At 64.1% G+C, this 108,990-nt stretch carries 112 protein-coding genes and 1 tRNA gene (1 of these 113 only partly in view); 56 read left to right on the plus strand and 57 right to left on the minus strand.

Annotation, left to right across the window (positions count from 1 at the left end; all coding sequences use genetic code 11):
- Window positions 1–163: 163 nt before the first annotated feature.
- The 4 genes from AC1D1F_RS03650 to purU form a co-directional block, all read right to left on the minus strand.
- Window positions 164–877 carry a DUF2846 domain-containing protein gene (locus tag AC1D1F_RS03650; protein ID WP_477677866.1) on the minus strand — a complete coding sequence of 238 codons (714 nt, stop codon included), beginning with the start codon at window positions 875–877 and terminating at the stop codon, window positions 164–166.
- 173 nt (window positions 878–1,050) lie between these two features.
- Window positions 1,051–1,836: a carbonic anhydrase family protein gene (locus AC1D1F_RS03655; protein ID WP_477677865.1), complete on the minus strand. Its 786-nt coding sequence runs from the start codon at window positions 1,834–1,836 to the stop codon at window positions 1,051–1,053.
- A 319-nt stretch (window positions 1,837–2,155) separates the two neighbouring features.
- On the minus strand, window positions 2,156–3,055 hold the full coding sequence (locus tag AC1D1F_RS03660) for a LysR substrate-binding domain-containing protein (protein WP_477696759.1): 900 nt from the start codon (window positions 3,053–3,055) through the stop codon (window positions 2,156–2,158).
- 142 nt (window positions 3,056–3,197) lie between these two features.
- Window positions 3,198–4,046, minus strand: coding sequence for a formyltetrahydrofolate deformylase (purU, locus tag AC1D1F_RS03665; protein ID WP_477677864.1), 849 nt, complete (start codon window positions 4,044–4,046; stop codon window positions 3,198–3,200).
- Window positions 4,047–4,167: 121 nt separating this feature from the next.
- Here purU and aptA point away from each other — a divergent pair, with 121 nt between their 5' ends.
- Entirely contained in the window at window positions 4,168–5,508 is a 1,341-nt protein-coding gene (aptA, locus tag AC1D1F_RS03670; RefSeq protein ID WP_477696758.1) for an omega-aminotransferase AptA, read from the plus strand.
- A 155-nt stretch (window positions 5,509–5,663) separates the two neighbouring features.
- Here aptA and AC1D1F_RS03675 read toward each other — a convergent pair whose 3' ends face one another.
- The gene (locus tag AC1D1F_RS03675) at window positions 5,664–6,527 is read right to left on the minus strand and encodes a ChaN family lipoprotein (RefSeq protein WP_477678733.1); all 864 of its coding nucleotides are present in this window, start codon (window positions 6,525–6,527) and stop codon (window positions 5,664–5,666) included.
- A 51-nt stretch (window positions 6,528–6,578) separates the two neighbouring features.
- Here AC1D1F_RS03675 and AC1D1F_RS03680 point away from each other — a divergent pair, with 51 nt between their 5' ends.
- Entirely contained in the window at window positions 6,579–7,691 is a 1,113-nt protein-coding gene (locus AC1D1F_RS03680; RefSeq protein ID WP_477678734.1) for an AbrB family transcriptional regulator, read from the plus strand.
- A 191-nt stretch (window positions 7,692–7,882) separates the two neighbouring features.
- Here AC1D1F_RS03680 and AC1D1F_RS03685 read toward each other — a convergent pair whose 3' ends face one another.
- The 3 genes from AC1D1F_RS03685 to AC1D1F_RS03695 all read right to left on the minus strand — a co-directional run bounded on the left by AC1D1F_RS03685 (window position 7,883) and on the right by AC1D1F_RS03695 (window position 10,309).
- Entirely contained in the window at window positions 7,883–8,164 is a 282-nt protein-coding gene (locus tag AC1D1F_RS03685) for a BTH_I0359 family protein (RefSeq protein WP_436156974.1), read from the minus strand.
- 172 nt (window positions 8,165–8,336) lie between these two features.
- Window positions 8,337–9,461 carry a DUF3108 domain-containing protein gene (locus AC1D1F_RS03690; protein WP_477696756.1) on the minus strand — a complete coding sequence of 375 codons (1,125 nt, stop codon included), beginning with the start codon at window positions 9,459–9,461 and terminating at the stop codon, window positions 8,337–8,339.
- A complete protein-coding gene (locus AC1D1F_RS03695; protein ID WP_477678178.1) occupies window positions 9,458–10,309 on the minus strand; it encodes an IclR family transcriptional regulator in 852 nt (283 codons plus the stop codon). Before AC1D1F_RS03695 ends, AC1D1F_RS03690 begins: the two co-directional genes overlap by 4 nt.
- 134 nt (window positions 10,310–10,443) lie before the next feature.
- Between AC1D1F_RS03695 and AC1D1F_RS03700 the strand changes: the two genes are divergently transcribed.
- The gene (locus AC1D1F_RS03700) at window positions 10,444–11,427 is read left to right on the plus strand and encodes a fumarylacetoacetate hydrolase family protein (RefSeq protein ID WP_477678177.1); all 984 of its coding nucleotides are present in this window, start codon (window positions 10,444–10,446) and stop codon (window positions 11,425–11,427) included.
- 17 nt (window positions 11,428–11,444) lie between these two features.
- Here AC1D1F_RS03700 and AC1D1F_RS03705 read toward each other — a convergent pair whose 3' ends face one another.
- Both AC1D1F_RS03705 and AC1D1F_RS03710 read right to left on the minus strand, forming a co-directional pair.
- Window positions 11,445–12,608 carry a toxin-antitoxin system YwqK family antitoxin gene (locus AC1D1F_RS03705; RefSeq protein ID WP_477696755.1) on the minus strand — a complete coding sequence of 388 codons (1,164 nt, stop codon included), beginning with the start codon at window positions 12,606–12,608 and terminating at the stop codon, window positions 11,445–11,447.
- The gene (locus AC1D1F_RS03710) at window positions 12,605–13,210 is read right to left on the minus strand and encodes a MarC family protein (protein ID WP_477678175.1); all 606 of its coding nucleotides are present in this window, start codon (window positions 13,208–13,210) and stop codon (window positions 12,605–12,607) included. Before AC1D1F_RS03710 ends, AC1D1F_RS03705 begins: the two co-directional genes overlap by 4 nt.
- Before the next feature lie 178 nt (window positions 13,211–13,388).
- Between AC1D1F_RS03710 and AC1D1F_RS03715 the strand changes: the two genes are divergently transcribed.
- Complete coding sequence (locus AC1D1F_RS03715; protein WP_477678174.1) at window positions 13,389–14,234, plus strand: PhaM family polyhydroxyalkanoate granule multifunctional regulatory protein; 846 nt, start codon at window positions 13,389–13,391, stop codon at window positions 14,232–14,234.
- Window positions 14,235–14,284: 50 nt separating this feature from the next.
- Window positions 14,285–15,577 carry an FIST signal transduction protein gene (locus AC1D1F_RS03720; RefSeq protein ID WP_477678173.1) on the plus strand — a complete coding sequence of 431 codons (1,293 nt, stop codon included), beginning with the start codon at window positions 14,285–14,287 and terminating at the stop codon, window positions 15,575–15,577.
- On the opposite strand, the gene AC1D1F_RS03725 is transcribed toward AC1D1F_RS03720, so the two are convergent.
- Window positions 15,574–16,731 carry a hypothetical protein gene (locus AC1D1F_RS03725; RefSeq protein ID WP_477696754.1) on the minus strand — a complete coding sequence of 386 codons (1,158 nt, stop codon included), beginning with the start codon at window positions 16,729–16,731 and terminating at the stop codon, window positions 15,574–15,576. The genes AC1D1F_RS03720 and AC1D1F_RS03725 overlap by 4 nt on opposite strands.
- Before the next feature lie 234 nt (window positions 16,732–16,965).
- Window positions 16,966–17,697, minus strand: a complete 732-nt coding sequence (locus tag AC1D1F_RS03730) for a helix-turn-helix domain-containing protein (protein ID WP_477678474.1) — start codon at window positions 17,695–17,697, stop codon at window positions 16,966–16,968.
- Between the two features lie 120 nt (window positions 17,698–17,817).
- On the opposite strand from AC1D1F_RS03730, the gene AC1D1F_RS03735 reads away from it, so the two are divergent.
- The 8 genes from AC1D1F_RS03735 to AC1D1F_RS03770 all read left to right on the plus strand — a co-directional run bounded on the left by AC1D1F_RS03735 (window position 17,818) and on the right by AC1D1F_RS03770 (window position 26,519).
- Window positions 17,818–18,711, plus strand: coding sequence for a hypothetical protein (locus AC1D1F_RS03735; protein ID WP_477678473.1), 894 nt, complete (start codon window positions 17,818–17,820; stop codon window positions 18,709–18,711).
- Window positions 18,712–18,725: 14 nt separating this feature from the next.
- Complete coding sequence (locus tag AC1D1F_RS03740) at window positions 18,726–20,675, plus strand: MFS transporter (RefSeq protein ID WP_477678472.1); 1,950 nt, start codon at window positions 18,726–18,728, stop codon at window positions 20,673–20,675.
- Window positions 20,676–20,798: 123 nt separating this feature from the next.
- Window positions 20,799–21,263 carry a YiaA/YiaB family inner membrane protein gene (locus tag AC1D1F_RS03745; protein WP_477653852.1) on the plus strand — a complete coding sequence of 155 codons (465 nt, stop codon included), beginning with the start codon at window positions 20,799–20,801 and terminating at the stop codon, window positions 21,261–21,263.
- A 28-nt stretch (window positions 21,264–21,291) separates the two neighbouring features.
- Entirely contained in the window at window positions 21,292–21,750 is a 459-nt protein-coding gene (locus AC1D1F_RS03750) for a hypothetical protein (RefSeq protein ID WP_477696753.1), read from the plus strand.
- A gap of 13 nt (window positions 21,751–21,763) precedes the next feature.
- On the plus strand, window positions 21,764–22,576 hold the full coding sequence (locus AC1D1F_RS03755; RefSeq protein ID WP_477675531.1) for a DUF2145 domain-containing protein: 813 nt from the start codon (window positions 21,764–21,766) through the stop codon (window positions 22,574–22,576).
- A gap of 37 nt (window positions 22,577–22,613) precedes the next feature.
- The gene (locus tag AC1D1F_RS03760) at window positions 22,614–23,642 is read left to right on the plus strand and encodes a serine endopeptidase (protein ID WP_477675532.1); all 1,029 of its coding nucleotides are present in this window, start codon (window positions 22,614–22,616) and stop codon (window positions 23,640–23,642) included.
- A 40-nt stretch (window positions 23,643–23,682) separates the two neighbouring features.
- On the plus strand, window positions 23,683–25,011 hold the full coding sequence (locus AC1D1F_RS03765; protein WP_477675533.1) for a hypothetical protein: 1,329 nt from the start codon (window positions 23,683–23,685) through the stop codon (window positions 25,009–25,011).
- Window positions 25,012–25,103: 92 nt separating this feature from the next.
- A complete protein-coding gene (locus AC1D1F_RS03770; protein ID WP_477675534.1) occupies window positions 25,104–26,519 on the plus strand; it encodes an FAD-binding oxidoreductase in 1,416 nt (471 codons plus the stop codon).
- A gap of 13 nt (window positions 26,520–26,532) precedes the next feature.
- Here AC1D1F_RS03770 and AC1D1F_RS03775 read toward each other — a convergent pair whose 3' ends face one another.
- Window positions 26,533–27,537 carry an aldo/keto reductase gene (locus AC1D1F_RS03775; RefSeq protein ID WP_477675535.1) on the minus strand — a complete coding sequence of 335 codons (1,005 nt, stop codon included), beginning with the start codon at window positions 27,535–27,537 and terminating at the stop codon, window positions 26,533–26,535.
- A gap of 227 nt (window positions 27,538–27,764) precedes the next feature.
- Between AC1D1F_RS03775 and AC1D1F_RS03780 the strand changes: the two genes are divergently transcribed.
- Window positions 27,765–28,238 (plus strand): hypothetical protein, encoded by a 474-nt coding sequence (locus tag AC1D1F_RS03780; protein ID WP_477675536.1) that lies wholly within the window; start codon window positions 27,765–27,767, stop codon window positions 28,236–28,238.
- A 12-nt stretch (window positions 28,239–28,250) separates the two neighbouring features.
- Here AC1D1F_RS03780 and AC1D1F_RS03785 read toward each other — a convergent pair whose 3' ends face one another.
- From AC1D1F_RS03785 to queA, 6 genes are read right to left on the minus strand one after another with little or no spacing between them, the layout of a single operon-like run.
- A complete protein-coding gene (locus AC1D1F_RS03785; RefSeq protein ID WP_477675537.1) occupies window positions 28,251–29,039 on the minus strand; it encodes a C40 family peptidase in 789 nt (262 codons plus the stop codon).
- 44 nt (window positions 29,040–29,083) lie between these two features.
- Window positions 29,084–30,847, minus strand: coding sequence for an ArnT family glycosyltransferase (locus tag AC1D1F_RS03790; RefSeq protein WP_477675538.1), 1,764 nt, complete (start codon window positions 30,845–30,847; stop codon window positions 29,084–29,086).
- Window positions 30,834–31,367 carry a GtrA family protein gene (locus AC1D1F_RS03795; RefSeq protein WP_477675539.1) on the minus strand — a complete coding sequence of 178 codons (534 nt, stop codon included), beginning with the start codon at window positions 31,365–31,367 and terminating at the stop codon, window positions 30,834–30,836. Before AC1D1F_RS03795 ends, AC1D1F_RS03790 begins: the two co-directional genes overlap by 14 nt.
- A gap of 13 nt (window positions 31,368–31,380) precedes the next feature.
- Window positions 31,381–32,619, minus strand: coding sequence for a glycosyltransferase family 9 protein (locus AC1D1F_RS03800; protein WP_477675540.1), 1,239 nt, complete (start codon window positions 32,617–32,619; stop codon window positions 31,381–31,383).
- Window positions 32,619–33,782, minus strand: coding sequence for a tRNA guanosine(34) transglycosylase Tgt (gene tgt / locus AC1D1F_RS03805; protein ID WP_477675541.1), 1,164 nt, complete (start codon window positions 33,780–33,782; stop codon window positions 32,619–32,621). The genes AC1D1F_RS03800 and tgt overlap by 1 nt, the downstream gene beginning before the upstream one ends.
- Before the next feature lie 22 nt (window positions 33,783–33,804).
- Entirely contained in the window at window positions 33,805–34,866 is a 1,062-nt protein-coding gene (queA, locus tag AC1D1F_RS03810) for a tRNA preQ1(34) S-adenosylmethionine ribosyltransferase-isomerase QueA (RefSeq protein ID WP_477675542.1), read from the minus strand.
- 256 nt (window positions 34,867–35,122) lie between these two features.
- Between queA and recG the strand changes: the two genes are divergently transcribed.
- The 4 genes from recG to ubiA all read left to right on the plus strand — a co-directional run bounded on the left by recG (window position 35,123) and on the right by ubiA (window position 39,809).
- Complete coding sequence (gene recG / locus AC1D1F_RS03815; protein ID WP_477675543.1) at window positions 35,123–37,273, plus strand: ATP-dependent DNA helicase RecG; 2,151 nt, start codon at window positions 35,123–35,125, stop codon at window positions 37,271–37,273.
- A gap of 57 nt (window positions 37,274–37,330) precedes the next feature.
- The gene (locus AC1D1F_RS03820; RefSeq protein ID WP_477653838.1) at window positions 37,331–38,329 is read left to right on the plus strand and encodes a hydrogen peroxide-inducible genes activator; all 999 of its coding nucleotides are present in this window, start codon (window positions 37,331–37,333) and stop codon (window positions 38,327–38,329) included.
- A 91-nt stretch (window positions 38,330–38,420) separates the two neighbouring features.
- On the plus strand, window positions 38,421–38,933 hold the full coding sequence (locus AC1D1F_RS03825) for a Dps family protein (protein ID WP_477653837.1): 513 nt from the start codon (window positions 38,421–38,423) through the stop codon (window positions 38,931–38,933).
- On the plus strand, window positions 38,934–39,809 hold the full coding sequence (gene ubiA / locus AC1D1F_RS03830) for a 4-hydroxybenzoate octaprenyltransferase (RefSeq protein ID WP_477675544.1): 876 nt from the start codon (window positions 38,934–38,936) through the stop codon (window positions 39,807–39,809).
- A gap of 71 nt (window positions 39,810–39,880) precedes the next feature.
- Here ubiA and AC1D1F_RS03835 read toward each other — a convergent pair whose 3' ends face one another.
- From AC1D1F_RS03835 to AC1D1F_RS03855, 5 genes are all read right to left on the minus strand, one after another.
- Window positions 39,881–40,099 carry a hypothetical protein gene (locus AC1D1F_RS03835; protein ID WP_477675545.1) on the minus strand — a complete coding sequence of 73 codons (219 nt, stop codon included), beginning with the start codon at window positions 40,097–40,099 and terminating at the stop codon, window positions 39,881–39,883.
- 143 nt (window positions 40,100–40,242) lie between these two features.
- On the minus strand, window positions 40,243–41,079 hold the full coding sequence (proC, locus tag AC1D1F_RS03840; RefSeq protein ID WP_477675546.1) for a pyrroline-5-carboxylate reductase: 837 nt from the start codon (window positions 41,077–41,079) through the stop codon (window positions 40,243–40,245).
- A gap of 6 nt (window positions 41,080–41,085) precedes the next feature.
- Window positions 41,086–42,261: an esterase-like activity of phytase family protein gene (locus AC1D1F_RS03845; protein ID WP_477696751.1), complete on the minus strand. Its 1,176-nt coding sequence runs from the start codon at window positions 42,259–42,261 to the stop codon at window positions 41,086–41,088.
- Between the two features lie 63 nt (window positions 42,262–42,324).
- Window positions 42,325–43,818: a glycerol kinase GlpK gene (glpK, locus tag AC1D1F_RS03850; protein ID WP_477700657.1), complete on the minus strand. Its 1,494-nt coding sequence runs from the start codon at window positions 43,816–43,818 to the stop codon at window positions 42,325–42,327.
- Between the two features lie 39 nt (window positions 43,819–43,857).
- Window positions 43,858–44,625, minus strand: a complete 768-nt coding sequence (locus AC1D1F_RS03855) for a DeoR/GlpR family DNA-binding transcription regulator (RefSeq protein WP_477696749.1) — start codon at window positions 44,623–44,625, stop codon at window positions 43,858–43,860.
- A 290-nt stretch (window positions 44,626–44,915) separates the two neighbouring features.
- Here AC1D1F_RS03855 and AC1D1F_RS03860 point away from each other — a divergent pair, with 290 nt between their 5' ends.
- The 26 genes from AC1D1F_RS03860 (at window position 44,916) to AC1D1F_RS03985 (ending at window position 62,120) form a co-directional block, all read left to right on the plus strand.
- Window positions 44,916–46,001, plus strand: a complete 1,086-nt coding sequence (locus tag AC1D1F_RS03860) for an ABC transporter ATP-binding protein (protein ID WP_477696748.1) — start codon at window positions 44,916–44,918, stop codon at window positions 45,999–46,001.
- On the plus strand, window positions 45,988–47,067 hold the full coding sequence (locus AC1D1F_RS03865; RefSeq protein ID WP_477678898.1) for an ABC transporter ATP-binding protein: 1,080 nt from the start codon (window positions 45,988–45,990) through the stop codon (window positions 47,065–47,067). The genes AC1D1F_RS03860 and AC1D1F_RS03865 overlap by 14 nt, the downstream gene beginning before the upstream one ends.
- On the plus strand, window positions 47,064–47,954 hold the full coding sequence (locus AC1D1F_RS03870; RefSeq protein ID WP_477678899.1) for a carbohydrate ABC transporter permease: 891 nt from the start codon (window positions 47,064–47,066) through the stop codon (window positions 47,952–47,954). Before AC1D1F_RS03865 ends, AC1D1F_RS03870 begins: the two co-directional genes overlap by 4 nt.
- Window positions 47,951–48,763 carry a carbohydrate ABC transporter permease gene (locus AC1D1F_RS03875; protein WP_477678900.1) on the plus strand — a complete coding sequence of 271 codons (813 nt, stop codon included), beginning with the start codon at window positions 47,951–47,953 and terminating at the stop codon, window positions 48,761–48,763. Before AC1D1F_RS03870 ends, AC1D1F_RS03875 begins: the two co-directional genes overlap by 4 nt.
- 12 nt (window positions 48,764–48,775) lie before the next feature.
- A complete protein-coding gene (locus AC1D1F_RS03880) occupies window positions 48,776–49,084 on the plus strand; it encodes a DUF2160 domain-containing protein (protein ID WP_436156939.1) in 309 nt (102 codons plus the stop codon).
- Window positions 49,085–49,195: 111 nt separating this feature from the next.
- Window positions 49,196–50,926 (plus strand): ABC transporter substrate-binding protein, encoded by a 1,731-nt coding sequence (locus AC1D1F_RS03885; protein ID WP_477700658.1) that lies wholly within the window; start codon window positions 49,196–49,198, stop codon window positions 50,924–50,926.
- Between the two features lie 150 nt (window positions 50,927–51,076).
- Window positions 51,077–52,663, plus strand: coding sequence for a glycerol-3-phosphate dehydrogenase/oxidase (locus AC1D1F_RS03890; protein ID WP_477696746.1), 1,587 nt, complete (start codon window positions 51,077–51,079; stop codon window positions 52,661–52,663).
- Between the two features lie 388 nt (window positions 52,664–53,051).
- Window positions 53,052–53,420: a 50S ribosomal protein L14 gene (rplN, locus tag AC1D1F_RS03895; protein WP_007869247.1), complete on the plus strand. Its 369-nt coding sequence runs from the start codon at window positions 53,052–53,054 to the stop codon at window positions 53,418–53,420.
- Between the two features lie 9 nt (window positions 53,421–53,429).
- Window positions 53,430–53,750 carry a 50S ribosomal protein L24 gene (gene rplX / locus AC1D1F_RS03900; protein WP_122954344.1) on the plus strand — a complete coding sequence of 107 codons (321 nt, stop codon included), beginning with the start codon at window positions 53,430–53,432 and terminating at the stop codon, window positions 53,748–53,750.
- Between the two features lies 1 nt (window position 53,751).
- Window positions 53,752–54,327 (plus strand): 50S ribosomal protein L5, encoded by a 576-nt coding sequence (gene rplE / locus AC1D1F_RS03905; protein WP_477653824.1) that lies wholly within the window; start codon window positions 53,752–53,754, stop codon window positions 54,325–54,327.
- An 8-nt stretch (window positions 54,328–54,335) separates the two neighbouring features.
- The gene (rpsN, locus tag AC1D1F_RS03910; RefSeq protein WP_411878484.1) at window positions 54,336–54,641 is read left to right on the plus strand and encodes a 30S ribosomal protein S14; all 306 of its coding nucleotides are present in this window, start codon (window positions 54,336–54,338) and stop codon (window positions 54,639–54,641) included.
- A gap of 18 nt (window positions 54,642–54,659) precedes the next feature.
- Complete coding sequence (rpsH, locus tag AC1D1F_RS03915) at window positions 54,660–55,055, plus strand: 30S ribosomal protein S8 (RefSeq protein ID WP_122954342.1); 396 nt, start codon at window positions 54,660–54,662, stop codon at window positions 55,053–55,055.
- A 24-nt stretch (window positions 55,056–55,079) separates the two neighbouring features.
- Window positions 55,080–55,613, plus strand: a complete 534-nt coding sequence (rplF, locus tag AC1D1F_RS03920) for a 50S ribosomal protein L6 (protein WP_477696106.1) — start codon at window positions 55,080–55,082, stop codon at window positions 55,611–55,613.
- Window positions 55,614–55,624: 11 nt separating this feature from the next.
- A complete protein-coding gene (gene rplR / locus AC1D1F_RS03925; protein ID WP_411884579.1) occupies window positions 55,625–55,990 on the plus strand; it encodes a 50S ribosomal protein L18 in 366 nt (121 codons plus the stop codon).
- Between the two features lie 17 nt (window positions 55,991–56,007).
- A complete protein-coding gene (rpsE, locus tag AC1D1F_RS03930) occupies window positions 56,008–56,526 on the plus strand; it encodes a 30S ribosomal protein S5 (RefSeq protein ID WP_092130234.1) in 519 nt (172 codons plus the stop codon).
- 12 nt (window positions 56,527–56,538) lie between these two features.
- Entirely contained in the window at window positions 56,539–56,721 is a 183-nt protein-coding gene (rpmD, locus tag AC1D1F_RS03935; RefSeq protein ID WP_122954340.1) for a 50S ribosomal protein L30, read from the plus strand.
- A 13-nt stretch (window positions 56,722–56,734) separates the two neighbouring features.
- The gene (gene rplO / locus AC1D1F_RS03940) at window positions 56,735–57,166 is read left to right on the plus strand and encodes a 50S ribosomal protein L15 (RefSeq protein ID WP_477674864.1); all 432 of its coding nucleotides are present in this window, start codon (window positions 56,735–56,737) and stop codon (window positions 57,164–57,166) included.
- A gap of 19 nt (window positions 57,167–57,185) precedes the next feature.
- The gene (gene secY, locus AC1D1F_RS03945; protein ID WP_477696105.1) at window positions 57,186–58,505 is read left to right on the plus strand and encodes a preprotein translocase subunit SecY; all 1,320 of its coding nucleotides are present in this window, start codon (window positions 57,186–57,188) and stop codon (window positions 58,503–58,505) included.
- An 18-nt stretch (window positions 58,506–58,523) separates the two neighbouring features.
- Window positions 58,524–58,742: a translation initiation factor IF-1 gene (infA, locus tag AC1D1F_RS03950; protein ID WP_007869286.1), complete on the plus strand. Its 219-nt coding sequence runs from the start codon at window positions 58,524–58,526 to the stop codon at window positions 58,740–58,742.
- A gap of 30 nt (window positions 58,743–58,772) precedes the next feature.
- On the plus strand, window positions 58,773–58,886 hold the full coding sequence (rpmJ, locus tag AC1D1F_RS03955) for a 50S ribosomal protein L36 (protein ID WP_028820150.1): 114 nt from the start codon (window positions 58,773–58,775) through the stop codon (window positions 58,884–58,886).
- A 24-nt stretch (window positions 58,887–58,910) separates the two neighbouring features.
- On the plus strand, window positions 58,911–59,276 hold the full coding sequence (gene rpsM, locus AC1D1F_RS03960) for a 30S ribosomal protein S13 (protein ID WP_074579313.1): 366 nt from the start codon (window positions 58,911–58,913) through the stop codon (window positions 59,274–59,276).
- A gap of 13 nt (window positions 59,277–59,289) precedes the next feature.
- The gene (gene rpsK / locus AC1D1F_RS03965) at window positions 59,290–59,694 is read left to right on the plus strand and encodes a 30S ribosomal protein S11 (protein ID WP_007869288.1); all 405 of its coding nucleotides are present in this window, start codon (window positions 59,290–59,292) and stop codon (window positions 59,692–59,694) included.
- A gap of 134 nt (window positions 59,695–59,828) precedes the next feature.
- Window positions 59,829–60,452: a 30S ribosomal protein S4 gene (gene rpsD, locus AC1D1F_RS03970; RefSeq protein WP_411878479.1), complete on the plus strand. Its 624-nt coding sequence runs from the start codon at window positions 59,829–59,831 to the stop codon at window positions 60,450–60,452.
- Between the two features lie 94 nt (window positions 60,453–60,546).
- Window positions 60,547–61,536: a DNA-directed RNA polymerase subunit alpha gene (locus tag AC1D1F_RS03975; protein WP_122954336.1), complete on the plus strand. Its 990-nt coding sequence runs from the start codon at window positions 60,547–60,549 to the stop codon at window positions 61,534–61,536.
- A gap of 87 nt (window positions 61,537–61,623) precedes the next feature.
- A complete protein-coding gene (gene rplQ, locus AC1D1F_RS03980) occupies window positions 61,624–62,025 on the plus strand; it encodes a 50S ribosomal protein L17 (RefSeq protein WP_007869297.1) in 402 nt (133 codons plus the stop codon).
- 18 nt (window positions 62,026–62,043) lie between these two features.
- A tRNA-Met gene (locus AC1D1F_RS03985) sits at window positions 62,044–62,120 on the plus strand.
- A 154-nt stretch (window positions 62,121–62,274) separates the two neighbouring features.
- Here AC1D1F_RS03985 and AC1D1F_RS03990 read toward each other — a convergent pair.
- From AC1D1F_RS03990 to AC1D1F_RS04025, 8 genes are all read right to left on the minus strand, one after another.
- A complete protein-coding gene (locus AC1D1F_RS03990; protein WP_477674867.1) occupies window positions 62,275–62,670 on the minus strand; it encodes a RidA family protein in 396 nt (131 codons plus the stop codon).
- Window positions 62,667–63,092 carry an acyl-CoA thioesterase gene (locus AC1D1F_RS03995; protein ID WP_477696104.1) on the minus strand — a complete coding sequence of 142 codons (426 nt, stop codon included), beginning with the start codon at window positions 63,090–63,092 and terminating at the stop codon, window positions 62,667–62,669. The genes AC1D1F_RS03990 and AC1D1F_RS03995 overlap by 4 nt, the downstream gene beginning before the upstream one ends.
- Window positions 63,089–64,756 (minus strand): benzoate-CoA ligase family protein, encoded by a 1,668-nt coding sequence (locus AC1D1F_RS04000; RefSeq protein WP_477696103.1) that lies wholly within the window; start codon window positions 64,754–64,756, stop codon window positions 63,089–63,091. The genes AC1D1F_RS03995 and AC1D1F_RS04000 overlap by 4 nt, the downstream gene beginning before the upstream one ends.
- The gene (locus AC1D1F_RS04005) at window positions 64,753–65,934 is read right to left on the minus strand and encodes an acyl-CoA dehydrogenase family protein (RefSeq protein ID WP_477674870.1); all 1,182 of its coding nucleotides are present in this window, start codon (window positions 65,932–65,934) and stop codon (window positions 64,753–64,755) included. Before AC1D1F_RS04005 ends, AC1D1F_RS04000 begins: the two co-directional genes overlap by 4 nt.
- Before the next feature lie 2 nt (window positions 65,935–65,936).
- A complete protein-coding gene (locus tag AC1D1F_RS04010; protein ID WP_477674871.1) occupies window positions 65,937–66,791 on the minus strand; it encodes an enoyl-CoA hydratase family protein in 855 nt (284 codons plus the stop codon).
- Window positions 66,788–67,273: a MarR family winged helix-turn-helix transcriptional regulator gene (locus AC1D1F_RS04015; RefSeq protein ID WP_436156926.1), complete on the minus strand. Its 486-nt coding sequence runs from the start codon at window positions 67,271–67,273 to the stop codon at window positions 66,788–66,790. The genes AC1D1F_RS04010 and AC1D1F_RS04015 overlap by 4 nt, the downstream gene beginning before the upstream one ends.
- Window positions 67,274–67,313: 40 nt before the next feature.
- Window positions 67,314–69,638 (minus strand): bifunctional salicylyl-CoA 5-hydroxylase/oxidoreductase, encoded by a 2,325-nt coding sequence (locus tag AC1D1F_RS04020; protein WP_477674872.1) that lies wholly within the window; start codon window positions 69,636–69,638, stop codon window positions 67,314–67,316.
- A gap of 136 nt (window positions 69,639–69,774) precedes the next feature.
- Complete coding sequence (locus tag AC1D1F_RS04025; protein WP_477674873.1) at window positions 69,775–70,521, minus strand: 2OG-Fe dioxygenase family protein; 747 nt, start codon at window positions 70,519–70,521, stop codon at window positions 69,775–69,777.
- Window positions 70,522–70,665: 144 nt separating this feature from the next.
- Between AC1D1F_RS04025 and AC1D1F_RS04030 the strand changes: the two genes are divergently transcribed.
- The gene (locus AC1D1F_RS04030; protein ID WP_436156923.1) at window positions 70,666–70,968 is read left to right on the plus strand and encodes a DUF1840 domain-containing protein; all 303 of its coding nucleotides are present in this window, start codon (window positions 70,666–70,668) and stop codon (window positions 70,966–70,968) included.
- Window positions 70,969–71,072: 104 nt separating this feature from the next.
- Here the strand turns inward: AC1D1F_RS04030 and AC1D1F_RS04035 are convergent, their stop codons facing one another.
- The 15 genes from AC1D1F_RS04035 to AC1D1F_RS04105 form a co-directional block, all read right to left on the minus strand.
- Window positions 71,073–72,623 (minus strand): tetratricopeptide repeat protein, encoded by a 1,551-nt coding sequence (locus AC1D1F_RS04035; protein WP_477674874.1) that lies wholly within the window; start codon window positions 72,621–72,623, stop codon window positions 71,073–71,075.
- 102 nt (window positions 72,624–72,725) lie between these two features.
- Window positions 72,726–73,289, minus strand: a complete 564-nt coding sequence (locus AC1D1F_RS04040) for a 2OG-Fe(II) oxygenase (protein ID WP_477674875.1) — start codon at window positions 73,287–73,289, stop codon at window positions 72,726–72,728.
- 43 nt (window positions 73,290–73,332) lie between these two features.
- Window positions 73,333–73,698 (minus strand): hypothetical protein, encoded by a 366-nt coding sequence (locus AC1D1F_RS04045; RefSeq protein WP_477674876.1) that lies wholly within the window; start codon window positions 73,696–73,698, stop codon window positions 73,333–73,335.
- Window positions 73,699–73,711: 13 nt separating this feature from the next.
- Window positions 73,712–74,311, minus strand: coding sequence for a hypothetical protein (locus AC1D1F_RS04050; protein WP_477674877.1), 600 nt, complete (start codon window positions 74,309–74,311; stop codon window positions 73,712–73,714).
- A gap of 38 nt (window positions 74,312–74,349) precedes the next feature.
- Window positions 74,350–74,670, minus strand: coding sequence for a hypothetical protein (locus AC1D1F_RS04055; RefSeq protein ID WP_477674878.1), 321 nt, complete (start codon window positions 74,668–74,670; stop codon window positions 74,350–74,352).
- A 25-nt stretch (window positions 74,671–74,695) separates the two neighbouring features.
- A complete protein-coding gene (locus AC1D1F_RS04060; protein ID WP_477674901.1) occupies window positions 74,696–75,649 on the minus strand; it encodes a Bug family tripartite tricarboxylate transporter substrate binding protein in 954 nt (317 codons plus the stop codon).
- A 232-nt stretch (window positions 75,650–75,881) separates the two neighbouring features.
- Complete coding sequence (locus tag AC1D1F_RS04065) at window positions 75,882–76,877, minus strand: tripartite tricarboxylate transporter substrate-binding protein (protein ID WP_477696101.1); 996 nt, start codon at window positions 76,875–76,877, stop codon at window positions 75,882–75,884.
- Window positions 76,878–77,041: 164 nt separating this feature from the next.
- Window positions 77,042–78,295: a phenylacetate--CoA ligase family protein gene (locus AC1D1F_RS04070; RefSeq protein WP_477674880.1), complete on the minus strand. Its 1,254-nt coding sequence runs from the start codon at window positions 78,293–78,295 to the stop codon at window positions 77,042–77,044.
- Window positions 78,296–78,308: 13 nt separating this feature from the next.
- Window positions 78,309–79,118: an ABC transporter ATP-binding protein gene (locus AC1D1F_RS04075; RefSeq protein ID WP_477674881.1), complete on the minus strand. Its 810-nt coding sequence runs from the start codon at window positions 79,116–79,118 to the stop codon at window positions 78,309–78,311.
- 147 nt (window positions 79,119–79,265) lie between these two features.
- On the minus strand, window positions 79,266–80,600 hold the full coding sequence (locus tag AC1D1F_RS04080) for an ABC transporter substrate-binding protein (RefSeq protein ID WP_477674882.1): 1,335 nt from the start codon (window positions 80,598–80,600) through the stop codon (window positions 79,266–79,268).
- A 116-nt stretch (window positions 80,601–80,716) separates the two neighbouring features.
- A complete protein-coding gene (locus tag AC1D1F_RS04085) occupies window positions 80,717–81,793 on the minus strand; it encodes a branched-chain amino acid ABC transporter permease (protein WP_477653800.1) in 1,077 nt (358 codons plus the stop codon).
- A gap of 170 nt (window positions 81,794–81,963) precedes the next feature.
- On the minus strand, window positions 81,964–82,893 hold the full coding sequence (locus AC1D1F_RS04090; protein ID WP_477674883.1) for a branched-chain amino acid ABC transporter permease: 930 nt from the start codon (window positions 82,891–82,893) through the stop codon (window positions 81,964–81,966).
- 18 nt (window positions 82,894–82,911) lie between these two features.
- The gene (locus AC1D1F_RS04095; RefSeq protein ID WP_477674902.1) at window positions 82,912–83,697 is read right to left on the minus strand and encodes an ABC transporter ATP-binding protein; all 786 of its coding nucleotides are present in this window, start codon (window positions 83,695–83,697) and stop codon (window positions 82,912–82,914) included.
- Complete coding sequence (locus AC1D1F_RS04100; protein ID WP_477674884.1) at window positions 83,694–85,640, minus strand: AMP-dependent synthetase/ligase; 1,947 nt, start codon at window positions 85,638–85,640, stop codon at window positions 83,694–83,696. Before AC1D1F_RS04100 ends, AC1D1F_RS04095 begins: the two co-directional genes overlap by 4 nt.
- Window positions 85,641–85,786: 146 nt before the next feature.
- The gene (locus tag AC1D1F_RS04105; protein WP_477674885.1) at window positions 85,787–86,983 is read right to left on the minus strand and encodes an ABC transporter substrate-binding protein; all 1,197 of its coding nucleotides are present in this window, start codon (window positions 86,981–86,983) and stop codon (window positions 85,787–85,789) included.
- A 188-nt stretch (window positions 86,984–87,171) separates the two neighbouring features.
- Between AC1D1F_RS04105 and AC1D1F_RS04110 the strand changes: the two genes are divergently transcribed.
- A complete protein-coding gene (locus AC1D1F_RS04110; protein WP_477674886.1) occupies window positions 87,172–87,924 on the plus strand; it encodes a Crp/Fnr family transcriptional regulator in 753 nt (250 codons plus the stop codon).
- Here AC1D1F_RS04110 and AC1D1F_RS04115 read toward each other — a convergent pair.
- From AC1D1F_RS04115 to AC1D1F_RS04125, 3 genes are read right to left on the minus strand one after another with little or no spacing between them, the layout of a single operon-like run.
- Window positions 87,914–88,552, minus strand: coding sequence for an HD domain-containing protein (locus AC1D1F_RS04115; RefSeq protein WP_477674887.1), 639 nt, complete (start codon window positions 88,550–88,552; stop codon window positions 87,914–87,916). The two genes, AC1D1F_RS04110 and AC1D1F_RS04115, sit on opposite strands and share 11 nt — an antisense overlap.
- Window positions 88,552–89,184, minus strand: coding sequence for a pyridoxamine 5'-phosphate oxidase family protein (locus AC1D1F_RS04120; RefSeq protein WP_477700659.1), 633 nt, complete (start codon window positions 89,182–89,184; stop codon window positions 88,552–88,554). The genes AC1D1F_RS04115 and AC1D1F_RS04120 overlap by 1 nt, the downstream gene beginning before the upstream one ends.
- A 4-nt stretch (window positions 89,185–89,188) precedes the next feature.
- Window positions 89,189–90,118 (minus strand): LysR substrate-binding domain-containing protein, encoded by a 930-nt coding sequence (locus AC1D1F_RS04125; protein ID WP_477674889.1) that lies wholly within the window; start codon window positions 90,116–90,118, stop codon window positions 89,189–89,191.
- A 96-nt stretch (window positions 90,119–90,214) separates the two neighbouring features.
- Between AC1D1F_RS04125 and AC1D1F_RS04130 the strand changes: the two genes are divergently transcribed.
- From AC1D1F_RS04130 to AC1D1F_RS04175, 10 genes are all read left to right on the plus strand, one after another.
- On the plus strand, window positions 90,215–91,012 hold the full coding sequence (locus AC1D1F_RS04130; RefSeq protein WP_477674890.1) for a sulfite exporter TauE/SafE family protein: 798 nt from the start codon (window positions 90,215–90,217) through the stop codon (window positions 91,010–91,012).
- Between the two features lie 229 nt (window positions 91,013–91,241).
- Window positions 91,242–91,340 carry a potassium-transporting ATPase subunit F gene (locus AC1D1F_RS04135; RefSeq protein ID WP_436156902.1) on the plus strand — a complete coding sequence of 33 codons (99 nt, stop codon included), beginning with the start codon at window positions 91,242–91,244 and terminating at the stop codon, window positions 91,338–91,340.
- Window positions 91,340–93,139 (plus strand): potassium-transporting ATPase subunit KdpA, encoded by a 1,800-nt coding sequence (kdpA, locus tag AC1D1F_RS04140; protein ID WP_477674891.1) that lies wholly within the window; start codon window positions 91,340–91,342, stop codon window positions 93,137–93,139. The genes AC1D1F_RS04135 and kdpA overlap by 1 nt, the downstream gene beginning before the upstream one ends.
- A 22-nt stretch (window positions 93,140–93,161) precedes the next feature.
- On the plus strand, window positions 93,162–95,249 hold the full coding sequence (kdpB, locus tag AC1D1F_RS04145; RefSeq protein ID WP_477674892.1) for a potassium-transporting ATPase subunit KdpB: 2,088 nt from the start codon (window positions 93,162–93,164) through the stop codon (window positions 95,247–95,249).
- Window positions 95,250–95,258: 9 nt separating this feature from the next.
- Window positions 95,259–95,831 (plus strand): potassium-transporting ATPase subunit KdpC, encoded by a 573-nt coding sequence (gene kdpC / locus AC1D1F_RS04150; protein ID WP_477674893.1) that lies wholly within the window; start codon window positions 95,259–95,261, stop codon window positions 95,829–95,831.
- Window positions 95,832–95,861: 30 nt separating this feature from the next.
- A complete protein-coding gene (locus AC1D1F_RS04155) occupies window positions 95,862–98,570 on the plus strand; it encodes a DUF4118 domain-containing protein (RefSeq protein WP_477674894.1) in 2,709 nt (902 codons plus the stop codon).
- Between the two features lie 7 nt (window positions 98,571–98,577).
- Window positions 98,578–99,285, plus strand: a complete 708-nt coding sequence (gene kdpE, locus AC1D1F_RS04160; RefSeq protein WP_477696098.1) for a two-component system response regulator KdpE — start codon at window positions 98,578–98,580, stop codon at window positions 99,283–99,285.
- Between the two features lie 51 nt (window positions 99,286–99,336).
- Complete coding sequence (locus AC1D1F_RS04165; RefSeq protein ID WP_477696097.1) at window positions 99,337–100,185, plus strand: pseudouridine synthase; 849 nt, start codon at window positions 99,337–99,339, stop codon at window positions 100,183–100,185.
- Between the two features lie 108 nt (window positions 100,186–100,293).
- On the plus strand, window positions 100,294–100,692 hold the full coding sequence (locus AC1D1F_RS04170) for a response regulator (RefSeq protein WP_477696096.1): 399 nt from the start codon (window positions 100,294–100,296) through the stop codon (window positions 100,690–100,692).
- An 81-nt stretch (window positions 100,693–100,773) separates the two neighbouring features.
- Window positions 100,774–102,099 (plus strand): esterase/lipase family protein, encoded by a 1,326-nt coding sequence (locus AC1D1F_RS04175; RefSeq protein ID WP_477674898.1) that lies wholly within the window; start codon window positions 100,774–100,776, stop codon window positions 102,097–102,099.
- Window positions 102,100–102,152: 53 nt separating this feature from the next.
- Here the strand turns inward: AC1D1F_RS04175 and AC1D1F_RS04180 are convergent, their stop codons facing one another.
- From AC1D1F_RS04180 to AC1D1F_RS04210, 7 genes are all read right to left on the minus strand, one after another.
- Window positions 102,153–102,497: a hypothetical protein gene (locus tag AC1D1F_RS04180; RefSeq protein WP_477674899.1), complete on the minus strand. Its 345-nt coding sequence runs from the start codon at window positions 102,495–102,497 to the stop codon at window positions 102,153–102,155.
- A 363-nt stretch (window positions 102,498–102,860) separates the two neighbouring features.
- The gene (locus AC1D1F_RS04185) at window positions 102,861–103,751 is read right to left on the minus strand and encodes a Csu type fimbrial protein (RefSeq protein WP_477696095.1); all 891 of its coding nucleotides are present in this window, start codon (window positions 103,749–103,751) and stop codon (window positions 102,861–102,863) included.
- A gap of 223 nt (window positions 103,752–103,974) precedes the next feature.
- The gene (locus tag AC1D1F_RS04190; RefSeq protein ID WP_477696094.1) at window positions 103,975–104,847 is read right to left on the minus strand and encodes a spore coat protein U domain-containing protein; all 873 of its coding nucleotides are present in this window, start codon (window positions 104,845–104,847) and stop codon (window positions 103,975–103,977) included.
- A complete protein-coding gene (locus tag AC1D1F_RS04195; protein ID WP_477696093.1) occupies window positions 104,844–107,219 on the minus strand; it encodes a fimbria/pilus outer membrane usher protein in 2,376 nt (791 codons plus the stop codon). The genes AC1D1F_RS04190 and AC1D1F_RS04195 overlap by 4 nt, the downstream gene beginning before the upstream one ends.
- Before the next feature lie 39 nt (window positions 107,220–107,258).
- Window positions 107,259–107,990 carry a fimbrial biogenesis chaperone gene (locus AC1D1F_RS04200; protein ID WP_477678595.1) on the minus strand — a complete coding sequence of 244 codons (732 nt, stop codon included), beginning with the start codon at window positions 107,988–107,990 and terminating at the stop codon, window positions 107,259–107,261.
- A 2-nt stretch (window positions 107,991–107,992) separates the two neighbouring features.
- Entirely contained in the window at window positions 107,993–108,589 is a 597-nt protein-coding gene (locus AC1D1F_RS04205; protein WP_477678594.1) for a hypothetical protein, read from the minus strand.
- A gap of 7 nt (window positions 108,590–108,596) precedes the next feature.
- Window positions 108,597–108,990: the 3' portion of a Csu type fimbrial protein gene (locus AC1D1F_RS04210; protein ID WP_477678593.1), read on the minus strand. Its footprint extends 59 nt past the window's final position; the window shows 394 of its 453 coding nt (coding positions 60–453); its start codon lies off the right edge, out of view; the stop codon is at window positions 108,597–108,599.

The raw sequence follows: 108,990 nt of genomic DNA on the forward strand, positions 1-108,990 counted from the left end.
CATCAACGGTCTTGACGGCCCAGATACTGGGCGACAGGCGCTCAAACAGCTGTTCCGGGCTCGGCGTGGCATTTTGCGCAAGGACATTGCCGCCAACCAGCAACAGGCCTATGCCGCGAAGCATGAATTGAAATATCACGGTGCGTCTCGTGGAGTGTTCGATTTATCGTGCGGGAGGCAGCAGGCCGTTCAGGTCGTCGAGCGTCGTGGGGCCGGATGCGCGGCTTCGCTCATTGGTGCTGCGCCCTGCCGTGCTGTTCACGGCACCGGCGGGCGGTGCGCTTGGCAACAGGCCGCTCAGGTCGTCGAGGGTCACGGGACCGGATGCGCGGGTTCGTTCATCGGTGCTGCGCCCCGCGGTGTTGTTCACCGCAACGGCGCGTGGTTTTCCCGGGACGAGTGGAATTCCGCCGATATAAGCCAGGTGAGGCAGATGTTGTATTGCTGTGCTTTCGCTTCGGAGGGTGAACCTGGGTTGACCCACAAGGAGTCCCACCGTGATGCTGGTCTGCACGTAGGTGGTACGGCCGTCCTCCAGTTCGGCTTCCAGGGTCGTTTCGATTTCAGTGCGCGCACTGACGGTGTATCTGCCTGCCGTGCGGTCAACAAAGAAAAAGCCTTGGGGTTGCGACTTGCCGACAACCTCGCCATTGAGTTTGATGTCCGGCTGGATCGCCTGCCCGAGGCCGCCAGAGCGGTAAACCACCAGACGTCCATACCCCGGGCGCAGGGTAGGGAAGCTGGCCTCGACTTCGGCATATCGGGGGCCGGTGGCCGCACAACCGGTCAGAAAAATTGCAGCAGCAATGACAAACAGACGAAAAATCTGCATCCCATACCCCTCGGTTTTGTTGTTCGAATCGCGCGAGTCTAGCATTCAGCCGGCCTGATGAATGGACTGAGAAAAGCAGCCCCTGGGGTGCCGGACGCAAAAATTTCAACCGACGCTTTTACGGAGCCAATCGGCAAGCAGCTGCACATTTCCACCGGTCCATCAGGCCGATGTCATTGAACTGCGTGCCTTCCACCCGCTTGGGCCAGTCCAGGTTCTCAGGATTTGGTGCCAGGGGCGGCTTTGCTGGCGCCGGGCATGTCATAGAACTTGACCTTGCCGGTTTTCACGTCATACATGGCGCCCACGATCAGGATTTCGCCCTTTTGCTCCATCTCGCGCAGGATGGGGCTTTTCTCGCGAATCGCTTCCACCGTGAGGTGCACATTGCTCTCGGCCACCATCTCGACAAAGGCGTAGTTCTTGGACGTGCGGTCCTTGATGTCGGCGGAGACCAGATTCGCGGCCGGCTTGATCTTGCCGATGAGGCCGGTCAGGTTGCCCAGCTGGGCATCGTCGCACGCGCCCTTGATGGCGCCACAACTGGTATGGCCCATCACCACCAGCAGTTTGGCGCCCATGACCTTGTGTGCGAACTCCAGGCTGCCCAGGATGTCTTCGTTGACGATGTTGCCTGCCACGCGCGCATTGAAGAGGTCGCCTATACCCTGGTCGAACACGATTTCGGCCGGCGCGCGCGAATCGATGCAGGACACCACGCTGGCCAGCGGGAACTGGCCGTCCGCCGTGGCCTTCATTTCCTTGAGGTAGTTCTGGTGGCGCGGCTTGCCGGAGACGAAGCGCGTGTTGCCGGCCTTGAAGCGCGACAGGATCTGCGCGGGCGTCACGGCATCCTGGCATGCCTTGGCATCCTGGATGGTGCAGAAGGTGCCGGGTTTGACGGATTTCGCCGCGGGCTTGCCCTCGGCGTGCGCCAAGGGCGACAAAGCAAACAGGGACAACAGGATGCCGGCCACGCTGGCGCTGAGCTGGTTCTTCTTCATGGAAATTCCCTCGCAGAATGGTTGGTTTTGTTTGAGGCTGCGGCTGCCAAGCTGATGCTTGCCCGGCCGTAGCCGATCCCACTCTAAACCTCCGTGAGCCGAATGTCATCTGCCGGTGCGGCCTCCGATGCCGCCGCCCGCGTGGCCCGATCAGGGCCGGTTAACGCTTTTTGCGTAAGATGCGCCGCACATCAAAAGGCTTTGCGCAAGGTGAAAAACACAGGCGAGGCGAGCCCGCCAGGGCGTTTGCAAGGACTAGCGGCCTTCTTCTCCCCGCCCATTCGCATTTGCAAAAATAGCGAAATAGCGTTAACGAGCCCTAGCCCAGGCTTTTGCGCAGCCAGTCCGCAAAGGCCGCGCATTCCCAGCGGTCCATGGTGCCGGTGCGCCAGCACAGGTAGTGGGCATGCGGGCTAGGGACGTTGCCGGCAAACACCGCGTTGCTGCCCAGGCGGACCAGCGAGCCGTTTTCCAGCCAGGGCGCACCCAGCTTGAGGCGTATCAGCGCAATGCCCATGCCGGCTGCGGCGGCGTCGCACATCAGGCCTATGTCGTTGAACTGGGAACCGTCGGCAGGCTCCGGCCAGTCGAGCTTGTGGGCGGAAAACCAGGTGCGCCAGGGCTCCAGCGGCGAACGCAGCAGGCTTTCGCCTTCGAGGTCCTCGGCGGCCTCAAAGGGGCCGTGCTCACGCACAAAAGCCGGTGAGGCCAGCGGCGCGACTTCGTCCTTGCTCAGACAGACGTGCTCCAGGTCCGCATAGCGGCCGGTGCCGAAGCGCACGATGAGGTCGGCGTCCTCGGCCACCACATCCAGCAGCGGAATCGACACCTGCAGTGTCAGGTCGATTTCGGGATAGGCGTCGGTGAACTGGCGCAGGCGCGGGATCAAGATGGAACGCGCGAAGGTCGGCGTGACGGCCAGGCGCAGCTTGCGTTTGCCGGGCGTGCTGCTTTGCCCGGCCGCGCCTGGAAATTTTTGCAACGTAGCCAGGCCTTCGCGCACGTGGGCCAGGTATTCGCTGCCCTCGGTGGTCAGCGAGAAATCGGCGCGACCGAAGAGCTTGGTGCCTATGATTTGCTCGAGCTGCTTGACGCGGTGGCTGACGGCGCTGGGCGTGACGCACAACTCCTCGGCCGCCTGCGTCACGCTGCGCAGCCGCGCCAGCGCCTCGAAGGTCAGCAGGCATTGAATGGGCGGGATTCGGGCGGGAGTAGCCATGTCTATCAAGCAGCGCTGGACACTGTGCGCGAGTTTTCTTCGCAAGCAGGGGCCGCGGGACCGGCTTTGCCGGACCGCAGGCGCAGCGGCCCCCTCGGGGGGCAGGAAGCTACACGCAGTGAGCGACCGTGGGGGCTCATATCTACTTGAAGATGACCGTCTTGTGGCCGTTCAAAAGCACACGGTGCTCGCTGTGCCACTTCACCGCACGCGCCAGCACCTGGCTTTCGGTGTCGCGGCCCATGGCGGTCAGGTCTTCCACGGTCTTGCTGTGGTCGGCGCGGGCCACGTCCTGCTCGATGATGGGGCCTTCGTCGAGGTCGGCCGTCACGTAGTGGGCGGTCGCGCCTATCAGCTTCACGCCGCGGTCGTGCGCCTGGTAATAAGGCTTGGCGCCTTTGAAGCTGGGCAGGAAGGAGTGGTGGATGTTGATGGCGCGACCGGAGAGCTTCTGGCACAGATCGTTTGACAGCACCTGCATGTAGCGCGCCAGCACCACGAGTTCGGCGCCTTCGGACTCGATGACCTCCAGCTGTTTCGCTTCGGCCTGGGCCTTGGTCGCCGCCGTGACGGGAATGTGGTGAAACGGGATGTTGTAGCTGGCCGCCAGCTGGTAGAACTCGCGGTGGTTGGAGACGATGGCGCGCACCTCAATCGGCAGCAGGCCGGACTTGCAGCGAAACAGCAGGTCGTTGAGGCAGTGGCCTTCCTTGCTGACCATGATGACGGTGCGCATGGGCTGGGTGGTGGCATGCAGCTTCCAGTTCATGCCGAAGGGTTGGGCGAAGGCCTCGAGGCGGCTGGAGAGTTCCTCATGCGTAAGTTTGTCGCAGGCGAACTGCACGCGCATGAAAAACAGGCCCGTGTCGTGGTCGTTGTACTGCGCGGCCTCTTCGATATTGCCGCCGTTGTCCAGCAGGAAACCGGACACGGCATGAACAATGCCCATACGGTCCGGGCAGGACAGGGTCAGGATATAAGCGTGATTCATAGGGGATGAATTGTCGCAGGTGAGGCCCGCCCCCGCCCGGACGGGGCCCAATCAGCGGTGCGCCGGGACGGCAACGGTGCCAGAATGCCAGAAACCCCTTTCCAGACGCAGGAGACACGCCATGGCCTACCAGAACTTCAACATGGAGCACCACTGGCTCCCTTTCACGCCCAACCGCAGCTTCAAGAAGGACCCGCGCATCTTCGTGGCCGCCGACGGCATGCATTTCACGACGCATGACGGCAAGCAGGTCATCGACGGTATCTCCAGCCTGTGGTGCGTGGGCGCGGGCCACAACCGCAAGCCCATCAACGACGCCATCAAGAAGCAGCTCGACACGCTGGACTACGCGACCGCCTTCCAGGCCAGCAACGACCAGGCCTTCAAGGCCGCCGAGCTCATCGCGGGCATAGCGCCCGGCGACCTCAACAAGGTGCTGTTCTGCAACTCGGGCTCGGAGGCGGCCGACACCTCGCTCAAGGTCGCGCTGGCCTACCACCGCGCGCGCGGCGAGGGCCATCGCAACATCTTCATAGGCCGCGAGAAGGGTTACCACGGCGTCGGCTTTGGCGGCATGAGCGTGGGCGGCATTCCGGCCAACCGCAAGGTCTACGGCGCCGCGCTGCTGCCGCGCGTGGACCACATGCGTTTCATCCATGACCCGGTCAACCACGCCTACATCAACGGCGCCGAGCCTGTGTGGGAAGAAGACCTGCTGCTGGAGCTGGAAAACCGCATCCTGCCGCTGCACGACCCGAGCAACGTGGCTGCCGTCATCGTTGAGCCGGTCGCCGGCAGCGCCGGCTGGTATTTGCCGCCCAAGGGTTACCTCAAGCGTTTGCGCGAGATCTGCGACAAGCACGGCATCCTGCTGATTTTCGACGAGGTCATCACCGGCTTTGGCCGCCTGGGCACGGGTTTCGGCGCCGATTACTACGGCGTGGTGCCCGACATGCTGAACTTCGCCAAGTGCGTGACCAACGGCGTGATCCCGCTGGGCGGCGTGATCTGCTCGGACCGCATCTACGACGGCATGATGAATGCCAACAGCGGCGCGCCCGAGCATGCCATCGAGTTTTTCCACGGCTACACCTACTCGGGCCATCCCGTGGCCTGCGCGGCGGCGATCGCGACCCTGAACCTGCTCAAGGAAGAGAAGCTGTATGAGCGCTCCGGCCAGATGGGCAAGGTGCTGGGCGACGCGATGCACAGCGGCCTCAAGGGCCTGCCCAATGTGATCGGCATACGCGCCCTGGGCCTGGCCGGCGCGGTGGAACTGGCGCCTGTGGCCGGTGCGCCGGGCAAGCGCGCCTACGACATCTTCATGGACTGCTTCCACCACGGCGTGCTGGTGCGGCCGGCGGCCGACAACATCGTGGTCTGCCCGCCCTACATCGTCGAGAAAGAGCACATAGACCGCATCGTCAACGTGGTGGCCGACGCGATCGGCAAGCACGCTTGATGCGGTTAGAGGCGCCTGAAGAAGCCACATAAGGCGTCGTTGAGGGCGGGCTCTCATCCCAGACCAGCTAGAGGCGCGGAACCGGCTTTGCCGGGCCGCAGGCGGGCGGCCCCCCCGGGGGGCAGCGCATTACACGAAGTGAAAAGCGTGGGGGCCTACTTCTTGGGCGCGAGTTTTTTGTCCAGGCCTTCGCAGTAGTCTTTTTCGGGCAGCGCGGGCGTTTCCCACACAGCATCGAAGGCATCGGCTTTCTCGCTTGACGCGGCGCCGCCGGCGCGCAGGCGGACGGCCTTGGCCTTGACATCGGCCGGCAGGTGCTGCGGCACGCCCAGATGGCGGTCGGCGTGGCCGCTGCCGGCCAGCAGCAGCACGGTTTTTCCGGGCAGCGCGGCCTGGGCCAGTGTGTTGGCCATGGTGATGTCCTTGGCGATCTGCAGGCGAGTCATGGGCGTGACCTGGCTCTCGGGCAGCAGGTTGCAGTGGCCCATGCGTATCAGCTGCTGCTGCGCCTTCAAGGCCGGTCCGGGTAACTGCAAATCGAGCTGGTGGTCCGCCATGCGGGCCTGCATCTGCGCGCGTGGCAGGTTGGCGCCCAGTACCGGCACGCCGGCGCGCACAGCCGTCATCACGGCTGGGCCGTAGGCGGCCCAGGGCCAGCCTTTGTCGTTCCAGTTCAATGCATTGCGCACTTGCTGCTCGGTGGCGCTGGGTTTGAGGGCGGAGGTGCTGGCGCCGGTGTCGGCCATTTCCAGCGCCAGGGCGGCCAGTGCGCCGCGTGCGGCCAGCAGGGCGACGACCTGTTGCTGGATGTGCTGGTGTTCGGCTGCGTCGTGCTGCTCGCCCAGGATGAGAATTTCCGCCGGAAGAATGGCCTCCAGGCGCGCGGATGTCTGCGCGGTGTCGAGGCTGGGCGCCTGCAGGATGGGCGCCTCGGGCCGGCCCGCGCAGCCGGCGGCCAAAGCCATCGCGGCGGCGCACAGCAGCCATGCCGAAGGACGAAGGGTGGGGAAATGGCGCATCGGTGGATACTAATGCTTCCGGCCCGGTTTTTGTTGGCCGCGCCCCAAGCCATGTCGCCTCTTTCCCCGCCTGCCCGCGCCTTTTTCATGCGCGTCATCCTGACGCTGCTGCTCGCCTGGGCCGCGGCCTCGCTGTGCCTCTGGCTGCGCACGCCCTTGCCCTGGATGATAGGCCCGCTGCTGGCGACCGCCGTGGTTTCCATGCTGGGCGGCCCGACGGCCAGCTGGACACCGCTGCGCAACAGCGGGCAGTGGGTGATCGGCTGCGCGCTGGGGCTTTATTTCACGCCGCAGGTGGTCGCCCTGCTGGCGGGACTGTGGTGGGCGATTGCGCTGAACATCGTCTGGGCGCTCGCGCTGGGGCTGGCTTTCGGGGCCTGGCTTTACCGGGTGCACCATGGGCCTGGGCCCTTCCAGGTGAAAGGCCTGTCGCGCATCACGACCTACTTCGCCGCGCCTATAGGCGCCGCGTCTGAAATGACGCTGATGGCCGAGCGTCACGGCGCGCAGACCGACCTGGTGGCATCGGCGCACAGCCTGCGCGTGTTGCTGGTCACGCTGGTCATTCCCTTTGGCTTCCAGTGGGCGGGGCTGCACGGGCTGGACGCCACCCTGCCCGGCGCGCGTGTGGTCCAGTTGCCGGGACTGGCCCTGCTCGCCGTGCTGACCGGCATAGGCTGCTGGGCCATGCTCAAGCTGGAGCGCACCAACCCCTGGTTCATAGGCGCATTGGTGGTGTCGCTGCTGCTGACGGCCTGCGGCCTCACGCTGTCGGCCCTGCCGCAGTGGATGACCAATGCCGCGCAACTGGTCATCGGCATCAGCCTGGGCGTGCGTTTCACCAGCGGCTTTGTGCACATGGCGCCGCGCTGGCTGGGCTCGGTGGCGCTGGCCACGGTGGGAATGATTGCGCTGTGCGCGGGTTTTGCGTGGTCGCTGTCGCAATTCACCAGCCTGCACTGGGCCACGCTGCTGCTCGGAACTTCACCAGGCGGCATCGCCGAAATGGCCATCACGGCCAAGGTCTTGCAATTGGGTGTGCCGGTGGTCACGGCCTTTCACGTCACCCGGCTGGCAGCCGTGCTGCTGCTGGCCGAGCCCATGTACCGCTGGATCTACGAGAAGCGCTCAGCGACCCAAGGTGAAAGCCCGCCGGCGGAGTGATGGGATTCTTCGGTCAAGCCGGGGCCGAGGAACCGGCTTTGCCGGGCCTCAGGCGCAGCGGCCCCCGAGGGGCTGGAGCCCGCGGCTCCAAGCCTGCCTGCGCAGGCTTGGACGGGCGACAGAGGCGAAGCGTCTCACGAGCCGCGGCCTGCAAGGCCTCGGGAACTACACGAAGTGAGTGACCGTGGGGGCTAGTGCAACGACATCGGGGTATTGGCCAACCCGCTATAGCCTTCCAGCGTGTCTTCGATTTCTTCCTGCGTGGGTGTGTTCTGTGCCCATGCGCTCAGGCGTTGCTGGAACATTTCTGCCCAGGAGCCGTCCAGGTAGACCTCTTTGCCCGAGCGTTTGTCCACGATTTCAAAGCCGTGGCGGGCCAGCTGGGGGATGGCGGGAGCGGGCGCAGATTCTTCCGGTGCGTTCGCGTGAATCTGAACCACGGCAAAAGAATCGGAGTCGTAAAGCATTTGCATGGTGAGGTCCTTTATCGTCAGATAGCAACGATGAGGCCAAGTTCAAGAGTCCGCACCATACGGCCTGCAAGTGTTCGGTAAAGACGCGCTACACCGTGTAAAACCGCACATAAAGCGCGCATCACCGTGCGTGGCAGCAACGCGGGCTGGATGGCCGCCTTTCAGGCTTTGCTCAGGGCCGGATCACACTGTCCAGTGACTGCTCCACAAAATCCCCGTTTTGCTCTGTGATCCTGCTCTTGACCGGCAGATAGTCGAGCGATGGCGCAAACCAGACTTCCACCTTCTGGTCGAAGTCGCCGCGCGGCTTGCGGGAAAGTTTTAGCGCCGGTAGGTTGCCGGCGGAGACGGTGAGGGTTTCTTCGGCTTCCACCAGGAAGGTCCAGGTGTCGGCCTGGGTCGGCCCCACCGTGTACAGGGTAATGCTGTTGCCGGGCACGAATTCCGCCGGATTGCCCGCCAGCATGCCGGCCAGTTGCAAGAAAAAGCTCATGCGATCCTGGGCGCCGGCGATCCAGGGCGCGTCAGCCGTGTTGGCGCTGAAGCTCACCTTGCCCTTGTCGCGCTCGAAATGCGCCGCCCGCTCACTTCGTGATTTGTCGGAGAACCGCTTGGGCGCCAGGCCGATCTCGGTGAGCTCGCCTTCGCTGGTCAGGATGCGCGGCTTGAGGAACAAGGACGCTGGAAACGATGCGCGCACCTCCAGGACCGCTGCATATTCGGTGCCCTTGTTCTGCCAGCTCAGTTCCGAGTTGCCGTAATAGTTTTTGCCGTCTTTTGCGCCTATGGCTTTGTATTCCAGGCGGACAGAGCCTGGCAGGCGGACCACGCCGATTTTGGTGGTTTCCGGCTGGGCCGTGGCCGCCGCCGGCGCCTCGGCGGGGCCGGCCGGCGCCGCTTCGGGCGCGCTTGCGGCGGAGGCCTCGGCCCTGGCGGCTGCCTCCGCGAGCAGGTCTGCGGGGGTCGGCTCATCGGGCACGTAGTTGGCCGGCCGCGGTTTGCGCGCCGGGACTACCGCAGGCTCGCTGAGCTCCGGCGTGGGTTTTTTCGGGGCGGGCTTTGGCTCCGGTGCGGGCTCGGGCAATGCAGCCGGCGGCGGCTCGGCTGGCTTTGGTGGAGGGATGCTGCGCGTCACAAAGGCCGCGGTGGCCTCTGAGGATGGCGGGCGCTCGGGGCCGAAGCGCACCGGCAGGGAAGTGAGCAGTAGCGTGTGCACGACCAGCACCACCACCGCCAGCAGGGCCAGCGCACGCCGGGACGGGGCGGCGTAGGAAGAAGGGGTGGCCAGGGTGCTCATGCCGCTTCGAATCCCAGGTCGCGGGAAAGTTGCCGTGCGGCCGCCACCAGGGGCCGGGCCACCGCGCCGTCCCAGGCGGCATCGAAGGTGGCCAGCGAGCCCAGCGCCACCATGCCCAGGGCCAGGTGGCCGTCGGCATCGAAGACCGGCGCGCAAAAGCCGGCCACGCCGGGCAGCAGCGTGTTAACCGCGCGCGCCATGCCGCGGCGGCGCACTTCCTCGAGCATATCGGCGACGCCGGCCATGGTTGTGGGCACATCCTGGCGCGCCAGTTTCTGGTTGCGGGCCAGCTCTTCCCTGACCAGCAAGGCGAGCCGGCCCTGCGGCCTGGCAGTGGCAACCAGGCGCGGCGATATAAACGCGGTGAAACACAGGCCGGTGGCCGACGACAGCAGCGGCATCACGTCACCGAGGCGCAGGTTGACGGTGACGGCCCGCGGCGATTCTTCCCAGTGCACCAGGGTAGGCCCCTGGTTGCCCCAGACGGCCAGGGCCAGGGTCTGGCCGGTCTGTGCCATCAGCGGCTGCAGGCGTTGCCGGGCCAGTTTTACGCTGTCCAGCCTTGAAAGGGAAGCAAGCCCTAACTTGAGCGCCGCCGGGCCGAGGTCGTAAAGGGTGGTGGCCGGGTCCTGGACCACCAGGGCCAATCGCTGGAAGCTCACGAGGTAGCGGTGGGCCTTGGCTGCGCTCATGCCGGCGGCGGCCGCCAGGTCGCGCAGCATCAGCGGGCCGGGCGAGGTGGACAGCACCTCCAGCAGTGCAAAACCGACCTCGACCGACTGGATGCCCGCGCGTTGCGGCGCCGGGCTGCTGCGTTGGGAGGCGGTGGCGCCGGGGCTGGCTTTCATGGGGGGTGACTAGAATTTCGGGTTTGCCGTGAGGCTGTGGATGCATGGATCGTAACGCGGGGGCCGGGGGCCGCCGCCGGCCACGGCACAATCAGGCCTTCGGCGAAAACCGGCAGCCACCCACCAGGATATCGATGAAACTTGCCACTTACAAAGACTCTTCACGCGACGGCCAGCTCGTGGTGGTGTCGCGCGATCTCTCCACGGCCCATTATGCGACCGGCATTGCCGGCAAGCTGCAGCAGGTGCTGGACGACTGGAACTTCATGTCGCCGCAGCTGCAGGACTTGTATGAAACCCTGAACCAGGGCAAGGCACGCCACGCCTTCCCCTTCGAGGCCTCGCGCTGCATGGCGCCCTTGCCGCGCGCCTACCAATGGGCCGACGGCTCGGCTTTCATCAACCATGTGGAACTGGTGCGCAAAGCCCGCAACGCCGAGGTGCCGGAAAGCTTTTACACGGACCCGCTGATGTACCAGGGCGGCAGCGACGATTTCATAGGCGCCTGCGACGACGTGGTCGTGGCCAGCGAGGATTTCGGCATCGATTTCGAAGCCGAAGTCGCCGTGATCACGGGCGACGTGCGCATGGGCGCCACGCCGGCCCAGGCGCTTGAAGGCGTGCGCCTGCTGATGCTGGCCAACGACGTCTCCCTGCGCAACCTGATTCCCGACGAACTGGCCAAAGGCTTCGGCTTCTTCCAGAGCAAGCCGGCCACGGCCTTCAGCCCGGTGGCGGTGACGCCGGACGAGGTGGGCGAGGCCTGGGACAAGGGCCGCCTGCACATGACGCTGCAAAGCACCTGGAACGGCCGCAAGGTCGGCATGTGCGAGGCCGGCCCCGAAATGACCTTCCATTTCGGCCAGTTGATCGCCCACATCTGCAAGACCCGCAATGTGCGTGCCGGCAGCATCGTGGGTTCGGGCACCGTCAGCAACAAGGACTGGAGCCACGGCTACAGCTGCATCGCCGAAAAACGCGCGATTGAAACCATCGAAGACGGCAAGCCCAAAACCGAGTTCATGAAGTTCGGCGACACCATCCGCATTGAAGCAAAAGGCAAGGACGGCCTCTCGGTGTTCGGAGCCATTGACCAGAAGGTCGTCTCTGCCGTCTGAATCGTCCCCTGTGAGGGTTATTTCGCGTAGGCTTTTCGCGAACCGTCTTCGAACACGGCGTCGTCCCGCAGCAGCTTGCCTTCATCGTCCCAGCTTTTCTCGCGCGTGATACGGCCGCGCTCGTCGTAGCTTGACTCAGCCACCAGCTTGCCGGCCTCGTTGAAGCGCTGGTGCGTGCCCAGCGGCAACTGCCGGTAGCGGTTGGAGGCGCTGAAGCGGCCGGTCGAAGCGGTTTTGCCGCTGTCGAAAAACTCGGTGGTCTGCAGCCAGGCCGTGTCGCCTTCGCCGCCGTATTCGGTCTTGCTGCGCGGCTGGCCGTTGAGGTAATAGCTCTGGTCGCTGACGGGTTTGCCGGCCGACCAGCGCCTGTCGCGGGTCAACGCACCGCTGTCGGCAAACTTCTGCTCGCGTTCCCTGAAGGAGTTCTTGCCGTCCAGTTGCCACTGGATTTCGCGCCGCTTGACACCGGCGTTGTTGTAATGGCGTTCGGTGCGCGTGCTGCCCGTGATATCTTCCTGGTAATCCGGTTTTCCGTCTTCGCCCAGCGTTTCATGGCGGATGCGTTTTCCGCCCTGGTAGCTGCTGCGCCCTTTGAGAACGCCTTTGCCGCTGAACAGCTCAAGCTGCGAGGCGCGGCCCGAAAAACCGCACCAGTAGGCATCGTCGGCCGGCGGCGCCAGCAGGGGCTTGTCGCCGCAGCGCAGGGCTTGCAACTGGCCGCTTTCGTTGAACTCGGCGTAGGCCTGCTCGATGCTGCCGCCCTCGCGCGGCCCGTAAAACACGATGCGCTGCAGCTGCCCGTTGGCGTGAAAGCTGCGCGCCAGGCCCATCTGGCTGCCGTTGTCGTAGGTGCTGTCCCGCAGCACCTGCCCGCCGGGCGCGAAGTCGCGCGAACGGCCGTGCTGGTTGCCGCGCTCGTTCACGCTGTACTCGCGCTGCAGCTTGCCGTCTTTGTAATAGCGCACCAGGCCCATGAACTTGCCGCCTTGCAGCTCCTGCTCGCGCGCCAGCTGTCCGGAGTCGCGCTCCTTGCAGCGCATGATGCCGGTCTTGCCGGCGGTGGTGCCGCCGTGGTTGGGGTTGACGCTTTCGCCGTTGACTTCGCAGTCCTGCACCGCATACGCCCAAGCCGGCGCAAGGAGGCAGGCGCACAACAGGGCCAGGCGAGGCACGGCGCTCACGCGGCGGCCCCGGTCTGGGTGATGAAGAGCCGTATGCCGCGCAGGAACATCTCGACCGAAATCGCCACGAGGATCAGGCCCATGAGCCGTTCAAACGCCATCATGACGCGGTCGCCGGCCACGCGCTGGATGCGCTCGGACAGCACCAGCACCACGGCGCACACGGCCATGGTGACGCAGAGCGCGGCAATCCATTCGAGCCGGCGCGCCGGCGCCTGCGACACCAGCAGCATCACGGTGGCCAGCGCCGAGGGGCCGGCCAGCGCGGGAATGGCCAGGGGCACGATCAGCGGCTCGCCCTGCAGGGGCGCGGCTTCGGGCTGGTCCGAGGGGAAGATCATGCGCAGCGCGATCAGGAACATGACGACGGCGCCGGCGATCTGCAGCGACAGGTCGCTGAGGTTCATCAGGCGCAGAAAGCCGTCGCCGACGAACATGAAGGCCAGCAGCAGCAAAAAGGCGATCAGCACCTCGCGCAGGATGACGCGCATGCGACGCTCGGGCGCCACGCCTTTGAGGGCGTTGACAAAAATCGGGATGTTGCCGAAAGGGTCGGTGATCAGCAGCAACAGCACCGTGGCGGAGGCAAAGGTATAGGCCATGCCCCAAGCTTATCAGGCCGCTCTTGCCGGCACGGGCCGTCGCCGCGTGGCGCGGCCGCACGCCGGAAACAAAAAGCGGTTGACGTCCCGGCCCAGCGTTGCACAATGAAGATGCGAGCCGGGCCGCCCCGCCGCGCGCCCTTAGCCGCAACCATGCATAACATGCCAGGAGACATTCATGAGTGACGCAGACAATCCTTCTTTCCCCGGTTTCGGCAAGCTGGTGCCCGGCTTCGATTTTCTGCAAAACCTGGCCAAGCAGGCGGCCGGCAGCGCCACGCAGAACATCCCGCAACTGCCCAACCTCGGAAGTTGGGTGGCGCCCACGCTCAACGTCGAGGAACTCGACAAACGCATCGAGGAACTCAAGGCCGTGCAGTTCTGGCTGGACCAGAACGCCACCGCGCTCAAGGCCACCATCCAGGCGCTGGAAGTGCAGAAGATGACGCTGGCCACCCTCAAGGGCATGAACTTCAACATGGGCGACGTGGCCAATGCCTTCAAGCTCAAGGTCGCCGACAGCGTGGCCGGCGGTGTGCAGCGTGTGGCCGACAAGGCCAGGACGTTTTCGGGGCTGGAAGTGCCGCCCACGAGCTTTGGGACGGGCAAGCCTGCCGCCAAGGCCAAGGCGCCTGCCGCGGGCAAGGCCGCCGCCGCGCCGGCCGGTGTGGTCGACCCGATGCAGTGGTGGGGCGCGCTGACCCAGCAGTTCCAGGCGATCGCCACCGATGCGATGAAGGATGCGGCCAAAAAGACCGCGATGGACACGACCAAGAGCCTGGCCACGGGCCTGGCCAAGGACGCCATGAAAACCGCCACCGGCATGGCCACGGGCATGGCCCGCAACATGGCCGAAACGGCGGGCAAGACCGTGGCGGGCAGCGCGCGCGCGGCCATGAACACGGCGCTGCGCAGCAGCCAGGGCTGGCCCACGCCGGCCGCCGGCAAAACCGCCGCCAAGCCCGCCGCCAAAACCAAACCCAAAGCCCCGGCGCGCAAGGCCGCGCGAAAAACCTCGCGCTGACGTTTCCCCGCCTCCGATCAAGCTCCCATCGACTTTTTCACCGGAACCCCATGAAGCTTTTTCCCTACGGCCACGCCACCCATCCGCAATGGCAGATGGCTGCCGGCCTGGTGCTCGCGCAGCTGCGTGCCTACCTGGCGCTGCCCGGATATGCGAAATTCCCCACGCTGGCGCTGCTCTACATCACCGACCACTACGCGCCCCATGCGCAGGACATCCTCGACCACCTGAGCGCCGAGCTGCCCGATGTCACCGACTGGAGCGGCACCGTGGGTGTGGGCATCGCCTCCAACAATGTCGAATACTTCGATGAGCCGGCCCTCACGGTAATGCTCTGCGAATTGCCGCATGACCAGTACCGGGTGTTTTCCGGCGTTTCGCCGCTGCCGCCGGCCAGCAGCGGCCGTTTCAAGGCGCATACCGCGCTGGTGCATGCCGACGCCGGCACGCCCGACGTGGCCGAGCTGATCGCCGAGATGGCCGAGCGCACCGACAGCGGTTATGTGTTCGGCGGCCTGGCCTCCAGCCGCTCCGGCACCTTGCAGTTCGCGCTCAGCGGGCACGGCAACGTCAAGGGGCAGGGGGCGGCAGGCGGGGTGTTCAGCGGCGGCCTGAGCGGCGTGGCTTTCGGCCGGGGCGCGGCGCTGATGTCGCGCATCACCCAGGGCTGCCGGCCGGTGTCGGCGGACCATGAAATCACTGCCTGTGAATCCAATGTGGTGACCGAACTGGACGGCAAGCCGGCCCTGGACGTCATGCTGGCGGACCTTGACGTCTCGCTGGACCAGCCGCGCGAGGCACTGGCCAAGGTGCGCACCACACTGGTCGGCCTGAGCCGGCCGGCCGACATTCCCGATGACGGCCCGGCCCATGCCGCCGGCCGGCGCGCGGGCCAGTTCGGCGCCGAGGTGCGGGTGCGCCACCTGATAGGGCTGGACCCGGCGCGCCGCGGCATCGCGATCGCCGAGGTGCCGGCCGTGGGCATGAAGCTGGCTTTCTGCGAACGCAATATGGAAGCCGCGCGCGCCGACCTGGTCCGCGTCTGCGCCGAAATCCGCGAAGAGCTGGAGCCCGAGGAAGTCACGCTGGAAGTCGCCAGCGCCTTGAGCGCATCGGAGGCCGAATCGGCGCCGCATGCGGCGCGGCGCATCGCCGGCGCGGTTTACGTGAGTTGTTCAGGCCGCGGTGGCCCGCATTTCGGCGCGCCCAGCGCCGAGATGCAGATCGTGCGGCGCGCGCTGGGCGACGTACCCCTGGTGGGGTTTTTTGCCGGCGGCGAAATCGCGCGCCACCACCTTTACGGCTATACCGGTGTGCTCACGGTGTTTACAGCACCGGCCTAAAGAACCTGGGCTTCGAGCAATTCGACAGGGTCGCCGTAGCGCGCCGCCATTGCCACCACAGCCGGGTCACGCAGCGCGCACAAAAAGCCGTCCTTGATCAGTGTCTGTCCGCCGGCGGTGACTGTGGCGTCCAGCGTGATCAGATCCATGTGCACCGGCGGCTCTTCCCAGTCGGGCATCACGCGGCGTATGTAGTCGCTGGGCTGGGCCAGGTCTATGCCGAAATGCAGCGCGCCGGGCGCGTTCGAGCCGGCCGGGTAGACCGTGTGGCGCGGCGCCTTGGGGTTGAAGCCGCAGCCGCCGCCTTCGATCATGCGGCCGCCCACCAGCATCTCGCGCAGGATCACCGCCTCTTCCGAGATGCCCTCGACCGAGGAAATCGTGTCGCCCTCAAAACGCACGGCGATTTTTTCCTCAAACGGTTTGGCAAAACCGACCGCCCACTGCGGATACAGCACGCCGGACATGGGCACTACGGCCTTGAAGTCGTTCTTGACCGAGTTGTGGTCCCAGAGGTTGGGCCCGTGCGTCGGCAGGTAGTGCACGTAACAGCCGTCTTCTTCGGCTGTCATCTGGCCGCGCCAGCGATTCGTGGCCAGCTGGTTGGCGCGCATTTCCTGCGTGAAGCTGATGCGGAAATCGCTGCCGCGCGGGTCGGTGAAGCGCAGGTCGAAGTTGCCTTCCGTCGGATATCGGTCGGCCGTGCCGCGGATGATCTCGCCGATGACCTCGACGGGGAAACGCGCCTGTGGCGTGTGCAGCAAGTCAAGGTTGCGGAAGTAGGTGATCTTGACCCAGCGCTGGCCGCCGCGGCGCAGGTTGATGCACAGCGGATCCAGGATGGAGCAGAACCAGGTCGACACCACAAAGGTGGCTTTCTTCAGCATGGCATGCACTTCTTCCGGCACGGCCGTCACCTGCGTGCTCGGCTCCATATAGATACGCACCTCCGCGCCGCGCGATTTGGCGATGCCGATCACCGCGTCGATCACGCGCGGGTCCAGCAAGGGGTCCGCCAGCATCAGCACCCTGTCCCCCGGGCGTATCGCCATCACGCGCGAGAAGTTGTCCAGCGCCTGGAAAAAGTACTTGGTGTCGGTCAGGTTGGCTGCCACGGGGATGGGCAGGCCGACGTAGGTGGAGGTGGGGTTCATCGCGGGTCCGAGGATAATTGCATGCACAAAGGCCTCGTTTCGGCCTCTTAATCGCTGAATATTAGCAGTAAACGCACTATTTACTTAGCTAGCTAATGTAATTGCGTGCAATTACGCTCGATGGTTGTTGAATTCTTCAACCCAGCATGAGCCGCGGAACCGGCTTTGCCGGGCCGCAGGGCGGGCGGCCCCCTCGGGGGGCAGGGAGCTACACGAAGTGAGCGACCGTGGGGGCTAACGCCGCAATGCGGCAAAAGCCTCAAATTCCCAGCTGCGCATCGCCAGCAACAGGGTGAAGCCCTCCCGGTCCTTGTCGCCGAGTTTCTGGTCGGTCTGGTGTTGCTGGGCGAAATCCTGGGCCACACGCTGCATGCGTTCCAGGAAGGAGGGCGCCAGGCCGCGACTGATGGATCCGTGCACCAGCAGCAGGCCTTCGCCATTGCCGTCGAAACCGCCAGAAAAATAGTCGAGCAGGGCGTTGTCGCGGAAGTAATCCATCACCGGGCCGTGCGGGCGCCAGCGAAAGGTTTTGGCGAGCTTGAGCCGGTAGCGGTTCAGGGGCTTGAGCTCGATGATGCCGATGCGATCCAGCTGCGCGAGGTACTTGATGCACTCGGCTTCCGAGAGGCGGTAGCTGCTGGTGATCTGCTCCAGCGTCCATTGCGACAGCACGCAGATGGCGGTCAGCAGCAGCTTTTTGTCGGCCACCACGGCTTTTTCCTGCGCCTCGGCCAGTTCGGCCAGCAGCGGCTGCGTGTCGGCGATATGCCTGGCGAGGTCGGCAAAGTCGAGCTTGAGCGCGCGGCAGATCGCGTCTATGCGCGACAGCGGCATGTCCCCTTTGGCCAGCATGCGCTTGACGCTGGACTCGGCCATGCCCAGCTTGGCGGCCAGGTCGGCATAGGTCATGCGCGCGGCCTTGAGTTCTTTTTTTAGGACGGTGACAAGGTCGGCGGTGGTGCTCATGGGTATCGATTATCGGTACTTTAGGTTCGAATTGGCTCCACTGCGCTAAATTTTGATGCCGCAGTCCGGCCCCGCCCCGCACAGTGCGGCTCACCCCATCCATAGACAAGGAGCTTCAGCATGCAGACCACCCCCTCCATTCTTCATCGCCGGGTTGAGCCGCTCCCGTGGCACGCGCGGCCGGCTGCCCTGGTCTGGCGCCGCGAGTGCGCGCTCGCCGGTGTCTTCATTCTGCTGCTGGCAGCCGCGTTGCTGGGGCCTTCGGTGGCGCAGTCCGCGCATTACCACGCCTTTGCCGACCAGCGCAGCTGGGGCGGGCTGCCGCATGCGATGGACGTCATCAGCAACCTGCCCTTCGCCTTGTGGGGCATGGTGGGTATCTGGGCGCTGCTGCGGGCTGTGCGTGAGCGGGTCGTCAGCGCCGCGGCGGCGGCCATGGCAGGGCTCTTCTTCGGCGGGCTGTGGGTGACGGCGGCGGTCTCCGCGGCCTATCACCTGCAGCCCGGCGATGCCGGCCTGGCCTGGGACCGCGGCGGCATGGTGCTGGCGTTCGCCGGTTTGCTGGGCCTGGCGGCGATGCGGGCGGTCAGCGCGCGCGCCGGGATGGCGCTGGCCACGGCCGTGCTGGTACTGGGGCCGCTGTCGGTGCATGCCTGGTCGCTGACCGGCAATATGCTGCCCTGGGCCGTGCTGCAGGGAGGCGGCATGGCGCTGATCCTGGGTTTTGCCTGCCTGCGGCCCGCACAGGCACGGGAACTGCCGGTCCGCTGGGCGCTGCTGATCGCAATCTATGCGCTGGCCAAGCTGCTGGAGCTGGGCGACCACGCGGTCTATGAATGGACGGGCCAGCTGGTGTCGGGCCACAGCCTCAAACATGTGGTGGCCGCCTTCGCCGCCTGGCCTGTGGTCGCGGCCCTGCTGGCGGCGCGCGAAACCAAGGCAGAATCCAGTGCACCATCCAAAAACAGAGCGGGTCCGTTGCTTAGGCGCGCAGCCCGCCGCACAACAACCTAAACGAGGAGTCAAGCATGAGTGTTGATAGCGCCGCACCGGTGTCGCCACCGCCTGTCCAGGGGCACCCGAACCAGTTCGCGCTGCTTAAGCAGCGCCGCTTCGCGCCCTTTTTCTGGACGCAGTTCTCCGGTGCGGCCAATGACAACCTCTTCAAGTTCGCCTTCACCGTGATGGTGACCTACCAGCTCAGCGTGAGCTGGCTGCAGCCCGCGATGGCCGGGTTGGTGATCGGTGCGCTGTTCATCCTGCCGTTTTTGCTGTTTTCGGCCACCAGCGGCCAGCTCACCGACAAGTTCGAAAAAACGCGCGTCATCCGTTTCGTCAAGAACCTCGAAGTGGTCATCATGCTGATCGCGGCCGTCGGCTTCATGAGCGACAACGCCAACGTCCAGGTGCCGGTGCTGCTGGGCTGCACCTTCCTGATGGGGCTGCATTCCACGATCTTCGGACCGGTCAAGTTCGCCTACCTGCCGCAGGCCCTCAACGAGCGCGAGCTGACGGGCGGCAACGGCATGGTCGAGATGGGCACCTTTGTGGCCATCCTGCTGGGCCAGGTTGTGGGCGGGCTGATGGTGGCCGTGCCGCAGGTCGGGCCCGACTATGTGGCGATGGCCTGTGTGGGCCTGGCCCTGGTGGGCCGGCTGGTCTCGCAGTTCATTCCGCTCACGCCGGCGACCGACCCGGACCTCAAGATCAACTGGAACCCGGTCACCGAAACCTGGCGCAACCTCAAGCTCGCCAACGGCAATCTGGTGGTGTTTCGCTCCATGCTGGGCATCAGCTGGATGTGGTTTTTCGGCGCCGTGTTTTTGAGCCAGTTCCCGAGTTTTGCCAAGGAAGTGCTGCACGGCAACGAACAGGTGGCATCCCTGCTGCTGGTCGTGTTCTCCATCGGCATCGCCACCGGCTCGCTGCTCTGCGAGGTGCTCAGCAAGCGCCACGTTGAAATCGGCCTGGTGCCGGTGGGCGCCATCGGCATGAGCGTGTTCGCGGTGGACCTGTATTTCGCTTCGCGCGGCCTGCCCGCCGTGGCCATCATGAGCGTGGGCGAATTCATGTCGCAGCATGCGCATTGGCGCGTGATGATAGACCTCGCGTTGCTGAGCCTGTTCGCGGGCCTGTACAGCGTGCCCATGTATGCGCTGATCCAGCTGCGCAGCCAGCCCACGCACCGGGCCCGCATCATCGCGGCCAACAATATTCTCAACGCGCTGTTCATGATCGTCAGCGCCATCCTGGCCGGCGGCTTGCTCAAAGCCGGCTTCAGCATTCCGCAGATATTCCTCTTCGTTGGCCTGGCCAATGCGGTGGTGGCTTTCTACATCTTCATGCTGGTGCCCGAGTACCTGCTGCGCTTCATCGCGCTCATCGCCTCGCGCCTGGTTTACCGCTTCAAGATCACCGGCGACGACAATATCCCGGCGCAGGGCGCGGCCGTGCTGACCTGCAACCACGTGAGTTTTGTCGACCCAGTGCTGCTGATGGCCGCCAGCCCGCGCCCCATCTATTTCGTGATGGACCACCGCATCTTCAAAATGCCGGTGCTCGGCTGGCTGTTCCGCCTGGCCAAGGCCATCCCGATCGCACCGCGCACCGAAGACCCGGCGCTGTACGAAGCGGCCTTCGAGGCGGCCGCCAAAGTTCTGCGCGACGGCGACCTGCTGGCGATCTTCCCCGAAGGCGGCATCACCAAAAACGGCGAACTCCAGGCCTTCAAGGGCGGCATCATGAAGATCCTGGAAAACGCCGAGCGCGACGGGCTGCAGGTGCCGGTCGTGCCCATGGCGCTGACCAATCTCTGGGGATCGTTTTTCAGCCGCGTTGAAAGCGGGACCGCGATGGCCAAGCCTTTTCGCCGCGGACTGTTCAACCGGGTGGGGCTGAACACTGGCCCGGCGCTGGCGCCGGCTGAGGTGCAGCCCGAGATTTTGCGCGCCCGTGTCGCGGCGCTGCTTGAGGCCTGAGAACCCCGAAGGGTATCGAAATTCGATGCTTTTCGGTCATTTAAGGGAAACTGTATCGCTATCTGCAAGCTTTTCCGGTAAGGCGGCGCACATTAGGGCCTCCTCAACACCGGAAAGGTTTTTATGCAGACACTGATACACCGTGACTCCAAGCCCTGGCAATTACAGGTCTGGGCATCTTTCCTGATCGCCGTTTTCCTCTGCGCCGTGGGCCTGTCGTGGCTGCCCGGCAAGGACCTGGACCGCGCCTTCATGGTCATGGGTTATTTCTTCTGCCTGTCGGCCGCCTTTGTGCTGGCCAAGTATGTGCGTGACCAGGAGCAAAGCAGGGCCGAAGGCAAGCTGGCCGACACGCCTATGTTCAAGCTGGTGGTGTGGGGCGGCTTCTTCCTGGCCATGTCGCTGACCGGCTGGGGCCTGTGGCGCATGGAGATCAACGAGACCTACAAGGCCTTCCTGGGCGTGAGCTGGCTTTACCTGATCACCTGCAGCTTCACGCTGGCCAAGACCCTGCGCGACCGCCATGAGGCCGACCTCAGCGAAGCCCGCCTGGGCCGTGCCGCCCGCAGCCACGCGGCCAACGAATAAACACAACACCCCGAAACAAGGAGTCATCATGAAAAATCGATTGGCCACATATTTGGTCGCCGCCAGCCTTACCCTGGTGGGAAGCGCCGCCTCGTTCAGCGCACAGGCGCAATCCGAGGCCTCGGCCCTGAGCGCCGTGTCGGCCCTGCCGGTGGCCTCCGTTGTGGTCGGCGCCAGCGCCGCCGCAGGCGCCGTGGTGGCCATCCCGGTCGTGTTGTCCACGGCGGGCACGGTGCTGGTGGTCAAGGCCGTGGAAAGCACGGCTCGCGGAACCCTGTACGTGCTGGAGCGCGCTTCCGACGGCGCGCGTGCCAGCATCGAGGTGGTGGGCAGGGGTGTGGCGGGCGTATCCATGGTGGCCGGGACGGTGGTGGTGGTCAGCGTGGTGGGTGCGGGTGTGGTGCTGTCGGCAGCGGGGGAGGCGATCGCCTTTATTCCCAATGCGTTGGGCAGAGCCTTGTTGCACAACGAACGCCTGACGCAGTAAACGGCGCCACACCATGAAAATCTTCAAATCTCTTTTGCCCTTGTTGCTTGCGGCTGCCGTCCTCGGCGCGGCGCCGGCCGCCCATGCCGGGCGTTCCTGCGAAGCCCGCAAGACCACGCCCCAGACCGTCGAGCGCGCCATGGTGCTGGCAGAAAAAACCCTGGCCTCGCTCAACGCCAGCGGTGAAAAAGTCGTGCTGCTGGCGCGGGCCGGGCAAGACCTTAGCAAATACGGCGTGCGCTATTCGCACCTTGGATTGGCCTACCAGTTGCCCGACGGGCAGGGCGGCATGACCTGGCGCGTGGTGCACAAGCTCAATACCTGCGGCACCAGCGACTCGGCGGTTTACCGCCAGGGGCTGGGCGAGTTCTTCCTTGACGATTTGTGGCGCTTCGAGGCGGCTTGGGTCGCGCCTTCGCCGCAGGTCCAGGCGCAACTGCTGGCCTTGCTGCAGGACCCGGCGCGGCTCACAACCATGCATCACAAGCCCTACAGCATCGTGAGTTACGCCTGGGGCCGCAAATACCAGCAATCCAACCAGTGGGCGATTGAAACCATGGCCGCCGCCGCGGAGCCTGGCGTGACGACACGCGAGAAAGCGCAAGCCTGGCTGCAGTTCAAGGGCTATGAGCCCACGGCGCTCAAGCTGGGGCCCTTGACCCGGCTGGGCGGCCGCATGACCGCGGCGAACGTCGCGTTTGACGACCATCCCAACGACAAGCGCTTTTCCGACCGCATTGAAACCGTCACGGTGGATTCGGTCTTTGACTGGCTGCAACGGGCACGCATGACGGATGGCAAGCCCGTGACGGTCGTCAAGCTGTGACCCGCGCGCCCGTCATCCCCATGAAACGGAGATAAGCATGGCCAATACTTTGCGATTGACGGAAAAATGGATGCACCGTGGCCTCTGGGTGGTGGCCTTTGTGTTCGCCGGCTTCCTGGTCGGGCTGGGCGGCACCGTGGTGGGCGACCTGCCCAAGGTCGAGAAGCAGCTCTCGCTTGACGACTACATGGATGCGAACGCCAGAACCGCGCTGCGCAACGCCATCAAGGCCGCCGAGCGCGCCGGGCAGGATGCGCAGACCGCGCTCGAGCAGGCCCAGCTCAAGCGCCGGATGGCGCAGGCTGACTCGGCTGCGGCACGCGAGACCTTTAACAACTGGCTGTCCACCCGCCACGCCACGCAGCTGGCCGACCAGGACCCGGAACTGCTGTCGCGCACGCGGGCGCTGGATGTGCTCAAAGACCGTGAACGCGCGGCCGGCGTCGCCGTTGAAGCCCAGCAGCAGGCCGCGCTCGATGCGCGCCAGGGCGCGGCCCGCGAGCGCCGCAAGCTCAGGGAGATGGAGGATGCCGCGCAAGTGCTGCTCAGCGCGGAATACCGGCGCGTGGAACTGCGCGTCTTCCTGTACCGCCTGGCCCTGACGCTTCCGCTGCTGGTGGCGGCCGGCTGGCTGTTCGCGAAAAAACGCAAGGGAACGTACTGGCCTTTTGTCTGGGGCTTTATTTTCTTCGCGGTGTTCGCCTTCTTCGTCGAGCTGGTGCCTTACCTGCCAAGCTATGGCGGCTATGTGCGCTACATCGTGGGCATTGCCGTCACGGCGCTGGTGGGCCGGCAGGCCATCATCGCGCTGAACCGCTACCTCGAAAAGCAGAAACTCACCGAGCAACTGCCAGACGCGCAGCGCCGCGAGGAGCTGAGCTACGACACAGCGCTCACGCGCCTGTCAAAAAGCGTGTGCCCCGGCTGCGAGCGGGCTGTGGACCTGAAAAATCCGGAGATCGATTTTTGTCCGCACTGCGGTATCAGCCTGTTCGACCGTTGTGCGACGTGCTCCACGCGCAAGAGCGCCTTCGCCAGGTTCTGCCACGCTTGCGGTGCCAATTAAGAGCTTGTCCGTAATTTGAAACCGAAACCACCTGCCACCTATGAATTCATTACAACGTTACAGCTTGACCGCACTGTGTTTCTTGATGATGTCTTCGGTGCATGCCGATGTGAGCGTGGCGTTGGAGGTCAACAGCCACGTCGAGGCGGAAAAGGGCAGTAAAAACACACCTGCCGATAGCCATGCTGTTTTGAATGTGACGCTGGCTGAAAACTACTTTGTGGTGAATTCAGCCCAACAAACCAGCGTTTACGACTTTGACAAGCGCCGGCGGGTGGTAATCGATCACCTCACAAAAACAAGAGTGGAATACTCGCTTTATGACACGGTGGGTTTTCGTGTGCTTGAGCTTCGCAATCGTATTTCGATAGACAAAGTCCTAGCCGCGGCGAAGATCGATCAACAGGCCAAGGGCCCGGTCGACAACGAACATGCCTTGTCGATACAAGACAAATCATCGCCTGCCCTGCAAGTCACCACGAAGGGGGACGAAGAAGTGTTTTCCAGTTCGTCTGGTGTTTTGTTTCGCCGGAGTTTGCGGGGCAGTTCCGTATCACCCAAAGAGGCGATCATGTTTGCCCAGTTCATGCGTTATGTCTATGGAGGCCACCCGCAGATTCTGGCGGCCTTGGCTAAAAATCAGACGATCGCCTCGCAGTTCGAGTTGGTGACACGCCAGGCGGGTGTCAGTACCCACCGCTTTGTGGTGAAGTCGGTTCAGCCGCTTCATGAAAAGCCCCTGGACCTCATGGCCTTTCCTCTGCGCCCTGTCTCTGCTTCGACGGATCCTGTCGATCGGGTACTGGACCAGGCCGCGCTCATGACCAACGCAGAGTGCGTGCTTGCCAGGCAGCGCAGCAAAACGGAATTGGTAGCCGCTTGGCGTGAAGCTCGCTTGCTGGACGCTTACCTGGGCAGCATCGAGTGGGCTTTGATGACCGGAGAGGGAATTGCGCCGCTCACGCCCGAGCAAAAGGCGCTGCTGTCATCGGACCCTGCGGTCAAGAAGTTGGGTGAGGCTTTGTCTCACAAAACGAAGGAAAGCCTGCCCAGCGCGATCAAAGTATTTCAGGAACTCCAGTTGGCAGCGCCTGCAAAGGCCCATGTCCTCAAAATTTTTGAAGCCAATCATCGCGCCATGCTGGGTGACCCGGTTGCCAGGCAGCTCTTTTTGGAGGTGCTCACGATCAACCCCTGTATCGCCGGCGTTTACAAAGATTTAGGAGACAGTTTGATTGGCAGCTTCGACATGCCGCGCGCATGGCGCAGCTGGGACCTGGGCCGGCAGATGGCGCCTCAGTTTCCTACCTTTGGTGCAGTCAACGAATTCGAGCGCTCACTTGTGGCTCATCAAACAGATTTTTTCTAAGTTTAAAAATCAAACCTTGTTGGGATATGTCCCTCCACCCGCGTTCCTCACGCATGGAGCGTCGTTATTTTTTATTCTCGGATATGTTCTAAATGCGCTTTGATCCATCACGCAGGAGGGCGCTATCGGCTATTGCCGGCGGCGCGGCGCTGGCGCAACTGAATGCCGAGGCAAAGTGTCCGGCCGATCCGCTGAGTGTGTGCAATGTCACCCACCTCAGCTCGGTGAAGACGGCTGGAATCGCGGAAATCCGGGGGACCGATGACGTCCGGCAGGCCTTGAAGAAATGGCAAGGCCAGGTGAGCGTTGGTGGCGGCAGGTTCAGCATGGGGGGACAGACCGCCATTCACGGCGGCTTGCAGCTGGATATGCGCGCGATGAACGGCGTGGTGAAAATCGACCCCGCCAAACGAATCGCCAGGGTCCAGGCTGGGATGCGGTGGCGTGATTTGCAAACAATCATCGACCCACAGGGACTGGCGGTCCAGACCATGCAGAGCTACGCCAGTTTCACGGTGGGAGGCTCGGTGTCGGTGAACTGCCATGGGCGTTATGTGGGGCACGGGTCTGTCAGCCGTTCCGTCCGGGCCTTGCAGATCGTCTTGCCTGACGGCGAGGTGATTGAGGCCAGCAGACAAACTCATTCAGAACTTTTTCATGCCGCCCTGGGCGGGTACGGGGGAGTCGGGGTCATCACGGAAGTTGAGCTCAATCTCGACGAAAACTTCCGGATAGAAAGATCGACGAGCCGCGTTCCCATTGAGGACTATCCGGACTGGTTTCGCGAAAAAGTCCAGTCCAACCCGAATGCGCTATTGCACAACGCCGATTTATTCCCGGACCGGTTTGACCATCCGCATTGCGTCACATGGTCACGGACCGACAAGCCCTTGACCGTCGCTGAGAGGTTGACGCCGCCGGGCCGCCCCTACACCAAAGAGAAACTTTTCTTCTGGGCCATGACGGAGTTGCCTGGCGGGGCGTCGCTTCGTGAAAAAGCCGCTTCCATCGAGGACAAGCCGGCCGTGGTGTGGCGCAACTACGAGGCCAGCCTTGATGTTGCACAGCTTGAGCCCGCAAGCCGGGATTTTTCAAGCTATGTTTTGCAGGAGTGCTTTGTCCCGGAGCGCCACTTCGCAAGCTTCGCGCGAAAGATGTCCAGCCTGTTGCAATCGACCCCCACGGGCGCGGTGAATGTCTCAATACGCCACTCCCCGGCCGACCGCGCGGTGTTGATGGCTTGGGCCAGGCAGGATGTGTTTTCCTTCGTGATTTACTATAAACAGGGCGTGTCGTTCCATGCGCAGCAACATGCCGGGCAATGGACCCGTTCAATGATCGACATGGCACTGTCGCATGAAGGCAGCTACTACCTGCCGTACCAGCTGCATGCGACACAGGAACAATTTCTTCGTGCTTACCCGCAGGCACCCATGTTCAACGCGCTGCGGCAACAGATTGGAGCATCGCGGTTCACGAATACCTTATGGTCGCAGTACCGGATCTGAGGCCAATGCCGGCTCAGGGCAGCGCGCGGCCGAAGAAGGGGTAACCTGGGTCGTTGTAGCCGTGGCTGGATGCATGGCCGGGTACCACCAGCTCGTTGACAAAGGCTTCGTCGCCCTTGTCCAGCACCAGGTCTACCGCGCCGTACACGTCTTCCAGATGCGGTAGCGTGCGCGGCCCGACGATGACGGAGCTGACCAGCGGGTTGGCCAGTACCCAGGCCGCGGCGAACTGGCCGGGGACCTGGCCTTTGGCTTCGCAGCGCGCCTTGATCTTTTGCGCGATCACCAGGGATTCTTCGCGGAACTCGGTCTCCAGGATGCGCTTGTCGCCGCTGCCGGCGCGCGTGCCTTCGGCCGGCGGCTGGCCGGGTGGATATTTTCCGGTGAGCACGCCGCGCGCCAAGGGGCTGTAAGGCACCACGCCCAGGCCGTAGTGGCCACAGGCCGGCAGAATCTCGACTTCCGGGCCGCGATTGAGCAGGTTGTAATAAGGCTGGCACACGGTGGGTTGCGGCACACCCAGTTCCTTGCACAGCCGCACCACCTCGGCAATGCGCCAGCCGCGGAAGTTGGACAGCCCGAAGCTGCGCAGCTTGCCCGCGCGTATCAAGTCGCCCAGTGCGCGCACCGCCTCCTCGAGGTTTTCCTCGTGGTAGTCGCGGTGCAGGTAGAGGATGTCCAGGTAATCGGTCTGCAGCCGCGCCAGGATGGCGTCGGTCTGCTGGATCAGCCAGCGGCGTGAGTAGTGGCTTTCGTTGATGTTCTCGCTGACCGCGTTGCCCAGTTTGCTGGCCAGCACCCAGTGCTGCCGCTGGCCGGCCAGCAGCTGGCCTACGTCTTTCTCGGACTGGCCCTGGTTGTAGACGTCGGCCGTGTCGATGAAGTTGATCCCGTGCTCGCGGGCCGATGCCACGATGCGCGCCGCGTCCTCAAGCGGCGTCTGCTTGCCGAACATCATGGTGCCCAGGCACAGGACGGAGACTTTGAGGTTGCTGTTTCCGAGGCGGCGGTATTGCATGGTCTTTACGGCAGAAAAGTGGTGGATGGCTTGATGGTGCCTGAGCCTGGATCTTTACGCTGTGCGTCGGCTATTACGCGGGCGGCTGGTATCGGGAATTTCGGTGAAGTATCTGATTTTGATGCTTTTCGTATCTATTGAATGATCTTGTATCTTTTAATGCAACCTTTTGGACCGGCCGCCACACACTGCGGCCACAAGCATGTGCTTGGGCCTTCGGGTTATGTATGAAGATTGATTCCTCCCTGTTTTCCCTGTCACGCCTGACGCGCCGCACGGCTCTGGCCGCCGCGGTGCTGGGCGCTACGGCCCTGACGGGCTGCTATGTTGTGCCGGTCCAACCCGGCCATCCGCCGGTCACTTCCACGGTGTACGTCACGCCGGCCATCCCGGCCAGCACCACCTTCGCGGCGCGGCTCTATCCGTCGAATGATGCCGCCCAAGCCTACGGCATGGTGGGCGCGGTGGTGACCAACGACATGAACGGGCGCGGGACCTTCACCACCAATATCAACGGTGAGAGTTTTAATGGGGAAGCCACACGCATTGCGGGTTCATCCGTGCGCGAAGGCGTGGCCAATGGATCCGGCAGCCGCGGCAACTACATCAGCTGCCGCTACCAGATGAACTCGTCCACCATGGGCACTGGGCAGTGCAAGCTGTCCAACGGCGCGCAGTTCACCATGCACGTGGGCGGTTAACCGCCTAGGGGCTTACCGCTCCAGCTGCTCCGCAGCCACCACCTGCGGAGCAGCCTTAAGGTGGCCCACATAGCGCAGCGGCTTGTGAATCATGATGGAGGGCACGTCGCCCTCCCGCATGTGCAGCAGGTCGCCGGGGTTGATCAGGCGCGGGTCGGCGTCGGTGAGCGGCAGGCCCGCGCTGCGGTAGGCCTCCAGGATGAACTGTGAGCAGAAGAACTGGTCGTTGCGCCCCAGGCCCAACTGCACGGCCGCGATGCCGCGTATGCAGAAGTCGCGCACCATGGACGGCACCAGCGGCAGCTCGCACATGCGCCGCTCCAGAGCGAACGGGGCCTGCAGCATCACACCGACGTAGTTGTATTTCTTGCCTTCGTGGCTGGCCACAAAGGTGTTGATCTTGACGGCCTGCCCGGCCGTGAGGTCGGGGTGGCGAAAAGCCACCACCGTCGCTTCGTCTTGCAGCAGGGCATCCACGCTGCGAATGCGTATGCCCGATCCCACGGCTTCCGCAATCTGCCGGTTGCCCATGTAGACCGCCGCGTGGCTCACGGGTGAGAGCGTGATCAGGCGGATGCCGACGGAGTTCAGGCCGTTTTCGGCTGTCAGGATAATGTCGCCCGGCTGCAGTGCGTCGGCGGCGACCAGCTCCCCGCCATTGCCGGGGTTGAGCGCCATGTTCTGGAAACCCAGCGTGGGTGCGCCGCTGGTTTCATGCGGCTTGATGGCCGTGGCGCAACCGCCCAGCGCCAGCATGGCCACCAGGGCCCACGCCCCTGCAAGTCTCTGGAATCGGGGCATGGGTGTTTCCTCGGTGAAGTTTTGCAAGGGTGGATCGGGAGTGATCAAGGCGCGGCGCGTTCGACCAGGTACTCTTTGGCGTACCAGAAGGTTTCGGGCGACTTGAAGGCGCCCAGCGTACCTTCTTTTTCGTCCTGGCGCGAACGCAGGTCCCAGCGCTCGTCGATGACGCGGCACTGCTCGCAGGGTTTTTGCCCGGCGCGGCGCTGTACCAGCGCGTAGCGGGTGTTCTTGAAGAGCGCGTCGACGTCCTGGTAGTCCACAGGCTGCGCGGCGAAGTAGGGGACAATTTTGGCGCCGGGGATGATGAACTCGTAGCGCTCGAAATGCCCGTTGAAATTGCTGGGCACCGACAGGGCCTGGCCCTTGAGCAGTGCGCTGGTCTCCGCACGGAAGTGGCCCATGTCGCCGTTGAACGGCGCGGTGACCCAGGCCAGCGCGAACAGCACCGCAAAACTGCTGAGCGCGGCGACGGGGCGGGTCCAGCCGGGCTTGAACATGCCCGCGACGCAGGCGGCGGCCAGCACGCCCAGGAAGAGCCAGTACAGCGGTGAGAACAGCCACGCGTCCTGCGTGGCGCGCACGCCGCCGTAGCCGATCAGGCCCATGGCCAGCGCGCCTATGAGGCAGATCGCCAGGGTCAGGCTGAACCAGATGCGCGCAATGCGGTCCCAGTACAACGCAATCAGCACCGCCAGCGCCGGCATGGCGGGAATCAGGTAGCGCGTGGAACGCTGCGTGGGCACCATGAACACCAGCGCGAAGGCCAGCAGCCAGATCCACAGGGCTTTTTCGGTGTCGCTGATGGTTTGCCCGGTGCCTTTGCGCTGGCGCCAGGCTTTCCAGGCGGCCCAGGTGCAGCCGACCGCGACGGGCAACAGGAACAGCGCGTTGGAGTAGTAGCCCGTCAGGATGGTCAGGATGCCGCTGCTGCCGCTGAAGGCGATGGCGAAGTAGCCTTTTGACGAATTCATCTTGCCGGCGTTCTCGCCGACGACGAACTCGCGCCAGACTTCGCCCGGCTGCGGGTCGAGGGCAAACCACAGGCCGAAAATCGCCAGTGCCAGCAAGCAGATGGCGACCACCTTCACGCCGTCGACCACGATGCCGCGCCGGAAAACATCCCACGGCGCCTTGCGCGCACCCAGAAGCTGGTAGCACAGCGCCAGCGCGAAGCCGACCGGCACCACCATGACAAAAGACTTGTAAAGGCAGCCGATGCCGATGGCGATGCCCGCCAGCAGCGGAAACGCCCAGCGCGAGGCCAGCAGTTTTGCCGGCGACCAGGCAACCGCGAACAACACGCCGAACAGCCAGAAGGTTTCCGGCGCGCTGGTCAGGTAGGGCCGGCCGTAGCGGTAGGTGCTGAAGAAAGACAGGTAGACGATGGCAGCGATGGCGCCCATGGCCAACGCGTGGCGGCGGCGGTCGGCCGGTGCGGTTTCGCCCTGGACGATCTTCCAGGCCAGCAGCGCCGTCATCAGGGTGATGGCCCAGGTGTAGGCAATGCTGGGCAGGCGCAGGTTGAGCAGCGTCCAGTGCTCGCCCCAGCCGCCGGCCACCATGGCCTGCCAGAACAGCACGGGCGGCTTGGTGTTGCGCATGAAGTCGTAGGAACTGACCAGCGGCAGCCATTTGCCGGTGTCCGCCGTCAGCCGCGCGATGTGCGCGTAGACCAGCTCGTCGCCGTTGCGCGGGATGTGGTCGCCGCCCAGGCCGAACAGGTAACCCAGGGCGACCAGGACGGCCAGCCCTATCCAGATACGGTGGGCGGGAAGGCGTGTTTTCAGGGGCTCAGGGCTTGTCATGGACATCGTTGGGAGGTGGGTGCGCGGCGGCATCGGCCTCGATTTTGGCGCGGCGGCGGCGGAAAGTCATGCGGTCGTTGGCCACAAAATTGCAGACGCTGGACAGCACGATGGCCAGCACATTGGCCAGCAGGTAGTGCATGTGCAGGGCCAGCCACTTGGTCAGCAGCGACTGCAGCACGATGGCCAGGCCGGCGGCCATCACGTACTTGGAAAACAGGAACAGCGCCGAGTGGTGGACTTCGTGCTTGCGGTCGCGCCAGGTCAGGCGCCGGTTCCAGTAGAAGTTGCTGATGGTGGCGACGGTGATCGCCAGCGCGATGGAGTAGTTGAGCCGGTCATGGAAGTCCGCGATCCCGCTGAACAAAAACTCCTGCGCGAGGTACAGCACCGCGACGTTGACCACCGTTCCGCTGGCGCCCACCACGCCGAACTTGATGAAGCGCCAGCGCACCATGGGCTGCAGGCGCTCGGGCAGGCGCCGGATCACGGCCTCGGCAAAGGATCGAAGTGTGGGCATCAGGGGGTGTGGGTCAGGGGGCTGCCAGGCACTCGCGCGCCTTGGCCAATACGGTGTCGGGTGCGATGACTTTGAGGCACTGGTTGTCGCCGTCGCAATAGGACGAGCGGTGGTTGTAGGCGGTCAGGCAGGGCGAGCAGGGCCACTGGCTGTAGAAGGAGTGGCACCGCGGCGTGAGCGGCGCGTACAGGCCGGGGGTTTCGGGGCCGAAAAGCATCAGCGTCCAGATCGGCGTGAGCGCCGCGAACTGCCCCGGCCCGCCGTCGTTGGTGACCAGCAGGCGCGCGACATGGAACAGTGCCAGCAATTCGGAAATCGAGCGTGTGTAGCCGGTCAGGTCAATCACGGCGCTGGTCGGGCTGGCCGGGAAGGCGGCCTGCACATTGGCCACCAGCTGCCGCGCCAGCGCCTGGTCGTCCTTGAGGCCGATCACGGCCACGGCGCTGCCGTCGGCCACCAGGCCCTGGCACAGCGCGGTATAGGAATCCAGCGGCCAGGCGCGTATCGGCAAAATGCCGCCGCCCGGGTAGACCAGCACCAGCGGCTTGCCGGCAATCGCGGGAAAGTCCTGCGCGAGGCGGGCCTGGATGCCTGGCACCAGCGCCGGCTCCAGCCGCACGTGCGGCGGCGGCTTGGCGGTTGCGGATGCCAGGTTGGCCGGCAGTTTGGACTTGGGCACGGCGGTCGAATCAATTGCGCGCGCCAGCGTCAGGAACTGCGCGCTGATGTGGTGATAGGGGTTGTAGGGCACGGGCCGGTTGATGTGCGAGCCGCGGTACAGGCCTTCCTGCGTGTGGCGGTGAAAGCCCACGCGGATGCGCGCGCCGCTGGCATACGAGAGCAGGCTGCTGATGCGCGAGAACAGCTCGCAGTCGATCGCCACGTCGACGCGCGCGCGGCGCAGCTCGCCGATCGCCTTCCACAGGCTGGACAGCAGGCCACCCAGCGACTTGTCGTCCACCGTGTGCACGTTGGCCGGGTCCACCACCTGCATGAGGTCCAGGATTTCCCGGTTCTTGCCGAACAGCAGCGCATGCAGCGGCGCATCGGGGTAGCGCTGCTTGAGGCGCGCGAACATCTCGTGGGCCAGCACCAGGCTGCCCATTTCCGACAGCAGGATCACGACAATCGCGCGCGGCGCGGTGTCGGAATCCTTGCGAAAGCGCCGCGCCACGGCGTCTACGGCCGAAACCGCCGCGCACAGCGGAATGCCGGCCCAGCGGTCTATCCAGCGTTGCAGGTTGATGTTCATCAGACGCCTCGTTGCCGGTCGGCGCGGAACTGCGCGCTGAACTCGCCGAAGCGGCCGGCGTCCAGCGCATCACGCACTTCCTGCATCAGGTTCAGGTAGTAGTGCAGGTTGTGGATGCTCGACAGCATGGGGCCCAGCATTTCGCCGCAGCGGTCCAGGTGGTGCATATAGGCGCGCGAGAAGTTTTTGCAGGTGTAGCAGCCGCAGGTCGCGTCCACCGGCTGGTCTTCGGTCTTGTAGCGCGCGTTGCGGATCTTCAAATCGCCGAAGCGCGTGAACATGTGGCCGTTGCGTGCATTGCGTGTGGGCATCACGCAGTCGAACATGTCGACGCCGGCGGCCACGCCCTCGACCAGGTCCTCGGGCGTGCCCACACCCATCAGGTAGCGCGGCTTGTGCGCGGGCAGGCGGTGCGGCGTGTGGGCCATGATGCGCTGCATCTCTTCCTTGGGCTCACCCACGCTCACGCCGCCTATGGCGTAGCCGGGCAGGTTCAGTTCGACCAGGGCTTCCAGCGATTCCTGGCGCAGGTTTTCAAACATGCCGCCCTGCACGATGCCGAACAGGGCGTTCGGGTTCTCCAGCTTGTTGAACTCGGCGATGCAGCGGCTGGCCCAGCGCAGGCTCAGTTCCATGGAGCTGCGCGCTTCGCTTTCGGTGGTGATGTGGCCCTTGGTGTCGTAAGGCGTGCATTCGTCGAACTGCATCACGATGTCGCTGTTGAGCACCGTCTGGATCTGCATGGAGATCTCGGGCGTCAGGAACAGCTTGTCGCCGTTGACCGGCGAGGCGAACTTCACGCCCTCTTCCGAAATCTTGCGCATCTCGCCCAGCGACCAGACCTGGAAGCCGCCGCTGTCGGTCAGGATGGGCTTGCTCCAGCTTTCAAACTTGTGCAGGCCGCCGAACTGCTGCATCACGTCCAGGCCGGGCCGCATCCAGAGGTGGAAGGTGTTGCCCAGGATGATTTGCGCGCCCATGTCGTGCAGCGACTGCGGCATCACGCCCTTGACCGTGCCATAGGTGCCGACCGGCATGAAGATGGGGGTTTGCACCACGCCGTGATTCAGCGTCAGCTTGCCGCGGCGGGCGTAGGAGCCGAGGTAGGCGCCGGCCTTGTCGTCCGGGCTGGTGTCGGTCTTCAGAACTTCAAATTCGAGCATCGTGCGATTGTCGCAGGTGTAATTAAGGCTGTGCCGGAGGGGTTTTACGCTCCAGCAGCATGGCGTCGCCATAGCTGAAAAAGCGGTAACGCTCGGCGATTGCATGGCGGTACAGCGCCATGATGTGCTCGTAGCCCGAAAACGCACTGACCAGCATCATCAGCGTGCTTTTGGGCAGGTGGAAGTTGGTCAGCAGCATGTCGACCACGGCGAACTCAAAGCCCGGCGTGATGAAGATGTTGGTGTCATTGCACTCGGGGCCGAATCTGGCGTGGGACTCCAGCGCGCGGACCGTCGTCGTGCCCACGGCCACCACGCGGCCGCCGCGCGCCTTGCAGGCGGCGATGGCCTCCCGCGTCGCCTGGGGCACTTCAAAACGCTCAAAGTGCATGGTGTGGTCGGCGATGTTTTCGGCCTTGACGGGCTGGAAGGTGCCCGCGCCCACGTGCAGGGTCACGCTGGCGCGCCGGACGCCGCGCGCCTCCAGTTCAGCCAGCACGGCCTCGTCAAAATGCAGCGCGGCCGTGGGCGCCGCCACGGCGCCGGGGTTTTTGGCGAACACCGTCTGGTAGCGCTGCTCATCGTCGGCGGAATCCGTATGGGTGATGTAAGGCGGCAGCGGCACGTGGCCGTGCTGGGCCATCAGGGCGTAAGGGTCGCTGCTCAGGCGAAAGCGGTACAGCGGCCCGCTTTCTTCAGGCCAGCGGCCGAGCAAGGTGGCAGTAAAGCCGCCGTCCATTTGCAGCACCGCGCCCGGCAGGGGCTTTTTGCTGACCTTCATGTGGGCGGCGACCTCGTGGCCTACATCAGCATGCGGCGACAGCACCCGCTCAATCAGCAACTCCAGCTTGCCGCCGCTGGCCTTCTGGCCGAAGAGCCGGGCCTTGACGACCTTGGTGTCGTTGAAGACCAGCAGGTCGCCCGGCTGCAGCAGGCCGGGGAACTCGGTGAAACGCCGGTCCACCGGCGGGTCTTCCCGGCCGTCGAGCAGGCGCGAGGCGCTGCGCTGGGCGGCGGGGTGTTGGGCTATGAGTTCTTCGGGCAGCGTGAAATCAAAATCGCTGAGGCTGAAATGCGTTTTCATAAACCTAGAAACCGTAGTTGGATGCGCCCGAGTGTGCTGCCCGCGCGGTGCCAGGCAAGGCGCGACAACGCTGTGGGCTGTTGCCCACAAGGCGGAGCAACGCCGCATGGTGGCGTGCGGGTGGCGCAATCGGGTGCATAGCGTTGTTATGCACAAGCTGAGTGCCAGCGAAGGGAGGGGCGACGGTATTCAAACGGATTCTGAGAGGTTGGCAAGCGGTCAACTGCGGCTTCTAGGTTGACGGCACAATTGTCCCATGTCGCCACCTGGTGCTCCCGCCCGAAAAACCGCCCCGCCAGAGGCCGCGGCCGGGGAGCAGGCCGCGCCCCAGCCTCGGGCTGAAAAAGCCCCGGCCAAATCGCCGGCCCAGAAAGCCCTCGAAAAGCTGGGCCTGCGCCGCGACATTGACCTGGCCCTTCACCTGCCCCTGCGTTATGAGGACGAAACCCGCATCGTGCGCCTGGCAGACGCCCGCGACGGCGACCTGGTGCAGATCGAGGGCGTGGTGACACACAGCGATATCGCATTCCGCCCGCGCCGGCAACTCAGGGTGACGGTGGACGACGGCAGCGACAACTGCGTGCTGCGCTTCATCAATTTCTACCCGGCCCACCAGAAAACGCTGAGCGTGGGCGCGCGCGTGCGCGTGCGCGGCGAGATGCGTGGCGGTTTTGTCGGTCGCGAGATGATCCACCCCAGTTTCAGGCTGGCCGAAGGCGAGCTGCCGGGCGCGTTGACACCGGTTTACCCTACGGTGGCCGGCCTGCCCCAGAACTATTTGCGCAAGGCGGTGCTCAGCGGACTGTTCCGCGCCGACCTGCGTGAGACCCTTCCTGAGGAGGTGCTGGGCAAAAGCCTGCCGCAACCCCTGTGGAGCCTGCGCGAGGCGCTGCAGTTCCTGCACCACCCGACGCCCGACGTGTCGCTGGCCACGCTGGAAGACCGCAGCCACCCGGCCTGGCAGCGCCTGAAAGCCGAGGAACTGCTGGCCCAGCAGCTGTCGCAGCTGCAGGCCAGGCGCATACGCGCGGCCATGCGCGCCCCGGCGCTCACGGGCCCTGCCGTGCGCGGGCCGCAATGCACGCTGGAGGAGCAGTTGCTGGAGCGCCTGCCCTTCCGGCTCACCGCCGCCCAGCAGCGCGTGTGCGGCGAAATCGAAGCGGACCTGAAGAAAAACCTCCCCATGCACCGCCTGCTGCAGGGCGATGTGGGCGCCGGCAAGACCGTGGTGGCGGCGCTGGCCGCGGCCCGCTGCATAGACGCGGGCTGGCAGTGCGCGCTGATGGCGCCCACCGAAATCCTGGCCGAGCAGCACTTCCGTAAGTTGATCGGCTGGCTGGAACCTATGGGCATCAAGACCGCCTGGCTGACCGGCAGCCAGAAGGCCAAGGAGCGGCGCGAGATGCTGGCCATGATCGAAAGCGGTGACGCGGGCCTGGTGGTGGGCACGCACGCCGTGATCCAGGACAAGGTCAAGTTCAAAAACCTGGCCCTGGCCATCATCGACGAGCAGCACCGCTTCGGCGTGGCGCAGCGCCTGGCCCTGCGCAGCAAGATGACCGAAGGCGGCGAAGAGCCACATATGCTCATGATGACCGCCACGCCGATTCCGCGCACCCTGGCCATGAGCTATTACGCCGACCTCGACGTCTCCACCATCGACGAGGTGCCGCCAGGCCGCACGCCCATCGTGACCAAGGTGGTCAGCGACGCGCGGCGCGACGAGGTGATCACGCGCATACGCGGCCAGCTGGCCGAAGGGCGGCAGATCTACTGGGTCTGCCCGCTGATCGAGGAAAGTGAATCCATAGACCTGGTCAACGCGACCCAGACCCATGAAGCCTTGAGCGCGGCCCTGCCCGGCGTGATGGTGGGCCTGCTGCATTCGCGCATGCCGCTGGCTGAAAAGAAGGCCGTGATGGCCTTGTTCACCAGCGGAGTGATGGGCGTGCTCGTCAGCACCACGGTCATTGAGGTTGGCGTGGACGTGCCCAATGCCTCGCTGATGGTGATCGAACACGCCGAGCGCTTCGGCCTGAGCCAGCTGCACCAGCTGCGCGGCCGGGTTGGGCGCGGGGCGGCGGCTTCGGCCTGCGTGTTGCTGTACTCCACGGGCGATGCGCCCCGGCTCGGCGAGATGGCGCGCGAGCGCCTCAAGGCCATGGCGCAAACCAATGACGGCTTCGAGATCGCCCGGCGCGACCTCGAAATCCGCGGGCCGGGCGAGTTCCTGGGGGCGCGGCAGTCGGGCGCGCCCCTGCTGCGTTTTGCCGACCTGGCGACGGACACCGAGCTGCTGGCCTGGGCGCGCGGCCTGGCGCCCACCATGCTGGACCGGCATGCGGAGCTCGCGCACCGGCATATCCTGCGCTGGCTGGGCGGCAAAGCCGAGTACCTGAAGGCTTGAGAGGGCCTGAGCGCCATTGCGTGGCACGGCGATTGAGAAAAGCAGCACAATAAGCCCATGACGCTGACCGAACTCAAATACATCGTCGCCGTGGCCCGGGAAAAGCACTTTGGCAAGGGCGCCGATGCCTGCCACGTTTCGCAGCCCACGCTCAGCGTGGCCATCAAGAAGCTCGAAGAAGAGCTGCAGGTCAAGCTCTTCGAGCGCAATGCCAATGAAATCACCGTCACGCCGCTGGGCGAGGAGATCGTGCGCCAGGCCCAGAGTGTGCTCGAGCAGGCCGACAACATCCGCGAAATCGCCAAGCGCGGCAAGGACCCGCTGGCCGGCCCGCTGCGCCTGGGGGTCATTTACACGATAGGCCCCTATCTGCTGCCAGACCTGGTGCGCCAGGCCATCGCGAAGACGCCGCAGATGCCGCTGATGCTGCAGGAAAACTTCACCGTCAAGCTGCTCGAAGAGTTGCGCACCGGCGAAATCGACTGCGCCATCCTGGCCGAGCCCTTCCCCGACGCCAACCTGGCGATCGCGCCGCTTTATGACGAGCCTTTCATGGCGGCCGTGCCCAGCGCCCATCCACTGGCCGCGCGCAAGGGCGTGACCGCCGAAGAGCTCAAAAAAGAAACCATGCTGCTACTGGGCACCGGCCACTGCTTTCGCGACCACGTGCTCGAGGTCTGCCCCGAGTTCGCGCGCTTTTCCAGCAGCGCCGAGGGCATCAGCAAAAGCTTTGAGGGCTCATCGCTGGAGACCATCAAACACATGGTGGCGGCCGGCATGGGCATTACGCTGGTGCCCCGCTTGGGCGTGCCCAAGGAAGCGCTGGCCGAGCAGGCCGCCGCCAAAAAGGCGGTGAAGGGAAAAACCGCCCCAGCCCGCGGCAAGGTGGCGGCAGAGCAACCTTCATTCATCAAATACCTGCCCTTCGACGGCGATGTGCCCAGCCGGCGCGTGGTGCTGGCCTGGCGGCGCAGCTTCACGCGCTATGAAGCCATCGCCGCGCTGCGCAACGCCATCTACGCCTGCGAACTGCCCGGCGTCATCCGCCTGTCTTGAATCCCGGCTATGACGGGTATTGACGGCGGCTGTTGCGGCCGTCGTCCCGATTTCGTTAAAGTTATCCCTGAATTTAAAAAAAGGAAACACCATGGCCAAGCCATCCGCCAAAGCTGCCGGAAAATCCGCGCCTTCCATCAACATCGGCATCAGTGAAAAAGACCGCGCGGCGATCGCCAAGGGCCTGAGTCGCCTGCTGGCCGACACCTACACGCTTTACCTGACCACCCACAACTTCCACTGGAACGTGACGGGCCCCATGTTCAACACGCTGCACCTGATGTTCATGACGCAGTACACCGAACTCTGGGCCGCGGTCGACCCGGTGGCAGAGCGCATCCGCTCGCTGGGCCATCCCGCGCCGGGCTCTTATGCCCAATTCAGCAAGCTGGCCTCGATTCCCGACGTGCCGGTGGTGCCGCCCAAGGCGCTGGAAATGGTGCGCATCCTGGTGCAAGGCCATGAAGCCGTGGCACGCACCGCACGCGAACTGTTCCCGCTGGCCGACAAGGCCAGCGATGAGCCGACGGCCGATTTGCTGACGCAGCGCCTGACGGTGCATGAGCAGACGGCATGGATGCTGCGTTCCCTGCTCGAAGAGTAAATGCCCTCCGGCTTGTTGAAGCAAAAACTCGATCTCTACCTGCAACTGATCCGCTGGAACCGCCCGGCGGGCTGGTTGTTATTGCTGTGGCCCACGCTGTCTGCTCTGTGGGTGGCTTCGCACGGCTTTCCGGGCTGGCATCTGGTGGTGGTGTTCACGTTGGGAACCATCCTGATGCGCAGCGCGGGCTGCTGCGTCAATGACGTGGCCGACCGGGACTTTGACCGCCACGTCAAGCGCACGGCGCAGCGGCCGGTCACCAGCGGCGCGGTGTCGGTGCGGGAGGCGCTCACGGTGGGTGCGGTGCTGGCGCTGCTGGCCTTCGGCCTGGTACTGACCACGAATAGCGCCACCATCGCCTGGTCGTTCGCCGCGCTGGCCATCGCGCTGGCCTATCCATTTGCCAAGCGCTATGTGTCCATGCCGCAGGCGGTGCTGGGCGTGGCTTTCAGTTTTGGCATTCCCATGGCTTTTGCCGCCGTGCAGTCACGTGTGCCGTTGCTGGCCTGGGTGCTGCTGCTGGGCAATCTGTTCTGGGTGGTGGCTTATGACACCGAATACGCCATGGTGGACCGCGACGACGACCTCAAGATAGGCATGAAAACCTCGGCCATCACGCTGGGCCGTTTTGATGTGACCGCGGTGATGTTGTGCTACCTGGCTTACCTGGTGATCTGGGCCTGGGCCCTGGCGGGTGCGGTGGGGCAGTCGCCCGTTTATTGGATTGCCATGGCTGCGGCCTTGCTGCAGGCCCTGTGGCATGGCTGGCTGATCCGCAAGCGTGAGCGTGAGGACTGCTTCAAGGCTTTTCGCCTCAATCACTGGCTGGGCTTCGCGGTGTTCGCGGGCATCGTGCTGTCTTACCTGGGCCGCTGACCCGCAAAGTCCGGAAAGCGCCCATAAAAAAGCCCGCTTGAAGCGGGCTTTTTTGCGTCAGCTGAGGCTGATCAGACGGCGGCTTTTTTGGCCTTGGCCTTGCGCTTGGTCTTCTTGGCCTTTGCCTTGGTGGCAGGCGCTGCCTTTTGAGCTGGGGCGGCGGCTGGCGCGGCGGCGGGGGCTGCTGCAGGTGCTGCGGCAGGAGCCTGGGCCGATGCGGACGTGGAAATCACGGCCAGGGGCATGGCGAGGACGGCTGCGCTGATGAGGGTGGACAGAAGTTTGTTCATGTGAAGCTCCGGATGTTGGAAAAGTTGTGAAGCGGATGCCGCCGGGGTGTCCCACAGGGTGGATCAAGACAAGCTGCACGTACGCCCGTGTTCAACGTTTGCCCCGGCCGGGCGGTTGACGCGCCCGCGGGGGCTGTGCGCGCTCAGGCGCCGCCGAATTCGTCGCCCAGTTCGGCGGCACGCTGCCGGGCGGCGTGGATGGCGCGCATGAACTGCATCTTGACGCGGTCCTGCTCCATGGATGTCAGCGCAGCGTAAGTGGTGCCGCCTTTGGAGGTGACCCGCGCGCGCAGCTCCTGGGGGGGCTCGTCCGAGGCCTGCGCCAGCGCGGAGGCGCCCACAAACGTGCCGATCGCGAGCTGGCGCGCCTGCGCGGGCGGCAGGCCCATGTCGGTGCCGGCTTCGATCATGGCCTCGATGAAATAGAACACATAGGCCGGGCCAGAGCCGGACAGCGCGGTGACCGCGTCGAGCTGGGCTTCTTCGGCCAGCCACAGGGTGGCGCCCGTGGGCTTGAGCACTTTTTCAATCGCCAGCCTGTCGGCGCCGGTGGCGGCCTCGCGCGCGAACAGGGCCGTCATGCCCTTGCCGACCAGCGCCGGCGTGTTGGGCATGGCGCGCACCACGCGCTCGGTGCCCAGCCAGTGCGCGATGCTGCCCGAGCGCACGCCGGCCGCCACGCTCAGGTGCAGCGCGGTTTTGGTGTGAAAGCGCGTTTGCAGCGCCGCCTCCTTGAAGACCTGCGGCTTGACGGCCCAGACGACCAGGCCGGCGCCGGCCAGCCAGGCGCCAGGGCCTTCGTGGACCTGCACGCCGAATTGCTGCGTGAGTTTGGCCCGCTGCTCGGCGAAAGGTTCGGCCACCTGGATCTGGCCGGCGGGCAAGCCCTGCTTGATCAGGCCGCCGATGATGGCGCTGGCCATGTTGCCGCCGCCTACGAAGGCGATGTGTTCGGTGTTTGCGCGGGAAGTGGAAGTCATGCGTTGTCAGTCCAAAAATTCAAAGGCCAGCCACTGGCTGATTTGCCGGGAACTGAAATTGTCGTCGCTAATGAAGACTAGGCTGCGGTTTCCGTTGGGCAGCACCGGCCCCCAGGCCATGCCTTCCGTATTGTCCAGGCGCTCCAGCCGGGGACCGTCGCCCGGGCCGATGAAGGCCGAGAAGTCGGCGATCAGTGTTTTGTCCACCGCGCGATAAGCGCCAGCTTGCAGGACGGGCGTTGCCAGCGTGTCGGAACCCTGCCGCGTGTCGATGAGGTACAGGCGCAGTGAGTTACCGGCTTGCGTGCCCCAGCCGGCCATATAAGCGCGCTCCAGCACCAGCATGCGGTCGGCATCGAGCATCAGGATTTCCACCACGCCGTTGTCGGCCTGGGAGGCCGGCGCGACAGGTGCGCGCGGAATGGCGTCGGGCACATACGCAATTTGCCGCAATGCTTTCCCACTGGCAAGGTCAATTTGGGTGAAGCGGCAAGGACCGCCCTTCGCTTTCACCGTGGGTACGGGTCCATCCTGGCGGAAGGCGTTTTCCATGGCGATCCAGGCAGTCTTGTCATCGGGTGTCAGCGCCAGGCCTTCCAGCGCCAGATTGACGCGCGGCCCCCGGATGAGATGAAACTCAAACATGGGCGGCAGCGTAAATTCGCGAACCAGCGTGCCGTCAAGCCGGCTTTCGCGCAGCTCCGGTGCCACGCCTGTCAAGGAATGCCCTTCGCTGGTCCACAGCAAGGTCTGGCTGCCGGGGCGCCAGCGGATCGCCTCCGGGTCGGGAGCCTGGACGCCCCGCAAGGCTGCCGCATACGTGCCGTCATCGGATGGGCGCAGGGGGGTGACGCCCAGCAATTCCGGCTGGCCCAAGCTGTTCATGTCCAGCGCGATGCGTGCGGTGTAAAACCGCGCGGGATTGATGTTGGAAGCATCGTCGCTGACCAGGTAATACAGGCCGCTGGCGGGGTCGTAGTCAATGCCCGAGAGCCCGCCCACCGTGGTGCCCTGGAACTGCAGGCGGTGGGCAAAGCGGGACTCGCCAATCAGGCGCAAGCGTGTGCGGACGGGCTGGGCGGCTGCGGGCCGCGCTGCCCAACCGCCCAGGCCCAGCACGGCGGCCGCACCGGCGCCAAGGACCAATCGGCGCCTGGAGATGGAGGTGGCAGGGAGGCTCATGCCGCCAGTCTAGCGGCCGCGCTTGTGGGGAATGTGACAGCGCCCGCGCTATTCGCCTATTCGCTATTGCAAGACGGTCTGCCGCACCGCCTGCTCCCAGCGTGCCATGAGCTCCGCTGCGCGGTCGGCGCCCAGTGTGGGCAAAAACTTGCGCTCGGCGCGCCACATGCCCGACAGCTCGTCGGTGCTGCCGTAGACGCCGCTGGACAGCCCCGCCAGGTAGGCGGCGCCCAGCGCGGTGGTTTCGATCACGGCCGGGCGTATCACTGGTATGCCCAGCAGGTCGGCCTGGAACTGCATCAGCAGGTCGTTGACGCAGGCGCCGCCGTCCACCCGCAGCTCGGCCACGGGCGCGGCGCCAGCGCTGACCGCGTCCCGGCTCATGGCCTGCAGCAGGGCGGCGCTCTGGTAGGCGATGCTTTCCAGCGCGGCGCGCGCAATGTGGGCCACCGTGGTGCCACGCGTGAGGCCGGTGATGGTGCCGCGCGCATCCGGTTTCCAGTAGGGCGCGCCCAGGCCGGTGAAGGCCGGCACCATCATCACGCCGCCCGAGTCGGGAACGCTTTCAGCCAGCCCCTGCACCTCGGCGCTGCCCTTGATGGCATGCAGGCCATCGCGCAGCCACTGCACCACGGCGCCGCCCACGAACACGCTGCCTTCGATGGCGAACTGGGTTTGCGTGGTCGCCTGCGCTGCGCTGGTGGTCAGCAAGCCGTTGTGCGAAGTCTGGAACTGGCCCCCCGTGTGCATCAGCATGAAGCAGCCCGTGCCATAGGTGTTTTTGGCCATGCCGGCCTTGAAGCAGGCCTGGCCGAAGAGGGCGCTTTGCTGGTCGCCGGCAACACCGCCGATGGCGATGGCATGGCCCAGCAGCTCAGGCCGGACTTCACCGTAATGCGCGCTGGACGGCAGCACGGTGGGCATCAGCGAGGCCGGGATGCCCAGCAAGTCCAGCAGCTCGGCATCCCACTGGTTGGTGTGCACATTGAACAGCATGGTGCGGGAGGCGTTGCTGACGTCGGTGGCGTGCAGCGCGCCGCCGGTGAGTTGCCACATCAGCCAGCTGTCTATGGTGCCGAAGGCCAGTTCGCCGCGCTCGGCCTGCGCGCGCGCGCCGGGCACGTTGTCGAGCAGCCATTTGAGTTTGGTGCCGGAAAAGTAAGCGTCGATCAGTAGGCCGGTCTTGGACTGGATCAGGCTTTCCTTGCCCTGCTCGCGCAGGGCGGCGCAGGTGGCTTCGGCGCGCCTGTCCTGCCAGACGATGGCGTGGTGGACCGGCTGGCCGGTCTTGCGGTTCCAGAGCGCGGTGGTTTCGCGCTGGTTGGTGATGCCCAGCGCGCGGATGTCGGCGGCCTTGATGTTCGCCTTGGCCAGCACCTCGCGCGCCGTGGCCAGCTGGGTGCGCCAGATTTCCGTCAGGTCGTGCTCGACCCAGCCTGGCTTGGGGTAGATCTGGGGCAGCTCCTGCTGCGCCAGGGCCACGATATGGCCGTGTTCGTCGAACACGATGCTGCGGGAGCTGGAGGTTCCCTGGTCAAGGGCGAGGAGATAGGTCATGCGCTGGAGTGTATGAAAACTGCCCGGCCGCGCGGGCGTTCAGGAATGGGCCACCTCGCAGCTGACGTCCGCTTCCTCCAGCAGGGCCGGGAAGGGTTCGGGCGGCGGCGTGTCGGTGAAGAGCCGGTCGATCTGCGAGAGCCTGGCCAGTTCGACCATGGCCGGGCGGTTGAATTTGCTGCTGTCGGCGGCCAGCCAGACCTCGCGGGCGTGCTCGATGATGGTCTGCGCGACCTTGACCTCCCGATAGTCGAAGTCGCGCAGCGAGCCGTCGGGCTCTATGCCCGAAATGCCGATCACGGCGATGTCGACGCGGAACTGGCGCATGAAATCGACCGCCGCCTCGCCCACGATGCCGCGGTCGCGTGCGCGCACCACGCCGCCGGCCACGATGACCTCGCAATCGGTGTTGCCGCAGAGGATGGCCGCCACATTGAGGTTGTTGGTGATGACGCGCAGCCCCTTGTGGCTCAGCAAGGCCTTGGCGATGGCTTCGGTGGTCGTGCCGATGTTGAGGATCAGCGAGCAGTCGTTGGGAATGCGGCGGGCTACGGCCCGGGCGATGCGCGCCTTGCCCTCGGCGTTGAGGCTTTCGCGCTGGCGGTGCGCGATGTTTTCAATCGTGGAGCTGGGCATGCGCACGCCGCCGTGAAAGCGCGTCAGCAAGCCGGCTTCGGACAGGCGCTGCACATCCCGCCTGACGGTCTGCAGGGTCACGTCGAGCTTGTCGGCAAGCTGCTCGACGGAGGCCGAGCCGTGGGCGCGGACCACGTCAAGAAGCTTGATTTGCCTGGGATTGGAGTTCACGCGGATCCGGGTTTGGGATGTCGGGAGTTAAAAGGACTTAAAGGATGACGGAGGAAAGGCCTGAAAGAAACTTTATATCGAAACAAAAGGAAACAGATAAGGGAAAACAATTAGATAAAACAATCACAAAGGAAGAAAAATAGAAAAAAACCGAACTTCACCAAGTTTCGTCCATTTGTTTTGCGAGGAGAGTTTTTCTTGTTGAGCACCTTCAATTCCTTGGCTGTTGTGGCCCCGGCCGCCGCGCGGAGCGGCCCCTCTGAGCTCCTGCCGGGCGGGGGAGGGGCGTAATGCAGCTGACTCTGGACCAGATCAGCAAAAAAGTCGGCGCCGAGCAGTGGCTCTACGACATGAGCCTGGCGCCGCGCAGCGGGGAAGTCACGGTCCTGCTGGGCGCCACGCAGGCCGGCAAAACCAGCCTGATGCGCATCATGGCGGGCCTGGACGTTCCCACGCAGGGCAAAGTGCGGGTCAACGAGGCCGACGTGACCGGCATGCCGGTGCGCGAGCGCAACGTCGCCATGGTCTACCAGCAGTTCATCAACTACCCGTCGCTGCGTGTGGCCGACAACATCGCCTCGCCGCTCAAGCTGCGCGGCGAAAAAGACATAGAGCAGAAAGTGCGCAGCCTGGCCGCGCGCCTGCACATCGACATGTTTCTGGACCGCTACCCGGCCGAGCTCTCGGGCGGGCAGCAGCAGCGCGTGGCTCTGGCGCGTGCGCTGGCCAAGGGCGCACCGCTGATGCTGCTCGACGAGCCGCTGGTCAACCTGGATTACAAGCTACGCGAGGAACTGCGCGAAGAGCTGACCCAGCTGTTCGCCGCCGGCGACTCCACGGTCATCTATGCCACCACCGAGCCGGGCGAGGCCCTGCTGCTGGGCGGCTACACCGCCGTGATGGATGGCGGCGAGCTGCTGCAATACGGTCCCACCGCCGAGGTCTTCCACGCGCCGCAGTCACTGCGCGTGGCGCGCGCCTTCAGCGACCCGCCCATGAACCTGATGGCGGCCCTGCCCGCGGCCCAAGGCCTGCAACTGAAGGGCGGCCCGGCCTTGAACCTGGCGCTGCCCGACGCGCCGGCCCAGCGCCTCGTGTCTTTCACCGCGGGGGTTCGCGGCAGCGCGCTGCGTGTCACGGCGCGCGAAGGCGACGTGGCGCTACCGGGCAAGGTCGAGCTGGCCGAAATTTCGGGCTCCGACACGTTTGTCCACGTGGCCACGGCCGTGGGCGAGCTGGTGGCCCAGCTCACGGGCGTGCACTACTTTGACCTCGGCGCGCCCGTCACCCTGTACCTGGATCCGGCGCAGGTCTATGTGTTTGATGCGGACGGCGCGCTGCTGCTGGCACCACGGAGGTCTTATGGCGCGCATTGACCTGGACCTGGCCCATGCCTACCGGCCCAACCCGCGTGAAGACAGCGACTACGCGCTGCTGCCGCTCACGATGAGCTTCCGCGATGGCGGCGCCTACGCGCTGCTGGGCCCCTCGGGCTGCGGCAAGACCACCATGCTCAACGTCATGTCCGGCCTGCTGGTGCCTTCCAAGGGCACGGTCAAGTTCGACGGTGTCGACGTGACGCGCGCGACGCCGCAGCAGCGCAATATCGCGCAGGTCTTCCAGTTCCCGGTGATCTACGACACCATGACGGTGGCTGAAAACCTGGCCTTCCCGCTGCGCAACCGCAAGGTGCCGGAAGAGCAGATCAAAAAACGCGTGGGCGAAATCGCCGAGATGCTGGACATGAGCGGCCAGCTCAACCAGCGCGCGGCCGGGCTCGCGGCGGATGCCAAACAGAAGATCTCGCTGGGCCGCGGCCTGGTGCGGCCCGACGTGTCGGCCGTGCTGTTCGACGAGCCGCTCACGGTGATTGACCCGCACCTCAAATGGCAGCTGCGGCGCAAGCTAAAGCAGATCCACCACGAACTCAAGCTCACGCTGATCTACGTCACGCACGACCAGGTGGAGGCGCTGACCTTTGCCGAAGAGGTGGTGGTGATGACGCGCGGCCGCGCGGTGCAGACCGGTTCGGCCGATGCGCTGTTCGAGCGGCCCCGCCACACCTTTGTGGGCCACTTCATTGGTTCGCCCGGCATGAACTTTTTGCCCGCCACGGTGACGGCCGGCGCTTTGCGCGTCGCGGACCGGCCGCTGGCGCTGCCGCCCGGGCGCGCTATGCCCGACGGCGACCTCAAGCTGGGTGTGCGTCCCGAGTATGTGGTGAAGACCGCACTCGGCGACCCGGCGGCGCTGCCCTTCACCGCCATGCTGGTGCAGGACATAGGCACCCACCTGATGCTGACGGCCCGGATCGGCGAACACACGCTGAAAGCCCGGCTGAACCCGGCCGTGAGGCCGCCCCAGGTGGGCGAGGAAGTGTGGCTGCAGGTCATGGGGCCGCACACTTGTCTGTACCTCAATGACGAATTGGTGGAAGCATGAGTACAACCACAAAACCCATCAACCAGAAAGCCTGGCTGCTGGTGCTGCCGGTCATCATCTGCGTGGCGTTTTCCGCCATCCTGCCGCTCATGACGGTGGTTAATTACTCGGTGCAGGACATCATCTCACCCGAGCGCCGCGTGTTTGTCGGCACCGAATGGTTCGCCGCTGTGATGCGCGACGAAGACCTGCATGCCGCGCTTTGGCGCCAGCTCACTTTCTCGCTGGCGGTGCTGGCGGTCGAGATTCCGCTGGGCATCGCGCTGGCCTTGTCCATGCCGGCCCAGGGCTGGAAGGCTTCGCTGGTGCTGGTGCTGGTCGCGCTGTCGCTGCTGATTCCCTGGAACGTGGTGGGCACCATCTGGCAGATCTACGGCCGGGCCGACATCGGCCTGCTGGGCGCGATGCTGCAGAAGATGGGCTTTGACTACAGCTATACCGGCAATGCCACCCATGCCTGGGCGACGGTGCTGATGATGGACGTCTGGCACTGGACGCCGCTGGTGGCCCTGCTGTGCTATGCCGGCCTGCGCTCGATTCCGGACGCCTATTACCAGGCCGCGCGCATAGACGGCGCCAGCAAGTTCGCGGTGTTTCGCTACATCCAGCTTCCCAAGATGCGCGGCGTGCTGATGATCGCCGTGCTGCTGCGCTTCATGGACAGCTTCATGATCTACACCGAACCTTTTGTGCTCACGGGCGGCGGGCCGGGCAATGCCACGACCTTCCTGTCGCAATACCTGACGCAAAAAGCCGTCGGCCAGTTCGACCTGGGCCCGGCGGCTGCCTTCTCGCTGATTTACTTTTTGATCATCCTGCTGCTGTGCTTCATCCTCTACAACTGGATGCAGCGCGTGGGTACGCAAGAGAAAGAAGGCGTGGAATGAACACCCCCAAGTTTCAGGCGCGCACACTGTTTTTAATTGCCTACATTGTGTTCGCGCTCCTGCCCATCTACTGGATGGTCAACATGAGCTTCAAGACCAACAGCGAGATCCTGTCGAGCTTTTCCTTCTTTCCCCAGGACTTCACCTGGAATAACTACAAGACCATCTTCACCGACCCGTCCTGGTATTCGGGTTACATCAACAGCCTGATCTACGTCGCCATCAACACGGTGATCTCCATCACCGTGGCGCTGCCGGCCGCTTACGCGTTTTCGCGTTACAGCTTCCTGGGCGACAAGCATGTGTTCTTCTGGCTGCTGACCAACCGCATGACGCCGCCGGCGGTGTTTCTGCTGCCCTTCTTCCAGCTTTACACCACGGTAGGGCTGATGGACACCCACATCGCGGTGGCGCTGGCCCACCTGCTGTTCAACGTGCCCCTGGCGGTGTGGATCCTGGAAGGTTTCATGAGCGGAATCCCGCGCGAGATCGACGAGACCGCCTATATCGACGGCTACTCCTTCCCGCGCTTTTTTGTGCGCATCTTCCTGCCGCTGATCAAGGCCGGTGTCGGCGTGGCGGCGTTTTTCTGCTTCATGTTCAGCTGGGTCGAGCTGCTGCTGGCGCGCACACTGACCAGCGTCAATGCCAAGCCCATCGTCGCGACCATGACCCGCACGGTATCGGCTTCGGGCATGGACTGGGCCACGCTTGCCGCGGCCGGCGTGCTGACCATCGTGCCGGGCGCGATCGTGATCTGGTTTGTGCGCAACTACATCGCCAAGGGCTTTGCCATGGGCAGGGTCTAGAAAGGAAGCAACATGTTTGAGTGGATGGCCTGGACGACGCCGGTGGCGATTTTTTTCAGCTGCATCGTGCTGATGCTGGTGGGCATGACGGTGTGGGAGCTCAAGTCGCCAACGACGCTGCGGCGCGGCTTTTTGCCGCTGGAAACCACGCGCGGCGACCGGCTGTTCATCGGCCTGCTCAGCGCGGCCTATGTGAACCTGATTTTTGTCGGCATCAGCGGCAAGCTGGCCGGCTGGCTGGGGCTGGAGGCCGACCCCTCGATCTGGATCAGTTTTCTGCTGTCCCTGGTGTTGCTCGCATGGATCATGCGCAAGGGCTAGCGGGCGGGACGCGAAGAAAAGAGATGTTCGGAGAAAAAGGAACCCGGCTCATATTCCCCGGAGCCGAACAAACCTTCAACCACGGGGAGTGAACCAATGAGGAGACAAGTCATGAAGATGCGATATACGGCATTGGCGGTGGCCGCGGTGTGTGCCATGGCCAGCCCCGGCTGGGCTGGCGAAGCCGAGGCCAAGAAGTGGATTGACAGCGAATTCCAGCCCTCCACGCTGTCCAAGGACAAGCAGCAGGCCGAGATGAAATGGTTCATCGACACGGCCAAGAAGCTGCAGGCCAAGGGTGTGAAGGAAATCTCGGTCGTGTCCGAGACCATCACCACCCATGAATACGAGTCGAAGACGCTGGCCAAGGCCTTTGAGGAAATCACCGGCATCAAGGTCAAGCACGACATCATCCAGGAAGGCGACGTGGTCGAGAAGCTGCAGACTTCCATGCAGTCCGGCAAGTCGATTTACGACGGCTGGATTTCCGACTCCGACTTGATAGGCACCCACTACCGCTACGGCAAGATACTGGCGTTGTCCGACTACATGGCCGGCGCGGGCAAGGAATACACCAACCCAGGCCTGGACCTCAAGGACTTCATCGGTACCAGTTTCACCACGGCGCCCGACGGCAAGCTCTACCAGTTGCCAGACCAGCAGTTTGCCAACCTTTACTGGTTCCGCGCCGACCTGTTCGCGCGCAAGGACCTGCAGGACAAGTTCAAGGCCAAGTACGGCTACGAGCTGGGCGTGCCGCTGAACTGGAGCGCCTACGAAGACATCGCGGAGTTCTTCACCAACGACGTGAAAACCATAGACGGCAAGCCCATCTACGGCCACATGGATTACGGCAAAAAGGACCCGTCGCTGGGCTGGCGCTTTACCGATGCCTGGTTGTCCATGGCCGGTACCGCCGATAAGGGCATTCCCAACGGCATGCCGGTGGACGAGTGGGGCATCCGGGTGGCAGCCGACAAGTGCACGCCGGTGGGCGCTTCGGTTTCGCGCGGCGGCGCCACCAATTCGCCGGCCGCGGTTTACGCGCTGACCAAGTATGTGGACTGGATGAAGAAGTACGCGCCCAAGGAGGCCAGCGGCATGACCTTTGGCGAAGCCGGTCCGGTGCCGGCCCAGGGGCAGATCGCCCAGCAGATCTTCTGGTACACGGCCTTTACCGCCGACATGACCAAGAAGGGCCTGCCCGTGGTGAACGCCGACGGCACGCCGAAGTGGCGTATGGCACCCGGCCCCAACGGCCCCTACTGGAAGCAGGGCATGCAAAACGGCTACCAGGACGTGGGCTCCTGGACTTTCTTCAAGGACCATGACCCCAACAAGGTGGCGGCCGCCTGGCTGTATGCCCAGTTCATCACGTCCAAGACCGTCTCCGCCAAGAAATCGGTGGTGGGCCTGACCTTCATCCGCGACAGCGATATCCACCACGACTACTTCACCAAGAATGCCGCCAATTACGGCGGCCTGATCGAGTTCTACCGTAGCCCGGCCCGCGTGGCCTGGACGCCGACCGGCAACAACGTGCCCGACTACCCCAAGCTGGCGCAGCTCTGGTGGAAGAACGTGGCGCAGGCCGTGACGGGCGAGAAGACCCCTCAGGGTGCGATGGATACGCTGGCCGACGAGATGGACCAGGTGATGGGACGCCTGGAGCGCGCCGGCATGGCCCACTGCGCGCCCAAGCTCAACCCCAAAGGCGATCCGGCCAAATGGCTGAGCGACAAGGGTGCGCCATGGGCCAAGCTGGCCAATGAAAAGCCCAAGGGCGAGACCATCAACTACGACAAGCTGCTGCAGGCCTGGAAAGACGGCAAGGTGCGCTGACCCCCGCAGGCCGTGCGGCGCATCGGTGCCGCACGGCCTGTTTTTTGCTGAAGCTGGAGGCGGCGGTCCGTGAGGGCTGTTGCCGTAGCGCTGGGGTAAGCTCGGGCGCACTTAAAAAAATGGGTTTGTATGGAACGGGAATCTAAGCCCATGACAACTGAATCAGCGCCTGCGGCGACGCGGCGCCAGGACTTGATGGCCAGGCTCGCCGAGCCGCGGCACTATGACATTGCGATCATTGGCGGTGGTGCCACCGGACTCGGCGTGGCGCTGGACGCCGCCGCGCGCGGCTTTTCCGTCGTGCTGGTGGAGTCGCACGATTTCGCCAAAGGCACGTCCTCGCGTGCCACCAAGCTGGTGCACGGCGGCGTGCGCTACCTGGCCCAGGGCAATATCTCTCTGGTGCGCGAGGCCTTGCACGAGCGCACCACGCTGCTGGCCAATGCACCGCACCTGGCCCAGCCGCTGCCTTTTGTCATGCCTTCCTACAAATTCTGGGAGGCGCCGTTTTACGGCATAGGACTCAAGATGTATGACGCGCTGGCCGGCAAAGCGGGCCTGGGCGCCACGGAATTTCTCAACCGCCGGGAAACCCTTGCGTACCTGCCGAACGTGCAGCCGCAAGACCTCAAGGGCGGCGTCAAATACTGGGACGGCCAGTTCGACGACGCGCGGCTGGCGCTGGCCCTGGCCCGCACGGCGGCGCGACAGGGCGCGCTGCTGGTGAACTACTGCCCGGCCACCGGCCTGATCCATGAAGGCGGCAAGCTGGTCGGCCTGCATGCGCGCGACCAGGAGACGGGGCAGGTGTTCGAGATCCGGGCGAACTGCGTGGTGAACGCCGCCGGCGTCTGGGTGGACCAGCTGCGTATGCAGGACGGCCAGGCCATAGGCCGTGACGCCAAGCCCATGGTGGCGCCCAGCCAGGGCGTGCACATCGTCGTGGACCGCTCGTTTTTGCCGACCGACCACGCCCTGTTGGTACCCAAGACGGCCGACGGCCGGGTGCTGTTTGCCGTGCCCTGGCTCGGAAAGACCATCCTGGGCACCACTGACACGCCGCGCCACGACCTGGCCCGCGAACCGCTGCCTTTCAGGGAAGAGGTCGATTTCATCCTGCGCGAATCCGCGCGCTATTTGAGCCGCGCCCCTGGCCCGGCGGATATCAAAAGCATCTGGGTGGGGCTGCGGCCCCTGGTCAAACCGCCGGATGAGGACGCCGGGAGCACCCAGGCGCTGTCGCGCGAACACACGGTACTGGTCAGCAAAAGCGGCCTGGTCACTGTCACGGGCGGGAAATGGACCACCTATCGCGCGATGGCCGAAGACGTGCTGGACAAATGTTTTGGCGCGGCGCTGCTCCCGGCACGGGCAGCAAGCGCCACCACGCATTTGAAGTTAGTTGGCGCTCACAACTCAAATCACAAGATCAGTGAGGCGCCTGGGGCTCATCTATATGGCAGTGAAGCGCCGGCCCTGGACGGCCTGCCTGGGGCGGCCCGTGAACTGGGCGGCGGCCTGACGGAAGCCATGGTGCGTTTTGCCGCCCGCCATGAATATGCTCGCACGGTGGAAGACGTGTTGGCACGCCGCTCCCGCCTGCTGTTCCTCGATGCCGCGTTGGCCAGGACCCTGGCGCCGGAAGTGGCGACCTTGCTGCAGCAGGAAAACGGAGTGGATCCGCAACTGGACGCGTTTTTGGCGCTCTGCGGCCAGTACTTGAGCCTGCCGGACTGATTTTTCGGCGGCTTTCGGGGAGAAAAGCGAATACCCACTGAAGGAAAGTATCGCCCCAGAAGCGCTCCATTTTTTATAGCTATCAGTCGTTATTCATATTGGCTTTCGCGGTGATTTCGTCTGGCCTCCCTGGCCCGGTGGCGAGATCGATTCCGAGGCTGTGCAGGCTGGCGAAGCCACTTGCTGGGCCTTGACGGGGATATTTTCACAACAGCCGGTTGACAGTGCCGGGTGATTTAGTGATAATCGTGGGCTTCGCTCTAAAAGGCGAGGAATTCTGCCTAACGGAAGCATCGCAAGTGGTTTGCGGTGTGGACGACAGGCCCAAGACTGATTGGCTGGTGATCCCAAGGGGTTGCCTTCCGGTGCAAGTTGGGAACACATTTAAATGATTCAAACGCAATCCAAGCTCGATGTTGCTGACAACACGGGTGCCAAGTCCGTGATGTGCATCAAGGTTCTGGGCGGCTCCAAGCGCCGGTACGCCAGCGTTGGTGACGTCATCAAGGTGAGCATCAAAGAAGCCGCTCCGCGTGGCCGCGTCAAAAAAGGCGAGGTTTACAGTGCAGTGGTCGTTCGCACCGCCAAGGGTATCCGCCGCGGTGACGGCTCCCTCGTCAAATTCGACGGCAACGCAGCAGTGTTGCTTAACGCCAAGCTGGAGCCTATCGGCACCCGCATCTTCGGACCAGTGACGCGTGAACTGCGCACTGAAAAGTTCATGAAGATCGTGTCCCTGGCTCCTGAAGTTCTGTAAGGACTCGCCATGAACAAAATCCGTAAAGGCGACGAGATCATCGTGATCGCCGGTCGCGACAAAGGCAAGCGCGGCAAGATTTCGCTGCGCAAAGACGACAGCTACGTGCTGGTGGACGGGATCAACCTGGTGAAAAAACACACCAAGCCCAATCCCCTCAAGGGCACCACCGGCGGTATCGTCGAAAAAAGCATGCCGATTCACCAGTCGAACGTGGCAATCTTCAATGCCGCAACCGGCAAGGCGGATCGCGTTGGCATCAAGCTTCTGGCAGACGGCAAAAAAGTGCGCGTCTTCAAGTCCAGCGGCGAAGAAATCAAGGCTGCATAACATGGCAAAGACCGCACCTGTACAACAAGCTGCTCCGCAGGCTCGCCTGCAGGCCCAGTACCGCGAAAAAATCGCCCCCGGCCTGATTGAAAAATTCGGCTACACCTCGCCGATGCAGGTTCCCCGCATCACCAAGATCACGCTCAACATGGGCGTGAGCGAGGCTGTTGCCGACAAGAAAGTCATGGACAACGCCGTCGGCGACATGACCAAGATTGCCGGCCAGAAGCCCGTCGTGACCAAGGCCAAAAAGGCTATCGCCGGTTTCAAGATCCGCGAAGACCTGCCCATCGGTTGCATGGTCACCCTGCGCGGCGTGAAGATGTATGAGTTCCTCGATCGTTTCGTTACCGTGGCCCTGCCGCGCGTGCGTGACTTCCGCGGTATTTCCGGCCGGGCCTTCGACGGCCGCGGAAACTACAACATCGGCGTGAAAGAGCAGATCATTTTCCCTGAGATCGAGTACGACAAGGTTGACGCCTTGCGCGGTCTCAATATCAGCATCACCACCACGGCAAAGACCGATGAAGAGTGCAAGGCACTTCTCACCGCTTTCCGTTTTCCGTTCAAGAACTGAGGCGGGACATGGCAAAACAAGCTTTACTGCAACGTGAACTGAAGCGCGAGAAACTCGCGGCCAAGTTCGCCAAAAAATACGCTGAACTCAAGGCGACGTCCAACGACGCCAAGCGCTCGGACGACGAACGCGCTCTGGCCCGCCTCGAGCTGCAAAAGTTGCCCCGCAATGCCAACCCTACCCGCCAGCGCAACCGCTGCGCGATCACGGGTCGCCCACGCGGTACGTTCCGTCAATTCGGCCTGGCTCGCGCCAAGATCCGCGAGTTGGCTTTTGCTGGTGATATCCCTGGTATCACCAAGGCCAGCTGGTAAGCATAGGAGAACCACAAAATGAGCATGAGTGATCCTATCGCCGACATGTTGACCCGCATCCGCAATGCACAAATGGTTGAAAAAGCCGTTGTGCTGGTGCCGTCGTCGAAAGTCAAAGTTGCCATCGCGCAGGTACTGAAGGATGAGGGCTACATCGATGGCTTCTCCGTCAAGACCGACGAAGGCAAGTCCCAGCTGGAAATCGCCCTGAAGTATTACGCAGGCCGCCCCGTGATTGAGCGCATCGAGCGCGTCAGCCGCCCCGGTCTCCGTGTCTACAAAGGCCATGGCGCCATCCCCCAGGTCATGAACGGCCTTGGCGTGGCAATTGTCACGACGCCGCAAGGTGTCATGACTGATCGTAAAGCCCGCGCTACCGGTATCGGTGGTGAAGTGCTTTGCTACGTGGCCTAACGGCGGCATTGAGGAGAAACTGAAATGTCTCGTGTAGGAAAAATGCCGGTCTCCATCCCCCAGGGTGTGGACGTGGCCATGAAAGAAGACCAGATTAACGTCAAGGGCGCCCTCGGCACCTTGGCGCTGACGCAAAACGCGCTTGTCACCATCAAGAACGATGCAGGCAAGCTGACCTTTGTGCCGGCCAACGATTCGCGTGAAGCCAATGCCATGAGCGGCACGATGCGCCAGCTCGTGAACAACATGGTGACCGGCGTGACCAAGGGCTTTGAGAAAAAGCTCAGCCTGATCGGCGTGGGTTACAAAGCCCAGGCCCAAGGCGCCAAGCTGAACCTGACGGTGGGTTACTCCCATCCAGTGGTGATGGACATGCCGGCCGGTATCAAGGTGGAAACGCCTACGCCGACCGAAGTCATCATCAAGGGTTCCGACCGCCAGCGTGTGGGACAGATCGCCGCCGAAGTGCGCGCCGTCCGTCCTCCCGAGCCTTACAAGGGCAAGGGCATCCGTTATTCGGATGAAAAAATCACGATCAAAGAAACCAAGAAGAAATAAGGAGCTGCATCATGTTGACCAAAAAAGAGCAGCGCCTTCGTCGTTCACGCCAGACCCGCATCCGCATTGCCACGCAAGGTGTTGCCCGTCTGACCGTCAACCGCACCAACTTGCACATCTACGCCACTGTTATCTCTGGCGACGGCACCAAGGTGCTGGCTGCCGCTTCCACCGCGGAAGTCGAAGTGCGCAAGGACATCGGCGCCTCGGGTAAGGGCGGAAACGTTGCTGCTGCGCAGGCCATCGGCAAGCGCATTGCCGAAAAGGCAAAAGCGGCAGGTGTTGAAAAAGTGGCGTTTGATCGCGCCGGTTTTGCGTACCACGGCCGCGTTAAAGCGCTGGCTGATGCGGCCCGCGAAGCTGGCTTGCAGTTCTAAGCAGACTGGAATTAAGTATGGCTAAGTTTCAAGCAAAATCGAACAACGACGCTCCAGACGATGGTCTGAAGGAAAAAATGATCGCGGTCAACCGCGTGACCAAAGTCGTGAAGGGCGGCCGTATCCTCGGTTTCGCCGCACTCACGGTGGTTGGTGACGGTGACGGCCGCGTCGGCATGGGTAAGGGCAAATCGAAAGAAGTGCCGGCAGCCGTGCAGAAGGCCATGGAAGAAGCGCGCCGCAACATGACCAAGGTCTCGTTGAAGAACGGCACGATCCACCACAATGTTTTCGGCCACCACGGTGCAGCCAGCGTCATGATGGCGCCGGCTCCCAAGGGTACCGGCATCATTGCCGGCGGCCCGATGCGCGCTGTTTTCGAAGTCATGGGCATTACCGACATCGTGGCCAAGAGCCATGGTTCGAGCAATCCCTACAACATGGTGCGCGCCACCATGGATGCACTGAACAACTCCACGACCGCTTCTGAAATTGCGGCCAAGCGTGGTAAATCAGTCGAAGAAATCTTCGGCTAAGGCGGCATTGAAATGACCAAAGAAACCAAAGTAAAAGTCCAGCTGGTTCGCAGCCCGATTGGCACCAAGGAATCGCATCGCGCCACCGTGCGCGGTCTGGGCCTTCGTGGCGTCAACAGCGTCAGCGAACTGCAGGACACGCCCGCAGTGCGCGGCATGATCAACAAGATCAGCTATCTGGTCAAGATTGTCTGAGCGGAGACTCATCATGGAATTGAACGGAATCAAGCCTGGCCAAGGCGCCAAACATGCCAAGCGCCGTGTCGGTCGCGGCATCGGCTCCGGCCTGGGCAAAACGTCGGGCCGCGGCCACAAGGGACAGAAGTCCCGCGCGGGCGGCTACCACAAGGTCGGCTTTGAAGGCGGTCAAATGCCTATGCAGCGCCGCTTGCCAAAGCGTGGCTTCAAGTCGCATCTGCTGAAGTTCAACGCCGAAGTCACTCTCGGTGCGCTGGAACAACTCGGCTTGGCCGAAGTGGACCTGCTGGCACTGAAGACGGCCGGCCTGGTGGGCCAGCTCGCCAAGAACGTCAAGGTCATCAAGACCGGCGAACTGACCAAGGCTGTGAAGCTGAACGGCATTTCCGCCACGGCGGCTGCCAAGACCGTGATCGAAGCCGCCGGCGGCTCCGTCGCTTAATACCTGACTGGATACATCAGTGGCAACCAACTCGGCTCAAATTGCGAAAACCGGCAAGTACGGTGACCTGCGCAACAGGCTTGTGTTTTTGCTGCTGGCCCTGGTGGTGTACCGCATCGGCGCGCACATCCCGGTGCCGGGGATTGACCCTGGCCAGCTGAAAGAGCTTTTCAAGGGCCAGCAAGGCGGCATATTGAACCTGTTCAATATGTTCTCGGGTGGTGCCTTGTCGCGGTTCACGGTGTTTGCCCTGGGCATCATGCCGTACATCTCGGCCTCGATCATCATGCAACTGATGACCTACGTCGTTCCGACGTTCGAGCAGATGAAAAAAGAGGGTGAAAGCGGCCGCCGCAAGATCACCCAGTACACGCGTTACGGCACGCTGGCCCTGGCACTGTTCCAGTCCATGGGGATTGCCGTGGCACTGGAGAGCTCGCCTGGCCTGGTCCTGGTGCCTGGCTTCGGTTTCCGTATGACGGCGGTTTTCAGCCTGACGGCCGGCACCATGTTTTTGATGTGGCTGGGCGAGCAGATCACCGAGCGCGGTTTGGGCAACGGTATTTCGATCCTGATTTTTGCGGGTATCGCGGCCGGCCTGCCGAATGCGATGGGCGGCTTGCTGGAACTGGTACGAACCGGCGCCATGAGCATCGTGATCGCCATCCTGATCGTCGCTGTGGTTGTGCTGGTAACGTATTTTGTGGTGTTCGTGGAGCGGGGCCAGCGCAAGATTCTTGTGAACTATGCGCGGCGACAGGTGGGCAACAAGGTCTACGGCGGACAGTCATCGCACTTGCCGCTGAAGCTGAACATGGCGGGTGTGATCCCTCCGATCTTCGCTTCGTCGATCATCTTGTTGCCGGCGACCGTTGTGGGCTGGTTCAGTGCTGGTGACAGCATGCGCTGGCTCAAGGACATCGCCAGCACGCTGACCCCGGGCCAGCCGATCTATGTGATGCTGTATGCCAGCGCGATTGTGTTTTTCTGCTTCTTCTACACGGCCCTGGTGTTCAACAGCCGTGAAACGGCGGACAACCTGAAGAAGAGCGGCGCCTTCATCCCCGGCATTCGCCCAGGTGACCAGACGGCTCGCTATATTGACAAAATCCTGGTGCGCTTGACGCTGGCAGGTGCGGTGTACATCACATTCGTGTGCCTGTTGCCTGAGTTTTTGATTTTGAAATACAACGTGCCCTTCTATTTCGGCGGCACGTCGTTGATGATTATTGTCGTGGTGACCATGGATTTCATGGCCCAGGTGCAGAACTACATGATGTCGCAACAGTATGAGTCGTTGCTTAAAAAGGCGAACTTCAAGACGTCACTGGGCGGTTAACTGGATATTTGATGGGATATGTCTAAAGACGATGTGATCCAGATGCAAGGCGAGGTTGTAGAAAACCTCCCCAATGCAACTTTCAGGGTGAAGCTGGAAAATGGACATGTTGTACTGGGGCACATCTCGGGAAAAATGCGTATGCACTACATCCGCATTCTCCCCGGTGACAAGGTAACGGTTGAATTGACGCCTTACGATTTATCGCGCGCACGCATTGTTTTCCGTGCCAAGTAAGCACAGAGTGAAAGTTTAGGAGTAATAGAAATGAGAGTTTCAGCTTCGGTCAAGAAGATTTGCCGCAACTGCAAGGTTATCCGGCGCAAGGGCGTTGTTCGTGTGATCTGCACGGACCCGCGCCACAAACAGCGTCAAGGCTGATTTCAAGAGTTTTAGAGGACGAACATGGCTCGTATCGCTGGTATCAATATTCCGCCGCAGCAGCACGCCGAAATCGGCTTGACTGCTATCTTTGGCATCGGTCGCACGCGCGCTCGCAAAATCTGCGAAGCATGCGACATCGCCTACGCCAAAAAGGTCAAAGACCTGACCGATGGCGACCTGGAAAAAATCCGTGAGCAGATCGCCCTGTTCACCATCGAAGGTGACTTGCGTCGTGAAACCACGATGAACATCAAGCGCCTGATGGACATCGGCTGCTACCGCGGCTTCCGCCACCGTCGTGGCCTGCCCATGCGCGGCCAGCGTACCCGGACCAACGCCCGCACCCGCAAGGGTCCGCGCAAGGCCGCAGCAGCTTTGAAGAAATAATTGAGAGGTCGTCATGGCAAAATCACCAAGCAATAACGCCGCACAGCGCGTTCGCAAGAAAGTTCGCAAGAACGTGGCCGATGGCATCGCCCACGTGCACGCTTCTTTCAACAACACGATCATCACCATCACGGATCGCCAGGGCAATGCCTTGTCCTGGGCTTCCTCCGGTGGCCAGGGCTTCAAGGGCTCGCGCAAATCCACTCCTTTCGCAGCGCAGGTCGCTTCGGAAGTAGCAGGCCGCGCCGCCATTGAACAGGGCATCAAGAACCTTGACGTTGAAATCAAGGGTCCCGGTCCCGGCCGTGAATCGTCTGTTCGCGCTTTGGGCGCGCTCGGCATCCGGATCAATTCGATTGCCGACGTGACCCCGGTTCCGCACAACGGCTGCCGCCCGCAAAAGCGCCGCCGCATTTAATCCCCCGTGCCTGGCTGTCCGACGGGTTGTTTCCAGTCCGTCAGATACCAGGCATTTTTACCAAGCCCACCGCCGGCAGGTCACGACCTCCGGCTCCTGCATGCAAATGCAGCAGATGACAAAAGGACACTCAAGTGGCACGTTACCTAGGCCCCAAGGCCAAACTATCCCGCCGTGAAGGCACCGACCTGTTCCTGAAGAGCGCACGCCGCGCCATCAGCGACAAGGCCAAATTCGACTCCAAGCCAGGTCAGCACGGCCGTACCTCCGGTACCCGCACTTCCGACTTCGGCCTGCAACTGCGCGAGAAGCAAAAAGTCAAGCGCATGTACGGCGTGCTCGAAAAGCAGTTCCGCCGCTACTTCGAAGAAGCCGATCGCCGCAAGGGCAATACCGGCGCCAACCTGTTGTTCATCCTGGAATGCCGCCTGGACAACGTGGTGTACCGCATGGGCTTCGGCTCGACCCGCGCTGAAGCGCGCCAGCTGGTGTCGCACAAGGCCATCACGGTCAACGGCGGCTCGGTCAACATTCCTTCGTACATGGTCAAGGCCGGCGACATCATCGCCGTGCGCGACAAGTCGAAGAAGCAGACCCGCATCACCGAAGCTCTCGAGCTCGCCAAACAGGTCGGCATGCCCGCCTGGGTCGATGTGAACGCCGACAAGGGCGAAGGCACCTTCAAGAAGGTTCCTGACCGCGATGAGTTTGCCGCCGACGTCAACGAATCGTTGATCGTCGAGTTGTACTCACGCTAATTTTCGTTCCTGCGATACGGGGCACCGTATCGCCAGGGTGTGCTTCGCCGGCCTTATCGGTGTAACGAACCGAGGGTATTGAGAGGAAGACTGCATGCAGACCAATTTGTTGAAACCAAAAACCATCAATGTTGAGCAGCTTGGCGCCAACCGCGCCAAGGTGACTCTGGAGCCGTTCGAGCGTGGCTACGGCCATACGCTGGGCAACGCGCTGCGCCGCGTATTGTTGTCTTCGATGGTCGGCCACGCCGCCACCGAAGTCACCATCGCGGGTGTCCTGCACGAGTACTCGTCCATCGACGGTGTGCAGGAAGACGTCGTCAACATCCTGTTGAACCTCAAGGGCGTGGTGTTCAAACTCCACAACCGCGACGAAGTCACGCTGAGCCTGCGCAAGGACGGCGAAGGCCCGGTTACGGCCGCCGACATCCAGACGCCGCACGACGTGGAAATCATCAACCCTGAGCACGTGATCGTGAACCTGTCGCACGGCGGCAAGATCGACATGCAGATCAAGGTTGAAAACGGCCGCGGCTATGTGCCGGGCAACCAGCGCCGCTACGGCGACGAATCGCCGAAGTCCATCGGCCGCATCGTGCTGGACGCGTCGTTCTCGCCCGTCAAGCGCGTGAGCTACATCGTCGAAAGCGCCCGCGTCGAGCAGCGCACCGACCTCGACAAGCTCGTGCTGGAAATCGAAACCAACGGCGCCGTGACGGCTGAAGATGCTGTCCGTGCCTCGGCCAAGATCCTGGTTGAGCAACTGGCGGTGTTCGCGCAGCTCGAAGGCAATGAACTGGCCGCGTTTGACGCACCTGTTCAGCGCAGCTCGCAGCAGTTCGATCCCATCCTGTTGCGTCCTGTCGACGAGCTCGAACTCACCGTTCGTTCGGCGAACTGCCTCAAGGCGGAAAACATTTACTACATTGGCGATCTGATCCAGCGCACTGAAAACGAGCTGCTCAAGACCCCCAACCTGGGACGTAAATCCCTGAACGAAATCAAGGAAGTGCTGGCCTCCCGCGGCCTCACGCTCGGAATGCGCCTTGAAAGCTGGCCGCCCGCCGGCCTCGATAAGCGATAATAGAAACCCCAAGATCCCGCCTGAACGGGGATCTCGCACGGGCAGTACCTGATACGGCTGCCCGGATTTTAAAAAAGGAAACACACCATGCGCCACGGACACGGACTACGTAAACTCAACCGCACCAGCGAGCACCGCCTCGCCATGCTGCGCAACATGATGAATTCGCTGCTGCAGCACGAAGTCATCAAGACCACCCTGCCAAAGGCCAAGGAATTGCGCCGTGTGGTGGAACCCATGATCACCCTGGGCAAAGAACCCACGCTGGCCAACAAGCGCCTGGCATTCGACCGCCTGCGCGACCGCGACATGGTCGTCAAGCTGTTCGCTGAAATCGGCCCGCGCTACAAGGCCCGTCCAGGCGGCTACACCCGCATCCTGAAGATGGGTTTCCGCGTTGGCGACAATGCACCCATGGCTTTGGTCGAACTGGTGGACCGTCCTGAAGTGTCGGAAGACACTACCGCTGACGCGGCCAAGGCAGAGTAAGCTACAATACGGATATACCGCGCGGTGGAGCAGCCTGGTAGCTCGTTGGGCTCATAACCCAAAGGTCGTAAGTTCAAATCTTGCCCGCGCAACCAACACGTGAGTCTCCGGACTCACAGCAAAACGCCTGCATCAGCAGGCGTTTTGCTTTCCGGCTCACATTCTTGAATTCTTGATTGAATGCGCGCCGCGGTAGGGCCATCAAGCAGCGATGCAGGCATCGCCACCCGACAGGCCCGCACACCCAGCTCAGTCCGGCACCACCGCCGTCACTTCAATCTCCACCCGCGCACGGTCTTCCACCAGGCCCGCCACCTCGACGCAGGTCATGGCCGGGAAGTTCTTGCCCATGACTTCGCGGTAGGCGCCGCCCAGCTCCTTGAGCCTGGCGACATACTCCACCTTGTCGACGATGTACCAGGTCATGCGCACCATGTGTTCGGGCCCGGCGCCGCCGGCCTGGAGCACTGCCAGGATGTTCTGCAGCGCCTGCCTGGTCTGTGCGATGAAGTCGTCGCTCTCGAACTCCTGCTTCGCATTCCAGCCGATCTGGCCGCCCACGAAGAGCAGCGCGCCACGCGCCAGCATGCCGTTGGCATAGCCCTTGGGCTCGGCCCAGCCGGGGGGTTGTAGTTTCTTGATCATGTGTCTCCAGGGGATGTTTGTTGCAGATAAGGCAGCAGCGCGCTGCGCAACGCTTCGGGAATGCGCACAGGCTTGCCGTGGGGAACTTCGGAATAGACGACCACGCCATGCGCCCTGAGCCTGATGTCGCCAGCCTCGCCATGGACTTCGTACTGCATGCCCAAGCTCGAGTTGCCGATACGCGTCAATTCCAGCGTGATCGTGAGCGCATCGCCGTTGCGGCACATGCCCAGGAACTCGGTCTTCAGGTCCACGATGGGCACGCCGGTTCCGCCGGCGATCAGCTTGTGCTCCGGAAAACCGATGTGCGCCAGGAAGTCTTCCTGCACCTCATGCAGCAGGTAAAAGAACTGCGGGTAAAAAACAATGCCGGCCGGGTCGCAGTGATGGAAGCGGACCAGTTTGGGAACGGTGAACGTCATGGCTGGCGCAGCTTGAAGCGTTGCAGCTTGCCGGTTTCGGTGCGCGGCAGCTTGTCCACAAATTCGACCTGGCGCGGGTACTTGAAAGGCGCCAGCGTCGCCTTGACGTGGTCTTGCAAGGCCTTGGCCAACGTGTCGCCGGCGGCCTCGCCGGGCTTGAGCACGATGAAAGCCTTCACCACCATACCGCGGTCCTCATCGGGCAGGCCGACCACACCGCACTCGGCCACGGCCGGGTGCTTGAGCAGCGCGTCTTCCACCTCGGGCCCGGCCACGTTGTAGCCGGCCGTGATAATCATGTCGTCGGCGCGCGCCTGGTAGAAGAAATAGCCGTCGGCGTCCTGCATGAAGGCGTCGCCCGGGTAGTTCCAGCCGTTCTTCACATAGTTGCCCTGGCGTGCGTCATCAAGATAGCGGCAGCCGGTGGGCCCCACCACGGCCAGCTTGCCGATGGTGCCGCGCGGCACTTCCGCGCCCGTCTCGTCCACCACCTTGGCGGTATAACCTGGCACCACCTTGCCGATGGCGCCGCGGCGCACCTCGGCGCCGGCGGCTGAGATGAAGATGTGGAACATCTCGGTCGCGCCTATGCCGTCAACCATCTCGATGCCGGTGGCATCCTTCCACAGCTGGCGCGTGGCGTCCGGCAGGCTCTCGCCGGCGCTCACGCACAGCCGCAGGCCGGGCACGCCGTGCTGTTTGGCAAAAGGCGCCATCTGCCGGTAAAACGTGGGCGCGGTATAGCAGACCGTCGCGCCGACCTGATTGATGAGCTTGACCATGGCCTCCGGCGTGTAGCCTATGGAGGGGTAATACACGGAGGCGCCCGCCCACATCGGAAAAATCAGCATGCCGCCCAGGCCGAAGGTAAAGGCCAGGGGCGGCGAGCCCACCACGATGTCGTCCGGCTTTGCCTTGAGCACATGGCGCGGCCAGGCCTCGCAGGCGGCCAGCACGTCGCGGTGCGTGTGCACGGCGGCCTTGGGCTTGCCGGTGGTGCCCGAGGTGAAGGCCATCAGCGCGATGTCGTCGGCCGACACGGGGCAGGGCGTGAACTTTCCGTCTTTCTGCGCCGACAGTACGGCCAGCGATCCCGGCGCGTCCATCACATTAAAGGGCACGATGGTGGGCAGCGTGGCGCCTGGCGCCTGCGCCGCCTGCAGTTCCTCCAGCAGGCCGGCATCGCACAAGGCCAGCGCGGGCCGGGCTTTCTCGATGATCTCGCCGAGTTCCTTGGCGCGCAACAGCGGCATGGTGGCCACCGCGACCAGCCCGGCCTGGACCACGCCCAACCAGGCCAGCGCCATGCCTATTGAATTGCCGCCGCGCAACAGCACCCGGTTGCCGGGTTTGAGGCCGAAGTTTTCGGTCAGCACCTGCGCAATCCGGTTCACACGCTCCAGCGCGTCGGTGTAGCTCAGCGTGATCTTGTCCGAGCGCAGCAGCGGCTTGTCCGCGCGCCCCTCGCGAAAAGCCTTCTCGAACAAGTGTTGCACGAGGTTGGCGCGCGCCGGGACGCGCAGCTCGGGCAGCGCATACACCATGCGCGGCAGCTGTTCAGGCGGCGGCAGGCGGTCGTGAACAAAGCGGTCCGCCTGCGCGGAGGGCGCCGCGGGCATCGTTTCGGCGGAAGGAAGCTCGGGGTCGGAGACGGAGGTGCTCATGATTGCAGTACGGCCTTTCCAATGATGAGTTGCTGCACTTCGGTCGCGCCTTCGTAGATGCGCAGCGAGCGGATGTCGCGGTACAGGCTTTCCACCTTGGTGCCGACTTTCACGCCCAGGCCGCCGTGCATCTGCAGCGCCATGTCGATGACTTTCTGCGCGTTCTCTGTGGCCGTCATCTTGGCCATGGCCGCCTCGGCGGTGATGCGCGCACCGGTACCCAGGCGTTCGCTCTCGTCGCGCATCCAGGCCGCGCGGTAGGTCAGCAGCGCGGCCGCGTCGACCAGCGCCGCCATCTCGCCGAGTTTGGCCTGCGTGAGCTGGAAGTCCGCCAGGGTCTGGCCGAACATCTTGCGTTCTTTGGAGAAGCGCACCGCCTCGGCCAGCGCACGGCGCGCCATGCCCAGAGCGGCGGCAGCGACGGAGGCGCGGAAAATGTCCAGCGTCTGCATCGCCAGCTTGAAGCCACCGTGCAGCGCGCCCAGCTGCGCATCCTTCGGCAACTTGCAATGCGCGAACTTCAGCGTGGCCAGCGGGTGCGGCGCCATCACGGCGATGTGTTCGCTGCTGTCCAGGCCCGCGCTGTCGGCATCGACGATAAAGGCCGTGATGCCGCGCGTGCCGGCCTGCGGGTCGGTCTTGGCGAAGGTCACGTAAAAATCCGCGATGCCGCCGTTGCTGATCCAGGTTTTGCTGCCGTTCAGCGCCCAGCCTTCGCCGGTGTCCGTGGCGGCGGTCGCCATGGCGCCCGCGTCAGATCCCGCGTCGGGCTCGCTCAAGGCGAAGGCCGCGATCTTCTGGCCGCTGGCTACCAGCGGCAAATACGCCGCCTGCTGCGCCGGCGTGCCCGCCAGCGTGATCGCACCGCTGCCCAGCCCTTGCATCGCAAAGGCGAAGTCGGCCAGGGGCGAATGAAAAGCCAGCGTCTCGCGCAGGATCACCAGCGCACGCGAATCGAGTTTTTCCAGTGCACCGCCCAGCGCGCCATCTTTGCCCGCCGGCACGCAGTAGCGCAGCCAGCCCTCGGCGCCCAGCAGGCTCACCCACTCCTTGCAGGCCTTGCGGTCGTCGCTCTCGTCGATGTGCTGCTGCGGCATCCACCCGGCCAGGCGTGAACCCAGTTCGCGGTGAACCTCGTCAAAAAAAGGCAGGGCCAGGTGGGCGGTCGTCGATTTCATGTTCAATCACCCTGGAACACAGGTTTTTTCTTGGCTGAAAACGCCTTGTAGGCGCGCGTGAAATCCTGCGTCTGCATGCAGATGGCCTGCGCCTGCGCCTCGGCTTCAATCGCCTGGTCCAGCGTCATGGCCCATTCCTGGTGCAGCATGGTCTTGGTCATGCCGTGCGCGAAGGTCGGGCCCTCGGCCAGCTCTTGCGCCAGCTTTTGCGCTTGCGCCAGCACGTCTTGCGGCTCATGCAGCGCGTTGAAAAATCCCCAGGCCAGGCCCTCCTGCGCGCTCATGGCCCTTCCGGTGAACAGCAGCTCCGAGGCGCGCCCCTGGCCTATCAGGCGCGGCAGCAGCGCGCAGGCGCCCATGTCGGCGCCGGCCAGGCCCACGCGCGTGAACAGGAAGGCCGTCTTGGCCTGCGCCGTGCCCAGGCGCATGTCGGCCGCCAGCGCCATCATGGCGCCGGCGCCGGCGCAAATGCCGTCAATCGCCGCGATGATGGGCTGCGGGCACAGGCGCATGGCCTTGATCAGGTCGCCCGTCATGCGCGTGAACTCCAGCATTTCCGGCATGCTCATCTTGGTCAGCGGCCCGATGATTTCATGCACGTCGCCGCCCGAGCAGAAATTGCCGCCCGCGCCGGTGATCACCACCGTCTTCACATCCGTTGCGCTGTTCAGCGTGCGGAACAAATCGCGCAGCTCGGCATAGGAATCAAAGGTCAGCGGGTTCTTGCGCTCGGGCCGGTTCAGCGTCAGCGTCGCGACGCCGGCATCGAAGGAATAGGCGAAATGCTCCGCCTGGTAGTGGGCCATCGCATCAAAATGCGAGCGCATGGGGTTGGCCAGGCCGATGTAATGTTTCATGTCGTCTCCAGTTTGGTGTCGGCGAGTTGGTTGTGGTGCTGCTTGACCTTACCCAGCAGCTTGTGCAGTGATTCGACTTCGCGCGGCGACAGGGCCTCGAAAGCCGCGACGATCCAGGCTTCGTGCTCGCTCGCCATCTCGTCGAAGAGTTTTCGCCCGCGCGGCGTCAGGCGTACGCGGTAGGCGCGGCGGTCGCCTTCAACGTCCACGCGCTCCACCAGCCCTTCGGCCACCAGCTGGTCGGTGATGCCCGTCACGTTGCCGCCCGTCACCATCATGCGGCGTGATAGCTCGTTCATCTTCAGGCCCTCGGGGCTGCGCTCGAGCTGCGCCATCAGGTCAAAACGCGGCAGCGTGGTGTCGAACTGCTCGCGCAGCTGCGTGCGCACCTGCTTTTCCACCAACTGCGTGCAGGTCAGCATGCGCAGCCAGAGCCGCAATGCTTCAGGGTGTTCGCTGTGGCCTCGTGCTTCCATGTCCATGGGGGTCTCCTTGTGTACTTGCGCTTTATTGCTTATTTGCTTATTTGCTGATCGCGGCCTGTGCCGCCATCTCTTTCTGTTTGGCGACCTCGCGGTAGAGCTGGTCGCGCCCGCTCAGGTAGGGCTGAGGCCAGTTCACGTGGCGGCTTTGCAGTTTGGCGGCCTCGTGCAGCGTCCAGGCCGGGTCGGCCAGGTGCGGGCGCGCAATCGCGCACAGGTCTGCGCGGCCCGCCGCGATGATGCTGTTGACGTGGTCGACTTCCGAGATCGCGCCCACGGCGATGGTCTGTATGCCCACCTCGTTGCGGATGCGGTCGGCAAATGGCGTCTGGTACATGCGGCCATAAATCGGCTTGGCCGCACGCGTGGTCTGGCCCGACGACACGTCGATGAAATCGCAGCCCGCGGCCTTGAACATGCGCGCAATGGCCACCGCGTCGTCCGCCGTGTTGCCGCCCGGCGCCCAGTCGTGCGCCGAGATCCGCACGCTCATGGGCAGATGCGCCGGCCATATCGCGCGCATCGCGCTGAACACCTCGAGCGGAAAGCGGCAGCGGTTTTCCAGGCTGCCACCGTAGTCGTCCGTGCGCTGGTTGGTCAGCGGCGTGATAAAGCTCGACAGCAGGTAGCCGTGCGCGCAATGCAGTTCCAGCCAGTCAAAGCCGGCGTCGGCTGCATAGCGGGTGGATTGCACAAACTCCGCCTTCACACGGTCCATGTCGGCACGCGTCATCGCCTGCGGAACCTGGTTGGTCGGGCCGTAAGCCACCGCGCTGGCCGCCAGCAACGGCCAGTTGCCGCTGGGCAGCGGCTCGTCGGACGCTTCCCAGCCCACCTGCGTTGAACCCTTGGGCCCGCTGTGGCCCAGCTGCAGGCCCATCTTTGCACCCGCGCCCGAGGCATGCACAAAATTCACGATGCGCTTGAAGGCAGTGGTCTGCGCTTCGTTCCACAGGCCCGGGCAGCCCGGCGTGATGCGGCCTTCGGGGCAGGGCGAAGTCATTTCCACAAACACCAGCGCCGCGCCACCCAGCGCGCGCGCGCCCAGGTGCACCAGGTGAAAGTCCTGGGGCACGCCATCCACCGCGCTGTAGGTGGCCATGGGCGACACGACAATGCGATTCTTCAAACTGAGTTCGCGCACCTTGAGCGGCAGCAGCATGGGCGGCGGCGCGTGGGCAGCATTGCTCCTGGCCAGCCACTGCTCATAACCTTGTAGCCAGGCTGCATCGCGCACGCGCAGGTTTTCATGGCTGATGCGCTGCGAGCGCGTCAGCAGCGAATAAAAGAACTGCTCGGCCCCCATGCCGCTGTAGCGATCCACGTTCTCGAACCATTCGGTCGAGTTGCGTGCCGCGTTCTGGATCTTCAGCACCTCGACCGAGCGCAGCGCTTCATAGGCCTGCAGCGCCGCCGTGGCATCGCCGTGCTGCGCAAAACAATTGGTCAATTCAATCGCATCTTCCAGGGCCAGCTTGGTCCCGCTGCCGATCGAGAAATGCGCGGTGTGCGCCGCATCGCCCATCAACACAATCGGCACTTGTTTGCCGTCGATGTCGGCCTCATGCACCCAGCGCTCGCACACCACGCGCGGAAAGCGTATCCAGATCGCCGAGCCGCGCACGTGCGTCGCGTTGTTCATCAGCGCATTGCCGTCCAGGTACTTGGCGAACAGTCGCTCGCAAAACGCGATGCCGTCCTCCTGGCTCATCTGGTCCAGACCGTGGGCCTTCCACACCGCTTCCGGCGTCTCCACGATAAAGGTCGAGGTGTTCTCGTCAAACTTGTAGGCGTGCGCCGCGAACCAGCCGTGCTCGGTCTGCTCGAATGCAAAGGTGAAGGCGTCGAAAGTCTTGTGCGTGCCCAGCCAGACAAAACGGCAGGCGCGCAGCTCGACGTCGGGCTTGAAGGTGTCGGCATAACGGTTGCGGATGCGGCTGTTCAGCCCGTCGCTGGCGATCACCACGTCGGCCTTGTACTGCGCCGCGATGGCCTGGTCGTCCTGCACGTCGGTTTCAAACACCAGGTCCACGCCCAGCGCGATGCAGCGTTCCTGCAGGATATTGAGCAGGCGCTTGCGCCCGATCCCGCAAAAGCCGTGGCCGCCGGAGCGCACGGAGCGCCCCTTGAAGAACACCTCCACGTCATCCCAGTGGTTGAAGGCATCGCCGATCAGCTGCGCGCTGACCGGGTCGGCCGCGCGCAGGTTGCCCAGGGTCTGGTCCGACAGCACCACGCCCCAGCCGAAGGTGTCGAAAGGCCGGTTGCGCTCTACCACCGTCACCTGGTGGGCCGGGTTTTGCAGCTTCATCAGCAGGGCGAAATACAAACCTGCGGGACCACCGCCCAGGCAAAGAATGTGCATGAAAGCGTACTCTCTGGATTAATCTTGCCTTAATTGTTTAGGTTTAAACTAAATCCGTCAAGCGGGTTTTACCGCAAGGCGTGCAAGACTTTGTGACGGGAAGGCAAGTGGTGGACCGGGAGCCCGGCCCCGGGATTCAGGGTGCCTGGAAGGCAGCTGCCCGGTAAGTGAGCACCAGCGTATCGCGGAATCCGGCGCCAGGCTGGTCGTCCGCCGGCAGTATCGGCGTGGTCTCGTGGATCACCCGCGCATCGTCCAGCAGCAGCGCCGTCAGCGGCTCCCGCATCACAAATCGCACGCCATGCGGGCCGTTGGCATCGAACACCCGGGTCTCGCCGCCCTTCACGCCGTGGCGCGCCACCATCATCACCACCACAAAGTCCACACCGTCGCGGTGCGCGCCCTCCGGCGTCGGCCGGCCCACACCGCCCGCCGTGTCGATGCGGAACTGGTGAGCCTCGATGTGCCAGCGCTCGGCCGGCTGCACCTGGGCAAACAGCTTGCCCAGGCCGGCTATCAGGTCCGTCCACGCCGTGGCGCCCGCCACGGCAGGCTCCACAGGCTCGAACCAGCGCTCAAAGCCGCCGTGCAGCGCGTTGTAATCCGTCGGCTGCCAGTGCGCGCGGTGCGGCGTCTGTACCAGCGTGCCCGCGGCCAGCTCCTGCACAAAACACGAATGCCGGCGCTTGCGGTAATGCCCGCCGTCCTTCAGGTGGGCGTCCGGCGGCAGCCTGTCCCAGGAGGCCGTCAGTGCATTCCAGGCCGGCGCCCAGGCGGTACCCAGTTCCAGCGTGGCCGTCAGCTCGGCCGGGTTCAGCAGGCTCAGGCCGTCCTGGCTGAGCGCCTGGCGGGCCGACTTGGGGACAGTGGCGATATTGAACATAGGCCGCTATTTTGCTTGAGCCGCGCGGCCGGCCCTGCAGCCGCGGCCGGAAAACCCCGAGGCGGCAACAGGTGGAACCTGCCTACATACATGAGGATCAAAACTTTCCATAATGGCCTGTCTGTCCAACTTGAGGAGTTCTCCATGCTTTACAAATTCAAATCCAAAGACGCCGGCGATGTGATCATGCTCGAAGCCAACGGCCGCAAGGTCCTCGAAATCATCGGCAAAGACCCCGCCCCCAAGGGCATCATCCTGCCCGAACAGATGCCCGCCGCCATCGCCGCCCTGCAGGCCGCCATCGCGCACGAGGAAGCCCATGACGCCAATGCCGAAGACGGCGTCGTCCCCGGCGACGGCCTGGGCCTGCGCCAGCGCGCCGTGCCTTTTATCGACATGCTGCAGCGCAACCTCAAGTCCGGGCATGAGGTGGTCTGGGGCGTCTGACTACCGTAAGCGCGTCCGCCATCCATAAAAAAAGCCCTGGTGACAGGGCTTTTTCTTTTTGCTCGAAAAGGCGACTTGGGATCCTGTGATCCGCGGCCGGTGCTTTAAAAGTCAGTCACGCCCAGCCGCTTCAAGGCATCCTTCGCCGGCTCAAGGCCCTGCAGCGCCGCTTTTTTGTACCACTCGGCAGCAGCAGCCTTGTCTTGCGTGCCGCCCCATCCGTATTCATAGGCGTGGCCCACCTTGTACTGCGACTGCGCAAACCCCGACGTCGCCGCCGACAGGTAATAGGCAAAGGCCTTGCGCGGATCCGCCGGCTGGCCGTTGCCGTTTTCCAGCTGCGAGGCCACGTTGTGCGCGCCGCGCGCCAGGCCCGCTTCCGCCGCCCGCATAAACCAGTCAAACGAGGCTTTCACGTCTGGCCGCGTGCCCTGGCCCCGGTAATACATCACCGCCACATTGTTCATCGCATAGGGGTGGCCCTGCTCTGCGGCGCGCCGGTAGTTCTCAAAGGCCAGCGCGGGGTCGACCGCCGTGCCGATGCCGTTGTGCTGGTTCCACGCGAGGCTGGCCTGCGCCAGCACAAAACCCGCGTCCGCCGACTTGCGGTACCAGGTATTGGCCAGCTCGTGGTTCACCTCTACGCCCATCCCGTTGTTGTAAAGCATCGCCACGGCGTGCTGCGCGCGGGCATTGCCGCCATTGGCCAGGCGCAGCAGCTCTTCACGCGTGCCGGCGTTACCCTTGGAAGCCGCCTGGAACAGCGCCGCGACTTCAGGGTTCGGCAGCTGCGACAGCAGCCGCGCAAATGGGTTCGCCAGCGACACCGGCGCCGCTTTGACCGCATCGGTAGCGGCGGGCGCGCGGACCGCAGCGGGGGTTGCCGCAGCAGCGCCTGCCGCCGCAGCCATTTCCGTCTGCGCAGCCACATTGCGTTCAGCCGCCGTGCCGGCCAGCGGCTGCGCGGCAGCCGCCGCGGCGCCATTTGCACCCGCAGTGGGGAACAGCCGTGAAAGCGCCTGCGCCGCGCCCTGCTTCAGGCCCGCCGAGTCCGTCGTGGAGGCGGCAAATTTTTCAATGTACTGGCGCGTCGTGTCCGGGTTGCGTGAAAAGCGATGCGACACCACAAACGCATCCGCCGAGCGCTGCACCTGCCCCTGCGCCCCAAACACCTCTGCCAGGTTGGCCCAGGCCGCAGCCCGTGCCGGCGCCAGCGCCAGCGTGTAGCGCAGCTGCGCTTCCGCCTCGGTCAGCTTGCCCGCGCGGTACAGCATGTAGCCGTAGTTGTTGGCGATCTCCTGGTCCGAGGGATCGGCCCGCCGCGCCTTTTCAAAATCGGCCGCCGAATCGGCCATCTGGTCAGCCTTGAACTTTTCCAGCGCCGTGGTGTTCAGCCGCCGCGCGAGCTTGCGGTCGCCGCGAGCCGGGTAGGGCAGCTCTTCAATCTCCGTCTTCGCATCCCATACCGCATTGGCATCGCGGGATGCAGCGCCGGCGAGCATCTTGGTAACTTGGTCCAGGCGCGAAGTGATCTGGGCATTGGCTGGTGCGGCCGCCTGCGCAAAGACCGGCAGGCTGCTGAGCTGAAGTACGGCGGCCAAGACGCAGATAGCCGAAAAGTAGCCTGCACGGCGACGTGCTGCTTTGGTGTTCATGACGATCCTCCCTTTTGTTCGTGGGAGTTTATCTGCAAGGCGCCACGGTCCTTGGTCTGTGTCGGCGATGCGAGAAAAAGTGAGGCCCTGGACGCCGCACCACTAAGGCGCGACCCCATAAAGAACATCAGAACGCAGAACGTACTTTGTTCCTTGCTCGACGGTAGCGCCCTCGTGCCAGGTATCGTGGATAAAAAGCAGGGCGCGGCCGGTCCGGGGCAGGATTTTGAAGTCCCGGAAATCGGTTTCACCACCGATGAAGTTTTCGTTGAGGTAGACCAGGAAAGTCAGCCGACTGGTGAGGCCGCCCTCCATCCACGGGCCGTCCTTGTGCATCTTGAAGCGCTGCCCCGGCGAATACTTGTAGAAGCGGAGGTCCTTGGGCAGGCCTACAGCCTTCTGTCCTTCGAGCGTCGGCAGCGCAGCCGCCGCCAGGCCTTCCCACAAGCGCTGCACCCAGTGAGGCGATTCAAACAATGTGCGCTCGTTGTTACGCACCATGGGCATGGATCGCTGGCCCTCGGCAGTGCGCACACCCGCCGACTCGAATCCATGCGCATCAGCCAAAGCAATCAAGTCGGCACAGTCCGCCGCGGTAAGAAAGTGATCAATCGTGAAAACTCGCTCTGAATGGGTGGTCAGAAGCGACGGTGTAGTTCCGTTCATCCTCGAAGTATGCATTGTGGTCATACCAACCGGTTAAACCTCATCACTCCGGACATGGCGATTCCGAGATGTGCTGAAGGAGTGCTGCATCGGGAATCCATTCAGCTAGGAGCAACTGAAAGGAAGCCGGGTCGTATGTCGTTCGGCGCGCATCGCTCACGATGTAGCGATCGTAGTTCCATTCATCCCCTGCCCACCCCTCTTGAAGCGTGAAGCGACGGAACTCGAAATCCCAATACTCCCAAAGGGACCACGTCGAGTTCAGGTACCTTCTTTCGTCGCGAGGAACGCCAGGCTTCGCTACAGGCCGAATGCGCACAAAGCATCGCGTACCGCTCGGTTCAACCAGAACCTCGGCGGCGACGCTGTCGCCACGATTGAGGAACTCAAGCACGTGCTTCGGCAACATGTGCGGTCTAACGTTAGAGAGCACCCGCCTCTGGCAGGAATCGGCTGAAGCGAGGCTGCTCCAGGAGTGGTGCATACCGCTCCTTCCAGCTGGCATCAGGAAGTTTGGAACTCGGAGAAGAGAACTTGATTGCGGCATCGAGCTCAATCGCGGCTTGATCCAATGCCGCTTGATCAACGATTTCGTCGCCCGGGTACCACTCTAGTTCGCTGTCATGCTCGCCGGTGGCTTCAGTCACCCACCAATCAGCCTTTGACATGTACCAATAACTTGCAGGGCCTATCCCTTCGCGTATCAGTTCATCGGCGCGAGCGGCGTAGGCGCCTTTGGGCCAGTAGGACGTGATGTATAGCGCGTGGCGCAGGTCTAGCAAGAATTCGTCGCCCCACCGTTGGAATGCGCGTTTGGCAAGGTCAAAGCCATCCTCGTGCCGGGACGCCCAGTTATAGGCTCTTAGGAGGCAACGCGTTTCAGCGGCGGACAGGGCATCGGGTGTTCGTCCTTGCAGAAGCACATGAGAAGCCGCTTCGCCGATTCGCGCAGCCTCTGTCCCTGGGCCTTGATACGAGACGAAGAGCTCTTCGGCAATTTGCAATGGGCTCGTGCTGGGCATGTGTGGCCTAACGTGCGACGCAATGGATGGAGCGCGGGCTAGCCATGCACAACCTGCCCGACTATGAATGCCGCTAGTTCTTTGTAAACAGACTCAGGCCTGGAATCGTTTTCTACAAACCGAACCCTGCCCACGCGATAGTCGCATTTGAACTCTATGTTGGCTGCTTCCACGCCGGCGATCACCTGGCGCAACACCTCTTGTGAATTCAGCGCACCTTGGTTTGGACCAACTCCGGGAAGTACCTCGACGCCAGGCGAGCTATTTGGATCAGACGACAACTGCAATTGCAGCATGTTGTGTGTTGGCCCTGTGATACGGGTTGCAACCAGATACTCGCCGATCTGTTGAAAATTCACTATTTATCGTTCCAAAAAAATGAACTTAATCCACCTTCGCCCCAGAAGCCTTCACCACCTGCGCCCACTTCTTGTGCTCGGCATTGATAAAGGCCGTGAACTGTGCCGGCGTATTCCCGCCGGGGATCGCGCCTTGCGCGAGCAGTTTCTCCTTCATCGTCGGCGTGCCCAGCGCCTTGGCGGCTTCCTGCTGGATGCGGTTCACGATGTCGGGCGATGTGCCGGTGGGTGCGAGCAGGCCGAACCAGGAGCTGGCGTCATAGCCTTTTAGGGCCGGGCCGCCGGCTTGTTCTATGGTGGGCACGTCGGGCAGGGCGGCTGAGCGTTCTGAGCTGGTGACGGCCAAGGCTTTGAGTTTGCCGGACTTGATGAGCTGCATGGAAGAGGGCAGGTTGTCGAACATGACGTCCATGTCGCCGCCCACCAAAGCGAGTAGCGCGGGGCCGGAGCCGCTGTAGGGGAAATGCGTCATATAGGTGCCGCTCATGGTCTTGAACAGCTCGCCGGCCAGGTGAATGGAGGTGCCGTTGCCGCTGGAGGCCATGTTGAAGGTGCCGGGTTTTGCTTTGGCGGCGCGTATGAAGTCGGTGACGTTGTTGATGCCGGCGGCCTTGGCTTTTTCGGTGTTGACGACCATGACGTTGGGAACGCCCGCGACCAGCGTGATGGGCGCGAAGTCTTTTTGTGGGTCGTAGGCCATTTTCGAATACAGCGATTTGTTGATGCCGTGTGTGCCGACGGTGCCCATCAGCAGGGTGTAGCCGTCGGGCGTGGACTTGGCGACCACGTCGGCGCCTATGTTGCCACCGGCGCCGGCGCGGTTCTCGACGACAAAAGGCTGGCCGAAGGCTTTGGAGAGTTCAGGCGCCATGGCGCGGGCCAGGATGTCGGTGGTGCCGCCGGGCGCGAAGGGCACGACGATTTTGACGGGCCTGGCGGGCCAGCTGGCGCTTTGGGCCCAGGCCGAGGGCGTGGCCATGAAGGTGGTGAGGGCGGCCAGCGCGGTGGCCAGGAAAGCGCCGGAGCGACGGGAAAGAAAGGGTTTGCTGTTGTTGTTCAAGAGAGGCTCCAGGGGATGGCCGGCACGCGGCCGGGGGTCACTTGAAGATAGCGTGCGCAAGCGGGTGCTTCAAGAGGGTTTCAACCCAGCCGCCATAAAAAAAGCCGCCCGGCGCGAACCGGGCGGCTTGGCAATCAAAACGGGGAATGGATCAGTCGGCAAACTTGCCGGCGGCTTCGATCACGGGCTTGAGCTTGGCGATCTGGCCGACCACAAACGCCTTGTGGGCGGCGGGGTCGCCGCGGTTGTCGGTCACCACCACGGCGCCCAGGCCTTCCTGCTTCTTGATGAATTCGGGATCTTTCAGGGCCGCTTTGAGTGCGTTGTTGAGCTGGGTCAGCACGGCCGGGGGCGTGCCCTTGGGTGCGTAGAGGCCGTGCCAGACGGTCAGGTCGAAGCCCTTGAGGCCCATGTCCTGCAGCGTCGGGTAGTCTTTGAGCAGCTTGTTGTTCGACAGCGGCTTGGCGGTGGTCACGGCAAAGGCCTTGACGCGGCCGGCTTCGATCTGGCCGGTGGTGTTGGTGGTCTGGTCGCACATCATGTCGACCTGGCCGCCGACCAGCGCATTCATGGCCGGGGCGGTGCCGCCGAAGGGGATGGTGGTCATCGCGTCTTTGGCGTTGATGGCCGCCTGCCACATCAGGCCGCACAGGTGCGAAGCCGAGCCCAGGCCGGCGTGGGCGATGTTGAGCTTGCCGGAATTGGCGCGGATGTAGTTCTCGAAGTCGCGGTAGTTGTTGGCGGCCAGCTGCGGCTTGCCGATGATTGTCATGGGCACTTCGTTGACCATGCCGAGGAACTCAAAATCCTCGGGCACCTTGTAAGGCAGCTTGCGGTACAGGCCCGTCGCGGCGGCCATGCCGATGTGGTGTACCAGCAGGGTGTGGCCGTCAGGGGTGGCGCGCGCCACCTTGGCCGCGCCTATGGTGCCGCCGGCGCCGTTGACGTTTTCAACAACGAAGTTGGCGCTGCCGCCCATGGCTTTGCGCATGGCTTCAGCGAGGTCGCGCGCGACGCGGTCTGTGGGGCCGCCGGCCGCGAAGGGCACCACAAGGCTGATGGGTTTGGAGCCGGGGAAGGCGGGGGCTTGCGCGTGGGCGGCAAACATGGCCGTCGCGGCGGCGGCGAGGATTAACAGGCGTTTCATGAGCGTCTCCTAGTATTGAACGCGCCAAGTTTACGGTCCCCTTACGGCGTAAACATCGCGGGAACTACGTAAGGGCTATCCCCTTTATGAACCCGTCTTTCCGGGTTTAAGGAAACGTCAAGAACCGTTAGGAAGCACTGTTTATGCGGCCTTTCAGGCTACTTTTACTTGTAACTCCGAGCGTCCTCAATAACCTTTCCGTCGTTGGGGAGACTGCCGGGCGCGACCAGCTGCACCGTGCCGCGCAGCTTGGTGACATCGCGTATGGCTTCCCCTATGCGCTGGTCCAATCCGTCGGGGGTGGATGAGGCCTCAGCCTGGAAGTGCATGCTGTCGTTGGCCATTTCGCCGCTGACCACCAGCCTGGCCTTGAGCACTTCAGGAAAACGTTTCGCGATGTCGGCGACCTGGCCCGGGTGCACAAACATGCCGCGCACCTTGACGGTCTGGTCGGCCCGGCCCATCCAGCCTTTGATGCGCGTGTTGGTGCGCCCGCTCGGGCAGTGGCCCGGCAGCACGGCCGAGAGGTCGCCGGTGCCGAAGCGGATCAGCGGGTAGTCGGGGTTCAGCGTGGTGACCACGAGCTCGCCGACCTCGCCTTCGGCGACCGGGTCGCCGGTGCCGGGGCGCACGATTTCCACGATCACGCCTTCGTCCAGTACCAGGCCTTCGCGGGCCTCGGTTTCATAGGCGATCAGCCCGAGGTCGGCCGAGGCATAGCACTGGTAGGCGGCGATGCCGTGCTCGGCGAACCAGTCGCGCAGGCTGGGCGGGCAGGCCTCGCCCGAGACCATGGCTCGGGTCACGCTGGGCAGCCCCACCTTCATCTCGGCGGCCTTGTCGACAATGATTTTGAGGAAGCTGGGCGTGCCGACATAACCGGCGGGCTTGAGCTCGGCCATGGCCTGCACCTGCTGCTCGGTCTGCCCGGTGCCGCCCGGAAACACCGTGCAGCCCAGCGCATGGGCGCCGCTTTCCATCATGGTGCCGGCGGGCACGAAGTGGTAGCTGAAGCAGTTGTGCACCAGCTGCCCGGGCCTGAAGCCGGCGGCGTGCAGCGCGCGCGCCATGCGCCAGTAGTCCTTGCGCGTGCTGTCGGGTTCGTAAATCGTGCCGGGGCTGGCGAACACGCGCGGCATCGCGGCGCCATAGCGCAGCGCGCTGAAGCCGCCGAAGGGGTCGCCGCCCGCCTCGCGCGAAGCCTGCTGGCGCTCGAGCAATTCGTACTTGCGCGTGACGGGCAGGCGCGCCAGCGCGGCGCGCGAGCTGACGGCCGCGCCGCTCACGCCTTTGAGGATGCCGGCAAAAGCCGGCGCGTGCGACTGCGCGTGCGCGATCTGCTGCGGCAGCGCGGCCAGCTGGGCGGCCTCGCGGCTGGCATGCGGCCGGTGTTCCAGGGTGTCGAAGAAATTGCTCATGTCCCTATCCCCCTCAGGCCAGCCAACGCTTGCGGCGCTTGTAGCTCTTGACGTCCTTGAAACTCTTGCGCTCGCCGCCGCCCACGCCAAGGTAGAACTCTTTCACGTCCTCGTTGTTGGCCAGGTCGGCGGCCGCGCCGTCCATCACCACGCGGCCGCTTTCCATGATGTAGCCGTAGTCGGCGTACTTCAGCGCCATATTGGTGTTCTGCTCGGCCAGCAGGAAGGTGACCTGCTCCTTCTGGTTCAGGTCTTTCACGATGTTGAAGACCTCCTCGACGATCTGCGGCGCCAGGCCCATGGAGGGCTCGTCCAGCAGCACCATGGACGGGCTGGCCATCAGGGCCCGGCCGATGGCGCACATCTGCTGCTCGCCGCCCGACGTATAAGCCGCCTGCGAAGTACTCCGGGTTTTCAGGCGCGGAAAGTAGTTGTAGACTTTCTCGAGGTTGGCGGCCACTTCGGCCTTGCTGCTGCGCGTGTAGGCACCGGTCAGCAGGTTTTCTTCGATGGTCAGGTGGGCGAAGCAGTGGCGCCCTTCCATCACCTGCACCACGCCGCGCTGCACCAGGTCGGCCGGCGAGAGGTTCTCGATGCGCTCGCCGCGCAGCTCGATGGAGCCCTTGGTGACCGCGCCGCGCTCGCCCTGCAGCAGGTTGGAGACGGCGCGCAGGGTTGTGGTTTTTCCCGCGCCGTTGCCGCCCAGGATGGCGACGATTTTTCCTTGCGGCACCTGCAGGGAAACGCCTTTGAGCACCAGGATCACATGGTTGTAGATGACCTCGATGCCGTTGACGTTGAGAATGATGTTAGGTGTGTCCATATTTTTTCCTGACCAATCTTGAGGGCTGCCGGTAAGGGCAGCCCTCAAGGCTGGCGGCTCGCGAGAGCCGCGCCCCTCCCGCCTGGCGGGAGGGGTTGGGGCGGGTGCCGTCAGTACCTGGCAAAGCCAGCTGAGCGGCTACGCCGCTCAAGACTGGCAGTCGGCCGGGGTGCGCGGCGCCAGCTTCTTCTCGGCGGCGTACTTGGCGGCGTTGGCCTTGACCATGGGCTTGATGATCTGCTCGTCACCCTGCATCCAGTCGCTGCTGATCTTCCAGGCCTTGCCGTCCCAGGTCGATATGCGAGCCCAGGTGGCGCCCATGTGGTCCTGGCAGGAAGTGCTGATGGGGCGCAGCACGCCGCTGAAGCCCAGTGCATCCAGCTTGGCCTGGGTGAGGTTCAGGTTCTCCAGACCCCAGCGCACCTGCTCGCCGGTCATGACCTTGCCTTTGCCGAAGCGCTCCTGGGCGGCGCGTATGCCTTCGACGGTGAGCATGGCGCTCATGGCGCCGCGCAGCCACAGTACCTGGCCTACCTCTTCCTTGGGGCCTGTGCCCTGGCCCTTGGCGTGCAGGCTGCTCAGGGTTTCCTTGACCACCTTGGCGTCGAAGTCCGAGCTGTTTTGCAGTGCCACGGCGTTGTAGCCCTTGGCGCCGTCACCCACGTCGCGCACATCGGGTTCGGCGCCCGACCACCACACGCCGTACATCTTCTCGCGCGGGTAGCCGGTGGCCTGGGCTTCCTTGAGCGCGGTGGAGTTCATCACGCCGAAGCCCCACAAGATGGTGTAGTCGGGGCGCGACTGGCGCACCTGCAGCCAGGTGGCCTTTTGTTCCACGCCGGGGGCCGTCACCGGCAGCTCGATCAGCTGGAAGCCGTGCGCCCTGGCACGCTCCTGCAGGATGGGCAGCGACTCCTTGCCGAAGGGGCTGTCGTGGTAGACCAGCGCGATCTTCTTGCCCTTGAGCTTGTCGAGCCCGCCTTCCTTCTTGCCGATGGCCTGGATGATCACGTCGCCGGCCACCCAGTAGTTGCCTGCCAGCGGGAAATTCCATTTGAACACCGTGCCATCGGCGCTTTCGCTGCGGCCATAGCCCAGGGTCACCAGCGGGATCTTGTCGGTCGGGGCTTTTTCCGTGATGGCGAAGGTGGCGCCTGTCGACCAGGGCTGGATCACGGCGGCGCCGCCGTTGTTGCCCTTGAGGCGCTCATAGCACTCCACGCTGCGCGCGGTGTCGTAGCCGGTTTCGCACTCCTCGACCAGAAGTTTCACGCCATTGATGCCGCCGCGCGCGTTGGTGAGCCTGTAGTAGTCGACGATGCCGTTGGCGATAGGCGTGCCGTTAGGCGCATACGGGCCGGTGCGGTAGGACAGCACCGGCATGTACTGCTGCTTGGCCTGGGCGAAGGCCGTACCGCCGAGCAGCGCGGTGGCACTGGTGGCCACGACGGCCGCGGCTAGAACGAGTTGGCGAATCTTCATGAACTTCTCCTGTGGGTGTTAAAGGAACGACGTTGTCAGTAAACATTGCGGAGCCGGCCGGCGCATCGGGACTAGCGAGCATATGGGGCGGCTTGGTGCGTGCACGTGCGGCTCTCTCAATGGGGGAAGGGCCATAGGCGCAGCTTTTGCTTGGCGGTGGACCAGAGCTTGGCCAGCCCGTGCGGCTCGACAATCAGGAACCATACGATCAGGCCGCCGAAGACCATCAGCTCGGCATGCGAGGCGGCTGTGGTGGTGATCTCGACACCGGCCATGGAGGCCAGCAGCGGCAGCAAGCGGCTGAGCGCGATCGGCAGGATCACGATGAAGGCGGCGCCGAAGAAGCTGCCCATGATGGATCCCATGCCGCCGATGATCACCATGAACAGCAGCTTGAAGGACAGGTCCACCGAGAAGGCGCCCGGCTCCCAGGCACCCAGGTAGAAGAATGCCCAGAGTGCGCCGGCCACGCCGATGATGAAGGAGCTGACCGCGAAGGCACTGAGCTTGGCGTACATGGGGCGTATGCCGATCACGGCGGCCGCCACGTCCATGTCGCGTATGGCCATCCACTCGCGGCCTATGGCGCCGCGCACGAGGTTCTTGGCCGCAAGGCTCAACACACACAGCACGCTGAGGCAGAACAGGTACTTGCTCACATCACTTTCCAGCGGCAGGCCGAAGACCTGCAGGTTGGACACGGCCACCGAGCCTGAGGCGTTGTCCAGCGTGAACCACTTGATGCGCAAAAACATCCAGTCCGCGAAGAACTGCGCCGCCAGCGTGGCCACGGCCAGGTACAGGCCCTTGACGCGCAGGCTGGGCAGGCCGAAAAGGATGCCGAATACCGTGGCGCACAGGCCGCCCAAAATCAAGGTGACGATCAGCGGCATGCCGGGGATACGGGCGAAAAAGTTGTAGGCGCCGTAAGCACCCACCGCCATGAAGGCCCCCGAGCCCAACGAGATCTGGCCGCAGTAGCCGGCCAGGATATTCACGCCCAGCGCCGCCAGCGACATGATCACAAAAGGCATGAGGATGGCGCGGAACAGGTAGTCGCTGGCCATGGCGGGCACGGCGATGAAGGCGACGGCCAGCAGGGCCAGCATGACGATGCGATCCTGCGCGATCGGAAATATCTGCTGGTCGGCGCGATAGCTGGTCTTGAACTGGCCGTTTTCTCTGTAGAACATAAAGGTGAACCGGTGTTAGATCGAGATAAACGAAGTTTTGCGTACGGGTGCGCCCCATTCAGCAGGGGCCGCGGAACCGGCTTTGCCGGGCCGCAGGCGCAGCGGCCCCCCCGGGGGGCAGCGCATTACACGGAGCCGAAGGCGAAGTGAAAAGCGTGGGGGCTTCATATCTAGACGCGATCGATGATTTTTTCACCGAACAGGCCCTGTGGCCTGAACAGCAAAAACACCAGCGCCAGTACATACGAGAACCAGATCTCTATGCCGCCGCCCACAAAGGGGCCCAGGTAGACCTCGGAGAGCTTCTCGCCCACGCCTATGATCAGCCCGCCGATGATGGCTCCGGGCACCGAGGTGAGGCCGCCCAGGATCACCACCGGCAAGGCGCGCAGGGCCACGGTGGTCAACGAGAACTGAACACCCAGCTTGCTGCCCCAGATCATCCCGGCCACCAGCGCCACCACACCGGCCACGCACCAGACGATGACCCAGATGCGGTTGAGCGGTATGCCTATGGATTGCGCGGCCTGGTGGTCGTCGGCCACGGCGCGCAGGGCGCGCCCGGTGGCGGTCTTCTGGAAGAAGATGCTGAGCGCGGCCACCAGCGCGGCGGCAATGGCGGCTGCGATCACGTCTTCCTTGTTGATCAGCACGCCACCCTGGTAAACCGACTCCAGCACAAAGACCGGGTCTTTGGGCATGCCGATGTCTATCTTGTAGATATCGCTGCCGAACATGGCCTGGCCCAGGCCTTCCATGAAGTAGGTGATGCCCAGCGTGGCCATCAGCAGGGTGGCGCCGTCCTGGTTGACCAGGTGGCGCAGCACCAGGCGCTCTATGACCCAGGCCACCACAAACATGATGGCGCCGGCGATCACAAAGGCCGCGACGTTGGCCAGCAGCAGGCTGTTGATGCCTGTCCACCGCGGAATCCATTCCGAAAAGCGCGCCATGGCCAAGGCGGCAAACAGCACCATCGCGCCCTGCGCGAAATTGAAGACGCCGGAAGCCTTGAAGATCAGCACAAAGCCCAGCGCCACCAGCGAATACAGCATGCCGGCCATCAGGCCGCCAAGCAAAGTTTCCAAGAAGAAAGCCATCTTTTTAATCCTGCCGCTTTAATGACTGGTGCCGAGGTAAGCCCGGATCACGTCTTCGTTGTTGCGTACTTCGTCGGGGGTGCCGTCGCCGATTTTTTTGCCGTAGTCGAGCACCACCACGCGGTCGGAGATGTCCATCACCACGCCCATGTCGTGCTCGATCAATACCACGGTGGTCCCGAACTCGTCGTTGACGTCGAGTACAAAGCGGCACATGTCCTGTTTTTCCTCGACGTTCATGCCGGCCATGGGTTCGTCGAGCAGCAGCACCTGCGGCTCCATGGCCAGGGCGCGGCCCAGGTCCACGCGTTTTTGCAGGCCGTAGGGGAGCTGGCCGACGGGCGTCTTGCGGTAGGCCTGGATTTCCAGGAAGTCGATGATTTTTTCAACCGCCTCGCGGTGCATGATTTCTTCTTTTTCGGCCGGGCCTATGCGCAGCGCCTGCAGCAGCAGATTGCTTTTGATCTTCAGGTTGCGGCCCGACATGATGTTGTCGAGCACGCTCATGCCCTTGAACAGCGCCAGGTTCTGGAAGGTGCGCGCCACGCCCATCACCGCCACCTGGTGGCTGTTCATGTGCTTGAAGGTTTGGCCGCGGAAGGTGATGGAGCCCTGCTGCGGCGCATAGACGCCGTTGATGCAGTTGAGCATGGAGCTTTTGCCGGCGCCGTTGGGGCCGATGATGGCGCGGATCTCGTGCTCTTTGACATTGAAGGAGATGTCCGACAGGGCCTTGACGCCGCCGAAATTGAGGGTGATGTTCTTGACGTCAAGAATGACGTCACCGATTTTTTTAGACATCAGGCGGCCGCTTTCACAGGTGCAAAAGTCTGGGCGTCGCTGATCTTCAGCGTCGCGCTCACGCTGCCGCTGCGGCCGTCTTCGAATTTCACGACGGTTTCGATGAACTGCTCGGTTTTTCCGCCGTAGAGCGCGTCGATCAGCGGCTGGTATTTTTCGGCGATGAAGCCGCGCCGCACCTTGTTGGTCCGGGTGAGCTCGCCGTCGTCGGCGTCCAGTTCCTTGTGCAGCACCAGGAAGCGGCTGATCTGCGAACCGGCCAGCAGGGCGTCCACGCTGAGGTCGGCGTTGACTTTCTCGACGCATTCCTGGATGAGCTGGTAGACCTCGGGCTTCTGCGCCAGGTCGGTGTAGCCGGCATAGGGCAGGTTGCGGCGCTCGGCCCAGTTGCCGACGGCGTCGAAGTCGATGTTGAGCATCACGCAGACCTGGTCGCGGCCGTCGCCGTAGGCCACGACTTCCTTGATGTGCGGGAAGAACTTGAGCTTGTTCTCCACATACTTGGGCGCGAACATCGCGCCGTCGTTGGCGCCGCCCTTGATGCGGCCCACGTCCTTGACGCGGTCGATGATCTTGAGGTGGCCGCCGGCGTCGATAAAGCCCGCGTCGCTGGTGTGATACCAGCCGTCGGCACTCAGCACCTCGGCCGTCGCCGTGGGGTTTTTGTAATATTCCTTGAGCAGGCCGGCGGACTTGACGAGGATCTCGCCGTTCTCGGCCACCTTGATTTGCACGCCGCTGATCGGCACCCCTACCGTGTCGGCGCGCGCCTCGTTGTCCGGCTGCAGGCAGACAAACACGGCGGTCTCTGTCGAGCCATACAGCTGTTTGAGGTTGATGCCGATGGAGCGGTAAAAGGTGAAAAGGTCGGGACCTATGGCCTCGCCGGCGGTATACGCCACGCGCACGCGCGAAAAACCCAGGGTGTTGCGCAGCGGGCCGTAGACCATCACGCTGCCCAGCGCATACAGCAACCGGTCCATGGCGACTACAGGTTTGCCGTCCATCAGGGCCGGGCCGGCGCGTTTGGCCACCTCCATGAAATAGTTGAACATGCCGCGCTTGAGGCGGCCCGCGTCTTCCATGCGGATCATCACGGTGGTCAGCAGGCTTTCGAAGATCCGCGGCGGCGCAAAGTAATAGGTCGGGCCGACTTCCTTCAGGTCTATGGTCACCGTGCTGGCGCTTTCGGGGCAGTTGACGACGTAGCCGCAGGCCAGCCACTGGGCATAGCTGAAGATGTTCTGGCCGACCCAGGCGGGCGGCAGGTAGGCCAGCACTTCCTCGCCGGAGGTGAGTTTGTCGAAATCGGCGCCGGCCTTGGCGCGGTCCAGCAGGGTGTTGTGTGTGTGGACCACGCCCTTGGGGTTGCCCGTGGTGCCCGAGGTGAAAAACATCGCGGCCACGTCGTCCGGCTTCGCTTTTTCGACTTCGGCCCTGAAGAAATTTGGTTGGCCGGCGGAAAAGCCGCGGCCCGTGTCCAGCAGCGCATCGAGCGACTGCAGGCCGGCCTCGGCATAGTTGCGCAGGCCGCGCGGGTCGTCATAAACGATCTGGTCCAGTTGCGGGCACTGGCTGCGGATCTCGAGCAGCTTGTCGACCTGCTCCTGGTCTTCCACCAGCGCGAAGCGCACGTCGGCATTGTTGATGGGGAAGATGCATTCGGCGCCCACGGCGTCCTGGTAGAGCGGGATCGGAATGGCGCCCAGCGCCTGCGCGGCCAGCATGGTGGCGTACAGCCGCGGCCGGTTGGCGCCGATGATGACCATGTGCTCGCCGCGCCGCAGGCCCAGCTGGTGCAGGCCGCAGGCGATGTGCTCGACCAGCTGCGCCATGCCGGCCCAGCTGTGCGCCTGCCAGATGCCGTACTCTTTTTCGCGCATGGCGGCGGCGCCGGGGCGCTCGGACGCATGTTTGAGCAGCAATCGTGGGAACGTGGTCTGCATTCGCTTCTTGTCTCCGTTATGTGCGTTTTTTTCGGGAAAAACCGCTGGTATGGGTCGAATGGTAGGACCAGCTTTGACGCTACGGTGTCATTGCGACGACAATTTCCGGGTAAGTCCTACTGGGGTGTGCCCGGGGTCCGCCCGGTTTATCGGATAAAGCGCCCGTCGCGCGAAACCATGGTCAGTTCCACGAATCGCGAGGCGTTTCGGGCCGAATCGCTGAAGCTGACCTCGAAGCCGCCCAGGTCGTAGCGCTTCAAGTTCCAGGTGCTGTCGATGAAGGCGGCGCGTGTCGGGTTCTTGCCGGCGCGGCGCAGCGCTTCGGCGAACACGCGGGCATTGATGTAGCCCTCCAGCGCCAGGTGCGAAGGCTCCAGCCCAACCCCGGCGGCCTTCCAGGCCTGCTGGAATTCGCGCACCATGGGCACCACCGTGTTGCCCGGCAGCGGCACCACCTGCGATACCGCGATGCCGGTGGCGTCGTCGCCCATGGCCTTGAGCGTCGCGGCCGCGCCCATGATGGACAGCGCGTAAAGCGACAGCCCCTTGCGCTGCGCGCGTATCGCTTTGACGAACTCGATGGTCGGCTTGCCGGCCAGGCCCACCAGCACGGCCTCCGGGCTGGACGCCGCTATCTTGACCGCCGCCGCGCCGGCATCCGAAGCGTTGTTTTCCACGGTGACGATGGCGGTCGCTTCCAGCTTGTGTTTGGCCATGGAGCGCTGGGTGGCGTCGAAGACCTCCTTGCCGAAGGAGTTGTTCTGGTAGGCGATGGCGATGCGCCGTATGCCTATGGTCGCCAGGTGCTGCACCAGCTGCTCGGCCTCGTCGGCGTAACTCGCGCGTATGTTGAACACATTGCGCGCGTTGGCCGGGCGCGCCGACAGCGCGCCCGAGAACGGCGCGAAGAAGGGCATGCCCGACTCCATCACCTGCGGCAGCATGGCTTCGATCATGGGCGTGCCCATGCAGTTGAAGAGCGCGAAATTGCTCTTGTCGTCGATAAAGCCTTTGACGTTGCCCAGCGCGCGTTTGACGTCGTAGCCGTCGTCGGCCGTTGTGAGCTCGATCAGCCGGCCGTTCACGCCGCCTTTGGCGTTGATGCCGGCAAAGCAGGCTTTGGCGCCCTGGTGCATGGCCTGGCCCAGTTCACCCAGCGGCCCGCTCAGCGCGATGGATTGCGCGATGCGCACCGGGCCGCTGTTGTCCTGCGCGTGTGCCGGGCCGTAGAGCGCGGCCGGTACGGCGGCGAGCGCGCCCAGCATGCGGCGGCGCGTCAGGCGGGTGCGGGCCGGCGGCGAATCGATTTTCGAGGTGATGGAAGGGATGGAAGGGGCTGTCATGGGGGCGTCTCCTGGTCGTTGTGGGCTCTCGGCGGGCTTGTTTCAGGCTCTTGGTGGCCTGTCTCCGCGGGGCCGATGCTATGCTTTGGAAAGAAGGCCAACTGTCTGCGCGACGACAATCCAAGGGTTGCGCCCGCCCCGGACTTTCCCTGATCCGCCACCCCTGTTTCTGCTTGAACATTGCGAGCATGGCCACTGAGTCACCCCTTCACCAACGCCGCAGGACGCCCACGCCGGACGAATTGCGCGGCATTCCCTGGCTGCCCCTGCTGCTGCCGGATGAACGCGCGCGCGCGTTGGCGGGGCTGCAGGTGGGCGACGCCGCGCCGGGCGACTATGTGTGCCGGGTGGGCAAGCCGGTGACCTACTGGTTCGGCGTGGTCGAAGGCCTGCTCAAGATGAGCAGCGACAACGAGCAAGGCATGACCATGACCTTTACCGGCGTGCCGCCCGGCGGCTGGTTCGGCGAAGGCACGGCGCTCAAGCGCGAGCCCTACCGTTACAACATCCAGGCCTTGCGCAAAAGCGTGGTGGCCGGGCTGCCGGTGGAAACCTTTCACTGGCTGCTGGACCACTCCATCGGCTTTAACCGCTTTGTGATGAACCAGCTCAACGAGCGCCTGGGCCAGTTCATCGCCGCGCGCGAAATCGACCGCATGAACAACCCCGACATCCGCGTGGCGCGCAGCCTGGCCTCGCTGTTCAACCCGGTGCTGTACCCGGGGGTCGGTGAAATCCTGCGTATCACGCAGCAGGAACTGGCTTACCTGGTCGGCCTGTCACGCCAGCGCGTGAACGAAGCGCTCAACGCCTTGCAGGCCCAGGGCTTTATCCGCATCGAATACGGCGGCCTGCGTGTGCTGGACCTGGAGGCGCTGCGCTCCAGTGTGTTCGCGGGCGAGGGGGCGGGTCTGGCTCCCCGCACAGGCCCTAGCTCGTGATGCCGGCGATGGCCAGGCGCAGGTTGTCGCGGGCGCGCGCTTCCAGCGCGGCCTGGAAATGCGGCGTGCTGTAAATAAAGGGCCGGCCCAGGAAGGCGCTAAGGATCTCCCCGCGCTTCTGGCGGAAGATCTCTTCGGGAACGAAGGCGTATTCCTGGCGTATCTGTTCTTCGTATTCGGCAAAGCGTGGCGGCAGGGCGCCCAGGATGGACAGGTCCACATCCACCAGCAGCTTCGCATCAGGCGACACCGGCAGCGCGCTGTGGCAGGTGGCCATGATCAACGCGTCCACCCGCTCCACGGTGGCGTGCGGCGCGCCGTGGCCTTCCAGTACTTCGCGCGCCCAGTCGGCGCTTCGCCTTTCGTTGTCATGGCGATGGGTGTCGTAAATCGCGTCATGGAACCAGAGCGCGATTTCAACTTCGCCGGGCCGTTCGGCCAGGTGGCGGACGGCCTCGAAATGCGCAAGGCATTCCGCCAGGTGCTGCACGGTGTGGTACTTGCGATGTGGCTCCGAGTAGCGCGCGACCAGCTCATCAAACACGCTGCCGGCGATGGCTTGCGGCGCAAGTGCACCCGCGCAGCGCTGCCAGGAGCGGGCCAGAAGGTCAGGAGCGAGATTTGCCATCAGTACAGCGTCGATTTCTGCCGCGCGGGCAGTTCGCGGTCGTATTTGTCGCCGTCTATGGCCGCCGCCGTCAGCGCCTGCAGCATGGCGCCGGGCGTGGGCACGTCGGGCCGGCCTTGCGGCACGGCCTGCCAGAGCTTTGAGCGCTGGATGGCCCGCGCGCACTGGAAGAACACCGACTCGACCTTGATCACGATGACGCAGTGCGGCGGCTTTCCTTCCATGGCAAAGCGTTGCAGCAGGTCGGGCGCCGTCGTGATGCTGGCTCGGCCGTTCACGCGCAGGGTCTCGCCGGCGCCGGGCACCAGGAACAGCAGCGCCACGCGCGGATCGGCCAGCAGGTTGCGCAGGCTGTCGATGCGGTTGTTGCCGCGGCGCTCCGGCAGCAGCAGGGTTTTGTCGTCCTGGATCGCCACAAAACCCGGCGGGTCTCCACGCGGTGAGGCGTCCAGGCCACCGGGCCCGGCCGTGGCCAGCACCGCGAAAGGCGAGGCCTGGATCAGTGCCTGGTAGGCCGGGTGCAGATAGTCCACCTCTTTTTTGAGGGAGGCGTCACCGACGGCGCCGAATAGCGCCTCCAGTTGCGGCAGGCTGGTGATGGTGTGGGTATCGGCTTGTGCGTCCATGGGCATGACTTTATCGCTTTGGTTTTTTGGCGGTGGCTGCGGGGACAGGCGCGCACAGCGCCTCCACCAGCTTGATGGCCGGCATCGACAGTTGCTCAAAGCGGCGCGCGCAGATCAAAAGCTGGCGGTCGGCCCAGCTGTCGGACAGCTTGAGCAGGCGCAGCTTGCCCGCGCCCGCATGGCGCTCGGCCGCGACGGCCGGCACCACGGCCACGCCGACACCGGCCTCCACCATGCGGCAGACGGCGTCAAAACTGCGCAGCCGTATGCGGGTTCGCATGCGCAGCCCCAGGCGCCCTGCCTGCAGGGCCAGGTGCTGCTGCAGGGCGCTGTCCTCGCCCAGGCCGACAAAGTCATGGGCCAGCGCCTGCGCGAAGCTGGTCTGTCGCTGTCGGCCGAATCCGCTGCCCTGCGGGACCACCAGCACCAGCTGGTCGCGACGGAACGGCCGGGACTCCAGGCTGGAAATATCCGCGGAGTCGGCCACGATGCCGAGGTCGGCCACCTGGTCCAGCAGCTGCGACACGATCACGTGGCTGGGGCGTTCTTCGAGGTCGACGTCGATGGCCGGATGGGTGTTGAGGAAATCCGCGAGCGCCTGCGGCAGGTAGTCGGTGATGGCGGCGGTGTTGGACAGCAGGCGCACCCGGCCCGCCAGCCCGCCGGCGTAGTCGGCTATCTCGCCGTGCATGCGTTCAATCTGCTGCAGCACCAGGCGCGCATGGTGGGCCACGGCCAGGCCGGCCTTGGTCGGCTTGACGCCGGCGCGCAGGCGCTCCAGCAGCGGAACGCCCAGAGCGCCCTCCATGCCGCGTATGCGCGCGCTGGCCGAGGCCAGCGCGAGGTGCGAGAGCTTGCTGCCGGCCGTGATGCTGCCGGTGTCGATGACGTGCAGGAAGAGCCGCAGGTCGACAAGGTCAAAGCGGAGGGTGGCGGGCATGGCGCTGTGTTGGGTCCTGGCCTTCGGAGAAAACGAAGGCTGCCAACGCATATTACCGCTTGAGCGTGAACGCGTCGCTGCGCAGAATTCGGCTGCATGAACTGGATAAACAATCTCACGGGCTCGGGGCATGAAACCCTTTTGATGGGTGTGGTTGCCGCGGTATTCCTGCTGGCCGGCCTGGTCAAGGGCGTGGTCGGCCTGGGGCTGCCGACGCTGTCCATGGGCTTGCTGGCCGGCGTGATGCCGCCCGCGCAGGCAGCGGTGATTTTGATCCTGCCTTCGTTTCTGACGAATGCCTGGCAGATGTGGGACGGCGCTGCGCTGGGCCGGCTGGCCAGGCGGCTCTGGCCTTTGCAACTTGGCGTGGCGGCCGGCACGCTGTGGGCGCCCGTGAGCCTCGTCACCCTCAATGCCAATGTGGCCTCGGCGGGCCTGGGGGCGGCCTTGATGGCCTATGCCCTGCTGGGGCTGGCGGCCGCTCCGCTGGCTGTGCCCCGCCGTGGCGAGGCGCTTTGTTCCGGCGTCACGGGGCTCATCACCGGTGCCATCACGGCGGCCACGGGTGTTTTTGTCTTCCCGGCGGTGCCTTACCTGCAGGCCCTGTCGCTGAGGAAGGATGAGCTGGTGCAGGCGCTGGGCCTGTCCTTCACCGTTTCCACCGTCGCGCTGTTTGGGCGCCTGGCGCTCGAAGGCTCATTTTCGGCCGCGGCCTTGCCCGGCGGATGGAGCTGGCTGGTGGCCTTGCCTGCGGCATTGCTGGGGATGGCGGTGGGCCAGATGCTGCGCGGCCGGCTGAATGAGAAAAACTTCAAGCGGCTGTTCTTTGCGGGCTTGCTGGCCATTGGCCTTTATATGGTGATTGGCAGCGCGATACGTTGGCTTGCGGGCTAAGGCCTGGCGCGCAGGCATTGTTTTACGGCCGGTTTTTACGCTTTCTTTATACCGGCCACCGGTCTTTCATCCCCGTTTTTACACGCCGGATCCGAAACTTTCCCCATCGTTGTCAGTTGGAGAAAGTCATGGATCTTGCGTTTATGCTCGGCGCCGCCGCCCTTTGGGGTGTGATGGTCTTGCTGGTCTGGGGTTTCCAGAGGCTCGAAAAATCCGAAGGGGGCCGTTCATGATCCCCCTTGACGTTTTGTACGGCTTTGGCGGCGTCTGCGCCATCGTGCTGCTCACCTACCTCGTGTATGCGCTGATCTGCGCCGAGGAGTTCTGATGAGCAATTCGTCCTGGGGCCTGCTGGCTTTTTTCCTGGTCGCCCTGTTGCTCACCGCCTGGCCGCTGGGCCTCTGGCTGGCCCGCATTTATTCCGGCAGCCTTCCCGGCTGGATGCACAAGCTCGAAGCGCCGCTGTACCGCCTGGCCGGCACCTCCGCCGATACCAACATGAAATGGTCGCAGTACGCGCTGGCTTTGCTGGCCTTTAATGCGCTGGGCGTGCTGGCCGTTTACGCCTTGCAGCGCCTGCAGGTCTGGCTGCCGCTGAACCCGGCCGGCATGGTGGCCGTGGCGCCCGACTCGGCCTTTAACACCGCCATCAGCTTTGTCTCCAATACCAACTGGCAGGCTTATGCGGGCGAGTCCACCATGAGTTACCTCACGCAGATGCTGGTGCTGGCTGTGCAGAACTTTTTCTCGGCCGCCACCGGCATCGCCGTGGTGTTCGCGCTGTTCCGTGGTTTTGCCGCGCGTGCCACGGGCGCGATCGGCAACTTCTGGGTGGACGTCACGCGCATCACGGCCTGGCTGCTGCTGCCGCTGTCGCTGGTATTCGCGATTTTCCTCGTGGGGCAGGGCGTGATCCAGAACTTCGACGGCTACAAGGAGGTGGCCACGCTGGAGACCACGTCCTACCAGGTGGCCAAGAACGGCGCCGACGGCCAGGCCTTGAAAGACGACAAGGGCAATCCCGTGATGGAGGATGCCAAGACCGGCACGCAGACCCTGGCCATGGGCCCGGTCGCTTCGCAGGAGGCCATCAAGATGCTGGGCACCAATGGCGGCGGTTTCTTCAATGCCAACTCGGCCCACCCTTATGAGAACCCGACGGCGCTCAGCAATTTTTTCCAGATGCTGTCCATCTTCCTGATCCCCGCGGCGCTGTGCTTTGCGTTTGGACGCGCGGTGGGCGACCAGCGCCAGGGCTGGGCCGTGCTGGCCGCGATGACGCTGCTGTTTGTGGTCGCGGTGGTGGCCATCACGCCGGCCGAACATGCCGGCAACCCGCTGTTGTCGCCCCTGGGCGTGGACCAGGCGGCCAGCGCGCTGCAGGCCGGCGGCAATATGGAAGGCAAGGAAACCCGCTTCGGTATCGATGCCTCCAGCCTGTTCGCGGTCATCACCACGGCGGCGTCATGCGGCGCGGTCAACGCCATGCACGACTCCTTCACGCCGCTGGGCGGCATGGTGCCCATGGTGATGATGCAGCTGGGCGAGGTGGTGTTCGGCGGTGTGGGCACCGGCCTCTACGGCATGCTGATCTTCGCCATCCTGGCGGTGTTCATTGCCGGCCTGATGATTGGCCGCACGCCGGAATACCTGGGCAAGAAGATCGAATCGCACGAGATGAAGCTGGTCTCGATCACCATCCTGGTCACGCCCATCCTGGTGTTGGCTGGCACGGCGGTGGCGGTACTGGCCGGCGCGGGCAAGGCCGGCATCGCCAACCCGGGTGCGCATGGCTTTTCTGAAATCCTGTATGCGCTGACCTCGGCCGGCAATAACAACGGCAGCGCCTTTGCCGGCCTGTCGGCCAACACGCCCTTCTACAACACGCTGCTGGGTTTGGTGATGTGGCTGGGCCGTTTCGGCGTCATCGTGCCGGTGCTGGCGATTGCCGGCGCGCTGGCCTCCAAGAAACGCCTGCCGGCCACGGCTGGCACCATGCCCACGCACGGTCCGCTGTTTGTGATGCTGCTGATAGGCACCGTGCTGCTGGTGGGCCTGCTCAATTACGTGCCAGCCCTGGCGCTGGGACCGGTGGTCGAGCATTTGATGCTCTGGCCAGCCCATTGAATCGCAGCGAAAGAGAAGTGATATGACTACCCAAAAACCTTTTGTGCTGCTCGACCCCGCACTGCTCAAACCTGCCATCGCGGCCTCGTTCACCAAGCTGAACCCGCGCGTGCAATGGCGAAACCCGGTCATGTTCGTCGTCTACATCGGCAGCATCTTCACCACCTTGCTGGGCCTGCAGGCCTTGCAGGGACAGGGCGAGGCGCCAGCAGGCTTCATTCTGGCCGTGGCCGTCTGGCTGTGGTTCACCGTGCTGTTCGCCAACTTTGCCGAGGCGCTGGCCGAGGGCCGCAGCAAGGCACAAGCCGCGTCGCTGCGCAGCCTTAAAAAGAGCACCTGGGCCAAAAAATTCAAGGAGGCCAACAGCAAGGTCTTCCACGGTACCGCCTGGTTGCCGGAGCAAGCCGAAAACCTGCGCAAGGGCGCGGTGGTGTTCGTCGAAGCTGGCGACATGGTCCCGCTGGACGGCGAGGTCATTGAAGGCGTGGCCTCGGTCGACGAAAGCGCCATCACCGGCGAATCGGCCCCCGTGGTGCGCGAGTCGGGCGGTGACTTCTCGGCCGTGACCGGCGGCACACGCGTGCTGTCCGACTGGCTGGTGGTGCGCATCGTGGTCAACCCCGGCGAGTCTTTCCTGGACCGCATGATCAGCATGGTTGAAGGCGCCAAACGCCAGAAGACGCCGAATGAAATCGCGCTGACCATCCTGCTGGTGGCGTTGACGATTGTCTTCCTGGTAGTCACGGTCACCTTGCTGCCTTTCTCGGTGTTCAGCGTGGGCGCGGCGGGCGCGGGAACTGTGGTCAGCATCACGGCGCTGGTGGCCCTGCTGGTCTGCCTGATCCCGACCACCATAGGCGGCCTGCTGTCGGCCGTGGGCGTGGCCGGCATGAGCCGCATGATGCAGGCCAATGTGATTGCCACCTCGGGCCGCGCGGTGGAAGCCGCCGGCGACGTGGACGTGCTGCTGCTCGACAAGACCGGCACCATCACCCACGGCAACCGCCAGGCTTCGAGCTTCTTGCCTGCACCTGGCTTGACGGGCGCCAAACTGGCCACAGCCGCGATGCAAGCCTCCATGGCCGATGAAACACCCGAGGGCCGCAGCATCGTCGCCTTGGCGCAGCGCCTGGGCGCGAGTGAAGCCCTGGTGGGTGACAGCCTCGAAGTACCTTTTACGGCTCAAACCCGTATGAGCGGCATCGACGTGCAGCGCCCCGACGGCAGCACGCGCCAGCTGCGCAAGGGCGCGGTCGATGCGATCCGCAAGCATGTGGAGGCGCTGGGCGGCAATGTGCCGGCCGAGGTGCTGCGCGCTGCCGACGAGGTGGCACGCCGCGGCAGCACGCCGCTGGCGGTGGCCGACGGCAACGCCGTGCTGGGCATCGTGGAGCTCAAGGACATTGTGAAGGCCGGCATCAAGGAGCGTTTCGGCGAGTTGCGCCGCATGGGCATCAAGACGGTGATGATCACCGGCGACAACAAGCTCACGGCCGCCGCGATCGCCGCCGAAGCCGGCGTCGACGACTTCCTGGCCGAGGCGACGCCCGAAGACAAGCTGAAATTGATACGCCAGTACCAGGCCGAGGGCCGGCTGGTGGCGATGATGGGCGACGGCACGAATGACGCGCCGGCCCTGGCCCAGGCCGACGTGGCGGTGGCCATGAACAGCGGCACCCAGGCCGCCAAGGAAGCCGCCAACATGGTGGACCTGGATTCCAACCCTACCAAGCTGCTGGAGGTGGTGGAGACCGGCAAGGCCTTGCTGATGACGCGCGGCTCGCTCACGACGTTTTCCATCGCCAACGACGTGGCCAAGTACTTCGCCATCATCCCGGCGATCTTTGTGAGCACCTACCCGCAGCTGGCCGCGCTCAATGTGATGCGCCTGGGCAGCCCCTCGACAGCGATTTTGTCGGCGGTGATCTTCAACGCGCTGGTCATCATGTTCTTGATCCCGCTGGCGCTCAAGGGCGTGAAATACCGGCCCGTCGGCGCGGCGGCACTGCTGCGCCGCAACCTGCTGATTTATGGCCTGGGCGGCCTGATCGTGCCTTTTGTCGGCATCAAGGCGATTGATCTCCTGCTGGTCGCGATGAATTTCGCATAAGGAAACACCATGAAAACCATACTTCGCCCCGCACTCGTGATGTTCACCGTGCTGACCCTGGTCACTGGCGTCGCCTACCCGCTGGTGGTGACCGGTGCCGCGCAGTCGCTGTTCCCGTCGCAGGCCGCGGGAAGCCTGATCGTGCGCGACGGCAAGCCGGTCGGCTCCGCGCTGATAGGCCAGAACTTCGGCGACCCCAAGCATTTCTGGGGCCGTCCCTCCGCCACCGGACCCATGCCTTACAACGCCGCGGCTTCCAGCGGCGCCAACCAGGGGCCGCTCAATCCCGCGCTGGTCGATGCCGTGAAAGGCCGTATCGAAGCGCTCAAAGCGGCGGATCCCGGCAATACCGCAGCGGTGCCGGTGGACCTGGTCACGGCCTCGGCCAGCGGGCTGGACCCGCACATCAGCCCCGCCGCCGCGCGCTACCAGGCAGCCCGGGTGGCCAGGGCGCGTGGCTTGCCGCTGGAGAAGGTGCAGGCCCTGGTCGAACAGCACACCGAACGCCCCTGGCCGGCGTTTCTGGGTGAGGCCCAGGTCAATGTGCTGAAGCTCAATCTCGCGCTTGAGGCTTTGCGTTAATCGATACCATGAGGCACCCTCCATAAATCCATGGCCATTTCCCCCGACGCCCGCCCCGACCCTGATGAACTCCTGGACCGCCTGCGCGGCGAGGAAGAAAAGGCGCGCCGGGGCCGCTTGCGTATTTACTTCGGCGCCAGCGCTGGCGTGGGCAAGACCTACGCCATGCTCAGCGCCGCGCAGCGCGAGCGCAAGGCCGGGCGCGACGTGCTGGTCGGCGTGGTCGAAACCCATGGCCGCAGCGAAACCATGGAATTGCTGGCGGGGCTGGAGCAACTGTCTTTGCGGGAGGTGGCCTACCGCGGCCGCACGCTGAAAGAGTTCGACCTGGACGCGGCGCTGGCGCGCAAGCCGGCGGTGCTGCTGGTCGACGAACTCGCGCACAGCAATGTGGAAGGTTCGCGCCACGCCAAGCGCTGGCAGGACGTGCACGAGCTGCTGGAGGCCGGCATCGAGGTCTGGTCGGCCGTCAATGTGCAGCACCTGGAGAGCCTGAACGGCACGGTGGGCGCCATCACAGGCATACGCGTGCATGAGACCGTGCCGGACACGGTGCTGGACGGCGCCGATGAAATCATCCTGGTCGACGTCACGCCCGATGAGCTGATGGCGCGGCTCAAGGCCGGCAAGGTCTACATGCCGCAGCAGGCCGAACGCGCGGCGCAGAACTTTTTCCGCAAGGGCAACCTGATTGCGTTGCGCGAGATTGCCCTGCGGCGCACGGCCGAGCATGTGGAAGACGACGTGCGCAGCTACCGCGTCGAGAAATCCATCGCCCCGGTATGGAACACCGAAGGCGCGATCCTGGCCTGCATAGGCCCGCGCCAGGGCGCCGAACAAACGGTGCGCACGGCGGCGCGCCTGGCCGGCCAGCTCAATGTGCGCTGGCATGCGGCTTATGTGGAAACACCGCGCCTGCAGTTGCTGGAGGTGGCCGAACGCGACCGCATCCTGGCCGTGATCCAGCTGGCCGAAGAACTGGGCGCGGCCACGGCGGTGCTGACGGGCAGCGATGCCGCCGCTGAACTGGTGGCGCAGGCGCAGCAGCTCAATTGCGCGACGCTGGTGGTGGGACGGCCGCAGTTGCCGGGCTGGCGCGCGTTGTGGGCTGGCCCCTCGATGACGCGCCGCCTCGCGACGCTGGCGCCTACGCTGGACATCGTCGAGGTGGGCCATGCCGACAGCGCGCGGCGGCTGGCGCGCGCCGTGCAGCGTTCGGCCGAGGATGACGAGGCTGCCGCCTGGCAAGGAAAGCTGCCCGGTTATGCCTGGGCCGCGGCGGGCAGCGCGGCCGTCACGCTGCTGGCCCTGCCGCTGCTGGCTTACTTCGACCTGGCCAACATCGTGATGGTGTTCCTGATGGCTACGGTGCTGGTGGCGCTGAAGTTCGGGCGCGGTCCGGCGGCGCTCGCGGCTTTCCTCAATGTCGCGGCCTTTGATTACTTCTTTGTCGCGCCGCGCCTGTCTTTCGCCGTCAGCGACGTGCAATACCTCGTGACTTTCGGCGTGATGCTGGTGGTGGGCCTGCTGACCGGCCAGCTCACGGCGGGCCTGCGTTTCCAGGCGCGCATCGCGGCCAGCCGCGAGCGCCGCGCACAGTCGCTGTTCGAGCTCACGCGCGATTTGTCGGCGGCCTTGCTGAGCGAGCAGGTCACCGAGCTCGGCGAGGCGGCCGCGCGGCGCAACTTCGGCGGCCAGGCGCTGGTGCTGGTGACCGACGGCCACGACCAGCTGCTGCCGCCTGAAAAACCGCCGGCGGATTTTGACGCCAGTGTGGCCGACTGGGTGTTTCGTAACGAACAGCCGGCCGGGCTGGCCACGGCTACCTTGTCGGCCCAGGCCTGGCATTACCTGCCGCTCAAGGCGCCCATGCGGGTGCGCGGCGTGCTGGCCGTGAAGCCCGCGCAGGCACGCTGGCTGCTGATCCCGGAGCAGATGCAGCAGCTTGACACGCTGGCACGGCAGATCGCTATCGCGCAGGAGCGTGTGCACTATGTGGATGTGGCCCAGCAGGCGGTGGTGCAGATGGAGTCCGAAAAACTGCGCAACATGCTCCTGGCCGCGATTTCGCACGACGTGCGCACGCCACTGACCGCGCTGATCGGCCTGGCCGATTCGCTGCAGCGCACGGCGCCGCCGCTCAGCGATGAGCAGTCGCAGGCGGCGCGCGCCATCGCCGGCGAAGCACGCCACCTGAGCGCACTGGTCAACAACCTGCTGGACATGGCGCGGCTGCAAAGCGGCGCCGTCAATTTGCGCAGCGACTGGCAGTCGGTCGAGGAGATCGTGGGCTCGGCGATACGTCAGGCCCAGCATGCGCTGGCCGGCAGGGCGGTGGTGACGGCGCTGCCCGCCGACCTGCCGCTGGTCGAATTTGACGCGGTGCTGATGGAGCGCGTGCTGGTCAACCTGCTGGAGAATGCCGCGAAGTACGGCAAGCCACCGATTGACATCAGCGCCGAGGTGACGGACACGGCGCTACGGCTCACGGTGCGCGACCACGGTCCCGGCCTGCCCGCCGCACTGAAAGGCCGCGAGCACGAGCTGTTCGAGAAATTCACGCGTGGCGAGGCCGAATCGGCTACACCGGGCGTGGGCCTGGGCCTGGCAATCTGCCAGGCGGTGGTGCAGGCGCACCGCGGGCAGGTCACCGCAAGCAATGCAGCGGGCGGTGGTGCAGAATTCACCGTCACCCTGCCGCGGCGCACGCCGCCCCAGGGCCTGCCTGAAACCGCCTGATCACACCATGTCGCATCCCGCTCCCGTTGCCGTCGTCATTGAAGACGAGCCGCAGATACGCCGCTTTGTGCGCGCGGCGCTGGAGGCCGAGGGCTGGCAGGTGTTCGAGGCCGACACCGCCAAACGCGGGCTGACCGAAGCCGGCACGCGCAAACCCGACCTGCTGGTGCTGGACCTGGGGCTGCCCGACGGCGACGGGCTGGAGGTGATTCGCGACGTGCGCGGCTGGTCGGCCGTGCCGATTGTGGTGCTGTCGGCGCGCGCCGACGAGGCCGACAAGATCGCCGCGCTGGATGCCGGCGCCGACGACTACCTGACCAAGCCCTTTGGCGTGGGCGAGCTGCTGGCCCGCGTGCGCGCCAACCTGCGCCGCCCGCGCGGGGCCGGGGCCGACGGCGCGCCCGACGAGCCGCTGTTCCGCTTCGGCGAGGTGGAGGTGGACCGCCAGGCGCGGCTGGTGCGGCGCGCCGGCGTGGAGGTGCATTTGACGCCCATCGAATACCGCCTGCTCACGGTGCTGCTCGGCCATGCCGGCCGGGTGTTGACGCACCGGCAACTGCTGCGCGAAGTCTGGGGGCCCTCGCACGCGGAGCAAAACCACTATTTGCGCATCTACATGGGCCATTTGCGCCAGAAGCTCGAAACCGACCCGGCGCAACCCCAACACCTGCTGACCGAAACCGGGGTCGGTTACCGGCTCTGGGTGGGACAATAGCCACCATAGCGCCCGACAGCCGGGCACCTAGCTCGATCAAGTACCCAGCCCATGCAAGACCCCCTCAAACCCGGCTCAGCCCCCAAACCCGTGGGCGCCGCCGTCCGCATCCCCAAAGCCCCGGCCGCCGCAGCGGGTGCGCCCGCGCCTACCGTGCGCTTGAACAAGCGCATGGCCGAACTGGGCCTGTGCTCGCGCCGCGAGGCCGACGACTGGATCGCGCGCGGCTGGGTGCGCGTGAACGGCGCGCCCGCCGTGATGGGCCAGCCGGTGGCGGTGGACGCGCGCATCGAGATCGACCGCCAGGCCGAGCAACAGCAGCGCATGCAGGTCACCATCCTGATCAACAAGCCGGTCGGCTACGTCAGCGGCCAGGCCGAGGACGGGCACGAGCCGGCCGTGGTGCTGGTGCAGCCGCAAAACCGCTGGCGCGAATGCAACAGCCACATGCGCTGGGGCCACGAACAGCTGCGCGGCCTGGCGCCGGCGGGCCGGCTCGACATCGATTCGATAGGCCTTTTGGTGCTCACGCAGGATGGGCGCGTGGCGCGCCAGCTGATCGGCGAAGACTCGGACATCGAAAAGGAGTATTTGGTGCGCGTGAGCTACGGGCCGGAAACGGTCAACGTGCAGTCGGTGCTCCCGCCCGAAAAGCTGGCCCTGCTGAACCACGGCCTGAGCCTGGACGGCCAGGCGCTGCGGCCCGCGAAGGTGTCGTGGCAAAACCCCGAACAGCTGCGTTTTGTGCTCAAGGAAGGCAAAAAACGCCAGATCCGCCGCATGTGCGAGCAGGTGGGGCTGTTTGTGACGGGGCTCAAGCGTGTGCGCATAGGCCAGGTCAACCTGGGGCACCTGCCTGTGGGGCAGTGGCGTTACCTGGCGCCGCACGAGCATTTCTAGGGCCGCTCCGACCTTGATGTTGGCGCGGCCAGCGGGTACTACGCTGTCCTACCTGGAGGCGGGCCAACGGATGGCAGCGCCTGCCCCGCAGCGGCCTAAAGTGGGTGTATGGCACTTATTACTTACCTGGTCGAGGACAACCAGATCGTCCTGGAGAACCTGATCGAGGCGCTCCAGGAAATCGCCGCTGTCCAGGTCACGGGCCATGGGGCTACCCAGGCCGAGGCCAGCCGCTGGCTGCGCGCGCACAACGGGGAATGGCAGCTGGCCATCGTCGACCTTTTCCTGAAAGAGGGCAACGGCCTGGGCGTGCTGGCGGGCTGCCGCAACCGCGAGCCTTACCAGAAGGTCGTGGTGCTCACCAATTACGCGACGCCGGAAATCCGCCGCCGCTCCGCGGACCTGGGCGCCGACGCCGTATTCGATAAATCCAGTGAACTGGACAGCCTGTTTGCCTACTGCGCGGAGCAGACCGCGCATGAAGAGCCGGGCAAATTGCCGCACTAGGGCCAGGGCTCGGGGCGAGGCGCTTCCAGGGCCGTCCCAACACCTGCTGGCGCGCGTGCGGCTCTGCCTCCACAATCGGGCATGACCCCACCCGACCAGCCCGAAACGCCAGGGCCTTTTTCGCCGGGCCTGTTGCCCACCTGGCTGCATGTCTCCGACATCCAGGGGCTGGCGCAGCTTGCCACGCAGGCCACGCTGGGCGTCACCGGCCTGGCCGAAAGCGTGCAGGGCAATATCTACAAGGCCGTCGCCGCGCCTTTCGGCCCGCTGGGCGCGAAATTCATCAATCGCATGCCGGGCGCCAGCGGCGTGCGCCCGCTGGGCATCACCGGCCTGGTCTACGGCGGCATCAAGGGTGTGACGCGGCTGGCCGGCGGCACGGCCAATGCCTTGCTGTCGCGCGCGGCGCCGCTGGCGGGACGGGCCTCGACGCCGCAGCGCGAGGCCATGTTGTCGGCGCTCAATGGCGTGCTGGGCGACCGCTTGGCCGAGACAGCCAACCCGCTGGCGATTTCCATGCGCCTGCGCCATCAGGGCCAGCCGCTGCTGCTGGAAGCGCAGGCACTGGCCGTGCGCTTGCCGAATGCGACGGGAAAGCTGCTGGTGGTAGTGCACGGCCTGTGCATGAACGACCTGCAATGGAACAGCGCGGCCGCCGGCGGCTTCAAGGGCCACGGCGAACAGCTGGCGCGCGAGCTTGGGTATACGCCCGTCTACCTGCACTACAACACCGGCCTGCACACCTCGGACAACGGCGAGCAACTGGCCGGGCTGCTGCAGCAACTGGCCAAAGCCTGGCCGCAGCCGGTTGAAAGCATCACGTTTCTGGTGCACAGCATGGGCGGCCTGGTCGCGCGCAGCGCCTGCCACCAGGCGGCCGAGGCCGGCTACAGCTGGCTGGCGCAGCTCAAGGCGCTGGTGTTCCTGGGAACCCCGCATCACGGCGCGCCGCTGGAGCGCCTGGGCAGCTGGGTGGACGGTGTGCTGGGCGGCAACATCGTGACCAAACCGTTCGCCAGGATAGGCCAGGTGCGCAGCGCCGGCATCACCGACCTGCGCCACGGCAATGTGCTGCGTGCCGACTGGCATGACGCGGGGCGCTTTGAGCGCGGGCCCGATGCGCGCCGGCCCGTGCCGCTGCCGGCCGGTGTTAATTGCTACACCGTCGCGGCCACCACGCTGGCGCCCGGCAAGGGGCCGCTGATGGCGGTGCGGGAGGCGCTGGCGCGCAAGATGGTCGGCGACGGCCTGGTGTCACTCGAAAGCGCGCTGGGCCTGCATGCGGAGCCGGAGCGTTGCCTGGCGTTTGCGCCGGAAAACCAGTGGATAGCGCAGGGCATGAACCACATGGAACTGCTGAGCCGGCCTGAGGTGGGGCGGCAGCTGGTGCGTTGGCTGGGTCAATAGCCTCGCGCTGGGTTTGAAGGGGCCTGCGCGACCCCGGGGCCGGCCAGATCGGGCTACCAGGAGATGGTCAGCTCAAGCGGTTCCGTGGACCGCATGGGTTTTCCCGCCACGACAGCCAGCGCATTCAGGCGTTGGGGCTGTCCCGTTTTCCCATTCGAGGCGCTTGCAATGGCCTGTACATCCACCGTGGCGGGGCAGCTGATGCGCAGGGTTTCCTTGGGCCCGTCGGCTCGTCCCCGGTGGGTGCAGCGGTGGTCGGCCGTCACGGCCTCGCTGAAGGTGTTCAGCACGATGGTGACGCCAAACGATGCTGAAGCGCTTTGCGCATGGAGCGCAGGGCAGGCCAGCAAAGCTTGCGTGGCAAGCAGGAAGCCCAAAACTGTCTTGAAAGTCCGCATGGCGTGTACTCCTGAATCTGTCAGTAGTAACGACCATTCTAATTAAATTGATAAATTTAGTAAAAATTGATTCTGTAATTAATTCGTGAAATTTTTGGCAATATTAACCAAAATTAGAAATTATTATCGATTTCCAGATCGTATTTATCAGTTTTGAGGCGAAACCACGCGGAGCCGCGACGCAAAGCTGTTGCGACGCACACGCGCAGGGGTGAAGCGCCAACGCTGGATGCTCGTGTACCTCTTGCCGACCGGCGCCAGATGGCAACTCAGCAGGAAGCGAGGCCCAAACGGATCAGCGGCTGATCTTGACGGCATGGCCTACCGCAGGCCTGCCCAGACAGAAAAACAGCGGTGATTGCCTCAGTAGGTGATGGTCAGGGTACGTGGCTGCGTCTGGTTGCAGGTGGCACCGCTGCAGGTACCGGATGTGCTGCCGCCACCCAGGATGGTGCCGTTGATCGTGAAGTTTTCCGGCAAACCGGTGCCGGTGCGGTTACCGGGCGCGCTCAATGACAGGGTGTAGTTCAGGCCCAGCAAGGTGCCCCCCGGCGCGTCCAGGGTCATGGCGTAAGCCTGATTAATCGTGCAGCGGACGGTGTAGGACGTATTGGCCGTCGCATTCGCTACCTGGAACGAGGTGTAGTTGAAGCTGATGCTGCCCGGGGGGGTGGTCAGCAGACACAGCGAGTTGTTGTTGATGGTGACCGGGAAGGTGCCATTCGACAGGTTGCCGGTGCCGCAACCTGTACCCAGGGAGTTGCACAGCCTCATGGTCACTGTGTCGGTAAAGAGGCCGGCGTTCTTGTTCTGGACGGCGGGGATGGTGGTGTAGTAGGTCTGGGTATGGGTGGCGAACAAGGTGGCGGCAGTGCCGAAATTGACGGTGCCGGTAAAGTCCAGCGCTGTGCTATTGCCCCACCGCTGGGTGAGGCCCGCGTCACGGTAGAGGTTGTAGTTCATCCTGGCTGCGCCTGTTCCTCCTGCTCCATTGAACGCCCGGTTGAAGCCGCCGCTTTCATGCAGGCCGTCGTCCGAGGTCAGGGTGTAGGCGAACGTGATAGCGTCGCCCGCTGTCCGGCTGCAGCTCACCGTAAAGCTTCCGGTGCCGTTGGTCGGGTTGGGATCGTTTTCGAAATAGTAAGCCGTGAAACCGGAAGACGATACGTTGCAAACAATGGCGGCCTGGGCCCGCAGTGCGCAAATGCATAGCAAGGCTATCAGGACGCTGCGCAATGCGTAAGAAGCACTCATCGATTGACTCCGTTGCATCTGCCCAGGCTGTTGCCAGACACGACGACTTTCAGGTAGTGATAGTAACGTCTTGTAGCAGTATGGTGAATGGTGCTGCATTGCGCTGAATCGCGCTGCTTTCATGAACTCAGGCGCTGAGAATTCGTGACAAAAGTCACACTGTGACGGGGGAGGCAAGCGGCTTGGCCGCTTGCATAAACAAGAAAAAAAGAGGACTGCGAGGTCAATACGTCACGGTCAGGGTGCGCGGCGCCGCGCTGGTACAAATACCCCCTCCGCAAGTGCCGGACTGGCCCGCAGCAATGGTGCCGTTGATGGTGAAATTCTGCGGGAAGCCGGTGCCTGTCTGGCCTCCAGGATTGCTCAGCGCCAGGCTGTAATTGAGGCCGAGCAGGTTTCCCGCCGTCGCATCCAGGGCCATCGTGTAGGGCTCGCCAATGGTGCAGCGCACGGCATAGGCTGTACTGGCCGTGGCGGGAGTCGGCTGGAACGAGGTGTAGTTGAACACGATGTTCCCGGGTGGCGTGCTGAGCAGGCAGATGGACTGGTTGTTGATGCTCACGGGGAAGGTGGGAAAGACGTCCGTGTTGTTGTTGGGGCCGTTGTCGTAGCGCAGGCGCATGGTCACGGTGTCGGTGAAGATCTTGGCGTTCTTGTTGAGCCCGGCGGCAATGCGGCTGTAAAAGACATGCGTGACGCTGGCCGTCAGGGCGCTGCCGAAGGTGATCGTTCCCGCGAAGTCGGTGGCATTGGTATAGCCCCATTCCCCGTTCCCGGGCGCCGTTCTGAAAAGGTCGTAGGCGATCTGGTTGGCCGCGCCGGTGCCGTTCACCGCCTGGTTGGTGCTTCCGGCGCCGGGGTTGAAACCGTCGTCGGCCCGCAGGGTGTAGGGCGAGGTGGTCGGGTCCGTCGGGCCGCGTGAGCAATTAATCGTGACGGTCCAGGCGCCGGTGGTAGGGTTGGGGTCGTTCTCGAAGTACACCATCTGCACGGGTGTGGCGGTGGCGTTGCAGACCAGCGCCGCCATGGCCGGCGCCGCGCCCGCGAGGGACAGGCATGCCGCCGCGGCGAGGCGCCAGGGGTTTACGGAATTCACGGTTTGACTCCTGAGCAGTGGACCGGGCCCACGCGGGTAATGTCTTCAAGGTTGCCGGGCGGCAGCTCGACGGTAAAGGTGCAACTCGCGCCGTTCCACTTCAGGCGCAGGCGGTTGGAGGGTTGCAGTCCGGTGACGAAGGCCTCGCCGCGGCGGGCGACGAAGAATTCCTTCTTGTCGCCTATCAACTCGATCTCGGCGCCGGCGGGTGCGGGTTCACCGTTGTCGAGCACGATGCGGATCAGGGCACCCCGGCCCGAGCGCACGGGGAAGGTGATCTTGACCCCGCCGCGCAGGGCCGGCACGGCCTCTTGCTCGATCGAGTCGAGCTCGGCGCTGATGGGCAGTTCGGTCGGGTCCAGCCGCACGCTGTTGCGCTGGAAGGGCAGCAAACGCGGCAGCAGCGCCACGCCCTTTTCATCGGTGCGGGTCAGTGTGCTGCCCTGGAAGCCAACGCCGACATTGGCATAGCCCGGCACTTCCACGATGGCGAAACTGTCCTGCACCCGGCGTGTCGCGAAGGCCTGGCCTTCGGCCATGACCAATCCCCCGACCAGGCCCAGGCGCAGGTTCTGCTGGTTTTCGCCCGCGTTGACGTCGGCCGAAAACAAGCCTTTGCTGCCCTGGTAATAGGCGCCGCCCTCCGTGTAGCGGCCCTCCGCGCGCGTGCCCAGGGCCGTGCGCCAGCCCCAGCCGGTTTCAGCGCTCAGGGCCCGGCTGGCGTTCACATAACCTTCGGTCGTCCCGCTGCGAGTGGTGACGCCGGAAGCAATCGTGATGTGGTTGTCCAGCGGCACGATCAGGGTCGCGCCCACCGAGGTGCCGGAGGAGGATCCGCTGAGCCGCGTGGCACTTAAGGTCAGGGCGCTGCGCGGCCCGAGCCGCATGGTGTAGTTGACGCTGACGGTGTCGAGTTTGCCGAGGTCGTAGGTGTCAAAGCCCGCATAGCTCACGTTGAACGCGCCGAACTGGTCGGTGCTATAGCTGTAACTGGCGGTGGTCTGCAGGCGTGGCAGCGGCGACGCTGTGTCTATGCCCAGTTGGCGGTAGCCGCGCGACGCGCCTTCCGCGCTCAGCGAGACGCCGTGGCGCAGGCCGGTGCGTTCGATGCCGACCAGCCAGTTGTGGCCGCGGCCGGCGGTGTCGCTGCGGCTGAAGGACACCGCGGTCTGCCCCAGCATCTGGAAGGGCAGCTCATAGCTGGCGCCCGCACCCATGCGCGACAGGGGCCGGGACCATTCGCCATTGGCCTCGACAGTGATGCTCTTGGTCAGGCCCTGGCGCCACAGGCCCGATACAAAGCGGGGGCCGTAGTCGGCATTCTCGATGCCCAGCTGGTTGCGTATGGCTCCCGCCTCGAAGCTCCAGTCGCTGAGGTTTTCCTCCAGCAGGTTGGCATTGCTGAAGAAAGACTGGGTGATGACTGTCTCGCGGCCCAGGATGTCGCGCACCACCACGCGCGCCTCGCCGGCGCCTGTCAGCGCCGGAAAGTTGTCGATGCTGAAAGGGCCGGAAGGCACCTTGGAGGTCTGGCGCAGCGCATCATTGACGTACAGCTCCACGGTGCTCGGGGCGGCCGACAGCCCGGTTACCGTGGGGATGGGCTGGGTGACAAAGCCGGGCTGCAGGGAGAAATTCTTGGCGAACTGCACGCCACCGAAATAGACGGATCGTCCCGAAATGCCGGTGCGTGTGCTGCTGTCGCCCAGTCGCAGGGTGCTGTTGGATTCCAGGAAATTGCGCGTATAGGTGGTTTCCAGTCGCCGCCAGGAAGCCTTGACGGTCGGGTCCTGGCTGACCAGGTTGCGGCCCACGTAGCTGCTGGTCAGCAGCCCCCACTGCCCGGAAAACCCCAACTCGGTCAAGGCCCCGAGATCCCGGGCGTCCCCCGCGCCGCCGATGGCGTTGCGGGTGTGGGTGCTCAGGTAATTCAGGTCGTAGTTGGCAAAGAACGCCGGCACGCTCGGCGACAGCGGCGGGCGCATGGCGGATTCCTGCGTCAGGCGCACGGCATTGAAGGCCGCCGGGGAAAAGATCAGGTCGACCGACTGCTCGGCAAAATTCAGGCGTGCCTCGAACCCCGGGATGGACGAGAGGGCATACCAGCGCTGGCCCTGGAAATCGATGTCTTGTGCGCTGGGGCGGCGATTCAGCCGCCACTCTTCAAAAGCGTCTTCGGGCGCGTAGAGGATGCCGTTGCGCTCCAGCAGGGTCCAGACACCGCCCTTGGTGCTGTTGATGAACACTTCCAGCGGAAGCAGGCGGTCATTGGCGGCGCGGGCCGCCGTCGGCGCGTTGGCGGGCGCCGTGGTTTGAGCCTGCGCGGCGAGGACGCAGCACAGGCTGGCTATGCCGATGGCCAGGGGTTGCATTCGTAAGACCTGCGGGCGCCTCCTCGTCATGGGGCTCGGTCAGGGCAAGGTGATACTGGTCGTCTGGCTTTGGCCGTCGTCGAAAGTCACCACCAGCTTGGCTTCGCCCGCCGTGACGGCTTGCTCGCTTTTGAGGCTGACGAGCTTGGTGGCACCCGGCAGGATGTAGCTGCCGCCCTCGAACTTGGCCAGTGCCTGCTCGCCTCGCATCAGCGTCGCTTCGCGAATCTGGGCATAGGCCGTGCCTGTGTTGCCGCACTGCAGGCCCACGGTTTTGGCTTCCGGACGCTGGACGGTGCAGCTCACCTGGCGCTTGGCCACCGGAGGGGTGATAAACACGGGCATGCTGAGGGCCAGCGCAATGGGAACCTGGATGCCGCTCGCGGGCAGGGCTTCCGGTACTTCACGGATGATCATGCGGTAGGTCAGTTGCCGGCTTGCATCGGCCGGCTTTAACAGGGCCAGCCGCACCACCTGGCGCGCTTTGGGCGCCAGTTTGATGATGGGGGGCGCCAGGATCAGGTCTTCCGTGAGTACCAGCTCATCGGTGCCGTCGGGCTTCTGGCTCCAGGTGTTGATATCGGCCTGCAGCACCACTTCGGTGTCCGCCTCGTTGGTCAGCGTGACGGCGATGGCGCGATCGCGCGGCGTCATGTAAAGGCGGACAGGCGTTACGGAAAACACCCCGGCCGTCGCGGCGGCCCAGGGCCCAAGCAGACTCAGCAGGAGAGCGTAGGTGATGAGGCTGCTTCGGCGCTGTGGGACGTTCATCCCTAGAAGGATACCAGCATCTCGATAGATTTAGCCTGATTGCCGGCGTGGGCGAGGCGCACGGCTGTGAGCGTTCCCCGGACGTCCTGGAAGCGTAAACGGGCCTGCGTTTCGATCTCCGCGGCTTCCGGGCCCATGGCATAACGCCGGCTTTCGAACTCCCATCCGTCGTCCACTTCGTCGCCGGCTGTGGCAACGCGCTGGTCGTCCAGGCGGCAGGCCATGCGCGCCGCCTGGTCGCCGCGGGAGATTTCGCTGCGGCAGTAGTCAGGCAGCAGCGAATCCCGGGTAGGGCGAAAGCCCGGCTGGAATCGGGCATTTACCAGGGCGTTGGCGTTGCCGACAGGGGTGATGCTCACGAAGACATTGGTGTTGCAGCGCACCTGCACCGAACTCCCGCCGGCCCCCGCGCCGGTCGCGCTGATACACGCGTTGCCGCTGCCGGCGGGATCTCCGCCGTTCAGGCGGATCTGCACGCCGAACTGGCCTCCCGCGGTGCCGGAAAAACTGCAAACGCTCGCCGAAAGCATGAATACACCGAGAGCCAGCCTTGCAAGCGAGCGCATCGGTGTTGCCATGATCAGGTCCTCGAGCGTCAACAGCCGCTTAGTAGGTGATTGTCAGGGTACGGACCTTGTTGGTCGATGTGCTGTTCGAGCAGGCGCCGCCGACGGCGGCACACTTGCCCGCTTGGCCGGCAATCATGGAACCGGTCACGGAGTACGTCTGGGCGGCTCCGGTACCGGTGCCAGTGGTTGCGCTCAGTGCCAGAGTGTATGCAAGGTCAACAGCCTGATCGGTCACAGCGGTGGAATCAAGCGAGAGGGTGTAACCCAAGTCTTTCGTGCACTGAATTGTGAAACCACCCGCGGTAGTGTGGGCCTGGGCTCCTGTCTGGAACGAGGTGTAATCAAACGCGACGTCTGAGGTCTTGAGGTATTTGCAGGCGCTGGTCAGGTTAATGGTGACGTCGAAATTGCCGGTAGCCGTCGCGGCGTGC

Source organism: Polaromonas sp. P1_H6 (assembly GCF_056405195.1).

What these genes read in the sequence shown, in the direction of transcription:
- AC1D1F_RS04165 (WP_477696097.1), top strand. Translation starts at nt 99,337, where the DNA reads ATGCAAGACCCCCTCAAACCCGGCTCAGCCCCCAAACCCGTGGGCGCC.
- AC1D1F_RS03860 (WP_477696748.1), top strand. Translation starts at nt 44,916, where the DNA reads ATGCAGCTGACTCTGGACCAGATCAGCAAAAAAGTCGGCGCCGAGCAG.
- AC1D1F_RS04200 (WP_477678595.1), bottom strand. Translation starts at nt 107,990, where the DNA reads ATGAACGTCCCACAGCGCCGAAGCAGCCTCATCACCTACGCTCTCCTG.
- AC1D1F_RS03765 (WP_477675533.1), top strand. Translation starts at nt 23,683, where the DNA reads ATGAATTCATTACAACGTTACAGCTTGACCGCACTGTGTTTCTTGATG.
- AC1D1F_RS04125 (WP_477674889.1), bottom strand. Translation starts at nt 90,118, where the DNA reads ATGCCCGCCACCCTCCGCTTTGACCTTGTCGACCTGCGGCTCTTCCTG.
- AC1D1F_RS04025 (WP_477674873.1), bottom strand. Translation starts at nt 70,521, where the DNA reads ATGTTCAATATCGCCACTGTCCCCAAGTCGGCCCGCCAGGCGCTCAGC.
- AC1D1F_RS03680 (WP_477678734.1), top strand. Translation starts at nt 6,579, where the DNA reads ATGTCGCCTCTTTCCCCGCCTGCCCGCGCCTTTTTCATGCGCGTCATC.
- AC1D1F_RS04010 (WP_477674871.1), bottom strand. Translation starts at nt 66,791, where the DNA reads ATGAAACATTACATCGGCCTGGCCAACCCCATGCGCTCGCATTTTGAT.
- AC1D1F_RS04005 (WP_477674870.1), bottom strand. Translation starts at nt 65,934, where the DNA reads ATGAAATCGACGACCGCCCACCTGGCCCTGCCTTTTTTTGACGAGGTT.
- rpsE (WP_092130234.1), top strand. Translation starts at nt 56,008, where the DNA reads ATGGCTAAGTTTCAAGCAAAATCGAACAACGACGCTCCAGACGATGGT.
- AC1D1F_RS03715 (WP_477678174.1), top strand. Translation starts at nt 13,389, where the DNA reads ATGAGTGACGCAGACAATCCTTCTTTCCCCGGTTTCGGCAAGCTGGTG.
- AC1D1F_RS03785 (WP_477675537.1), bottom strand. Translation starts at nt 29,039, where the DNA reads ATGCCCCGATTCCAGAGACTTGCAGGGGCGTGGGCCCTGGTGGCCATG.
- AC1D1F_RS03770 (WP_477675534.1), top strand. Translation starts at nt 25,104, where the DNA reads ATGCGCTTTGATCCATCACGCAGGAGGGCGCTATCGGCTATTGCCGGC.
- AC1D1F_RS04180 (WP_477674899.1), bottom strand. Translation starts at nt 102,497, where the DNA reads ATGCGGACTTTCAAGACAGTTTTGGGCTTCCTGCTTGCCACGCAAGCT.
- AC1D1F_RS04090 (WP_477674883.1), bottom strand. Translation starts at nt 82,893, where the DNA reads ATGGCTTTCTTCTTGGAAACTTTGCTTGGCGGCCTGATGGCCGGCATG.
- rpmD (WP_122954340.1), top strand. Translation starts at nt 56,539, where the DNA reads ATGACCAAAGAAACCAAAGTAAAAGTCCAGCTGGTTCGCAGCCCGATT.
- AC1D1F_RS04135 (WP_436156902.1), top strand. Translation starts at nt 91,242, where the DNA reads ATGATCCCCCTTGACGTTTTGTACGGCTTTGGCGGCGTCTGCGCCATC.
- AC1D1F_RS04065 (WP_477696101.1), bottom strand. Translation starts at nt 76,877, where the DNA reads ATGAAACGCCTGTTAATCCTCGCCGCCGCCGCGACGGCCATGTTTGCC.
- AC1D1F_RS03685 (WP_436156974.1), bottom strand. Translation starts at nt 8,164, where the DNA reads ATGCAAATGCTTTACGACTCCGATTCTTTTGCCGTGGTTCAGATTCAC.
- rplE (WP_477653824.1), top strand. Translation starts at nt 53,752, where the DNA reads ATGGCAAAGACCGCACCTGTACAACAAGCTGCTCCGCAGGCTCGCCTG.
- AC1D1F_RS04115 (WP_477674887.1), bottom strand. Translation starts at nt 88,552, where the DNA reads ATGGCAAATCTCGCTCCTGACCTTCTGGCCCGCTCCTGGCAGCGCTGC.
- AC1D1F_RS03800 (WP_477675540.1), bottom strand. Translation starts at nt 32,619, where the DNA reads ATGAACATCAACCTGCAACGCTGGATAGACCGCTGGGCCGGCATTCCG.
- AC1D1F_RS03720 (WP_477678173.1), top strand. Translation starts at nt 14,285, where the DNA reads ATGAAGCTTTTTCCCTACGGCCACGCCACCCATCCGCAATGGCAGATG.
- AC1D1F_RS04030 (WP_436156923.1), top strand. Translation starts at nt 70,666, where the DNA reads ATGCTTTACAAATTCAAATCCAAAGACGCCGGCGATGTGATCATGCTC.
- AC1D1F_RS03655 (WP_477677865.1), bottom strand. Translation starts at nt 1,836, where the DNA reads ATGAAGAAGAACCAGCTCAGCGCCAGCGTGGCCGGCATCCTGTTGTCC.
- kdpC (WP_477674893.1), top strand. Translation starts at nt 95,259, where the DNA reads ATGAAAACCATACTTCGCCCCGCACTCGTGATGTTCACCGTGCTGACC.
- AC1D1F_RS03700 (WP_477678177.1), top strand. Translation starts at nt 10,444, where the DNA reads ATGAAACTTGCCACTTACAAAGACTCTTCACGCGACGGCCAGCTCGTG.
- rplO (WP_477674864.1), top strand. Translation starts at nt 56,735, where the DNA reads ATGGAATTGAACGGAATCAAGCCTGGCCAAGGCGCCAAACATGCCAAG.
- AC1D1F_RS03675 (WP_477678733.1), bottom strand. Translation starts at nt 6,527, where the DNA reads ATGCGCCATTTCCCCACCCTTCGTCCTTCGGCATGGCTGCTGTGCGCC.
- AC1D1F_RS03775 (WP_477675535.1), bottom strand. Translation starts at nt 27,537, where the DNA reads ATGCAATACCGCCGCCTCGGAAACAGCAACCTCAAAGTCTCCGTCCTG.
- infA (WP_007869286.1), top strand. Translation starts at nt 58,524, where the DNA reads ATGTCTAAAGACGATGTGATCCAGATGCAAGGCGAGGTTGTAGAAAAC.
- AC1D1F_RS04195 (WP_477696093.1), bottom strand. Translation starts at nt 107,219, where the DNA reads ATGCAACCCCTGGCCATCGGCATAGCCAGCCTGTGCTGCGTCCTCGCC.
- rpsH (WP_122954342.1), top strand. Translation starts at nt 54,660, where the DNA reads ATGAGCATGAGTGATCCTATCGCCGACATGTTGACCCGCATCCGCAAT.
- rplQ (WP_007869297.1), top strand. Translation starts at nt 61,624, where the DNA reads ATGCGCCACGGACACGGACTACGTAAACTCAACCGCACCAGCGAGCAC.
- AC1D1F_RS04110 (WP_477674886.1), top strand. Translation starts at nt 87,172, where the DNA reads ATGGCCACTGAGTCACCCCTTCACCAACGCCGCAGGACGCCCACGCCG.
- AC1D1F_RS03870 (WP_477678899.1), top strand. Translation starts at nt 47,064, where the DNA reads ATGAGTACAACCACAAAACCCATCAACCAGAAAGCCTGGCTGCTGGTG.
- AC1D1F_RS04035 (WP_477674874.1), bottom strand. Translation starts at nt 72,623, where the DNA reads ATGAACACCAAAGCAGCACGTCGCCGTGCAGGCTACTTTTCGGCTATC.
- kdpB (WP_477674892.1), top strand. Translation starts at nt 93,162, where the DNA reads ATGACTACCCAAAAACCTTTTGTGCTGCTCGACCCCGCACTGCTCAAA.
- proC (WP_477675546.1), bottom strand. Translation starts at nt 41,079, where the DNA reads ATGACTTCCACTTCCCGCGCAAACACCGAACACATCGCCTTCGTAGGC.
- glpK (WP_477700657.1), bottom strand. Translation starts at nt 43,818, where the DNA reads ATGACCTATCTCCTCGCCCTTGACCAGGGAACCTCCAGCTCCCGCAGC.
- AC1D1F_RS04100 (WP_477674884.1), bottom strand. Translation starts at nt 85,640, where the DNA reads ATGCAGACCACGTTCCCACGATTGCTGCTCAAACATGCGTCCGAGCGC.
- kdpE (WP_477696098.1), top strand. Translation starts at nt 98,578, where the DNA reads ATGTCGCATCCCGCTCCCGTTGCCGTCGTCATTGAAGACGAGCCGCAG.
- AC1D1F_RS03790 (WP_477675538.1), bottom strand. Translation starts at nt 30,847, where the DNA reads ATGACAAGCCCTGAGCCCCTGAAAACACGCCTTCCCGCCCACCGTATC.
- AC1D1F_RS04050 (WP_477674877.1), bottom strand. Translation starts at nt 74,311, where the DNA reads ATGCCCAGCACGAGCCCATTGCAAATTGCCGAAGAGCTCTTCGTCTCG.
- AC1D1F_RS03710 (WP_477678175.1), bottom strand. Translation starts at nt 13,210, where the DNA reads ATGGCCTATACCTTTGCCTCCGCCACGGTGCTGTTGCTGCTGATCACC.
- AC1D1F_RS03865 (WP_477678898.1), top strand. Translation starts at nt 45,988, where the DNA reads ATGGCGCGCATTGACCTGGACCTGGCCCATGCCTACCGGCCCAACCCG.
- AC1D1F_RS04105 (WP_477674885.1), bottom strand. Translation starts at nt 86,983, where the DNA reads ATGACAGCCCCTTCCATCCCTTCCATCACCTCGAAAATCGATTCGCCG.
- AC1D1F_RS03990 (WP_477674867.1), bottom strand. Translation starts at nt 62,670, where the DNA reads ATGATCAAGAAACTACAACCCCCCGGCTGGGCCGAGCCCAAGGGCTAT.
- AC1D1F_RS03880 (WP_436156939.1), top strand. Translation starts at nt 48,776, where the DNA reads ATGTTTGAGTGGATGGCCTGGACGACGCCGGTGGCGATTTTTTTCAGC.
- AC1D1F_RS04185 (WP_477696095.1), bottom strand. Translation starts at nt 103,751, where the DNA reads ATGAGTGCTTCTTACGCATTGCGCAGCGTCCTGATAGCCTTGCTATGC.
- AC1D1F_RS04040 (WP_477674875.1), bottom strand. Translation starts at nt 73,289, where the DNA reads ATGAACGGAACTACACCGTCGCTTCTGACCACCCATTCAGAGCGAGTT.
- AC1D1F_RS03845 (WP_477696751.1), bottom strand. Translation starts at nt 42,261, where the DNA reads ATGAGCCTCCCTGCCACCTCCATCTCCAGGCGCCGATTGGTCCTTGGC.
- rplF (WP_477696106.1), top strand. Translation starts at nt 55,080, where the DNA reads ATGTCTCGTGTAGGAAAAATGCCGGTCTCCATCCCCCAGGGTGTGGAC.
- tgt (WP_477675541.1), bottom strand. Translation starts at nt 33,782, where the DNA reads ATGCTCGAATTTGAAGTTCTGAAGACCGACACCAGCCCGGACGACAAG.
- AC1D1F_RS03755 (WP_477675531.1), top strand. Translation starts at nt 21,764, where the DNA reads ATGAAAATCTTCAAATCTCTTTTGCCCTTGTTGCTTGCGGCTGCCGTC.
- rplX (WP_122954344.1), top strand. Translation starts at nt 53,430, where the DNA reads ATGAACAAAATCCGTAAAGGCGACGAGATCATCGTGATCGCCGGTCGC.
- AC1D1F_RS04130 (WP_477674890.1), top strand. Translation starts at nt 90,215, where the DNA reads ATGAACTGGATAAACAATCTCACGGGCTCGGGGCATGAAACCCTTTTG.
- AC1D1F_RS04170 (WP_477696096.1), top strand. Translation starts at nt 100,294, where the DNA reads ATGGCACTTATTACTTACCTGGTCGAGGACAACCAGATCGTCCTGGAG.
- AC1D1F_RS03750 (WP_477696753.1), top strand. Translation starts at nt 21,292, where the DNA reads ATGAAAAATCGATTGGCCACATATTTGGTCGCCGCCAGCCTTACCCTG.
- queA (WP_477675542.1), bottom strand. Translation starts at nt 34,866, where the DNA reads ATGAAAACGCATTTCAGCCTCAGCGATTTTGATTTCACGCTGCCCGAA.
- AC1D1F_RS03690 (WP_477696756.1), bottom strand. Translation starts at nt 9,461, where the DNA reads ATGAGCACCCTGGCCACCCCTTCTTCCTACGCCGCCCCGTCCCGGCGT.
- AC1D1F_RS03825 (WP_477653837.1), top strand. Translation starts at nt 38,421, where the DNA reads ATGGCCAAGCCATCCGCCAAAGCTGCCGGAAAATCCGCGCCTTCCATC.
- AC1D1F_RS03795 (WP_477675539.1), bottom strand. Translation starts at nt 31,367, where the DNA reads ATGCCCACACTTCGATCCTTTGCCGAGGCCGTGATCCGGCGCCTGCCC.
- AC1D1F_RS03835 (WP_477675545.1), bottom strand. Translation starts at nt 40,099, where the DNA reads ATGAACAAACTTCTGTCCACCCTCATCAGCGCAGCCGTCCTCGCCATG.
- AC1D1F_RS04045 (WP_477674876.1), bottom strand. Translation starts at nt 73,698, where the DNA reads ATGTTGCCGAAGCACGTGCTTGAGTTCCTCAATCGTGGCGACAGCGTC.
- AC1D1F_RS03975 (WP_122954336.1), top strand. Translation starts at nt 60,547, where the DNA reads ATGCAGACCAATTTGTTGAAACCAAAAACCATCAATGTTGAGCAGCTT.
- AC1D1F_RS03760 (WP_477675532.1), top strand. Translation starts at nt 22,614, where the DNA reads ATGGCCAATACTTTGCGATTGACGGAAAAATGGATGCACCGTGGCCTC.
- AC1D1F_RS03695 (WP_477678178.1), bottom strand. Translation starts at nt 10,309, where the DNA reads ATGAAAGCCAGCCCCGGCGCCACCGCCTCCCAACGCAGCAGCCCGGCG.
- AC1D1F_RS03780 (WP_477675536.1), top strand. Translation starts at nt 27,765, where the DNA reads ATGAAGATTGATTCCTCCCTGTTTTCCCTGTCACGCCTGACGCGCCGC.
- AC1D1F_RS04175 (WP_477674898.1), top strand. Translation starts at nt 100,774, where the DNA reads ATGACCCCACCCGACCAGCCCGAAACGCCAGGGCCTTTTTCGCCGGGC.
- AC1D1F_RS04060 (WP_477674901.1), bottom strand. Translation starts at nt 75,649, where the DNA reads ATGGCCACGCCCTCGGCCTGGGCCCAAAGCGCCAGCTGGCCCGCCAGG.
- rpsK (WP_007869288.1), top strand. Translation starts at nt 59,290, where the DNA reads ATGGCAAAATCACCAAGCAATAACGCCGCACAGCGCGTTCGCAAGAAA.
- AC1D1F_RS03890 (WP_477696746.1), top strand. Translation starts at nt 51,077, where the DNA reads ATGACAACTGAATCAGCGCCTGCGGCGACGCGGCGCCAGGACTTGATG.
- aptA (WP_477696758.1), top strand. Translation starts at nt 4,168, where the DNA reads ATGGCCTACCAGAACTTCAACATGGAGCACCACTGGCTCCCTTTCACG.
- rpmJ (WP_028820150.1), top strand. Translation starts at nt 58,773, where the DNA reads ATGAGAGTTTCAGCTTCGGTCAAGAAGATTTGCCGCAACTGCAAGGTT.
- AC1D1F_RS03875 (WP_477678900.1), top strand. Translation starts at nt 47,951, where the DNA reads ATGAACACCCCCAAGTTTCAGGCGCGCACACTGTTTTTAATTGCCTAC.
- AC1D1F_RS04000 (WP_477696103.1), bottom strand. Translation starts at nt 64,756, where the DNA reads ATGAGCACCTCCGTCTCCGACCCCGAGCTTCCTTCCGCCGAAACGATG.
- kdpA (WP_477674891.1), top strand. Translation starts at nt 91,340, where the DNA reads ATGAGCAATTCGTCCTGGGGCCTGCTGGCTTTTTTCCTGGTCGCCCTG.
- AC1D1F_RS04075 (WP_477674881.1), bottom strand. Translation starts at nt 79,118, where the DNA reads ATGGACACACCTAACATCATTCTCAACGTCAACGGCATCGAGGTCATC.
- AC1D1F_RS04120 (WP_477700659.1), bottom strand. Translation starts at nt 89,184, where the DNA reads ATGCCCATGGACGCACAAGCCGATACCCACACCATCACCAGCCTGCCG.
- recG (WP_477675543.1), top strand. Translation starts at nt 35,123, where the DNA reads ATGTCGCCACCTGGTGCTCCCGCCCGAAAAACCGCCCCGCCAGAGGCC.
- AC1D1F_RS04085 (WP_477653800.1), bottom strand. Translation starts at nt 81,793, where the DNA reads ATGTTCTACAGAGAAAACGGCCAGTTCAAGACCAGCTATCGCGCCGAC.
- AC1D1F_RS04020 (WP_477674872.1), bottom strand. Translation starts at nt 69,638, where the DNA reads ATGCACATTCTTTGCCTGGGCGGTGGTCCCGCAGGTTTGTATTTCGCC.
- AC1D1F_RS03730 (WP_477678474.1), bottom strand. Translation starts at nt 17,697, where the DNA reads ATGAGCACCACCGCCGACCTTGTCACCGTCCTAAAAAAAGAACTCAAG.
- purU (WP_477677864.1), bottom strand. Translation starts at nt 4,046, where the DNA reads ATGAATCACGCTTATATCCTGACCCTGTCCTGCCCGGACCGTATGGGC.
- rpsN (WP_411878484.1), top strand. Translation starts at nt 54,336, where the DNA reads ATGGCAAAACAAGCTTTACTGCAACGTGAACTGAAGCGCGAGAAACTC.
- AC1D1F_RS03885 (WP_477700658.1), top strand. Translation starts at nt 49,196, where the DNA reads ATGAAGATGCGATATACGGCATTGGCGGTGGCCGCGGTGTGTGCCATG.
- AC1D1F_RS04155 (WP_477674894.1), top strand. Translation starts at nt 95,862, where the DNA reads ATGGCCATTTCCCCCGACGCCCGCCCCGACCCTGATGAACTCCTGGAC.
- AC1D1F_RS03745 (WP_477653852.1), top strand. Translation starts at nt 20,799, where the DNA reads ATGCAGACACTGATACACCGTGACTCCAAGCCCTGGCAATTACAGGTC.
- AC1D1F_RS03820 (WP_477653838.1), top strand. Translation starts at nt 37,331, where the DNA reads ATGACGCTGACCGAACTCAAATACATCGTCGCCGTGGCCCGGGAAAAG.
- AC1D1F_RS03725 (WP_477696754.1), bottom strand. Translation starts at nt 16,731, where the DNA reads ATGAACCCCACCTCCACCTACGTCGGCCTGCCCATCCCCGTGGCAGCC.
- AC1D1F_RS03995 (WP_477696104.1), bottom strand. Translation starts at nt 63,092, where the DNA reads ATGACGTTCACCGTTCCCAAACTGGTCCGCTTCCATCACTGCGACCCG.
- AC1D1F_RS04015 (WP_436156926.1), bottom strand. Translation starts at nt 67,273, where the DNA reads ATGGACATGGAAGCACGAGGCCACAGCGAACACCCTGAAGCATTGCGG.
- ubiA (WP_477675544.1), top strand. Translation starts at nt 38,934, where the DNA reads ATGCCCTCCGGCTTGTTGAAGCAAAAACTCGATCTCTACCTGCAACTG.
- AC1D1F_RS04070 (WP_477674880.1), bottom strand. Translation starts at nt 78,295, where the DNA reads ATGAGCAATTTCTTCGACACCCTGGAACACCGGCCGCATGCCAGCCGC.
- AC1D1F_RS03660 (WP_477696759.1), bottom strand. Translation starts at nt 3,055, where the DNA reads ATGGCTACTCCCGCCCGAATCCCGCCCATTCAATGCCTGCTGACCTTC.
- AC1D1F_RS04080 (WP_477674882.1), bottom strand. Translation starts at nt 80,600, where the DNA reads ATGAAGATTCGCCAACTCGTTCTAGCCGCGGCCGTCGTGGCCACCAGT.
- rpsM (WP_074579313.1), top strand. Translation starts at nt 58,911, where the DNA reads ATGGCTCGTATCGCTGGTATCAATATTCCGCCGCAGCAGCACGCCGAA.
- rplR (WP_411884579.1), top strand. Translation starts at nt 55,625, where the DNA reads ATGTTGACCAAAAAAGAGCAGCGCCTTCGTCGTTCACGCCAGACCCGC.
- AC1D1F_RS03740 (WP_477678472.1), top strand. Translation starts at nt 18,726, where the DNA reads ATGAGTGTTGATAGCGCCGCACCGGTGTCGCCACCGCCTGTCCAGGGG.
- rplN (WP_007869247.1), top strand. Translation starts at nt 53,052, where the DNA reads ATGATTCAAACGCAATCCAAGCTCGATGTTGCTGACAACACGGGTGCC.
- AC1D1F_RS03650 (WP_477677866.1), bottom strand. Translation starts at nt 877, where the DNA reads ATGCTAGACTCGCGCGATTCGAACAACAAAACCGAGGGGTATGGGATG.
- AC1D1F_RS03735 (WP_477678473.1), top strand. Translation starts at nt 17,818, where the DNA reads ATGCAGACCACCCCCTCCATTCTTCATCGCCGGGTTGAGCCGCTCCCG.